The sequence below is a fragment of the Actinoplanes sp. TBRC 11911 genome, from assembly GCF_012933445.1.
Lineage (GTDB): Bacteria > Actinomycetota > Actinomycetes > Mycobacteriales > Micromonosporaceae > Actinoplanes.
Genome location: NZ_JABBNC010000022.1, coordinates 1 through 115,343 on the forward strand (window position 1 = coordinate 1; position 115,343 = coordinate 115,343).

98 protein-coding genes (1 of these 98 running past the window's edge) are annotated in these 115,343 nt (G+C 70.3%); 46 read left to right on the plus strand and 52 right to left on the minus strand.

Annotated elements, in window-relative coordinates:
- Positions 1–292: 292 nt before the first annotated feature.
- Positions 293–1,750: a peptide MFS transporter gene (locus HH310_RS26270; RefSeq protein WP_169178332.1), complete on the minus strand. Its 1,458-nt coding sequence runs from the start codon at positions 1,748–1,750 to the stop codon at positions 293–295.
- Between the two features lie 78 nt (positions 1,751–1,828).
- On the opposite strand from HH310_RS26270, the gene HH310_RS26275 reads away from it, so the two are divergent.
- Positions 1,829–3,268, plus strand: a complete 1,440-nt coding sequence (locus HH310_RS26275) for an NAD-dependent succinate-semialdehyde dehydrogenase (protein WP_169178333.1) — start codon at positions 1,829–1,831, stop codon at positions 3,266–3,268.
- A 314-nt stretch (positions 3,269–3,582) separates the two neighbouring features.
- Positions 3,583–4,695, plus strand: a complete 1,113-nt coding sequence (locus tag HH310_RS26280) for a sugar ABC transporter substrate-binding protein (protein WP_169178334.1) — start codon at positions 3,583–3,585, stop codon at positions 4,693–4,695.
- A 66-nt stretch (positions 4,696–4,761) separates the two neighbouring features.
- On the opposite strand, the gene HH310_RS26285 is transcribed toward HH310_RS26280, so the two are convergent.
- From HH310_RS26285 to HH310_RS26295, 3 genes are read right to left on the minus strand one after another with little or no spacing between them, the layout of a single operon-like run.
- Positions 4,762–5,790, minus strand: coding sequence for an LLM class flavin-dependent oxidoreductase (locus HH310_RS26285; RefSeq protein WP_169178440.1), 1,029 nt, complete (start codon positions 5,788–5,790; stop codon positions 4,762–4,764).
- Position 5,791: 1 nt separating this feature from the next.
- A complete protein-coding gene (gene smpB, locus HH310_RS26290; RefSeq protein WP_169178335.1) occupies positions 5,792–6,274 on the minus strand; it encodes an SsrA-binding protein SmpB in 483 nt (160 codons plus the stop codon).
- A gap of 9 nt (positions 6,275–6,283) precedes the next feature.
- The gene (locus tag HH310_RS26295; RefSeq protein ID WP_169178336.1) at positions 6,284–6,547 is read right to left on the minus strand and encodes a hypothetical protein; all 264 of its coding nucleotides are present in this window, start codon (positions 6,545–6,547) and stop codon (positions 6,284–6,286) included.
- A 162-nt stretch (positions 6,548–6,709) separates the two neighbouring features.
- Between HH310_RS26295 and HH310_RS26300 the strand changes: the two genes are divergently transcribed.
- The 4 genes from HH310_RS26300 (at position 6,710) to HH310_RS26315 (ending at position 11,634) form a co-directional block, all read left to right on the plus strand.
- On the plus strand, positions 6,710–8,827 hold the full coding sequence (locus HH310_RS26300; protein ID WP_169178337.1) for an MMPL family transporter: 2,118 nt from the start codon (positions 6,710–6,712) through the stop codon (positions 8,825–8,827).
- A gap of 123 nt (positions 8,828–8,950) precedes the next feature.
- The gene (locus HH310_RS26305) at positions 8,951–9,883 is read left to right on the plus strand and encodes an NAD(P)-dependent alcohol dehydrogenase (protein WP_312034325.1); all 933 of its coding nucleotides are present in this window, start codon (positions 8,951–8,953) and stop codon (positions 9,881–9,883) included.
- Between the two features lie 9 nt (positions 9,884–9,892).
- Positions 9,893–10,879, plus strand: coding sequence for an amidohydrolase family protein (locus HH310_RS26310; RefSeq protein ID WP_169178339.1), 987 nt, complete (start codon positions 9,893–9,895; stop codon positions 10,877–10,879).
- Positions 10,880–10,908: 29 nt separating this feature from the next.
- A complete protein-coding gene (locus tag HH310_RS26315; RefSeq protein ID WP_169178340.1) occupies positions 10,909–11,634 on the plus strand; it encodes an alanyl-tRNA editing protein in 726 nt (241 codons plus the stop codon).
- Positions 11,635–11,685: 51 nt separating this feature from the next.
- On the opposite strand, the gene HH310_RS26320 is transcribed toward HH310_RS26315, so the two are convergent.
- From HH310_RS26320 to HH310_RS26330, 3 genes are all read right to left on the minus strand, one after another.
- Positions 11,686–12,411: an alpha/beta fold hydrolase gene (locus HH310_RS26320; RefSeq protein WP_169178341.1), complete on the minus strand. Its 726-nt coding sequence runs from the start codon at positions 12,409–12,411 to the stop codon at positions 11,686–11,688.
- A 207-nt stretch (positions 12,412–12,618) separates the two neighbouring features.
- Positions 12,619–14,244 carry a metallophosphoesterase family protein gene (locus HH310_RS26325; RefSeq protein WP_211192656.1) on the minus strand — a complete coding sequence of 542 codons (1,626 nt, stop codon included), beginning with the start codon at positions 14,242–14,244 and terminating at the stop codon, positions 12,619–12,621.
- A 205-nt stretch (positions 14,245–14,449) separates the two neighbouring features.
- Positions 14,450–15,229 carry an IclR family transcriptional regulator gene (locus HH310_RS26330; protein WP_169178342.1) on the minus strand — a complete coding sequence of 260 codons (780 nt, stop codon included), beginning with the start codon at positions 15,227–15,229 and terminating at the stop codon, positions 14,450–14,452.
- A gap of 70 nt (positions 15,230–15,299) precedes the next feature.
- Between HH310_RS26330 and HH310_RS26335 the strand changes: the two genes are divergently transcribed.
- Positions 15,300–15,623: a putative quinol monooxygenase gene (locus HH310_RS26335; protein WP_169178343.1), complete on the plus strand. Its 324-nt coding sequence runs from the start codon at positions 15,300–15,302 to the stop codon at positions 15,621–15,623.
- 161 nt (positions 15,624–15,784) lie between these two features.
- Here HH310_RS26335 and HH310_RS26340 read toward each other — a convergent pair whose 3' ends face one another.
- On the minus strand, positions 15,785–16,699 hold the full coding sequence (locus HH310_RS26340) for an FAD-dependent oxidoreductase (protein ID WP_169178344.1): 915 nt from the start codon (positions 16,697–16,699) through the stop codon (positions 15,785–15,787).
- Between the two features lie 106 nt (positions 16,700–16,805).
- Between HH310_RS26340 and HH310_RS26345 the strand changes: the two genes are divergently transcribed.
- Positions 16,806–17,726: a LysR family transcriptional regulator gene (locus HH310_RS26345; protein WP_169178345.1), complete on the plus strand. Its 921-nt coding sequence runs from the start codon at positions 16,806–16,808 to the stop codon at positions 17,724–17,726.
- Here the strand turns inward: HH310_RS26345 and HH310_RS26350 are convergent.
- Positions 17,659–18,348 carry a maleylpyruvate isomerase family mycothiol-dependent enzyme gene (locus HH310_RS26350; RefSeq protein WP_248294436.1) on the minus strand — a complete coding sequence of 230 codons (690 nt, stop codon included), beginning with the start codon at positions 18,346–18,348 and terminating at the stop codon, positions 17,659–17,661. The genes HH310_RS26345 and HH310_RS26350 overlap by 68 nt on opposite strands.
- A gap of 92 nt (positions 18,349–18,440) precedes the next feature.
- Between HH310_RS26350 and HH310_RS45860 the strand changes: the two genes are divergently transcribed.
- The 4 genes from HH310_RS45860 to HH310_RS26370 all read left to right on the plus strand — a co-directional run bounded on the left by HH310_RS45860 (position 18,441) and on the right by HH310_RS26370 (position 21,526).
- Positions 18,441–19,139, plus strand: a complete 699-nt coding sequence (locus HH310_RS45860) for a 2-phosphosulfolactate phosphatase (protein WP_396027546.1) — start codon at positions 18,441–18,443, stop codon at positions 19,137–19,139.
- A gap of 88 nt (positions 19,140–19,227) precedes the next feature.
- Positions 19,228–20,097, plus strand: coding sequence for a hypothetical protein (locus tag HH310_RS26360; protein WP_169178347.1), 870 nt, complete (start codon positions 19,228–19,230; stop codon positions 20,095–20,097).
- Positions 20,098–20,659: 562 nt separating this feature from the next.
- Positions 20,660–20,857 (plus strand): helix-turn-helix transcriptional regulator, encoded by a 198-nt coding sequence (locus HH310_RS26365; RefSeq protein ID WP_169178443.1) that lies wholly within the window; start codon positions 20,660–20,662, stop codon positions 20,855–20,857.
- 63 nt (positions 20,858–20,920) lie between these two features.
- Complete coding sequence (locus HH310_RS26370) at positions 20,921–21,526, plus strand: DUF4291 domain-containing protein (RefSeq protein WP_169178348.1); 606 nt, start codon at positions 20,921–20,923, stop codon at positions 21,524–21,526.
- Between the two features lie 24 nt (positions 21,527–21,550).
- On the opposite strand, the gene HH310_RS26375 is transcribed toward HH310_RS26370, so the two are convergent.
- Positions 21,551–21,775, minus strand: coding sequence for a hypothetical protein (locus HH310_RS26375; RefSeq protein ID WP_169178349.1), 225 nt, complete (start codon positions 21,773–21,775; stop codon positions 21,551–21,553).
- Positions 21,776–21,963: 188 nt separating this feature from the next.
- Here HH310_RS26375 and HH310_RS26380 point away from each other — a divergent pair, with 188 nt between their 5' ends.
- Positions 21,964–24,882 (plus strand): AAA family ATPase, encoded by a 2,919-nt coding sequence (locus tag HH310_RS26380; protein ID WP_169178350.1) that lies wholly within the window; start codon positions 21,964–21,966, stop codon positions 24,880–24,882.
- Between the two features lie 30 nt (positions 24,883–24,912).
- Here the strand turns inward: HH310_RS26380 and HH310_RS26385 are convergent, their stop codons facing one another.
- From HH310_RS26385 to HH310_RS26405, 5 genes are all read right to left on the minus strand, one after another.
- Positions 24,913–25,161: a recombinase family protein gene (locus HH310_RS26385; protein WP_169178351.1), complete on the minus strand. Its 249-nt coding sequence runs from the start codon at positions 25,159–25,161 to the stop codon at positions 24,913–24,915.
- Between the two features lie 198 nt (positions 25,162–25,359).
- Positions 25,360–26,190 carry a hypothetical protein gene (locus HH310_RS26390; RefSeq protein WP_169178352.1) on the minus strand — a complete coding sequence of 277 codons (831 nt, stop codon included), beginning with the start codon at positions 26,188–26,190 and terminating at the stop codon, positions 25,360–25,362.
- A 66-nt stretch (positions 26,191–26,256) separates the two neighbouring features.
- Entirely contained in the window at positions 26,257–27,618 is a 1,362-nt protein-coding gene (locus tag HH310_RS26395; RefSeq protein ID WP_169178353.1) for a (Fe-S)-binding protein, read from the minus strand.
- A complete protein-coding gene (locus HH310_RS26400; protein ID WP_169178354.1) occupies positions 27,618–28,736 on the minus strand; it encodes an FAD-binding oxidoreductase in 1,119 nt (372 codons plus the stop codon). Before HH310_RS26400 ends, HH310_RS26395 begins: the two co-directional genes overlap by 1 nt.
- 72 nt (positions 28,737–28,808) lie before the next feature.
- The gene (locus tag HH310_RS26405; protein WP_169178355.1) at positions 28,809–30,269 is read right to left on the minus strand and encodes an FAD-linked oxidase C-terminal domain-containing protein; all 1,461 of its coding nucleotides are present in this window, start codon (positions 30,267–30,269) and stop codon (positions 28,809–28,811) included.
- Between the two features lie 148 nt (positions 30,270–30,417).
- On the opposite strand from HH310_RS26405, the gene HH310_RS26410 reads away from it, so the two are divergent.
- A complete protein-coding gene (locus tag HH310_RS26410; protein ID WP_169178356.1) occupies positions 30,418–31,116 on the plus strand; it encodes a hypothetical protein in 699 nt (232 codons plus the stop codon).
- Positions 31,117–31,201: 85 nt separating this feature from the next.
- Here the strand turns inward: HH310_RS26410 and HH310_RS26415 are convergent, their stop codons facing one another.
- On the minus strand, positions 31,202–32,410 hold the full coding sequence (locus HH310_RS26415; RefSeq protein WP_169178357.1) for a cytochrome P450: 1,209 nt from the start codon (positions 32,408–32,410) through the stop codon (positions 31,202–31,204).
- A 99-nt stretch (positions 32,411–32,509) separates the two neighbouring features.
- Between HH310_RS26415 and HH310_RS26420 the strand changes: the two genes are divergently transcribed.
- A complete protein-coding gene (locus tag HH310_RS26420; RefSeq protein ID WP_312034327.1) occupies positions 32,510–32,986 on the plus strand; it encodes a helix-turn-helix domain-containing protein in 477 nt (158 codons plus the stop codon).
- On the opposite strand, the gene HH310_RS26425 is transcribed toward HH310_RS26420, so the two are convergent.
- Together HH310_RS26425 and HH310_RS26430 are read right to left on the minus strand one after the other, a co-directional pair.
- Positions 32,937–34,040, minus strand: a complete 1,104-nt coding sequence (locus HH310_RS26425) for an MAB_1171c family putative transporter (protein ID WP_169178358.1) — start codon at positions 34,038–34,040, stop codon at positions 32,937–32,939. The two genes, HH310_RS26420 and HH310_RS26425, sit on opposite strands and share 50 nt — an antisense overlap.
- Positions 34,041–34,042: 2 nt before the next feature.
- A complete protein-coding gene (locus HH310_RS26430) occupies positions 34,043–34,504 on the minus strand; it encodes a hypothetical protein (RefSeq protein WP_248294437.1) in 462 nt (153 codons plus the stop codon).
- Positions 34,505–34,672: 168 nt separating this feature from the next.
- On the opposite strand from HH310_RS26430, the gene ppdK reads away from it, so the two are divergent.
- Positions 34,673–37,345, plus strand: a complete 2,673-nt coding sequence (ppdK, locus tag HH310_RS26435; protein WP_312034328.1) for a pyruvate, phosphate dikinase — start codon at positions 34,673–34,675, stop codon at positions 37,343–37,345.
- Between the two features lie 119 nt (positions 37,346–37,464).
- Positions 37,465–37,875, plus strand: coding sequence for a VOC family protein (locus HH310_RS26440; protein ID WP_169178359.1), 411 nt, complete (start codon positions 37,465–37,467; stop codon positions 37,873–37,875).
- A 1,248-nt stretch (positions 37,876–39,123) separates the two neighbouring features.
- Here HH310_RS26440 and recQ read toward each other — a convergent pair.
- The 3 genes from recQ to ribA form a co-directional block, all read right to left on the minus strand.
- The gene (gene recQ / locus HH310_RS26445; protein ID WP_169178360.1) at positions 39,124–41,187 is read right to left on the minus strand and encodes a DNA helicase RecQ; all 2,064 of its coding nucleotides are present in this window, start codon (positions 41,185–41,187) and stop codon (positions 39,124–39,126) included.
- A gap of 147 nt (positions 41,188–41,334) precedes the next feature.
- Entirely contained in the window at positions 41,335–43,329 is a 1,995-nt protein-coding gene (locus HH310_RS26450; RefSeq protein WP_248294438.1) for a SpoIIE family protein phosphatase, read from the minus strand.
- Positions 43,330–43,363: 34 nt separating this feature from the next.
- Positions 43,364–44,005: a GTP cyclohydrolase II gene (gene ribA, locus HH310_RS26455; RefSeq protein WP_169178362.1), complete on the minus strand. Its 642-nt coding sequence runs from the start codon at positions 44,003–44,005 to the stop codon at positions 43,364–43,366.
- A gap of 116 nt (positions 44,006–44,121) precedes the next feature.
- Here ribA and HH310_RS26460 point away from each other — a divergent pair, with 116 nt between their 5' ends.
- On the plus strand, positions 44,122–44,811 hold the full coding sequence (locus HH310_RS26460) for a dihydrofolate reductase family protein (RefSeq protein ID WP_169178363.1): 690 nt from the start codon (positions 44,122–44,124) through the stop codon (positions 44,809–44,811).
- A gap of 4 nt (positions 44,812–44,815) precedes the next feature.
- Here HH310_RS26460 and HH310_RS26465 read toward each other — a convergent pair whose 3' ends face one another.
- Genes HH310_RS26465 through HH310_RS26485 form a run of 5 tightly spaced genes read right to left on the minus strand, consistent with a single transcriptional unit; the run spans position 44,816 to position 49,080 of the window.
- On the minus strand, positions 44,816–45,847 hold the full coding sequence (locus HH310_RS26465) for a lysylphosphatidylglycerol synthase transmembrane domain-containing protein (RefSeq protein ID WP_169178364.1): 1,032 nt from the start codon (positions 45,845–45,847) through the stop codon (positions 44,816–44,818).
- Positions 45,848–45,907: 60 nt separating this feature from the next.
- Positions 45,908–46,651 (minus strand): class I SAM-dependent methyltransferase, encoded by a 744-nt coding sequence (locus HH310_RS26470; RefSeq protein ID WP_169178365.1) that lies wholly within the window; start codon positions 46,649–46,651, stop codon positions 45,908–45,910.
- Positions 46,648–47,691 carry a glycosyltransferase family 4 protein gene (locus HH310_RS26475; protein ID WP_211192659.1) on the minus strand — a complete coding sequence of 348 codons (1,044 nt, stop codon included), beginning with the start codon at positions 47,689–47,691 and terminating at the stop codon, positions 46,648–46,650. Before HH310_RS26475 ends, HH310_RS26470 begins: the two co-directional genes overlap by 4 nt.
- Positions 47,688–48,086: a 6-carboxytetrahydropterin synthase gene (locus HH310_RS26480; protein WP_169178366.1), complete on the minus strand. Its 399-nt coding sequence runs from the start codon at positions 48,084–48,086 to the stop codon at positions 47,688–47,690. The genes HH310_RS26475 and HH310_RS26480 overlap by 4 nt, the downstream gene beginning before the upstream one ends.
- 25 nt (positions 48,087–48,111) lie before the next feature.
- Positions 48,112–49,080, minus strand: a complete 969-nt coding sequence (locus tag HH310_RS26485) for a zinc-binding alcohol dehydrogenase (RefSeq protein WP_169178367.1) — start codon at positions 49,078–49,080, stop codon at positions 48,112–48,114.
- Between the two features lie 109 nt (positions 49,081–49,189).
- Between HH310_RS26485 and HH310_RS26490 the strand changes: the two genes are divergently transcribed.
- Entirely contained in the window at positions 49,190–49,969 is a 780-nt protein-coding gene (locus HH310_RS26490) for a CDP-alcohol phosphatidyltransferase family protein (protein WP_169178368.1), read from the plus strand.
- Between the two features lie 9 nt (positions 49,970–49,978).
- Here the strand turns inward: HH310_RS26490 and HH310_RS26495 are convergent, their stop codons facing one another.
- Positions 49,979–50,863 (minus strand): ABC transporter substrate-binding protein, encoded by an 885-nt coding sequence (locus tag HH310_RS26495; protein ID WP_312034329.1) that lies wholly within the window; start codon positions 50,861–50,863, stop codon positions 49,979–49,981.
- 199 nt (positions 50,864–51,062) lie between these two features.
- Between HH310_RS26495 and HH310_RS26500 the strand changes: the two genes are divergently transcribed.
- The 3 genes from HH310_RS26500 to HH310_RS26510 all read left to right on the plus strand — a co-directional run bounded on the left by HH310_RS26500 (position 51,063) and on the right by HH310_RS26510 (position 53,379).
- Positions 51,063–51,662 carry an HAAS signaling domain-containing protein gene (locus tag HH310_RS26500; protein WP_169178370.1) on the plus strand — a complete coding sequence of 200 codons (600 nt, stop codon included), beginning with the start codon at positions 51,063–51,065 and terminating at the stop codon, positions 51,660–51,662.
- A gap of 155 nt (positions 51,663–51,817) precedes the next feature.
- The gene (locus HH310_RS26505; protein ID WP_169178371.1) at positions 51,818–52,303 is read left to right on the plus strand and encodes a DUF1269 domain-containing protein; all 486 of its coding nucleotides are present in this window, start codon (positions 51,818–51,820) and stop codon (positions 52,301–52,303) included.
- Positions 52,304–52,308: 5 nt separating this feature from the next.
- The gene (locus tag HH310_RS26510; RefSeq protein WP_169178372.1) at positions 52,309–53,379 is read left to right on the plus strand and encodes a S1C family serine protease; all 1,071 of its coding nucleotides are present in this window, start codon (positions 52,309–52,311) and stop codon (positions 53,377–53,379) included.
- Between the two features lie 132 nt (positions 53,380–53,511).
- Here the strand turns inward: HH310_RS26510 and HH310_RS26515 are convergent, their stop codons facing one another.
- A complete protein-coding gene (locus HH310_RS26515; RefSeq protein ID WP_312034330.1) occupies positions 53,512–54,339 on the minus strand; it encodes an alpha/beta hydrolase in 828 nt (275 codons plus the stop codon).
- A gap of 181 nt (positions 54,340–54,520) precedes the next feature.
- On the opposite strand from HH310_RS26515, the gene HH310_RS26520 reads away from it, so the two are divergent.
- Positions 54,521–54,790, plus strand: coding sequence for a hypothetical protein (locus tag HH310_RS26520; protein ID WP_169178373.1), 270 nt, complete (start codon positions 54,521–54,523; stop codon positions 54,788–54,790).
- A 595-nt stretch (positions 54,791–55,385) separates the two neighbouring features.
- Here HH310_RS26520 and HH310_RS26525 read toward each other — a convergent pair.
- The gene (locus tag HH310_RS26525; protein ID WP_169178374.1) at positions 55,386–55,769 is read right to left on the minus strand and encodes a hypothetical protein; all 384 of its coding nucleotides are present in this window, start codon (positions 55,767–55,769) and stop codon (positions 55,386–55,388) included.
- A 196-nt stretch (positions 55,770–55,965) separates the two neighbouring features.
- On the opposite strand from HH310_RS26525, the gene HH310_RS26530 reads away from it, so the two are divergent.
- The 3 genes from HH310_RS26530 (at position 55,966) to htpG (ending at position 58,953) form a co-directional block, all read left to right on the plus strand.
- Positions 55,966–56,670, plus strand: a complete 705-nt coding sequence (locus HH310_RS26530) for a dienelactone hydrolase family protein (protein WP_169178375.1) — start codon at positions 55,966–55,968, stop codon at positions 56,668–56,670.
- A gap of 58 nt (positions 56,671–56,728) precedes the next feature.
- On the plus strand, positions 56,729–56,998 hold the full coding sequence (locus tag HH310_RS26535) for a hypothetical protein (RefSeq protein WP_169178376.1): 270 nt from the start codon (positions 56,729–56,731) through the stop codon (positions 56,996–56,998).
- 125 nt (positions 56,999–57,123) lie between these two features.
- Positions 57,124–58,953 carry a molecular chaperone HtpG gene (gene htpG / locus HH310_RS26540; RefSeq protein ID WP_169178377.1) on the plus strand — a complete coding sequence of 610 codons (1,830 nt, stop codon included), beginning with the start codon at positions 57,124–57,126 and terminating at the stop codon, positions 58,951–58,953.
- A 421-nt stretch (positions 58,954–59,374) separates the two neighbouring features.
- On the opposite strand, the gene HH310_RS26545 is transcribed toward htpG, so the two are convergent.
- Entirely contained in the window at positions 59,375–59,842 is a 468-nt protein-coding gene (locus HH310_RS26545) for a helix-turn-helix domain-containing protein (protein ID WP_169178378.1), read from the minus strand.
- Between the two features lie 93 nt (positions 59,843–59,935).
- On the opposite strand from HH310_RS26545, the gene HH310_RS26550 reads away from it, so the two are divergent.
- Positions 59,936–61,180, plus strand: coding sequence for an MFS transporter (locus HH310_RS26550; protein ID WP_169178379.1), 1,245 nt, complete (start codon positions 59,936–59,938; stop codon positions 61,178–61,180).
- Between the two features lie 15 nt (positions 61,181–61,195).
- Here HH310_RS26550 and HH310_RS26555 read toward each other — a convergent pair whose 3' ends face one another.
- Both HH310_RS26555 and HH310_RS26560 read right to left on the minus strand, forming a co-directional pair.
- Positions 61,196–61,351: a hypothetical protein gene (locus HH310_RS26555; RefSeq protein WP_169178380.1), complete on the minus strand. Its 156-nt coding sequence runs from the start codon at positions 61,349–61,351 to the stop codon at positions 61,196–61,198.
- A 75-nt stretch (positions 61,352–61,426) separates the two neighbouring features.
- The gene (locus HH310_RS26560) at positions 61,427–62,326 is read right to left on the minus strand and encodes an amidohydrolase family protein (RefSeq protein WP_169178381.1); all 900 of its coding nucleotides are present in this window, start codon (positions 62,324–62,326) and stop codon (positions 61,427–61,429) included.
- A gap of 103 nt (positions 62,327–62,429) precedes the next feature.
- Here HH310_RS26560 and HH310_RS26565 point away from each other — a divergent pair, with 103 nt between their 5' ends.
- The 3 genes from HH310_RS26565 (at position 62,430) to HH310_RS26575 (ending at position 65,360) form a co-directional block, all read left to right on the plus strand.
- Positions 62,430–62,573, plus strand: a complete 144-nt coding sequence (locus HH310_RS26565) for a hypothetical protein (RefSeq protein ID WP_169178382.1) — start codon at positions 62,430–62,432, stop codon at positions 62,571–62,573.
- A gap of 622 nt (positions 62,574–63,195) precedes the next feature.
- A complete protein-coding gene (locus HH310_RS26570) occupies positions 63,196–64,734 on the plus strand; it encodes a DHA2 family efflux MFS transporter permease subunit (protein WP_312034332.1) in 1,539 nt (512 codons plus the stop codon).
- Positions 64,731–65,360 (plus strand): TetR family transcriptional regulator, encoded by a 630-nt coding sequence (locus HH310_RS26575; RefSeq protein WP_169178383.1) that lies wholly within the window; start codon positions 64,731–64,733, stop codon positions 65,358–65,360. Before HH310_RS26570 ends, HH310_RS26575 begins: the two co-directional genes overlap by 4 nt.
- A 901-nt stretch (positions 65,361–66,261) precedes the next feature.
- Here the strand turns inward: HH310_RS26575 and HH310_RS26580 are convergent.
- On the minus strand, positions 66,262–66,804 hold the full coding sequence (locus HH310_RS26580) for a TetR/AcrR family transcriptional regulator (protein ID WP_169178384.1): 543 nt from the start codon (positions 66,802–66,804) through the stop codon (positions 66,262–66,264).
- Positions 66,805–66,875: 71 nt separating this feature from the next.
- Between HH310_RS26580 and HH310_RS26585 the strand changes: the two genes are divergently transcribed.
- The 3 genes from HH310_RS26585 (at position 66,876) to HH310_RS26595 (ending at position 70,161) form a co-directional block, all read left to right on the plus strand.
- Entirely contained in the window at positions 66,876–67,547 is a 672-nt protein-coding gene (locus tag HH310_RS26585; protein ID WP_169178385.1) for an SDR family oxidoreductase, read from the plus strand.
- Between the two features lie 88 nt (positions 67,548–67,635).
- A complete protein-coding gene (locus HH310_RS26590; RefSeq protein ID WP_169178386.1) occupies positions 67,636–69,129 on the plus strand; it encodes a GntP family permease in 1,494 nt (497 codons plus the stop codon).
- An 81-nt stretch (positions 69,130–69,210) separates the two neighbouring features.
- Complete coding sequence (locus HH310_RS26595; protein WP_248294440.1) at positions 69,211–70,161, plus strand: alpha/beta fold hydrolase; 951 nt, start codon at positions 69,211–69,213, stop codon at positions 70,159–70,161.
- Here HH310_RS26595 and HH310_RS26600 read toward each other — a convergent pair.
- Positions 70,158–70,556 (minus strand): hypothetical protein, encoded by a 399-nt coding sequence (locus tag HH310_RS26600; protein ID WP_169178387.1) that lies wholly within the window; start codon positions 70,554–70,556, stop codon positions 70,158–70,160. The two genes, HH310_RS26595 and HH310_RS26600, sit on opposite strands and share 4 nt — an antisense overlap.
- A 114-nt stretch (positions 70,557–70,670) precedes the next feature.
- On the opposite strand from HH310_RS26600, the gene HH310_RS26605 reads away from it, so the two are divergent.
- Positions 70,671–72,470 (plus strand): LamG-like jellyroll fold domain-containing protein, encoded by a 1,800-nt coding sequence (locus tag HH310_RS26605; RefSeq protein ID WP_312034333.1) that lies wholly within the window; start codon positions 70,671–70,673, stop codon positions 72,468–72,470.
- Between the two features lie 506 nt (positions 72,471–72,976).
- Here the strand turns inward: HH310_RS26605 and HH310_RS44090 are convergent.
- The 5 genes from HH310_RS44090 to HH310_RS26630 form a co-directional block, all read right to left on the minus strand.
- Positions 72,977–74,380: a Gfo/Idh/MocA family oxidoreductase gene (locus tag HH310_RS44090; protein WP_312034334.1), complete on the minus strand. Its 1,404-nt coding sequence runs from the start codon at positions 74,378–74,380 to the stop codon at positions 72,977–72,979.
- 278 nt (positions 74,381–74,658) lie between these two features.
- Positions 74,659–76,128 carry a mannitol dehydrogenase family protein gene (locus tag HH310_RS26615; protein WP_169178389.1) on the minus strand — a complete coding sequence of 490 codons (1,470 nt, stop codon included), beginning with the start codon at positions 76,126–76,128 and terminating at the stop codon, positions 74,659–74,661.
- Entirely contained in the window at positions 76,119–77,552 is a 1,434-nt protein-coding gene (locus tag HH310_RS26620) for an enolase C-terminal domain-like protein (protein ID WP_169178390.1), read from the minus strand. The genes HH310_RS26615 and HH310_RS26620 overlap by 10 nt, the downstream gene beginning before the upstream one ends.
- 58 nt (positions 77,553–77,610) lie before the next feature.
- Positions 77,611–79,035, minus strand: a complete 1,425-nt coding sequence (gene uxaC, locus HH310_RS26625; RefSeq protein WP_169178391.1) for a glucuronate isomerase — start codon at positions 79,033–79,035, stop codon at positions 77,611–77,613.
- A complete protein-coding gene (locus HH310_RS26630) occupies positions 79,032–80,279 on the minus strand; it encodes a Gfo/Idh/MocA family protein (protein WP_169178392.1) in 1,248 nt (415 codons plus the stop codon). The genes uxaC and HH310_RS26630 overlap by 4 nt, the downstream gene beginning before the upstream one ends.
- A 221-nt stretch (positions 80,280–80,500) precedes the next feature.
- Between HH310_RS26630 and HH310_RS26635 the strand changes: the two genes are divergently transcribed.
- The 5 genes from HH310_RS26635 to HH310_RS26655 are packed head-to-tail and all read left to right on the plus strand — an operon-like array spanning position 80,501 to position 85,182.
- Positions 80,501–81,514 (plus strand): LacI family DNA-binding transcriptional regulator, encoded by a 1,014-nt coding sequence (locus HH310_RS26635; RefSeq protein ID WP_169178451.1) that lies wholly within the window; start codon positions 80,501–80,503, stop codon positions 81,512–81,514.
- Between the two features lie 13 nt (positions 81,515–81,527).
- Positions 81,528–82,844 carry an ABC transporter substrate-binding protein gene (locus tag HH310_RS26640; RefSeq protein WP_169178393.1) on the plus strand — a complete coding sequence of 439 codons (1,317 nt, stop codon included), beginning with the start codon at positions 81,528–81,530 and terminating at the stop codon, positions 82,842–82,844.
- Positions 82,841–83,812 (plus strand): carbohydrate ABC transporter permease, encoded by a 972-nt coding sequence (locus tag HH310_RS26645; RefSeq protein WP_169178394.1) that lies wholly within the window; start codon positions 82,841–82,843, stop codon positions 83,810–83,812. Before HH310_RS26640 ends, HH310_RS26645 begins: the two co-directional genes overlap by 4 nt.
- Entirely contained in the window at positions 83,812–84,642 is an 831-nt protein-coding gene (locus HH310_RS26650; RefSeq protein WP_169178395.1) for a carbohydrate ABC transporter permease, read from the plus strand. Before HH310_RS26645 ends, HH310_RS26650 begins: the two co-directional genes overlap by 1 nt.
- Before the next feature lie 6 nt (positions 84,643–84,648).
- Positions 84,649–85,182: a DUF624 domain-containing protein gene (locus HH310_RS26655; protein WP_169178396.1), complete on the plus strand. Its 534-nt coding sequence runs from the start codon at positions 84,649–84,651 to the stop codon at positions 85,180–85,182.
- A gap of 10 nt (positions 85,183–85,192) precedes the next feature.
- Here HH310_RS26655 and HH310_RS26660 read toward each other — a convergent pair whose 3' ends face one another.
- The 3 genes from HH310_RS26660 to HH310_RS26670 all read right to left on the minus strand — a co-directional run bounded on the left by HH310_RS26660 (position 85,193) and on the right by HH310_RS26670 (position 90,602).
- The gene (locus tag HH310_RS26660) at positions 85,193–85,837 is read right to left on the minus strand and encodes a maleylpyruvate isomerase family mycothiol-dependent enzyme (RefSeq protein WP_169178397.1); all 645 of its coding nucleotides are present in this window, start codon (positions 85,835–85,837) and stop codon (positions 85,193–85,195) included.
- 1,311 nt (positions 85,838–87,148) lie between these two features.
- Positions 87,149–89,218 carry an ATP-dependent zinc metalloprotease FtsH gene (gene ftsH, locus HH310_RS26665; RefSeq protein WP_211192660.1) on the minus strand — a complete coding sequence of 690 codons (2,070 nt, stop codon included), beginning with the start codon at positions 89,216–89,218 and terminating at the stop codon, positions 87,149–87,151.
- A 151-nt stretch (positions 89,219–89,369) separates the two neighbouring features.
- Positions 89,370–90,602: a D-arabinono-1,4-lactone oxidase gene (locus HH310_RS26670; RefSeq protein WP_282438533.1), complete on the minus strand. Its 1,233-nt coding sequence runs from the start codon at positions 90,600–90,602 to the stop codon at positions 89,370–89,372.
- 39 nt (positions 90,603–90,641) lie between these two features.
- On the opposite strand from HH310_RS26670, the gene HH310_RS26675 reads away from it, so the two are divergent.
- From HH310_RS26675 to HH310_RS26685, 3 genes are all read left to right on the plus strand, one after another.
- Positions 90,642–90,854, plus strand: a complete 213-nt coding sequence (locus HH310_RS26675) for a hypothetical protein (RefSeq protein WP_169178331.1) — start codon at positions 90,642–90,644, stop codon at positions 90,852–90,854.
- Positions 90,855–91,390: 536 nt separating this feature from the next.
- A complete protein-coding gene (locus tag HH310_RS26680; protein WP_312034335.1) occupies positions 91,391–92,536 on the plus strand; it encodes a nucleotidyltransferase family protein in 1,146 nt (381 codons plus the stop codon).
- Entirely contained in the window at positions 92,529–92,870 is a 342-nt protein-coding gene (locus HH310_RS26685) for an MmcQ/YjbR family DNA-binding protein (RefSeq protein ID WP_169178398.1), read from the plus strand. The genes HH310_RS26680 and HH310_RS26685 overlap by 8 nt, the downstream gene beginning before the upstream one ends.
- Here HH310_RS26685 and HH310_RS26690 read toward each other — a convergent pair.
- Together HH310_RS26690 and HH310_RS26695 are read right to left on the minus strand one after the other, a co-directional pair.
- The gene (locus HH310_RS26690; RefSeq protein ID WP_169178399.1) at positions 92,859–93,494 is read right to left on the minus strand and encodes a TMEM175 family protein; all 636 of its coding nucleotides are present in this window, start codon (positions 93,492–93,494) and stop codon (positions 92,859–92,861) included. The genes HH310_RS26685 and HH310_RS26690 overlap by 12 nt on opposite strands.
- Positions 93,495–93,541: 47 nt before the next feature.
- Positions 93,542–95,746, minus strand: a complete 2,205-nt coding sequence (locus HH310_RS26695; RefSeq protein ID WP_169178400.1) for an MMPL family transporter — start codon at positions 95,744–95,746, stop codon at positions 93,542–93,544.
- Between the two features lie 265 nt (positions 95,747–96,011).
- Here HH310_RS26695 and HH310_RS26700 point away from each other — a divergent pair, with 265 nt between their 5' ends.
- The 3 genes from HH310_RS26700 (at position 96,012) to HH310_RS26710 (ending at position 104,335) form a co-directional block, all read left to right on the plus strand.
- On the plus strand, positions 96,012–96,578 hold the full coding sequence (locus HH310_RS26700; RefSeq protein WP_169178401.1) for a TetR/AcrR family transcriptional regulator: 567 nt from the start codon (positions 96,012–96,014) through the stop codon (positions 96,576–96,578).
- A 19-nt stretch (positions 96,579–96,597) separates the two neighbouring features.
- Positions 96,598–98,781: an MMPL family transporter gene (locus HH310_RS26705; protein ID WP_169178402.1), complete on the plus strand. Its 2,184-nt coding sequence runs from the start codon at positions 96,598–96,600 to the stop codon at positions 98,779–98,781.
- A 766-nt stretch (positions 98,782–99,547) separates the two neighbouring features.
- Positions 99,548–104,335, plus strand: a complete 4,788-nt coding sequence (locus HH310_RS26710) for a DUF4011 domain-containing protein (protein ID WP_169178403.1) — start codon at positions 99,548–99,550, stop codon at positions 104,333–104,335.
- Here the strand turns inward: HH310_RS26710 and HH310_RS26715 are convergent.
- Positions 104,278–105,543 (minus strand): MFS transporter, encoded by a 1,266-nt coding sequence (locus HH310_RS26715; RefSeq protein WP_169178404.1) that lies wholly within the window; start codon positions 105,541–105,543, stop codon positions 104,278–104,280. The genes HH310_RS26710 and HH310_RS26715 overlap by 58 nt on opposite strands.
- A gap of 74 nt (positions 105,544–105,617) precedes the next feature.
- On the opposite strand from HH310_RS26715, the gene HH310_RS26720 reads away from it, so the two are divergent.
- The gene (locus HH310_RS26720; protein WP_248294449.1) at positions 105,618–106,604 is read left to right on the plus strand and encodes a winged helix-turn-helix domain-containing protein; all 987 of its coding nucleotides are present in this window, start codon (positions 105,618–105,620) and stop codon (positions 106,602–106,604) included.
- A 48-nt stretch (positions 106,605–106,652) separates the two neighbouring features.
- On the opposite strand, the gene HH310_RS26725 is transcribed toward HH310_RS26720, so the two are convergent.
- From HH310_RS26725 to HH310_RS26755, 7 genes are all read right to left on the minus strand, one after another.
- Complete coding sequence (locus tag HH310_RS26725; RefSeq protein ID WP_169178405.1) at positions 106,653–107,915, minus strand: vanadium-dependent haloperoxidase; 1,263 nt, start codon at positions 107,913–107,915, stop codon at positions 106,653–106,655.
- An 89-nt stretch (positions 107,916–108,004) separates the two neighbouring features.
- Positions 108,005–109,426: an NAD(P)/FAD-dependent oxidoreductase gene (locus HH310_RS26730; protein ID WP_169178406.1), complete on the minus strand. Its 1,422-nt coding sequence runs from the start codon at positions 109,424–109,426 to the stop codon at positions 108,005–108,007.
- An 852-nt stretch (positions 109,427–110,278) separates the two neighbouring features.
- On the minus strand, positions 110,279–111,391 hold the full coding sequence (locus HH310_RS26735; RefSeq protein WP_248294441.1) for a glycosyl hydrolase 53 family protein: 1,113 nt from the start codon (positions 111,389–111,391) through the stop codon (positions 110,279–110,281).
- A 464-nt stretch (positions 111,392–111,855) separates the two neighbouring features.
- Positions 111,856–112,896: a LacI family DNA-binding transcriptional regulator gene (locus tag HH310_RS26740; protein WP_169178407.1), complete on the minus strand. Its 1,041-nt coding sequence runs from the start codon at positions 112,894–112,896 to the stop codon at positions 111,856–111,858.
- 1 nt (position 112,897) lies between these two features.
- Entirely contained in the window at positions 112,898–113,776 is an 879-nt protein-coding gene (locus HH310_RS26745) for a carbohydrate ABC transporter permease (protein ID WP_169178408.1), read from the minus strand.
- A complete protein-coding gene (locus tag HH310_RS26750; RefSeq protein WP_169178409.1) occupies positions 113,776–114,672 on the minus strand; it encodes a carbohydrate ABC transporter permease in 897 nt (298 codons plus the stop codon). Before HH310_RS26750 ends, HH310_RS26745 begins: the two co-directional genes overlap by 1 nt.
- A 2-nt stretch (positions 114,673–114,674) precedes the next feature.
- Positions 114,675–115,343: the 3' portion of an ABC transporter substrate-binding protein gene (locus tag HH310_RS26755; RefSeq protein ID WP_169178410.1), read on the minus strand. It continues 624 nt past the right edge of the window; the window shows 669 of its 1,293 coding nt (coding positions 625–1,293); its start codon lies beyond the right edge, outside the window; the stop codon is at positions 114,675–114,677.

The following is a 115,343-nucleotide window of genomic DNA, read 5'->3' on the forward strand; positions in this document are numbered from 1 at the left end:
ATACGAACCATAACTTTCCAAGGTTCACATCTGGCCGGGAAAGCCTGCCGTACGAAAGGCGCATTACCGGGCAAAAATCGCTCCACAATGGACGGGAGTCCCACATCGCGGGCGCTGGGTTCAGGATGTGGTCGCCGGTCCCACTAGCCGGCCACGAGTCCCACGATATGGAAGCGCCGCGAGCCACTCGCTGAGCACGGCGGCCCAGCGCGCTCAGCCCGTCCACCTCGGTCACCGGAAATGTCGGATATGCGCGGCGGTGGGCCGGGAGGATGCGGTGCCCGGCAAGTCGTCAGCGAACTCCACCCATCAAGCGGCGCAGCGGCGGGTTGAGGGCCCACACGATGGCGCCGATCGCGATGGCGATCGCGCCGAGGATGCCGAAGTACGGCACCTCGCGGTCCGGGCTGTAGTAGCTCGCCAGCGTCCCGGACAGCGCCGTCCCCAGCGCCACCGACAGGAAGAACAGCGCCACCATCTGCGTACGGAAGACCTCCGGCGCGAGCTTCGTGGACAGTGACAGCCCGACGGGGGAGAGCAGCAGCTCGGCGAACGTGAAGACCAGGATGATGCCGGACAGGCCGAGCAACGGCACGCTGTTCGGGCCGCTGCCGGCGAACGGCAGGAACAGCAGGAACGCCACGCCCATCACGATCGTGCCGAGCGCGAACTTCACCGGGGTCCCGGGCTGCCGCGGGCCCAGGCGGGTCCACAGGGCCGCGAAGACGCCGGACAGGATGATGATGAAGACCGGGTTGATCGACTGGACCCAGGCGATCGGCATCTGCCAGCCGAACAGGTTGCGGTCGAGCCGCTCGGCGGAATAGATGGTCACGACCGTGAACTGCTGCTGGTACAGCGACCAGAACGCGGCGCTCGCGATGAACATCGGGATGAACGCGACGACCCGGCGCCGCTCCACCGGGGTGATGCGCCGACTGGCCAGGATCAGCCAGAAGTACGCGATCGACACCACGATGCTCAGCACCACCACGACGTTCGACAGCGAGGCCGCGGTGATGATGCCGGTGAAGGCCAGCAACGCGACGACGACCGCGACCGTGATGGCCGCCGCGAACACCCACGGCCGTTGGCGCGCGGGCAGGGGGTTCGCCACCGCACCGGCCGCATCGCTGAGGCGGCGCCGGCCCAAGGCGTACTGGAAAAGGCCGATCGCCATGCCGACCGCCGCCACGCCGAAGCCGTAGTGGAAGCCGACGTCCTTCTGCAGCAGGCCGGTGAGCAGCGGCCCGACCAGCGCGCCCAGGTTGATGCCCAGGTAGAACAGCGAGAACCCGGCGTCGCGCCGCTCGTCGCCGGGCGCGTAGAGCGTGCCGACGATGGAGGTCGCCGTGGCCTTCACGCCGCCGCTGCCGAGCGCGATCAGGATCAGGCCGACCGCCACGCCGGTGAGTCCGGGGACGGTCGCGAGCGCGATGTGGCCGGCCATGACGACGACCGCGCTGACGAACAGGATCCGCTCGGCGCCCCACATCCGGTCGGCGAGCCAGGCGCCAATCACCGTGGAGAGATAGACAGTTCCCCCGTACGCCCCGACGATGCTGGTCGCCGTGGCCTGGCTGATGCCGAGACCGCCCTGGGCCGCCCCGAAGTACAGGTAGATCAGCAGGATGCCCTGCATGCCGTAGAACGAGAACCGTTCCCACAGCTCAACGCCGAAAAGGTTGGCCAGTACCCGGGGCTGTCCGAAAAAGCCCCGATCCTGATCGGCGATGGTTTGCACGCTCATTGTTGCGAGGTACCCGGGTCATACCCGCACGAATCGAGCCATTTGTGTGATGTGTAGCGCGCACCGGCGTACGGGACCATGCTGGGGTTTGTGGAAACTGAACTCTTCATCGGTGGCAAGTGGGTCCCCGCGTCCTCGGGGAATCGATTCGACGTGCTCGATCCCGCGACCGGCGACGTGATCGCCACGGTCGCGGACGGCAGCGAGAGCGACGCGATCTCGGCGGTCGACGCGGCCTCCGCGGCGGCCGCGGGCTGGGCGGCGACACCTCCTCGCGTACGCGGTGAGGCCCTGCGCCGGGCCTGGGAGCTGATGACCGAGCGCGCCGACGCGCTGGCCAAGCTGATCAGCCTGGAGAACGGCAAGGCGCTGACCGACGCGAAGGGCGAGGTCACGTACGCCGCGGAGTTCTTCCGCTGGTTCGCCGAGGAGGCGGTCCGCGGCGACGGGCTGGTCACCACCGCGCCCAGCGGGGCCAACCGGATCGTGGTGGTGCGCCAGCCGGTCGGGGTGTGCGTCCTGGTCACGCCGTGGAACTTCCCGGCCGCGATGGCCACCCGCAAGATCGGTCCGGCGCTCGCGGCGGGCTGCACGGTGATCCTGAAGCCGGCCAGCGACACGCCGCTGACCGCGCTCGCGATGGCCGCGATCCTGGCCGAGGCGGGTGTGCCGGACGGCGTGGTCAACGTGCTGCCCTCGCGCAGCTCGGGCAAGGTCGTGGGCAAGATGCTGCACGACCCGCGGGTGCGTAAGCTGTCCTTCACCGGTTCCACCGAGGTGGGCCGGATCCTGCTCGCGCAGGCCGCCGACCAGGTCGTGAACACGTCGATGGAGCTGGGCGGCAACGCCCCGTTCGTGGTGTTCGCCGACGCCGACCTGGACGCGGCGCTGGACGGCGCGATGATCGCCAAGATGCGCAACGGCGGCGAGGCGTGCACCGCGGCGAACCGCTTCTACGTCGAGGAGTCGATCGCCGGCGAGTTCTCCCGGCTGCTCGCTTCGCGGATGTCCGCGCTCGTGGTCGGTCCCGGCACGGACGAGAAGACGCAGGTCGGACCGCTGGTCAACGAGGACACGGTGGCCAAGGTGGACGGTCTGGTGCGCGGCGCGCTGGAAAGCGGCGCCTCGGCGGTCACCGGCGGCACGCGTCCGGACGGCCCCGGCTTCTACTACCCGCCGACGGTGCTGACCGGGGTGGCGGCCGACGCGCCGATCCTGCGCGAGGAGATCTTCGGGCCGGTCGCGCCGATCGTCACGTTCGGCTCCGAACAGGAGGCCGTACGGCTCGCCAACGACACCGAGTTCGGCCTGGTGGCGTACGTCTACACCGGCGACCTGGCGCGCGGGCTGCGGGTGAGCGAGGCGATCGAGGCCGGCATGGTCGGCTTGAACCGCGGCCTGGTCAGCGACCCGGCCGCCCCGTTCGGCGGGGTGAAACAGAGCGGCATCGGTCGCGAGGGCGGCCACGAGGGCCTGCTGGAGTACTTGGAGTCGAAGTACATAGCGGTCAACTGGTAACCGTCTTCGCATGCGGACGAGGGGAACGTGGCCTGCGACACAGCGTCCGCGGGCGGGCGTCGCGTACGCTCCTGCCGACCGTGCCAGGCGACCTGATCTGTCGCATTCTGACCGAACGGACGATCTTCTCCGCGATTCGGTCAGAGTGGACGCTACGACCGTACGTAGCCAGAGGGTGCTTACTCACGGGAAATGAACTATTTTTCTCTCGGCCCCCGTACCCCCTGTCATGTACACGGGGGCTTGCCCGATACTTGTCCGGCGTTTCGACGTCCGGCACAGCTCGGGACCCCTTGGAGAGGACGACTACCCCCATGCGCACCAAACTGCTGGCCCTCGCCGCGGTCGGCTTGATGGCGACGACGGTCATGACGGCCTGTGACGGCTCGGATGACTCGAGTGACGCCAGTAGTGGCGCGATCGCCGGTGGCGAGACCGGAGCCCGTGTCGGCGTCATCCTGCCGGACACCAAGAGCTCGACGCGCTGGACGAGCGACGACCCCAAGTTCCTGAAGCAGAAGTTCGACGCCGCCAAGATCAAATCTGATATCAAGAACGCCCAGGGCGACCCGGAGAACTTCAAGCGCATCGGCGAGCAGATGGTCGACAGCGGCGCCAAGGTGCTGATCATCGCGAACCTCGACGCGGACAGCGGCAAGGCCGTGATCGACGCCGCGCACGCCAAGCACGTCCCGGTCATCGACTACGACCGGATGACGCTCAACGGCGGCGCCGACTACTACGTCAGTTTCGACGGCGGCAAGGTGGGCCAGGCGCAGGCGGGCTCGCTGCAGGGCTGCATCAAGGACCAGAACATCAAGGACCCGATCGTCGCCGAGCTCAACGGGTCGCCCACCGACAACAACGCCACCCTGTTCAAGACCGGCTACGACCAGCTGCTGCAGCCGCTCTACGACGACGGCCGCTACACCAAGGGCCCGGACCAGTGGGTGCCCAACTGGGACGAGGACGAGGCCACCGCGATCTTCACCCAGATGCTGACTCAGCAGCCGAAGATCAACGCGGTGCTGGCGGCGAACGACGGCATCGCGAACGCGGTCATCGCCGTGCTCAAGAAGCACAAGATGAACGGCAAGGTGCCGGTCACCGGCCAGGACGCCACCGTGCAGGGCCTGCAGAACATCCTCGCCGGTGACCAGTGCATGACGGTGCTCAAGCCGTTCCAGCCGGAGGCCGCCGCGGCCGCGGACCTCGCGATCGACCTCTACAACGGCACCAAGGTGCGCGCCACGACGGTCCCGGAGAAGGACCCGGAGTCCGGCGCGTACGTCCCGATGGTGGCCCTGACGCCGCGGGCGATCACCCTCGACGGCATCAAGGACCTGGTCGACGACGGCACCGTCACCAAGGACCAGCTGTGCACCGCCAAGTACGCGGCGAAGTGCGCCCAGCTCGACATCAAGTAGCCCCGGCGATCCAGCAAAAACGCCGGCCGGACCCGCGAGGTCCGGCCGGCGTTTTGTCGCACACGCTCAGGCGAGCAGTTCCTTCACCCGCGGGATGACCCGCGTCCCGTACAGCTCGATGGCCCGCATCAGCTTGTCGTGCGGCAGGGTGCCGACCGAGTACTTCAGGTCGAACCGCTGAATGCCCAGGTCGGTGATCGTCTTCGCGATCTTCTGCGCCACCGTCTCCGGGGAGCCCGCGTGCCAGGCGCCGGTGTTGATGTCCTCCTCGAAGCGGTTGCGGGCGAGCGGCGGCCAGCCCCGCTCCCGGCCGATCCGGTTCATCATGGTGCGCGCGTGCGGCCACACCGTCTCGAGGGCCTCCTCGTCCGTCTCCGCCACGAAACCGGGGCTGTGCACCGCCACCGGTAAGTCGGGCTTCTCGAACTCCTTCAGCGCGCGGTGGTAAAGGTCGACGTACGGCTCGAAGCGGGCCGGTTCGCCGCCGATGATGGCCAGCACGAGGGGCAGGCCGTACTGCGCCGCCCGCACCACCGACTCGGGGCTTCCCCCCACACCCACCCAAGTACGGATATGTCCGGACTCGGTCTTCGGGTAGACCTGCTGGTCGGTCAGCGGCGGCCGCACCGACCCCGACCACGTCACCGCCTGCTCCTTCAGCAGCTCGACCATCAGGTCCAGCTTCTCGGAGAAGAGCCGCTCGTAGTCGCTGAGATCGAACCCGAACAGCGGGAACGACTCGGTGAACGAGCCACGCCCCAGCGTGATCTCGGCGCGTCCGCGGGAGACCGCGTCCAGCGTCGCGAACCGCTCGAAGACCCGGACCGGGTCATCCGAGCTCAGCACGGTCACCGCGGTCCCGAGCTTGATCCGCTCGGTGCGGCCCGCGATGGCGGCCAGCACGATCTCGGGCGCGGAGATCGCGAAGTCGTCCCGGTGGTGCTCGCCGACCGAGAACACGTCGATCCCGACCTGTTCGGCCAGCTCCGCCTGGGCGACCACGTTGCGAATCACCTGCGCGTACGGAAGCTTGTTGCCGTCCTCGCCGATCGTGACATCGCCGAAGGTGTCTATACCGAATTCCACGCCACCGATGCTACCGGCGCCCCTTCAGGCGCCGGCCCATCTCCCGGGCGATCTCTCGCTGGGCGTCCCGGGTGGCCAGGACCTGCCGTTTGTCGTACGACCTGAGGCCGCGCGCCAGGCCCAGTTCGACCTTGGCCCAGCCGTCCTGGAAATACATCGACAGCGGTACGAGGGTGAGCCCGTTGCCGTCGTCGAGCTGGTGCAGGATCTTCACGATCTCGGACTTGTGCAGGAGCAGCTTGCGGGTGCGGCGCGGGGCGTGGTTCGTCCAGCTCCCGTATCCGTATTCGGCGATGTGCAGCCCGTACAGCATGATCTCGCCGTGGTGTTCCTGCGCGAAGGCGTCGACGAGAGACGCCCGGCCCTCGCGCAGGGACTTCACCTCCGTGCCGTTGAGCACGATGCCCGCCTCGTAGGTCTTGAGGATCGCGTAGTCGTGCCGCGCCTTCTTGTTCGAGGCGATCAGGGTGCGTCCGGGTTCTTTCGTGGCCACTGGTGAAGGCTAAGGCACCGGCCTGCGCATGCTGTAGGTCACATTGCTCAGGCGGTGCGGCTCGTCTTTCACGTGGATGGCCGTCCGGTCGTACGCCTGCCAGCCGGCCGCCCCGGCCCGGTTGAGATGGCGCAGGTCGTCGAAGCGCTCGTCGGTGCCCCAGCGCAGCAACCCGCCGGGGTGATGGAAGGTGGCCGTCCAGTCCATGAACCGGTCGCCGCCGAGGGTGCCCGCCGCGCGGTACTCGAGCCGCGCGTACTCCCAATTCGTCACCCCATGGATTATGCCGAATGGGAAAGGTTCGTGCACGGGCAGTCCGGTCCGGCTGAATTGTCCCCTGAGAAAACCCTGATATAGACCGAACGATGGTTGGTTGCGCAATCGACTCGGGCTTACGCTGCGCCGGACCAGTGTCTTGTCTCGGGGGGAGACGCGATGGCTACGGGTGGTGTGGCGCGGCTTGTCTGCGGCCGGTGGACGAAATGGATCGTGCTGGCTTTCTGGATCGTGATCCTGGCGATCGCGGCGCCGCTGGCCGGAAAACTGACCGGCGTCGAGAAGAATGACAATTCCTCGTGGCTGCCGGGTAACGCCGAAGCCACTCAGGTCGCCGACCTGCAGACCCGGTTCCAGCCCGACGACATCATCCCGGCGGTGCTCGTCTACGAGCGTACGGGCGGCCTCACCCAGGCCGATCGGCAGAAAGCGCAAGCCGACGCGGGCGCCTTCGCGTCGGTGGCCGGCGTCAGCGGCCAGGTGGTCGGCCCGGCCGAGTCGCAGGACCAGGCAGCGATCTCCACGATCGTGCCGATCAAGGTCGACGCCGACGGCTGGGAGAAGATCGCCGGGGTCGTCGACGACGTCAAGGCGGTCACCGCGGGCGCCCCGAGCGGGCTCAACGTCTACCTGACCGGCCCGGCCGGCAACGCGGCCGACTCCGCCTCGGCGTTCGAGGGTATCGACGGCACGCTGCTCTACACCACCCTGCTCGTGGTCACCGTGATCCTGCTGATCACGTACCGGAGCCCGGTTCTCTGGCTGTTGCCGATCGTGTCCGCGGGCGTCGCGCTGACCACCGCGCAGGGCGTCATCTATCTGCTGGCCAAACACGCCGGGCTGGTGGTCAACGCGCAGAGCGCCGGCATCCTCACGGTGCTGGTGTTCGGCGCCGGCACCGACTACGCGTTGCTGCTCGTGGCGCGCTATCGGGAAGAGCTGCGCCGGCACGAGGACCGGCACGAGGCGATGCGGTTCGCGCTGCACCGGGCCGGGCCGGCGATCATCGCGAGCGCCGCGACGGTGGCCATCGGCATGTCGATCCTGACCCTGGCCGAGCTGAACTCCACCAGCGGCCTGGGCCCGGTCGCGGCGCTCGGCGTGGTGGTCGGCCTGTTCGCCATGATCACCTTGCTGCCCGCGCTGCTGGTGATCTTCGGGCGGTGGCTGTTCTGGCCGGTGCGGCCGAAGTACGGCACGGCCGAGCCGACCGCGACCGGTCTGTGGGCCCGCGTCGGCGGACGCATCGCCCGCCGGCCCCGCGCGGTCTGGATCGGCACCGCGCTGGCCCTCGGCGCGATGGCGCTCGGCCTGCTGCAGCTCAACGCCAACGGCCTGTCCACGGCGGACTCGTTCACCAAGGAGCAGCCGTCGGTGGTCGGCGAGCAGGCGCTGGCCCGGCACTTCCCGGCCGGCGGCGGCCAGCCGGTCACGGTGATCGCCAACGCGCTGGCCGAGGCCGCGGTGCGTCAGGCGCTCGCGAGCACGCCCGGCATCACCGCGGTGGCCGACCCGATCGTGCGTGGTGACCTGGTCCTGCTCGATGGCACCCTGGCCGACGCGCCCGACTCGAAGGCCGCGCAGGCCACGGTGGAACGGGTGCGCGACGCCGTGCACCAGGTCCCGGGGGCGGACGCCAAGGTCGGCGGCCTGACCGCGATGACCGTCGACATCAACGACGCGAACCGGCACGACAACCGGTTGATCATGCCGTTGGTGCTGCTGGCCGTGCTGATCATCCTGGGCCTGCTGCTGCGGGCGATCGTCGCGCCGCTGATCCTGATCGGTACCGTCGTGCTCTCCTTCGCGGCGGCCCTGGGCGTGAGCGCGCTGATCTTCCGGCACGTGTTCGGCTTCGCCGGCGAGGACACGTCGTTCCCGCTGTTCGTGTTCGTGTTCCTGGTCGCGCTGGGCATCGACTACAACATCTTCCTGATGACCCGGGTACGGGAGGAGGCGCAGCAGCACGGCACCCGGCGGGGCGCGCTGATCGGTCTCGCCGCGACCGGCGGCGTCATCACCAGCGCCGGCATCGTGCTGGCCGGCACGTTCGCGGCCCTGGCCAGCCTGCCGCTGGTGGCGTTCGCCGAGATCGGGTTCGCGGTCGCGTTCGGCGTCCTGCTCGACACGCTGATCGTCCGGTCGGTGCTGGTGACCGCGCTCAACCTGGACATCGGCGGGGCGATGTGGTGGCCGAACAAGCTGCGCAAGGTTCCCGACGAGGCGCCGGAGGCGGAAACGCCGTTGTCATCATCTGAACCCGAGCTAACGCACTGATCGCCTCGCCTTGCAGGGTCGCATAAGGACGACCCGGCGAGGCGAGGAGACGAGCCGATGAAGGCTGTGCGAGTTCACTCCTACGGAAAACGACCGTCTGTCGACGACATACCCGTACCTAAGGTGACCGGCCCGCTCGACGTGCTGGTCCAGGTCGGTGCGGCCGGGCTGTGCCGCACCGACCTGCACATCATGGAAGGGCAGTGGGCGGAGAAATCCGGCGTCACCCTGCCGTACGTGATCGGCCACGAGAACGCCGGCTGGGTGCGCGAGGTGGGCCCGGCCGTCACCAACGTCGCCCCCGGCGACGCCGTCATCCTGCACCCGCTGGTCACCTGCGGGCTGTGCCGGCCGTGCCGCTCCGGCGACGACGTGCACTGCGAGAACTCGAAGTTCCCCGGCATCGACGTCGACGGCGGCATGGCCGAGTTCCTGCTCACGTCGGCCCGTTCGGTGGTCAAGCTGGCCCCCGGCCTGGAACCGGCGGCCGTGGCGGCGCTGGCCGACGCGGGGCTCACCGCCTACCACGCGGTGCGCAAGGCGGTGCCGCTGCTCTACCCCGGGACGACCTGCGTGGTGATCGGGGCGGGCGGGCTCGGCCACATCGGCATCCAGTGCCTGGTCGCGATGACCGCCACCCGCGTCGTGGTGATCGACCCGAACGACGGCGCTCGCGCCCTGGCGAGCGAGCTGGGCGCGCACGAGGTCCGCCCGGAGGGCAAGGGCCTCGAGGACAGCGCGGACCTGGTCCTCGACTTCGTCGGCGAGCAGGGCGCCGAGGCTCAGGGACTCGCCATGACCAAGCGGGCGGGGAACTACTTCGTGATCGGCTACGGCGGCTCGGTGAACATCCCGACCATCGATCTGATCTCCACCGAACGCAACATCATCGGCAACCTGGTCGGCTCCTACAACGACCTGGACGAGCTGATGACGCTCGCCGCCCAGGGCAAGGTCACCCTGCACACCAAGACCTACCCGCTGACCGCGGTCAACGAGGCGATGGACGATCTCGAGGCCGGCCGGCTGCGGGGGCGCGGAATCCTCGTTCCGTAGGGGGCCCTTTTGTACAGCAAGGACGGGCAGAGCTACTTCATCGTCGACGGCCACACCCATTTCTGGGACGGCAGCCCGGCGAACCAGCTCAACCGGTACGGCGAGGGGTTCGTCAAGTGCTTCTACGACTACCACACGAACCTCTCCCCGTACGAATACCGGTGGACCCTCGAAGAGTTCGAGCGCTTTCCCGAGGAGCGCATGATCTACGACTTGTTCGAGTCCGGGTACGACGACGTCGCCGTTCTGCAGAGCACCTATCTGACCGATTGGTTCGTCAACGGGTTCAACACGACGGCGCAGAACGGTGACATCGCCGCCCGTCATCCCGGCCGGTTCATCGTCAACGGGCGGTGGGATCCGCGCGACGGCGAGGCCGGGCTGGACAAGCTTGAACGGTTGCAGGAGCGCTGGCAGCTCAAGGGCGTGATGCTGTACACGGCGGAGTGGAAGGGCGATTCGAAGGGCTGGAAGCTCAGCGACCCGTGGGCGTACCGGTATCTGGAAAAATGTCGTGAACTGGGGATCGTCAATATTCATGTGCATAAAGGGCCGACGGTTTACCCGATGAACCGGGACGCGTTCGACGTGGCCGACGTCGATGATGCGGCCACGGCGTTTCCCGGCCTGCGGTTCATCGTCGAACATGTCGGGCTGCCGCGGCTCGAGGACTTTTGCTGGATCGCCACGCAGGAGCCCAACGTGTACGGCGGGCTGGCGATGGCGATGCCGTTCCTGCATTCGCGGCCGCGCTATTTCGCGCAGATCATGGGGGAGTTGGTCTACTGGCTCGGCGCGGATCGCCTGTTGTTCGGCAGTGACTATGCGATCTGGCAGCCGAAATGGCTGGTGGAGAAGTTCGTCGATTTCCAGATTCCGGTGGACATGCAAGGGGAGTACGGAGTGCTGACGCCGGCGATGAAGAGGAAGATTCTGGGGTTGAACGCGGCGCGGCTTTATGACCTGAAGGTGCCGGGGGAGCTTGATGTCGCGTGACGCCGGGTCGGCTGGCCTAGAGTTTGCCCATGGGTGAACGGCTGGACTGGCAAGACCCGACGCTGCGCGAGTGGGACTGCACCGTGCTGTGGTCCGACCCCGCCGACCCGGAGGCGGGCATCGTGCTCGACCGGTCGGCCTTCTACCCTGGCGGGGGAGGGCAGCCGCCGGACCACGGCGTCCTGCTCTGGCAGGGCGTCCAGACCCGGATCGTGGACACCCGCAAGGGCGACGACTTCCGCCTGATCCCCGCTCCCGGCGACCCGATCCCGCCGGTTGGCACCGCCGTGCGCGGCGCCATCGACGACGAACGCCGCAGCACGCTGATGCGCACCCACTCCGGCCTGCACATCCTGTGCGGCACCGTCTTCCGCGACTTCGGCGCCCTGGTCACCGGCGGCAACATGCAGCCCGGCGAGGCCCGGATGGACTTCAACCTGCCCGAGGTCCCGCCCGGCTTCAAGCAGTCGCTGGAGGACGCGGTGAACGCCGAGATCGCCGCCGACCGCAAGATCGTGGCCCGCGTCCTGCCACGCGCGGAGGCCCTGGAGATCCCGACGCTGGTGCGGACGCAGGACGCGCTGCCGCCGCTGGACGAGCCGGAGATCCGCGTGATCGACATCGTCGGCCTGGATGTGCAGGCGGACGGCGGCACCCACGTCGCGTCGACCGGGCAGGTGGGGCATGTCGAGGTGGTGAAGGTGGAGAGCAAGGGCCGCCAGAACCGCCGGGTCCGCATCCGCCTGTCGTCCTGACCGCGATCCCCAGGCCCCCGCACCGGGACCTGGGCGTCTCGTCGCCCGCGCCTACCTGATCGATCGTTCGTTGGTGGCGGTGCTCGCGGCCGCCTCGCGCACCACGTCGGCCACGACGGCCGGGCGGGACATCATCACCACGTGCGACGCGCCCTCGGCGACGGTCACCTTGGCGCCCATCCGGTCGTAGGAGAACCGGTGCACGTCCGGGTGGATCGTGCCGTCGGCGGTCGGCAGCACCGCCCAGGACGGGCGGGTCCGCCACGCCGGCGTCGGGGCCTTCTCGGTGAACGCCACCCCGGAGAGCGGGCGTTGTGAGATCGCCATGAACGCGGCTTCCGCCTCCGGCAGGTCTGCGCAGAACGCCTCGTGGAACCCGCTCGGGTCGATCGAGAACTCGGCGCCGCCGTCCGGCAGCGGCGACGGCCGCAGGAACGGGCCCACCGCCGGCGCCGGGAACTGGCCCTGGAACGTGGCAAGGTCCTCGCCCGCGTCGGGCGCCATGCCGGCGATGTAAACCAGCCCGACAACGTTGTCGGCCACCCCGGCCGCGGTGATGACGGCACCCCCGTAGGAGTGGCCGACGAGCAGGACCGGCCCCTCGATCTGCTCGATGACGCTCTTCGTGTACTCGGCGTCCGCGACCGTGATGCCGCGTAACGGATTCGGCGGTGCCTTGATCGTGAAGCCGTCGCCCGCCAGTTCGGCGTGCAGACGGCTCCAGCCGGACGCGTCCGCGAACGCGCCGTGGATGAGAACAATTGTGGGATTAGCCATGGTCAGTCCCTCCTACTGAGCCATTAATCCAACGCCGATCGTATTAAGAGGGCCCGCCCGGCGCCACGGCCGCCGCGAAAAAATGAAACCGGGTACGAATGATCGCAATCGGACGGACCGGGCCGAAAAGATCTCTAGACTCGGTTCTCCGTGTCCATGGCGAAAGCCTGGGCCGGACACCGGCCCAGGCGTTGACGAAGCGGTGGGTCAGTGCCCGCCGTGGCCGCTGTGGCCGCCGTCGCTACGGCGGCGTTCGAGCGTGAACTTCTCGAAGACCGACAACTCACCGGTGGGCGTGATGATGTTGTAGTAGGTCACGTAGATGCGGGTCATGTCGCCGGGGTGACGGCCCGGGTCGACGGTGAACTCGGCGAAGCCGTACGGGTGCTCGGCGTCGCGTACGCCGATCCAGACCGCTGTCTCCTGCTCCTTGACCGAGTTGAACTTGCCGACGTGCTGGGTCTGGACGAACGCCGAGTGATGCCCGTGCCCGTCGGCGTCGTCCATGGTGAAGCTGTTGTTGGTGATGCCGGAGACGCCGCCACCGCCGAGGACCATGTGCGTGGTGCCGTGCGCGCTGTCGATCACGTCGAGCGCGGCCTGGCTCGGGTTGGGGGTGAGGGTGACGCTGCCCGGAACGACGCCCCGCACCGCCAGCGAGCGCTCGTAGTCGTGCTCGTGGCCACAGACCACCAGATCGACGCCGTACTTGTCGAACAGCGGGCCGTACGCCGCGCGCAGTGCGAGGTCGGGGCCGTTCGCGGCGGTCGCCGAGCTGATCATCACCTGGTGCATGCAGATGACGATCCAGTCGATGTCCTTCGAAGCCCGCGCCGACTTGAGCTCCTTCTCCAGCCAGGCGAGCTGCCGGCCGCCGGAGTAGCCGTTGATGTAGACGTCGCCGCCCTCCTGCAGGGCGATGTCGTCGTTCTGCAGGGAGATCACCTTCACCGAGCCGACCGTGAAGGAGTACCAGAGGTTGTCGAGCTCGGGCTGCGTCTCGGTCGAGGGCAGCTCGAAGTAGGTCTGGTACGCGTCGAGGCCGAGCTTGCCGTTGCCCAGCTCGATCTCGTGGTTGCCCGCGGCCGGCATCCACGGACGGAACCGCGCCGAGCGGCTGTTGTTGGCGAGGAAGTCGTGCCAGACGCGAACGCGGTCGGGCCCGGTGTTGGCGTAGCAGAGGTCACCGTTGAGGAGGTGGAACAGCGGGCCGACCTTCTCGATGCCGGTGACGATGTCGGCGGCGGCGGGCGTGGCGTTGGGCTCGAAGTCCCGTCCCGAGGCGTCCGCCGGATTCGCGCCGGTCTTCCACGTCACGCTGGGCGCACCCTGGTCTCCGAAGCTGGTGAAGGTGAAGAAGGACCGGCCGGACGGCGCCGTGTGGAAGGTGCCGGCGTCCGGGGTGGCGCCGTCGTGCTGGGCCGCGTACAGGTAATCGGTATCGGCCCTGAGCTTGCTGATCAGCGCGTGATGGACCCAGACGGTCCGCCCGGAGGTGCCGTCCACGTAGGTCTTCGTGGTCGCGCGCACGGTGGAGCCGAAGCCGCCACTGAGCGTGCCGTAGACGACCCGCGGGTTCTTGACGGCCGCGTCGGTGACCCACGAGACGACCATCTGGCTGCGCGGGTCGGCGCCGAAGGTCAGGTGCAGGCCCTGGACGGGGGTGGTGGACGAGCCGGTGGTGAGACCGGTGACCGCCGACTTCGCCGGGGCCGCCTCGCCGGCTCCGGCGCCGAGGACCAGCGGTCCGGCCGCGGCGCCGGACACTGTCGCGCCGAACAGGCCAAGCGCGTTGCGACGGGAGATTCGAGTTTGCTGGGATTCTTCTGACATTCCTGGGCCTTTCGCGTCTTCGGGTGCGGTCGACCACCAGCCCGGCAGCAGCCGTGGTGAACCTGACAGCGGGCGGTGCGCGCGCGCCACGGACGCTAGGAAGCACGGACGACGGGCGTACCGAAACAGGTGTGAACGCCAGATGGCAGTCACCGCAACGGATGGCAACTCCCGACGGCCCGTCGCTCAAGTCGGCGCCCGGGGGTCAGGCGAAGCGGCGCTGCGCGATCACGCGCGTCACCCGTACGGCGCCGAGCCGGACCGCGCGCTCGACCGACCACCGGTCCGTACGTAATCGGGTGGTCGGCATCGAGATCGCCAGGGCGCCGACGAAACGGCCGGCCGCGTCGGTCACGGGGGCGGCCATGCAGCTGAGCCCGTGCTGGAATTCGTCCACCTCGACCGCGAGGCCGGTACCCCGTACCTGATGTAACTGCCGCCGCAACACGCCACGATCGGTGACCGTCTCGTTGGTTACCGCGGGCATTCCGGTGTGGTCGAGCAGTGTCTCGCAGTCCTCGGCGGTCAGTGTGGAGAGCATCAGCTTGCCGAACGCGGTGGCGTGCGGCGCCTGATGGAACCCGACGTTCAGCGGATGGATTCGCGGATGCACCGGGCATTCGGCCACATGCGCGACGATCATCTCGGCGTCCCGCAGCGCCGCGTAGTAGGCCGCGGCCTGCGCCTCGCGGTGCACGACCGAGGCGACCCGGCGGACCTCCGGCGGCACCGCGATCTGCCGGTGCAACCCTCGGGCCAGGTCATCGACGCGGTGCCCGAGCGCGTACGCCTGTTCGTCCGCGAGATGAACGAGATAGCCCCCCGCGACGAGCGTCGTCAGCAGATGATAGGTGGTCGGGAGGGTGAGTCCGAGCGACTTCGCGACGTTCTTGGCAGCGACCGGGCCGGCCGCGGCGGCGACGTGGTCCAATACGCGCATCGCCCGCTCGACGGATTGAAGGACGCCGGTGCCCTTGCCGCTCATGACCCCCAGCGTGCGACGAGGGCAGAGAGAGGGGAAGACCAATGGCTGATCGCGCGAAAGGTGGCCCACGATGATCTTCATTACGGCGAAATTCACCATCAAGCCCGAGTACGCCGAGAGGTGGCCCGAGATCGCCGGCCCGTTCACGAGAGCGACCCGCAACGAGCCCGGCAACCTGTGGTTCGAGTGGTCCCGCAGCCTGGACGACCCGAACGAGTATGTCCTGGTGGAGGCGTTCCGCGACGGGGATGCCGGGGCGGCGCACGTGAATTCGGCGCACTTCAAGCAGGCCCAGCAGGACTTGCCGCAGCACCTGGCCCACACCCCGAAGATCATCAGCCAGACGGTCGACCAGGACGATTGGTCCGAATTAGGCGAACTGGCGGTCAAGTAAGGCGCCGCCGATACCCCGGAGCCCTGCCACCGCACCCGAACGGGTGGCAGGGCCGTCACCACTACCACGAAGCACTCGCCGCGGATCCGACATTCGCGGAGATGAAACCACACCGTCTCAAGGCCGGACTCCGCGTCCGGGGGCTGCGCAGCCGCCTCCTGCTACGCGAGGTGATCGCCCCATGAAGCCACGTCATCCGCGCACCCCCACGACAGTGTCACGCCCGCGCCACCATGCCCGTACGCGTGGATGACCTGACCCTCGGCCTCCACCCGCGGACCACCCCGACGAGCCGGGCGCAGACCAATCCGCGACCCCCTTACCCGTACGCCGGAAAGCTCTGGCACAACCGCACCACAACGCCGCACGATCGCCGCCGCCTCAACCGGATCCGGCGCCACTGACGAGAGCCCCTCCTCGAACGTGCCGCCCAGCACCACATCGTCGCCGCGCGGATGCACATACGTGAGGCCCGCGGGATTGTCCTCGTCGCGCACCGACTCGACGAGGCCGGGATTGTCGGCCAGCACGATGTGGCCGCGCACCGGATACACCGCCGTGTCGCCGCACAGCTCGCGGGCTGCCAGCCCGGTCGCGTTCACCACGATCGGCGCCGCCGCCGACGCCGCGGCCAGCGACACCGGCCGCCGTCGCACGACCGTCGCACCACCGTCCACCAGCTGCGACAGAAGCCACGCGAGGTACGTGTCCATCTCCACCAGCGGCGCGCTGAAGCGGAGCTCGCCGCCGGCCAGGACCGCGTCGCCGATGGACCGGGCCCACCACGGCAATGCCGCGAGCGGCGACCGTAGCACCATCCGGGTGTGGCGAACCATCACCCCGGGCACACCGGCGTCGGCCTGGCGCATGAATTCCCGGTACGCCGACGCGGCCCACCGACGCACCCGCGGGTCATCGTCGGTATGCGTCGGATACCAGACCGCGGCCGCGACCGAGGACACCGTGTCCCGTACGTCATGGGCGGTCCAGATCGTCACGTCCGCCCCGCGCTGCTGCAGCCGCCGCGCCGCCGTGAGCCCGATGATACCGCCGCCCACCACCACCACATCCGCCATGCCCCGACCCTGCGGCCATCTCCGGCGCGGAGGCCAATTCCGGTTGCCGCACCACCCATCACAACCGCTTATCCCGTACGCCGGGAATTCGTTCTACGGTTCGAGGATGGACCTGGACCGCCTCCGTTCCTTCCGCGCCCTCGCCGAGGAGCTGCACTTCACCCGGGCGGCGGCCCGTCTGCACCTGACCCAGCCGGCGCTGAGCCAGCACATCCGGGCGCTGGAACGCCAGCTCGGCACCGACCTGGTGGTCCGCCACGCACGCGGTTGCACGCTCACCGAGGTGGGCGAGCGCGTCGCCGCCGAGGCGTCCCGGCTGCTGGCCGAAGTGGACGCCGCCGAGGCCCGGATACTGGCGGCCGTGCACGGTCGCGACGGCCGGCTGCGGCTGGCCTACACGCGGTCGGCGCGCGGCGGCCGGGTGGACGCGCTGGTTGCTCGCTTCCGGGCGGCGCACCCGCAGGTCGACGTGGTTCCGGAGACCGGCTGGACCGCCCCGAACGTGGCCGGCCTGCTGTCCGGCCGGTTCGACGCCGCGTTCGTGCGCCCGCCTCTCGACGAGCCCGCGCTGACCGTCCGGCACCTCGACAGCGAGGAGTTGCTGCTCGCGGTGCCGGCCCGCCATCCGCTGACGGGCCGCCGCCGGATCTCCCGTACGGACGTGGTGGGTGTCCCGGCGGTGATGTGGCCGCGGGAGAACGGCCCGGGTATGTTCGACCGCACGATCGCGCAGGTCTGGCCGGGCGGCGGCTTCAACCTGGTCCGCCACGAACCGGACGACGAGCAACTGCTGCGGGCCGTGGCGCAGGGCAGCGTCGTGGCGGCGGTTCCGGCGGGCCGGGCCCGCGCGCTGAAGGTGCCCGGTGTGCGACTGCGGCGGTTCACCGCGCCGGTGCCGACGCTCGACATCGCGTTGGCTTATCCGAGCGACACCACCAATCCCGCCGTACGCCTGCTCGTCAGAGCCATGGAGGAAGGGTGGGCGCCGCGTCCAGACGATGCGGGCGGCCGGTCAGATACGCGGTGATCTCGGCGAGCGGGCCGGACACGCTTCCCGGGCCTGCCACCTCGGCGAGCTGCCAGCGGCCGGGGGCGTCGGTAGCCGTCAGCGTCAGGCCCGCGCCTTTGCCGCGTTTGGCCACGATGTCGTCGCACAGGGCGGTGAGCAGGCCGGCGGGCAGGTCGGCGAAGGTCACCCCGGCGTCGAGGTCGACGGAATGCACCGACGTCTCGCGGGCGCGCATCCACACGATCTCGGTGGCCGGCACGGTGCGGCCGGAGTTGGTGACGACCGGGTTCCGCCACTGCTCGTCGGTGAGCTCCGCGAACGCCGCGTCGAGCCGTGCCGCCGAGCTGTGCAGCCACGCGGACAGCTCATCCGCGGGTAACCGGCTGGCCAGTGCGATGCCGTCGGCCCGGGCCTGCGGGGAGGCGTACATGGGGGAGGGAATGCCGGTCCGCGCCCACCGCACCAGATTCATCAGCGCCTCGGCGTTGGCCGCGACGTGCCCGACCACGTGCGCGCGGCTCCAGCCGGGCAGCAGGCTGTCCGGGCCGAGGGGCAGCGCGGCGGCCGTCTCGAGAAACAGCGCCGTCGTGTCGGTCATCCAGCGCCGGGAGTTCATCGCCGCGTCACCCTCGTCCTGCATCAGGTCATTGTGCACCAGCCGCCGCCGGCGTCCGGCCGGGATCTCGGCGGGGCGATAGGGTCGTTCCGGTGCGTGCCGTGGCGATCGTCGGGATGGATGCGGAGGTCCCGCCCGGCACTGTCGTTGTCGTCATCGACGTCATCCGAGCCTTTACGACGGCCGCGGTCGCGTTCGAGCGTGGTGCCACGGAAATACTTTGTGCGGCGACGTCGGAGGCCGGCCGAGATCTCCGGCGCCGGTATCCCGATTGCCTTCTCGTCGGCGAGACCGGAGGGCTCAAGCCGGCGGACTTCGACGTCGGGAACTCGCCGTTCGAGATGTCGACCGCGCGGCTTCGGGGCCGGCGTCTGGTCCAGGCGACGTCGAACGGGACGCGTGGGCTCGTCCGGCATCGTGACCCGGTGGCGCTGCTGGCGGCATCGGCACGGAACGCCGCTGCCACCGCGCGGTGGATCCGCACGAGTCACGCCGGGGCGCCGTGCACGCTGGTCTGCACGGGGCGTACCGCGGAGGACCTTGCCTGTGCGAGATACCTGAGCGATCTTCTCCAAGGTGCCGAGCCGGGGCGGGCGGAGCTGGTCGCGGGCATCACGCGGGGCGCCGCCGAACATGCCCGCGCGTATGCGAGCCAACCCGAGTCCGGACGCCTCGACCTGTCCGACGATCTTCCCGTTCTGCTGCGCTGTGGACCGGTCCGATTTCGCCATGGTCGGCGAGGTCCGCGGCGATCACGTCGCCCTGATGAACGTGTCCAGAAGGGATCACGCGGACCAATCACCAGTCGCGGATGATTTCCGGGACGGTGCTTGGGGCTAGCGTCGCGACCAGTCCTCAGGCGATTGGGAGCCACGCATGGGATCCTCGCGCACGCATCAACGAGTGAGCACCGCCGTTCTGGCCGGGCTCCTGATAGGCGCTTCCTTCGGGTTGGCCGCGTGCGACGGGACCGGCGAAAACCCGTCGAGCCTGCCTTCGGGCCGATCCTCGGAACGGTCGTTCGAGCGTCCCGCCTCCGGCGCGGCGCAGACGGAGACGGAGGCGGAACCCACCGAGACGCCGGAGCCCGAACGGACCACCAAGCCCACCCCATCGCCGACATCGACCCCTGCCACGCGAACCCTGCCGACGCGGACCACCGAACCGGCCGGCACCACGACGACCACGACCGAGGTCGCACCGGCCGAGCCCACGCAGACGACCACGGCCGCGCAGCCCACAACCCCCTCCGTCGCGGCCGTCGCCTCGGAATCCGGCACCTGGGGGCCGCTGGCGTGGCTTCTGCTGATCGCGTTCATCGTCGCGCTGGTCATCGGCGGGCTGTTCGTCTACCGGTCGCAGCGCCGGTCGGCCTGGGACACCGAGGCCCGGGCGCTGGAGTCGGAGACCCGTGCCGTCACCGCGACGCGGCTGCCGCCGGTGCTGAGCACCAACAATGCCAGTCAGCGCGGGTTGGCGTGGCCCCCGGTACGCACCGCCATGGATGATCTCGTGGCCCGCTGGAACGCGCTGACCGAGCGGGCCTCGGGCGAGACCCGGCGGAACTGGTCACTGCGGATCAGCGGCCTGCTCCAGGAGCTGATCGTGGCCGTGGACAGCGAGAACGAGGCGATGGCCGTCGGAAACGACTGGACGCTGCTGCGGCCACGGGTCACCCACACCCAGAACGCCCTCGCCTCCGCGCTGGCGGTCCAACCGCGACCCGAGCCGCCACCTGCGGGTGAGCCGGGGCCGCACGCGTACGGGACCTGATCCTCGCAGTCTGTTCTCCGACTGGATCTCCGCTCCCGATCAAGATTCGCGGCACGGCGGGATCGGTCGGCAGGCCCAGGTTCCAACTAGACGAGTAAGTCCTGACTGTGGTGGTACCAGAGCTGAGGCGCTGTGGTGATCCGTTCGCGGCCGGGCGGTCCCGCTATGTGGACACTGCGGTCACATCGTGGATTTTTGTGAACCTTGGAGAGTTGCGCCCACATACGAGCCATAACTCTCCAAGGTTCACATTCGGCCGGAGAAACCTGCCGGGCGAAAGCCTCGTTATGTGACAAAGGTATTCTCCATAATGGACGATAGTCCCGCATCGTGGACGGTGGGTCCATGATGCGGACGCGGGTCTCAGCAGGCGGTCGCCTGTCTCACGGAATGGAAGCGCCGGCGCGGCTGCGCGCCGAGCCCGCCTGCCCAGCGATCCAGCCAATCCAATAAATATCGGGAATGTCGGATATTTCGAGGGGTGGCGGAGGGCTGGCGGACGGACGGCGGTCAGATCGCTGACTCGCCTACGGCCACTGACTCGGCTTAGGACCTCGGCACGCTGACCCGGCGCGAGCGTGAGGTGCTCGTCCTGGTCGCGCGCGGCCGCACGAACGGCGAGATCGCCGACGACCTGGTGGTGACCGAGGCGACCGTAAAGAGCCACCTCGGCCGCGTCCTGGCCAAGGTCGGCGCCCGCGACCGGGTCCAGCTGGTGCTCTTCGCCCACGCGAACGGCCTCGCCGCCGCCGAGTTCTGACGGCAACCCGCGCGTGCCGAATTTCGGTGGACCGGTCCGGCCGTCTGGGCGAGGATCAGCGGCGTGTCCGTTCCCGCCCGCCAGGTCCGTGCCCAGTACACGGCCGACACCATCACTGTCTACCAGGCGTACTCGCCGCGGATCGCGACGCCGGCGGTCGCCGCGGGCCGGTTCGTGGACCCGTTCCAGCGTGATCGGATGACGTGGATCAAGCCGTCCTTCCTCTGGATGATGTACCGGTGTGGTTGGGCCACGAAGCCGGGGCAGGAACACGTGCTGGCCGTGGAGATCACACGGGCCGGTTTCGAGTGGGCGCTCGCCCGGGCCTGCCTGAGCCACTACGACCGCGACATGGACGCGAGCAGAGCGGACTGGTCACGACGGCTCAAGAGCAGCCCGGTGCGCGTGCAATGGGACCCGGAACGCTCGTTGCGGTTGCAGGCGTTGCCGTATCGGTCGCTGCAATTGGGGCTCTCCGGCGAGGCAGTCGACCGGTACGTCGACGAATGGACGGTCGCGATCAACGACATCACCCCGGCCGTCGCTCGCATCCGCGACCTGCTGGCGGCCGGTGACCACCAGGCGGCGGCAGCCCAGCTCCCGCGCGAAGAGGTCTACCCGCTGCCCGACCGGCTCGACACCCGGATCGGTGCGAGCCCGGCTCGGTAGTCTCGCTGTGACGCGCCACGGCCTTCAGACGTCGCCGGCGCAGCTGCTTCGGGTGAGGACGGCGAAGTTCTCGGCCGCCTGGTCCGAGAATCCGGCGGTGCGGAAGCGCAGCGCCAAAGCGTCGACCCTGGCACAGGTCTGATCAGCCGGTTCGTTGGCCGGGCCGGCATTCGCCGGTAGCGCGCCGAAGGACAGCGAAGCGATCACAGCGGTGACGGCTACGTGGGCTACTCGAGTTCGGATCGGCATGGTCGTCTCCTCATCAGGCTTTGCCGTTGTTCCGAGGGTGTGGCTAGGCGTCAGGTATCGGATCGGGCACCCACGCAGCGATTACCCGGCCGCCGCCTTAGACCGGCTTGGCGTGCCTTAACCGAGTGGGCCAAATATGGCGGATCATCCGTTTGACGGTGGTCTGCCGCTCTGATCTGCTGGTGGGCATGGCTCGGGCGTTGCCCTTGGTGGGTCGTCGCAGAGAACTGGCGCTGGTGACGGACGCGCTCGTCGCGGGATCCGGGCCGAGCGCGTTACTGCTGGTCGGCGAGGCCGGCGTGGGCAAGACCCGCCTGGTCACCGAGGCCATCGGTCACGCCACCGCCGCCGGCGTGACGGTGCTCGTCGGGCATTGCCTGCCGATGTCCGAGCGGGTGCCGTTTCTCCCGCTCACCGAGGCTCTGCGACCGCTGGGCCCGGCCGTGCTGGATCGATGTCCCCCGTACGTGCGTGCCGAACTGACCCGGCTGCTGCCGACCTGGGGTACGGCCGCGGAGGCGATCGCACCGGGCCCGGTCCAGGGCTGGGAACGGGGCCGGCTGTTCGCCGCGTTATGCGATCTGGTGGTCGCGCTGACGGCGGAGCGCCCCTGTGCGCTATTGGTCGAGGACGTGCATTGGGCCGACGCCACGACGCTGGACTTCCTGTCCTATCTGACGGTGGACGGCGCCATCCGGCTGGTAATGACGTGCCGGGAGGAGGACGCCGACGCGAAACGAGATCAGTGGTTCGCCGAGGTCGCCCGGCAGACCGCGGTGGTGCGGCTGGCGCTGGGCCGCCTGTCTTATCCGGAGGTCGCCGAGCAAGTCGGTGGTCTGCTGGGTGCGGCGGCGCCCGCACCGTTCGTCGACGAGGTGTTCCGGCGCGCCGAAGGTAACGCCTTCTTCACCGAGCAACTCGTCGTCGCCGGCACCCGCGACGAGGCCGCACCGCAGCGCGGCGTCGGGCTGCCGAGCGCCCTCGCACAGTTACTGATCTCCCGGGTCGAGACCGTCGGCGACGACGGCCGCGAGGTGCTCACCGCGCTCGCCGTGGCCGGCCGCGGACTCGACGACACGCTGCTGGCCTCGATAACCGGCCTGATCGGACGTCGGTTGAGTGCCGCGGTACGCGAGCTTGTCGACGCCCGGCTGATCGACCGGCCCGGCCCCGACGGCCGATACCGGCTGCGGCACGCGCTGGTCGGCGAAGCCATCGCCGCCGACCTGCTGGCCGGCGACCGGCGGGAGCGCCATGCCGCCGTCGCGCGGGGGTTGACCGCGCATGCTGCCGCGGACGGTCCCGGCGAGGTCGCCGAGCACTGGGCGGCCGCTGGCGAGACGACAGCGGAGATGCCGTGGCGGCTGGCCGCCGCGACGGATGCCGAGCGGATCTACGCCCACCGGGAGGCCGCGACCCACTGGGAGCGGCTGATCGCCCTGTGGCCGCGCGTGCCGGCCGCGACCCGGCCGGCCGGAGCCGACCTGATCACCTCGTACCTGAACGCGCTCGCCGCCCTCGACCGGTGCGGTGACACCAAGCGGGCTCTGCCGCTGGCCGAGGAAGCCGTCCGCACGTTGCCGCCGGAGACCGATCCGCGACGACGGGCCCTGCTGTACGAGCGGATGGGTTTCTATCGCGAGCTCGATGAGAACGGCGCCGGACTCGCAGCGTTCGACGTCGCCATGCAACTGCTGACCGACTTCCCCGTACGCATGGAGCACGCTGTCGTTTTTCTCTCCTATGGCGGCGCACTGTGGGAGCTGGGGCGCGACGACGACGCCCGCCACTACCTGGATCAAGCCTTCGACGCCTGCCGCTCGGAGGTGCCGGTCAGCAGCGAGGTCTCGAACCTGTGCCTGCTGGCCTGGCTGCTGCTCGACGCCGGTGACGTCGACGCCGGCTCGGCCAAACTCGGTGAGATCGAAGCCATGCTCGAACGCCACGAGCGTCACCCGGCCACGCCCTGGGTCGCCCAGGAACGCGCCGAGACATTGCTGGTGCTCGGCCGTCTGGAGGAGTCCGCCGCCTCGGCGCGATCGGCAATCGACGCGGCCCACCGGGACGGGCTGGACCAAGCCGCCGTCACCCAACTTCTGCGGTGCGACCTTTTCGAAGCGCTGGCCGAGCTGGGCCGGCACGCGGAGGCCGAGGCGGTGATCCTCGCCGCGACGGACGGCGTTCCGACCTCCGGTGCCTCGTACGACCACATGATCAGGGCGATCCTGGACATGCTGTCCGGCGACGTCGCGGCCGCTTCCGCCCGCTGGGCGGCCGTCGAGGCGGTGACCCATCCCAAGAACCTCTTCTACGGCGGCAACCTCGTCGACCGGGGCGGGATCGACCTCTGGGCGCATCGGCCGCGGGAGGCGTTGAGCCGCATCCTGCATTCGCTGCCCAAGGTGGACGACGGCGAGTATCGCCGCTTCACCGCCGCCATCCTCACCACGGCCATGCGGGCCTGCGCCGACATCGCCGAAACCGCCCGCGCACAACACGACCCCGCCGCCGACCGGCTGGCTCAGCATTCCGTCCAAGAACTCCGGCGCGCCCACCAAGCGCTGAAGCGGGACCCGTTCGCCGCGCACCCGTTCTACGCGACCGCGGCCGCGGAGGGCGCCACCTGGAACGCCGAACTCACCCGCGTCGCCGGAGCATCCGATCCCGGCGCCTGGACCCTCCTGAACCGCCCGCACCGCGTCGCGTACGCCCAATGGCGCCAAGCCGAGGCCCTGCTCATCGCCGGGCACCGGTCGCCGGCCCGCGACTGCCTGCGCGAAGCGGCACAGGCAGCCCACAACCACGCGCCGCTGCTGACCGAGATCCGCTCCCTGGCGCGCCTGGCCCGCCTCGACGTGCTCGCCCCGGTTGTCACCGAACGGGAGCAGCCCGTCGCGTACGGGCTGACCCCTCGTGAGACCGCGGTCCTCAACCTGATCGCGGAGGGCCTGACCAACACGCAGATCGGCGCCCGCCTGTTCATGAGCAACAAGACCGCCAGCGTCCACGTCACCCACATCCTGACCAAGCTCGGCGCCACCAACCGCGCCCAGGCCGCCGCGATCGCCCAACGAGCCGGCCTCGTCGCGCCGGACCCTTCCCATTGACGTTGCCTGGACATGCAGGTCCCCGCGGGCTCAATGGGACGTACCTGCCCGGGTACGGCTCAGCAGCAGGGTGGTGTTGCCCGTCTTCTCCAATTCGTGGAACCAGGTCGTGTGCCGCAAACGGGACAGGTGCGACGGATACCAGCGCCGGGACCCACCCGGGGTCGGGACCCGGTCGGCGTTCAGGCTCGCGCAGATCTGACGGTAGCTGGTCCCAAGGCGCAGATCCGCCAGGATGCGCAATGCGATCACCCGCGGGCACTGCGGGGGCCGGCTCATCGGTTCCGCCGACGTGGGCGAGGGTGGCGTCCGAATAGGGAGGCGACGATTTGGCAGATCGACCGATGGGTGAACCGCACCTGTGACCGCGCGTGCCTTCCGCGTACGCCGGTTCCGAGGCCGGCGATCGTGTTGATCAAATAGGCCGCCGCGACGGCGCCGACCAGGGACGCGAAGGCCCAGATGAGCGGCGTCGGATCAGCCGACGCCAGCAGGGACGAGATGTGCACGGTGGTCTCCCAGGATGGACGGGAGGCCCGGTGCACGTCCGAGTTCCCGCAGGCCAGCAACGACACGCAGTTGCTGTGCCGAACCAGGGCCACGGGGAACCACGGGGGTTTGCACGACGCGCCCGCGCGGTCGCGCGGCGGCGGCACGCCCGTGCTCGAGAAGACTGGCCTGACTGGCCATCGCCAGCAGCAGGTCGACGAGCCGGGCGACGAACAGGCGGACGATGGCGGCCAGCGTGAACGTCCAGCGATGCAGGACATCCCCGACACGCCCGTCCCGGATCAAGACGGCAATGACGTCCAGCCGCGGCTGTGCTGCCCCGACCATGCGATGCCGCACGTGGGACACGGCGGCGAACAAGCTTTGATCGGTGGGACTCGAGGTGGGCGGCTCGGGTGGCTGCCAGCGACAACCGGCGGTCAGCAACGTGAGGCATGCCGGATGGCACGAGCGAATCGGCCAAGCCGGATCTGAGTCGAGCTGAGCGATTGTGGTGGGGTCGGCCCAGATCGTGATGCCGTCGGACGGCCAGCTGATGTCCAGGGTGAAGGGCCGCAACCCAGGTCCGGGGTAATACAAAAGGAGGTCGTCCACCGGCGTCGAAACAAACAGCGTATTCAGAGCATCGGTGAACGCGGACTTGGCCAGAACCAACGACATCCGCCGATTGATCGCTGCGAAGGGCTGCCACTGCCACGGCGCCGTGACGTTGTCGCGTGGCATCGCCGGTGCCGCGGTCGGATCCGTGCCGCTCGGCTCGTGCTCGGCGGTCTCCCGCGGCCGCCGCCATTCGTTCATGGTGCGACGTTATCCCGGGCGCACCGGTGTTCCGGTAATCCTCCGCCTCGGTTGATGCAAGACGAGTCAGGGACTGAGTAGTCCGTCGGTGCCGAGGTTGCGGATCGAGGCGTCCAGGACCTGGGCCGTGTGGGCCATCGCCATCGCGGCGCCCTGCCGCTGCATCGCGGACGCCACCTGCATCAGGCACCCCGGATTCGCGGTCACCAGCAGGTCAGCTCCCGTATCCAGGACATTTCGCGCCTTCCGGTCGCCCAGCTCGGCCGCCGGCTCCGGGTTCAGCACGTTCCAGATGCCTGCCGAGCCGCAGCACAGCTCCGGGTCGGCTATCTCGGAAAGCTTCAGCTCGGGGATCCCCGCCAGCAAGGCACGGGGTTGGGTCCGCACCCCCTGCGCGTGCCCGAGATGGCACGCGTCGTGATAGGCCACCGACAGGGGCAGCGGATGCCGCACGGCCACCGGCCCCAGCTCGGCCAGCAGCTCGGCCAGGTCGCGGACCTTTGCCGTGAAGGCCGCCGCCCGCGCCGCATAAACCGGGTCGTCGGCCAGCAGCACGTCGTACTCCTTCAGCGACGACCCGCAGCCCGCGGCGTTGACCACGAAATAGTCCATCGCCAGCTTCTCGAAGGTGTCGATCAGCCGTCGTGCGAACTTCTGCGCCTCGGCCTTGCGGCCGTTGTGGACGCTCAGCGCGCCGCAACACCCCTGGCTGGGCGGAATCAGAACGTCGCAGCCCTCGGCGGCCAGCACCCGTACGGTCGCGGAGTTGACCTCGGGGAAGAACGCGCTCTGCACGCACCCGGTCAGCATGCCCACGACGGCCCGGCGACGGCCGCGGGCGGCGACCCGTTTGGGCGGGCGTGGCACCTTGCGCAGGCGCGGGGCCAGCGACTCCATGGCGGCGAGGCTGGGTGCCATCCGGCGTAGCAGGCCGCTGCGGCCGACAAGATCCTGCAGACCCGATTTCTGGTACGCCCGTAGTGGCCCCCGCAGAAGCCGCAGCCGCCGCGGGTACGGGAACAGGGCGAAGATCGCGGCGCGCAGGGCACGGTCGCGAGGCGTACGGGAATGGCGTCTTTCGACCTGGGCGCGCGTGTCCTCGATGAGCCGGTCGTACTGCACGCCGGACGGGCACGCCGTCACGCACGCCATGCACCCGAGGCAGCGGTCGTAATGCTGCACCATCGAGTCGCTGAGCGGTTCGCCGCCGAGGCCCGAGTTCATCAGGTAGATGCGCCCGCGCGGCGAGTCGGCCTCGGCGCCCCACAGCACGTACGTGGGGCAGGTCGTCAGGCAGAAACCACAGTGTACGCAGTCGGCGATCAGGTCGGCCCGCGGTGGGTGGTCGGCGTCGAAGGCGGGCTCGCCGCGTACCGGGCCGAGCACGTCGCGGGGCGGCTCACCGGTTCCCCAGGTGGCGTCGACCATCAGATCCCTCCCACGAATCGGCCGGGTGCGAAGCGGTGCGAAGGGTCGAACTGGTCCTTGATCCGGCGCATCAGCGCGAGACCGGGAACCGGCCCCCACATGTCCAAGATGTCCCGCACGTCGGAAGGGGCGGTGAGGACAACAGCGTGCCCGCCGGCCCGTACGCACGTCGCGCGCAGCAGCTCGACCTCGGAGATGTCGCGGGCGGCCGCGTAGAGCACCCCGGTCCCGGCCGATCCCCGGACGACATGATCGCCCTCGAGCAGAGCGGCCACTTTGGAGATCGGCACGGACAGTTTCATGCCGATGCCGCCGGGCTTCCACGGGTAGCGGCCCCACCATTCGGGCGCGGATTCGGTGATGTCGCCGCCGATGGCTTTTTCCACCCTTGCGGCCCGATCCCGTACGCCCTGAGCAGTCCCCTCCAACAGCACCACGAGGTCACCCGAGGCGGAGTCCACTTCGATGGCCGTCGGAGCGACCTGAGCCGCGAGCACCGCCGCCACCGAGGTCACGGGGGCCGGGGAACGGGCGTACCGGGAGAAGGGTGGCCGGGGATGCAGGCGGAAGGCGCATTCGGTGATCAGCCCGAGTGTCCCGTACGAGCCGGTGAACAGCTTGCCCAGGTCGTAGCCCGCCACGTTCTTGACGACCTTGCCGCCGGAGTGCGCGATCTTCCCGTCCGGCCGTACCACGGTGATGCCGATCAGCAGGTCCCGCGCGGTGCCGTAGTGCATGCGCCTTGGGCCGCTGGTGTTGACCGCGACCGTCCCGCCGACCGTGCTCCCGTCCGGGCCGTCCAGCGCCAGCACCTGATCCCCGAGGTCGATCTCGGACAGCGGAGTCCCGGCCCGCACCACCGTGATCAGGTCGCCGGCGGCGTGTTCGACCACCCCGGTGAGCCGGTGCGTGTCGATGATCAGGTCGAGGGTGCGTGGTGGGGGAGCCCAGTTGATTTTCGTGCCGGCGCCGCGCACCACCACGGTCATGTCGCCGGTCGCGGCGATCAGCGCGGCCGCCTCCTCGGTGGACGCCGGCGCCGCGACCAGCCGCGCCGCCACCCCGGCCACCACGTCGTCGTCGCCGGCGGGCCGGGTGAGCTCATCAAGCGTCGTCATCAGCAGGGCCTCCGCCGGCCGTCAAGCGTGTCATCAGCAAGGCCCCCGCCGCCGGGCCGTCAAGCGTCGCCATCAGAAGACCTCCGCGACGCCGGCCTCCTGCAGCGGGTGCGCGCCCCGATGTCGTCCGGGCCGTTCGCCGCACAGCCGGGGGGTCGGGAAGATCTTGCCGGGGTTGGCCAGGCCGGCCGGGTCGAACGCGCACCGGACCAGCTGCATCGTGTCGAGGTCGTCGTCGGTGAACATGCGTGGCATGTATTTCGCTTTATCCGCGCCGACGCCGTGTTCCCCGGTGATGGACCCGCCGTACTCGATGCACAGGTCGATGATCGCGCCGGATGCCTCCTCGGCGCGTTCGGCCTGGCCGGGCACGTCGTCGTCGAACAGCACGAGCGGATGCAGGTTGCCGTCGCCGGCGTGGAACACGTTCGCGACCCGGACACCGTGCGAGGAGGCCAGCTCGTCGATGCGCCGCAGCACCGAGGGCAGCGCGGTCCGCGGGATCACCCCGTCCTGCACGATGTAGTCGGGGCTGATCCGCCCGACCGCGGCGAACGCGGACTTGCGGCCCTTCCAGATCAGCGCGCGTTCGACGTCGTCGGCGGCGACCCGGATCTCGAAGGCGTCGTGGGCCGAGCACAGCGCGGTGACCTGCTCGAACTGGGCTTCGACCTCGGCGGCCGGGCCGTCCAGCTCGACCACCAGCACGGCGGCGGCACCGGCCGGGTACTCGCAGTGCACCGCCGCCTCGGCCGCCTCGATGGCCAGGGCGTCCATCATCTCGATCGCGGCCGGCACCACGCCCGCGCCGATGATCGCCGAGGTGGCCGCGCCGGCCTGGTCGACGCCGTGGAAGGCGGCCAGCAGCGTGCGGACGGTCTCCGGCAGGCGGGTCAGTTTGACGGTGACCTCGGTGGCGATGCCGAGCGTGCCCTCGGAGCCGACGAACGCGCCGAGCAGGTCGTAGCCGGGCGGGTCGAGCGCCGGGCCGCCGAGGCGTACCAGGTCGCCGTCGGGGGTCACCACCTGCAGGCCGGTGACGTGGTTGGTGGTGAACCCGTACTTGAGACAGTGGGCGCCGCCGGAGTTCTCCGCGACGTTGCCGCCGATCGAGCAGATCTGCTGGCTGGACGGGTCGGGGGCGTAGTAGTAGCCGGTCGGGGCGGCGGCCTTCGTGACGTGCAGGTTGATCACGCCGGGCTCCACCACGGCTCGCTCATTTTCTGGCGAAATTTCCCGAATTTTCCGCATCTGGGACGTCACGATCAGCACCCCGTCCGCGTGCGGGAGAGCCCCGCCGGACAACCCGGTCCCGGAGCCCCGGGCCACGAACGGAACCGACAACGACGCGCACGCCCGCACCACGAACGCCACCTGCGCGGCCGTGTGCGGCAACGCCACCAGCGCCGGGACCACCTTGTAATGGGCGAGGCCGTCACACTCGTACGTCCGGAGTTCCTGCCGATCGGTGATCACCTGATCGGCCCCGAGTTCCGCGCGGAGCCGGCCCGCCAGAACCTCGATCGCGGTCAATGCGGCCTCCTGAAGCACATCGCCAGGAGGTCAACCTAACCCGAAGCGGCGGCCGGCGCGATGCTACGCTCCGAATCCACCACATCACCCCTGGTCAGACGGTCGAGGGCGGCGTCGGAGATCGGCTCGCGTCTGGCACTATGGCCCGATGTTCCTGACCGAGCGAGCCACCCGCGTCGCCGCCGCCGCGGCCTGTGCGCTGGCCGTGGCCGCCGGGTGTTCGTCCGGTGGCGACGACGACGCGCCCGATCCGAACCGGCAGATCGACGTGACGACGATGCGCGGGGCGCTGCTGCAGGCCAACGAGATCGGCCCCACCTGGACCCCGCCGGACGACACGCCGAACGCGAATCAGCTGGTCAGCATCTGCGGCGGCACCACGACCGCGCCGCCGGTGCCGCCCGGCGGGCAGGTCGTCGCCGCCTCCTTCGTGGACGAGGGGGAGAAGGGCGCGCAGACCCTGGACCAGACCGCCCTGGTCTACCCCGACGTCACCGCCGCGCAGGCCGGGCAGGCCGCGTTGCAGGGCCTCGCCGAGAGCTGCCAGAAAAACCTGTCGGTGCCGGCCGTCGTCAATGCCGACCGTTCCGAGCCGGCCTACACCGAGACCGTCGACCTGCAGCCGCTCAACCAGGGCGGCTGGACCGGCACCGTGGTGCTGCGCCACAAGAAGTACGAGCCCAAACACCCGGGTACGGCGGACACCGCCGTCGCGATCCTGCAGACCGGCAACGTGGTGCTCGTCGACGCGTACGCGATCTATCAGCTCGGCAGCGCGACCCCGGCGGCGAACTTCAGCGCCGACTGGCAGAAACTTGTCGGCTCGGTCGTGCAGCGGGTGGGATAGACAGGCGGCCCAGAGTTCGTCTAATGTTCGCGGTGCGCCGTTGCGAGTTCTTCCCCCGTGGAATTCGCAGCGGCGCTCCACTGTGTCAGCCGGTGGTCACCGGCAGTCTCTGGTATCCCTTGATCGTCAAGCTGTCCCGGCGCTGCACGCCGTCGGAAGCCGGGCGTAAGCCGGGGAAACGCCGCATCACCGCCGGGAACGCGACCTGCGCCTCCAACCTGGCCAGCGGCGCACCCAGGCAATAGTGGATGCCGCCGCCGAACGACAGCGGCGCATTGTCCGGCCGGGACAGATCCAGCCGCCCCGGATTCTTGAACCGTTCCTCGTCGTGGTTTCCCGCCGCCAGGTACGCCACCACCCGGTCACCCGGCTCGATCGGCACCCCGCCCAGCGTCACCGGTCCCCACGCCACGCGACTGACCAGGTGCACCGCGGAGTCGTACCGGATGAGCTCCTCGACCGCGGTGACCGGATCGGCCAGCAGGCCCGGCACCTCGCCGGGATTGTCCGTCAGCGCCACGAGACCGTTGGACAGCAGGTTCGTGGTCGTCTCGAACCCGGCCATGAACAGCAGCCCGGCCATCGTGAGCAGCTCGTCCTCGCTGAGCCGGTCACCCTCCGCCTCGACCGCTGCCAGCGCGCTGAGCAGATCGTCACGCGGATCGCGGCGACGCTGCGCGACCAGAGCGGCCAGATAGTCACGGATCGTCCGCGCCGCCGGGTCGGCCACCGCCAGGGTCGCCGGGTCGATCGTGTCGGTCACCCGGGTCGCGTCGCGTACCAGGCCCTGGAACTGCGGACGGTCCTCGGCGGGCACCCCGAGCAGCTCACCGATCACGAACACCGGCAGCGGAAACGCGAACCCGGCCACGAAGTCGTCGCCGTCGCCCAGAGCGTCGAGCAGCTCGCCGACCTTCGCCTCGATCGCCTCGCGCAGCGCACCCACCCGCCGGGGCGTGAACGTGGAGCTGACCAGCCGCCGCAACCGGGTGTGATCCGGCGGGTTCATCGTCAGGATGCTGGTGAACAGCGCGTACAGCGACGGGTGCTCGGCCCAGTCGTCCAGGCCGAGCATCGCGAGCATGCCGGCGGGCGGGTGGCCGAACCGGGAGTCACGCACCACCGTCGCGCAATCCGCGTACCTCGTCACCACCAGCGCGCCGTCGCCGGCCCGCAGCACCGGGCCGATCGCGCGCAGCCGCGCATACCGCGAATACGGGTCGGCGCGGCCGGCCGGCGTCGTCAACTCGTCGAGCAGGGTCGATACCTCGGGGCCTTCGGCAATCTCCGCCACGAGAATCGACCCTACCGGGGGTTGAGCCCGGCCGAGCCGGTGCCATAAGCTCAGGCCGGTTTCATCAACCACAGTTTATGACGCCCGACATCGGGGGATGTGCATGGCCGCGCGACCTGCGCGTCCCTGCTCATGGGCGTCGTCGGCCGCTCGAAGAAGGAGGCGGGCGTGGTGGGCGCCTTCTCCATCGCCGAGAAGCTCGACCGGCTGTTCCGTCAGGCCCGCGCCGCGGGCCGGACGGAGCCCAGCTACATGGCCGTGGCCGAGGCGATCCGCACCGATCAGGGCGTGCCGATCTCGCACACCTACATCTGGCAGCTGCGCACCGGCAAACGCGACAACCCGACGGTCCAGCACCTGACGGCGTTGGCGCGTTACTTCGGCGTCCCGGTGGCGTATTTCCTGGACGACGAGCAGACCCGCCGCGTCGACGGCCAGCTCGAGCTGCTGCAGACGTTGCGCGACGCCGGCGTCACCGAGATCGCGATGCGCGCCGCCGACGTCTCGCCCCGCGGCCGCGACACGATCAGCGAGCTGATCCGAAAGGTGTGGGAGTCCGAACGCCGCCCGGACTGATCCGCCGGAACGCGCTGCTGACCAGGCTCAGCCAGGCGACCTCGTCGGCCATCTCCGGCCCGACCGCCGCCCACGTGCCCGGCGTCTCGCTCGGCGCTTCCCCGGTCTCCCTGCGGTGCAAGGCGAGTGCGATCGCTTGCGCTTCCATCCCAGCTTCCCCGTACGCCTGGGGGGCGTACGTGGCGGGCAGGAAGCCGCGCAGGGCGAGCATGCCGTCGCGGATCTCGATGACGCGGCGGTAGAGGCGCAGGTGCACGTCGTCGACCCCGGCCAGTTCGATCACGGCGCGGCGCGGGGAGAACAGGATGACCTCGGGGAACGCGTCGTGCATGGCGGTCCACAGCGGGCGCAGCACCAGCAGCGACCGGTACGCCCGTACCGCCGACCGGATCCGCCGGGTGGCCGGCACCAGCAGCCCGAGCAGGACCAGCAGCAGTCCCGTCCCCTGAAAGACGCGGGCGACCGGCTCGAACCGGGTGAAGTCGACCGGCACCCCAGCCCCGTACGCGATGATCAGCGCTGATTTCACCGAGGCGTAGAGCGCCACCAGCGCGGTTCCGGCCGCCATCGCGCGCAGGCCCAGCCGCGGCAGCCGGGGCGGCGCCTGGTGCGCCACCGACGCGAACAGCCTCGACGCGGTGACCAGCACGGCGCCCAGATAGGCCTCCAGGATCACCCAGTACGCGACGTGCGCCGCCCCCAGGTCGTCCGCGATCAGGTCGGGACGGGTGTCGATGCCCCCGGCCGCCACCGCGAGGACCTCCAGCGCGACCAGCACCCCGAGGGCCAGCGCCGGTTGCCAGCGCGCGCCACCGCGGCCGGTGGCCAGCGCGATGAACCGCAGCAGGAAGTACGCGGCCAGCACCCCGAACAGATGAGCCAGCGTCGGCACCCCGAGACGCTCGTCGACCGGATCGAACGCGGCCGTGCGGGCCAGCGCGAGGCACAGGATCGCCGCCCACAGCGTCCGCTGCCGCCGGTCACGCCACAGCGTGGGCAGCCGGACGACCACCACGCCCCACAGCACCAGCAGAACCGCCGTGGTCAGGACCATCGTCAGTCGTCGAAACCGAGCGAGCTGGCCAGCCGGCCGGCGGCGACGCGCGGCGGACGGCCACGGATCAGCGAGGCGATCATCTCGGCCTCGCGCTCCTGGGCCGTGGTGTAGCCGACCCGGCCCAGCACCCGGCGTACGGTGGCCGGGTCGAGGTCGGGAAACAGCGAGGACAGGCCGGCGTCGGCGCCGGAATGTCCACTGAGGATGTGCGCCAGCTCGTGCAGGACGATGTGCTCGGCGTGCAGCGGCGAGGTGCCCGGGTCGTAGAACACGTGATCGGCGCGGTCGGTGCCGACCCACAGCCCGCACGGGGCGTCCGCGCTGAGCCCGGGCACGGCGTGGCGCAGCAGCGGGCGGCCGCGCCGCCCGGCCAGCTCGGCGCAGAAGGCGTCCAGGTCGAACGGGCTCGGGATGCGGATGCCGCGCAGCCGAGCCTCGCACCGCCGGCGCAGGCTTTCCATCACGCAGAGGCTACCCGGGGGCCACGCTGCGCGGAACTGCGCGAAGAAAGCGCTTACCGAACAGTGATGCCCGGGGAGATAGCCATTCGGCAACGCTGCGCTTAGCCTTACGAATCTCAGGGCAGGAGGAATTCAAGTCGTTGAATCGAAACCCGAAGGGTGGCTGGCGTGAAGTACGTCTATGACTTTGCCGAGGGGAACAAGGACCTCAAGGATCTGCTCGGGGGCAAGGGCGCGAACCTCGCGGAGATGACCAACCTCGGGTTGCCCGTGCCCGCCGGATTCACCATCACGACGCAGGCATGCCAGCGTTACCTCACCGACGGCGAACAGGTCGAGGGCCTCGGCGCGGAGATCGACGAGCACCTGGCCGCGCTGGAGGGCGCCATGGGCCGCCGGCTCGGCGACCCGGCCGACCCGCTGCTGGTGTCGGTGCGCTCCGGGGCCAAGTTCTCGATGCCCGGCATGATGGAGACCGTCCTGAACGTGGGCCTCAACGACGAGTCGGTGGCGGGGCTGTCCCGCCAGGCCGGCGACAACGACCGCTTCGCCTGGGACTCCTACCGGCGGCTCATCCAGATGTTCGGCAAGACCGTCTGCGACGTGCCCGGCGAGGAGTTCGAGGACGCGCTGCACGAGGCCAAGACGGCGAAGGGGGTCACCGACGACGTCCAGCTCGACGCCGAGGATCTTCGGGCACTCGTCACGGCGTACAAGAAAATCTTCTCGAAGCACACCGGGCAGGAGTTCCCGCAGGACCCGCGCGAGCAGATGGATCTCGCCGTCGCCGCGGTGTTCCGCTCCTGGAACGCCGAACGTGCCGTGGTGTACCGCCGTCAGGAACGCATCCCCGCCGATCTGGGCACCGCGGTCAACGTGGTCGCGATGGTCTTCGGCAACCTCGGGCCGGACTCCGGGACCGGCGTGGCGTTCACCCGCGACCCGGCCACCGGCGAAAGCGGGATATATGGGGATTATCTCCAGAACGCGCAAGGCGAGGACGTGGTCGCCGGCATCCGCAACACCATCGGGCTGGCCGACCTCGAAGGCCTGGACAAGAAGTCGTACGACGAACTGCTGCAGATCATGGCGACGCTGGAGGGGCACTACCGCGACCTGTGCGACATCGAGTTCACGATCGAGCGCGGCAAGCTGTGGATGCTGCAGACCCGGGTCGGCAAGCGGACCGCGGCGGCGGCCTTCACGATCGCCTCGCAGCTCGTCGAGGAAGGCATGATCGACCTGGACGAGGCCCTCGACCGGGTGACCGGCGCCCAGCTCGCGCAGCTGATGTTCCCGCGGTTCGACTTATCCGGCGATCCCCGGCCGCTGACCTCGGGGATCGGGGCCTCACCGGGTGCGGCGTCGGGCGAGGTCGCGTTCACCTCGGCGCGGGCGGTCGAGCTGGCCGACGAGGGCAAACAGGTCATTCTCGTACGCCGGGAGACGAACCCGGACGACCTACCCGGCATGATCGCGGCCCAAGGGATCCTGACGAGCCGTGGCGGGAAGACGTCGCACGCCGCGGTGGTGGCGCGGGGGATGGGCAAGACGTGCGTGTGCGGGGCGGACGCGCTCGACGTCGGGCGGGACCAGTTCACGGTGGACGGTCAGGTGGTCCGCGAGGGGGACGTGGTGTCGATCGACGGGACCACCGGGCGCGTGTATCCGGGGTCGGTGCCGGTCCGGCCGTCGGAGGTCGTTCAGTATTTTGAGGGGTCGCTGGCGCCTTCTACGTCTCGTCTCGTCGGTGCGGTGGATCAGTTGATGACGCACGCCGACTCGCTGCGGGCGTTGCGGGTGCGGACAAATGCCGATAATGCGGAAGATTCCGCTCGTGCCCGGCGGTTTGGGGCGCAAGGGATCGGGTTGTGCCGGACCGAGCATATGTTCCTGGGGGATCGGCGGTCGCTTGTCGAGCGGCTGATCCTGGCGCGTACCGATGCGGATCGGGATGCGGCGCTGGACGCGTTGAAGCCGTTGCAACGCGCCGACTTTTTGGCGATTTTCCGGGAAATGGACGGACTTCCCGTGACAATTCGCCTCATCGACCCTCCGTTGCACGAGTTCCTGCCCTCGCTCGAAGAACTAGCCGTCAAGGTCGCCGTCGAACACGAACGCGGCCAGACCGACGAGCACGACGAGCAGTTGCTGGCCGCGGTGCGGCGCATGCACGAGCAGAACCCGATGCTCGGGCTGCGAGGCGTACGGCTGGGCCTGGTCATTCCCGGACTTTTCGGCATGCAGGTCCGCGCCATCGCCGAAGCCGCCGTCGAACTGGCCCGCGACGGCGGCACACCCCACCCCGAGATCATGGTGCCGCTCGTCGGTGCCGTCCAGGAGCTCGAGACCGTACGCGTCGAGGCCGCCCGCATCATCGACGAGGTGGTCGGCGACTCCGGCGTCGACGTACTGATCGGCACCATGATCGAAGTCCCGCGGGCCGCACTGACCGCCGGGCAGATCGCCTCGGCGGCCTCGTTCTTCTCGTTCGGGACCAACGACCTCACCCAGATGGCGTGGGGCTTCTCCCGCGACGACGTCGAAGGCGCGTTCTTCTGGCGCTACTTCGAACTGGGCATCTTCGGCATCTCCCCGTTCGAGTCCCTCGACCGCGACGGCGTCGGCCGCCTCGTCCGCATCGCCGCCGAAGAAGGCCGCGCCGCCCGCCCCGACCTCAAACTCGGCGTCTGCGGCGAACACGGCGGCGACCCCGACTCCGTGCACTTCTTCCACGAGGTAGGCCTCGACTACGTCTCCTGCTCCCCGTTCCGCGTACCGATCGCCCGCCTCGAAGCCGGCCGCGCCGCGGTGGAATCAACCGGTTCCGACCACCGCTGACGATTTCGCAGGGGGCCCTCCGGGGGATGTGTTCCCCGGAGGGCTCTTTTTGTCGGAGGTGGGGTCTAGCGTCGGTCAGTGACAGCGGACACAAGGTCACCCAGTCGAAGGAGCCCGCGATGGCGTCCCAGCTCAACCCGTACATCACCTTCAACGGCAACGCCCGCGAGGCCATGGAGTTCTACCACTCCATCCTCGGCGGCGACCTGACCGTCAACACGTTCGGCGAGTTCGGCAACCCCGACCCCGCCGTCGCCGACAAGGTCATGCACTCGATGGTCACCTCCCCGCGCGGCTACATGCTGATGGCCTCCGACACGGCCCCCGGCATGCCCTTCACCGCCGGCAACAACATGAGCATCAGCCTGAGCGGCGACCCGGGCGAGGGCCTCGAAGACGTCTGGGACAAGCTGGCCGCCGGCGGCACCGTCCACGTCCCCTTCGAAAAGCAGATGTGGGGCGACGTCTTCGGCCTCCTCACCGACCGCTACGGCATCCAGTGGATGGTCGACGTGGTCGCCCAGCAGTAACGCCCCCGGCGAGGCCGGCCCCGGCCTCGCCTCCCCTTCCCCCGCCCGGCCTCGGGGTTCGCCGCCGCTCGCCCGCGGCGTCCTGCTTCGCGGCCGCTTGCCCGCGGCCACCCGCTTCGCGGACGACCAACAGCTCGGCAATGACGCGACCCGAGGGCAGGCTCGTCCTCGGCCGTCGACGTCGCTGGTGGCCCGGCGCGCTTGGGGACTCCACGGCGCCGCGCCGCTCGACAAGATCCCTCTTGAGGACACATTCGCGGGATGGCGCGCCCGGCCCGAATGGCCCTCGGTTGTCGCGCGCGGTGCGGGCCCGGCTGCCCGGGAGGCCGACCGCCCATGACCGCGCGAACGTGTCCGCATAATAATAATTTTATCACCATTCACACCTTTCTACGTCTCATGTCGGCATGCCAGGTGGCTGTCCGTGTGCAGTTCTTGGGCAGCCCGCGCGCCGCGTGTCCGCGAAATCGGAACCTTGGCAAGTTAGGGCTCGTATGTGGGCGTAACTTTCCAAGGTCTCGAAATCCGACCCCCATCGCGCCCCGCAAAAGCCAACCAACGCTGATAAATCGACCGTCCTCATTAGACGATCGCCCACGATACGAGCGTCTTGTTCCGGATAGTGGAACTGTTCAGCTGTTTCTGGCGCCGCTCACGCTCCGATGAGTTGACCTTGCGCGGCGGACCTGCGCGGACCGTCGCTGTGGGGAGCTGGGACCTTCCGGTCGTGGCGGGTGCCCACACCTGGGTGGGGGTGGCTGCGGTGTGGGCAACCGCAACTTCCTCGGCGTCGCGACTGCCCACACGGGGGTGGGGGTGGCTGCGGTGTGGGCAACCGTCACCTCGGCGTCGCGACTCGCCACGCCCGGGTGGGGCGGCCACTGTGGGGAGCTGGGACCTGCCCGGACCTGGCGGCGTCGCCTCGCACGGGGACTCCCCGCCGACGGAACCAGTTGAACAGTTACGAATAGTGAGACGGCGGACGCAGGCGCGCTTAGCCTTCCGGAAATCCCACACGAGACACTGTTCCGAACGCTGGCAGCAATCGATCGCTTCGCCGAGCCAAGAGTGCCACGCGACCCGGCGAGCGGAATCGCCCACAGTCGCGTCTGGCTGACGCAGCGCACGGTGATGCAGGCGGCGCACGGCGGACGCACGCAGCGAACGGCGGACGCACGCAGCGAACGGCGGACGCACGCTGCGGCACGCCCGGTCAGACCAGACGCGGGCACCGCCCCCGGTCTCGCGTCAGTCGCCGTACTCGTCCGGCGGCTCTTCGTCAGGATCGAAGAACAGCTCAGGCTCGGATTCGGGCCCGCGTTGCCGCACCTCCCGCGTGCCGGTGGAAGTCAGCTTCGCCTCAGCCGTGGCCGCGGTCGTTGCCCGGACGGTCGCCACCGAAGCGGCCCGCCCGGAAGGCGACCCCGACGAATCCGCGACGGTCTCCGCTTGCGCAGCGGGCGCCGAGCCGTGCAGCTCGTCGAGCACCTGCTGCCCGAACTTCGCCAGCTTGCTCTGGCCCACCCCGCTCACGGTGCCCAGCTCGGCCAGCGTCGACGGGTTCAGCGTGGCGATCGCGCGCAGGGTGGCGTCGTGGAAAATCACGTACGCGGGCATGCCCTGCTCCTTCGCCACCGACGCCCGCCATGCCCGCAGCCGCTCGAAGACCGGCGCGGCCTCCGCCGGGAACTCGGCCGCCTGCGCCGCCCCCGGGGTCGCGGCCGAACGAGCCTTCGGCGCCCGCGCCTTGACCGCCACCTCGCGCCGCATCATCACCTTGGCGTCGCCGCGCAGCACCTCGTCGCTGCGCGCGGTCAGCACCAGCGCACCGTAGTCGGCCTCGACCGCCAGATAGCCCGCCGCCAGCAGCTTGCGGATCACCCCGCGCCACTCGGCCTCACGCAGGTCCGTCCCGACACCGAACACCTTCAGCTCGTGATGCCGGAACTGCCGCACCTTGTCGGTCTCCTTACCCAGCAGGATGTCGATCGACTGCCCGGCCCCGAACTTCTGCCGGCGCTCGCGATCCAGCCGCCACACCGTCGACAGCATCTTCTGCGCGGGCACGGTCGCATCCCACGACTCGGGCGGAGTCAGGCACGTGTCGCAGTTCCCGCAGCCCTGGCCGTCGACCGTCTGCCCGAAATATGCCAGCAGCTCACCGCGCCGGCACGACACCGTCTCGCACAGCGCCAGCATCGCGTCCAGGTGCTTGGAGGCGTTGCGCCGGAACGCCGCGTCCCCGTCCGAGCTCTCGATCATCTTGCGCAGCTGCACCACATCCTGCAGCCCGTACGCCAGCCACGCCGTCGACGGCAACCCGTCCCGTCCGGCGCGCCCCGTCTCCTGGTAATACCCCTCGACGGACTTCGGCAGGTCGAGGTGGGCCACGAAGCGTACGTCAGGCTTGTCGATGCCCATGCCGAAAGCGATCGTCGCCACCATGACCAGGCCGTCCTCACGCAGGAAGCGGGACTGGTTCTCGGCACGCACCCGGCTGTCCAGGCCGGCGTGGTACGGTAGAGCCTGAATGCCCTGCTGCGTCAGGAACTCGGCGGTCTTCTCCACCGACGCACGTGACAGGCAGTAGACGATGCCCGAGTCGCCCGCGTGCTCGGTGCGCAGCAGCTCGAGAAGCTGACGGCGCGGCTCGTTCTTGGCGACGATTCGGTACTGGATGTTCGGCCGGTCGAAGCTGGCCGTGAAATGCCGCGCGTCGGCCAGCTGCAGCCGGGTGGCGATCTCCTGCCGGGTGGCACTGGTCGCGGTCGCCGTCAGCGCTATGCGGGGCACGTCCGGCCAGCGCTCGTGCAACATCGACAAACCCAGGTAGTCGGGCCGGAAGTCATGACCCCACTGCGACACGCAGTGCGCCTCGTCGATCGCGAACAGTGAAATCTTGCCCCGGTCGAGCAGCCGCTGCGTCGCCGGCACGCCCAGCCCCTCGGGCGCGACGTACAGAAGGTCGAGCTCGCCGTTGACGAACTCGGCCTCGACGATCCGCCGCTCCTCGAAGTCCTGCGACGAATTCAGGAAGTTCGCCCGGACGCCCGCGGTGCGCAGCGCGTCCACCTGGTCCTGCATCAGGGCGATCAGTGGCGAGATCACCACGCCGGTGCCGGCCCGGACCAGGGCCGGGATCTGATAACACAGCGACTTGCCGCCGCCGGTCGGCATCAGCACCAGCGCGTCACCGCCGCCGACGACATGGTCGATGATCTCGCCCTGTTGACCGCGGAAGGCCGGATAGCCGAAGACGCGGTTCAGCACGTCCACGGCGGCGGAGACGGGAGGCTCGGATGGCGAAGTCACGTGGCGATATTAGAGAGGGGGACCGACATTCGGCTCGCGCCCTGTGGACAAACCCGCGATGTGGATAACGCCCGGCCCCTTCGCCCCGCCACGTAGCGTGCCTTCCGCGATCGCAAATTCACGGAATTCCGAGTACGGAGGTGGTGGTCAGACGGACGTCGTGGGAGTCAGGTGATCAAGGGCCACCATCTCCAGCACGACCTGCGCCGGCGATCCGGACGCCGCGCGCAGTGTCAAAGCCGCCTTCTGCTCGGCGTGCTGCTCTGCCACTTGGTGCAGCGCCGACACGCCGGCACTCGACAGGTGCGTCACCGCGGACAGGTCGACGGTCATCGCGACCGTGCCGCCCCGGCTGCGGCGCAACAGCTCCTGGCGGGCCTGGAAGGCGGTTGTCGTGTCGAGCGGGCCCTCCAGCAGCACGTCGGTCTCGTGGCCGCCGGGCTGTTCGAGCACGCGGAACTCTGGCTCGTCGGGTGTTTTGCGAGTTTGGGTGGGGGTGGGGGCGGGGTGCTGGTGTACGTCGAGAAGCCGGGCCGGACGCACCAGCGTGTGCCGGACCTGGGCGACCGTGCCGTCGGCGCCGGGTTCGACGCGCAGGCTGTCGACGAGCTGGGCGGTGAGGGCGAGACCGCGCCCGCGGGTGGGTTGGCGTTCCGGTTCCCGCCAGCGGCCCTGGTCGGTGACGGTTGCCTCGATCACACCGGCTGGGGTGAGCGTCGCCCGCAGCGTCACCTTCGGGCCGCGGCCGCCGTCCGGCGACGGTCCGGACGAGGCGGAGCCGTCCACGGGCGGCCCTGACCCGTCCACCACCGACCCGGCGGCCACCCCGTCGAACGCGTGCTCGATCGCATTCGTCATCAGCTCACCGAGCGCATGCTGCAGCACGAACACGTCCTGCTCGGTAGCCCCCACTCCGTCCAGCCACCCGTCCAGGGCCCGCCGCGCCTCCCGCAGCACCACCGGCCGTGCCGGCAGCGACAGCGTCAACGCCCCGGCCACCGGCACCCGCTGCACGGCGAGGAGCGTGATGTCGTCGAGGTGCCCGGTGGCCCGCACCAGCAGCTCGACGGCCTGCCCGCACACCCTTTCGGCCGCCGTCGCGTCGGATTCGTGCAACGCCCGCCCCAGCGCGCTGTCCGCCGCGATCCGCGCCAGTTCGGCCTGGCTGGCCGCGTACGTGCGCCCGGGCCTTTCCAGGATGCCGTCGCTGTAGAGCAGCAGCACGTCGCCCACCTCGAGGTGCGCGACTCCGACGGGGAACGTCCCGCCGGTGCCGAGCGGCGCCCCGCCGGTGCCGTCGAGGTAGCGCGTCCGGCCGCCCGCCGAGATCACCAGCGGTGGCGGATGACCCGCGGTGCAATATGTCACCGCCCCGGACACCGGGTCGAACAACACCTGGCAGACGGTTGTCGCGTGCGCCGCCGGCACCCGCGCCGCCAAGCGGTCCGCGGCTTGGAGCGCCTCCACGATCCCGGCCCCGTCGCTCAACCGGTCCTGGATGACCGCGCGCAGCTGCCCCATCACCCCGGACGCGGTCACCCCGTGGCCGACCACGTCGCCCACCGTCAGCGCCACCCGCCCGCCAGGCTGCGGCACGGCGTCGAACCAGTCCCCACCGGCGGCGGTGTCGGCGTCGGCCAGCAGGTACGAGGCGGCCACCTGCGCACCGGGCAGCACCGGCAACCCGGCCGGCAGCAGTTCCCGTTGCAGCGCGTTCACGACGTCGCGGCTCTGCTCGTAGCGGCGCTGCAGGTGGGCGGCCTCGTCGACGCGTTTGCGGACCATGTCGGTGACGTCGAAGCCGACCCCGACGACCCCGCGGCGCTCCCCGTCGACCACCCACGGCGTGATGGTGAAGTTCGCGTACATCTCCAGCACCGACCCGTCGGGCTGGTCGAGGTGGACCCGCCATTCCTCGCCGTTGACGGGGGCGCCGGTGCGGTACACCTCGTAGTACGCGTCGACGATCTGCTGGCCGACCAGGTCGCTGATCACGTCCCGGATGGGCAGGCCGCGGAACTCGCGGCCGGGCAGCACCGACCGGGTGGCCGCGCTCAGCGTCAGGACCCGCAGTTCCGGGCCTTCGCAGACGGCCAGGATGAAAGGCACCTGGTCGATCGCGGACAGCAGGAGGTCGTCCATCCTCCCCATATTGCCGGAACCCGGCCGGAAAGCGTCACTCGGCCAGGGGTAGCTCGATCGTGTGAGCCGTGTGCGACGCCTTGGTGGCCAGATATCGGACGTTAGCGGCGGAGAGGTGCACTCCGGTCGGGATCTGCTGGGCCACGTCAATGCCGCAATCAGACAATTGGTCCGCTTTGTCCGGATTGTTCGACAGGAGCCGGATGCGGTCGGCGCCGAGCGCGAACAACATCTGCGCGGCAGCACTGTAGTCACGCTCGTCCTCGCCGTGCCCGAGCGCGACGTTCGCCTCGTACGTGTCGAGCCCGGAATCCTGCAGCGCGTACGCGTCGAGTTTCGCGTACAGGCCGATGCCGCGGCCCTCCTGGCGCAGGTAGAGCAGGAAGCCGCCCTGGTCGGCGATCTTCTCGACCGCCTCGCGGAGCTGCGGGCCGCAGTCGCAGCGCTGGCTGCCGAACACGTCGCCGGTGAGGCATTCGCTGTGCGGGCGCACGAGCGGCGGCCGTCCGCCGGCCGCGCATTTGGTCAGGGCGCGCTGCCAGTCGCCGAGGCCGAGGGCCAGGTGTTCCTTGCCGTCGACGAGCCCGTCGAAGGTCATCACCCGTGCCGTGGTGGTGTAGCCGTCCCCGAAGCGCAGCGGAACAGTCACCTGCTGCCGCACCGTGGCTTCCTTCATCGGTCCTCCTCGTTGATCCCGCGCCGGTATCCCACCGGTTCAGACCGCGACCGTGCCACTCATATTCGCCCGGATTATCTTGGACGCAAGTCGAGCAGAGGGTGGGGCTGCGGTCGGTGGTTGAGCGTCCTTATGTGTTGCTGAGCTGTGGCATGTCCATTGACGGATACCTGGACGACGCAAGCCCCGACCGGTTGCTGCTGTCCAACGACGCCGATTTCGACCGTGTCGACGACGTGCGGGCAGGCTGCGACGCGATCCTGGTGGGCGCCGCGACGATCCGGCAGGACGACCCGCGTCTGCTGATCCGTTCACCGCGGCGGCGCGCGGCCCGGGTCGCTCGCGGCGTGCCGGCCGACCCGGTCAAGGTGACGGTCACCGGCAGCGGCGGCATCGATCCCGCAGCCCGGTTCTTCACCACCGGCGAGTCGCTGAAGCTGGTCTACTGCGCATCCGGGGTCGCCGACAAAGCTCGGGACAAACTGGGGGAAAACGCCACGATTGTCGATGCGGGCGACCCGGTTGATCTTCAGCGGATAACCCAGGACCTGGCCCGGCGCGGCATCAGCCGGCTCATGGTCGAGGGTGGCGGCCATATGCACACCCAGTTCCTTACCCAGGGACTGGCGGACGAGCTTCAGCTGGTCGTCGCCCCGCTGTTCGTCGGTGACTCGCGGGCGCCGCGGTTCGTGTACGACGGCACGTTCCCGTGGGGCCCGCGGAACCGGGCGAGGCTGGCGGAGGTCCGTCAGATCGGCGACGTGGTGCTGCTGCGCTATGGCTTGACCGAAAGATTCGGCGAGTAGCAACTCAGGCCCCGGTGCGCGCCAAAACCGGCTCGGAAGAGGGCACGTAGCCGACGGCCGGCGAGACGGGCGCCACGGTGCGCACGGACTTGGCGAGCGAGGCCGTCCGCAGCCGCCGTGCCGTGCGCGTCCCGAGCACGGCCGCGCCGGGCAGTGCGGCGACGAAGGCGAAAACCCCGTACACGACCGCGGTGGTCAGGCCTTGGGTGGCGGTGAGGCCGGCCGCGCCGAACGCCCACGCCGTGACGGCCTCGCGGGGTCCCCAGCCGCCGACGTTGACCGGCAGCGACATGGCGAGAAGGGCGAGCAGCATCAGCGGGACGAGCCGCAGCATCGAGGCGTGCGATCCGGCGGCGCGGGCGGCGACCACGAACGTGGCCAGGTGCCCGGCCAGCACGATGGTCGAGGCCAGCGTGATGCCCGGCCAGTTGCGGCGGGCCAGCAGCCCGGTGCGGATCTCGGCGAGCCCGGTGCGCACCCCGGCGGCCAGCTTCGAGCCGCCCTGCCGCAACCGCCGGCACGCGAGCAGGACCAGGGTGAGCGCGAACAAGGCCGCCACAAGAGCGACGAAAACCGAAGCGCCGTGCCGGGAGATCTGGGTGAGCACCGGCGACGGCACGGTCAGCAGCACGGTCACGCCGACGACGAGGAGCACGATCTGGCCGGCGGTGCGTTCCAGGACCACTGCCCGTACGCTTCGGCCGACGTCACCCTCGTCGCGTCCGTGCTGCACCGCGCGGTCGACGTCGCCGAGCACCCCGCCGGGCAGGGCCGCGTTGAGGAACAGCGCCTTGTAGTAGTCGGCGACCGCCGCGCGCATGGTGAGCCGCAGACCGAGGCCGCGCGCCACCAGGCACCAGCGCCACGCCGAGAACACGGTGGTGGCGACGCCGATCGCGAAGGCGAGGGCCAGCGCCGGGCCGTCGATGACCCGGAGGCCGTCGAGGAAGGCGCCGGTACCGAGCCGCCAGAGCAGCACGGCGAGGATCGCCACCCCGCCCAGGATCCGCAGCCAAGCCCAGATCGTTCGCGTCACGTCGCCGCCCCTTCATTTGCCCGTTGCTACCCCTAATACGCCGGGGCGGGCATGAAGGGTTCAGCCGAAGATCGCTAAAAGATCAACGTGACCGACCGTAGCCGCCCGGCGATCCTTCGAATATGCCTCGGTTTGCAGGCCGGGGCTCTGTTCGGCGGCCGCGGACAGCCATCCGTGCAGCCAGGTGTCCAGCAGCGGAGTGGATTGCAGGTGCCAGGCGCTCGGACGGGGGACCACGGTCGCGCCGGCCTTCTCGAACGCGGCGATGGCAACGGATGCGGCGGAAGGTCCCAGCAGCCGCCGCCCGTCGGTGACGCGCCGCTGGTGCGCGTTGAACGCCTCCCCGACGACGGCGGGCACCGGCGGGTCGAGCGTCACCTCGCCGGTCACCGACAGCGTGAACAGCGCCGGCGTCCGCGACCCCGCACACGCCGCGACGAGGCCGGTGACCTCCGCCTCGGTGAGCAGGTCCAGCAGCGCGGAACAGGTGACCAGGTCGGTTCCGTCGAGGTCGGCGGCGGTCAGCGAGGTCACGTCGCCGAGCACGGTCTCGACCGTGACCCCTTCGAACGGCATGTGCGAACGCGCGTAGTCGAGCAGCGCCGGGTCGCGGTCCATCATCACCCAGTGCTGGGGGGTGGGCAGCTTCGGCGCCAGCCAGCGGCCCAGCGAGCCGGTGCCGCAGCCGAGGTCGCGGATCACCCGGACCGGGCCGGGGATCAGCGGCAGCAGCTCGGCGGCGCGGGCGGCGGCGTCGGCGGGCTCGCGCAGGCTCAGCCAGGACTCGCTGAACTCTCCGGTCATGCGTGGTCTCCTCGTGCGTCCAGGACGGCGCCCAGCCGGCGGGCCGTGTCGCTCCAGGCGGGCAGCCTCTCACGGCGGGCGCGGGCGCGGGCACGCAGCCGGTCGCGCATCGCCGCATCGGTGAGCCAGCTCCGCAGCGCCTCGGCCAGCGCCGCCCGGTCGTCCTTGGGCAGGAGCACGCCGGGCAGGCTGCCGTCGGGTGCGGTGCCGAGCGCCTCGGGCAGCCCGCCCACCGCCGTCGCGATCACCGGCAGGCCGCGGGCCAGGGCCTCGGTCACCACCATCCCGTACGTCTCGGCACGTGAGGGAAGAACAAAAAGATCCGCTTGCCCGTACGCCTGAGCGAGCGCGACCCCCGTACGAGGCCCGACGAAGTGGATCTTTGGGTGGTGGTACGGGACGGGGTGGGCGAGCGCGCCGACGAAAGTGCACGACCAGTCGAGGTCGGCGAGATCGTCTTCGAGGACGCGTACGAGCAGGTCCTGGCCTTTGCGCGGGGTCACCGAGGCGACGCAGAGCAGCCGCTCGCCGCCGGGCTGCGGCGATGCCAGGGGAGCCGGGTCGACGCCGGGTTCGACGACCGCGACGCCGTGCACGCCGTCGTGCAGGTCGGCGAGCCGGTGCGCGGCGGCCCGGCTGGTCGCGATCACGGTGTCCGCGGCCAGCAGCGTGCGGCGTTCGCGTTCACGCAGGAACATGGCGTGCGCGGCGGACAGCCCGGTCTCGTCGCTGAGCGGCAGATGCACCAGCACGATCAGCCGTACGCGGTGGGCGTGCGGTTCCAGGATCTCCGGGACGCCGCAGCCGACCAGCCCGTCGACGAGCACGTCGGCGTGGTCCGGCAGGTCGTGCAGGGCGGCGGCCAGCGCGTCGCGGGCCGCGGTGTCCGGGGACGGCCACGTGCCGTCGACGAGGATCTCCTGGACGTCGCGGTCGGCGGCCAGCAGATCGAGCACCTTGCGGTCGTAGAGGTTCCCGCCGCTCGGTGCCGCTGGGTCGTCGACATTGCCCGGCAGCACCGCGTACAGCGGATGAATCAAAGGTCCCGCTCGTAGGACGCCCACGCGACGTGCGACTCGTGCAGCGTGACCGCGATGCCGGTGACGCCGGACGCGTGCGGGCCGAACGAACCGTCGGCGATCTTGGCGGCGAGCCGGTCCGCGAACACCTTCGCCAGGTACTCGGTGGAGGTGTTGACGCCCTTGAACTCGGCGACGTCGTCCAGGTTCTTGAAGTTGTAGTCCGCGCAGATCGCGTGCAGGTGCTCGGTGGCGGCGCCGATGTCGACCACCATGTTGTTGGGGTCGAGCTCGGGCCGGCGGAAGGTGGCGTCCACGATGAACGTGGCGCCGTGCAGGTTCTGGGCCGGGCCGTACGCCTCGCCCGTGAAGCTGTGCGCGATCATGATGTGATCGACGACGGTGACGCTGAACAACCTCTGCTCCTCGGTGCTAGTCGATTCAGTGGTAGTCGATCACGTGACACAGGGCCGCGAGACTGCCGTCCACGAGCCGGGGCATCACGTCGGGCAGGTCGGTGAAGTCCGACCGCCCGGTGATCAACGTGTCGAAACGGGGGTCGGCGAGCAGTTCCAGGGCGAGCGCCATCCGCTCACCGTAGGACCGTCGCCGGCCGGGGACGATGCCGCCGACCTGGCTGGACCGGATCGTCAGGCGACGGGAGTGGAAGAACTCGCCGAGCGGCACGGTGACCTGCTTCTCGCCGTACCAGCTCATCTCCAGGACGGTGCCCTCGGCCGCGACCAGCTCCAGCGAACGGGTCAGCCCGGCCGAGGTCGCGCTGGCGTGGATCACGAGGTCGCAGTCGCCCAGCGCGTCGGCCGGCGCCGCGAACGGGACACCGAACGCGTCGGCGATCACCCGGCGGCTGGGATCGGCGTCGACGACCTGCAGGCGTACACCGGGAAAGCGGGAGAGGACCGCGGCGATGGACCCGCCCACCATGCCGGCGCCGACCACGGCGATGCGGTCGCCGATCAGCGGGCGACCGTCCCACAGGGCGTTGACGGCGGTCTCGACGGTGCCGGCCAGCACCGCCCGATACGGCGGCACATCATCCGGAATCACCGTCACCGCACTGGATTTCACGACATATCGCGTCTGATGCGGGTAGAGGCAGAAGATGGTCTTGCCGACTAACGCCGGGTCACCGGCCTCGACCACACCGACGTTCAGGTAGCCGTACTTGACCGGGGCCGGGAACGACCCCTCCTGGTACGGCGCGCGCATCGCGTCCCACTGGCTCTGCGGCACCTGGCCGGTGAAGACGAGTGTTTCGGTGCCGCGGCTGATCCCGCTGTGCAAGGTCCGCACGAGAACCTCGTCCGGACCGGGATCGCTCACCGGCTCCTCGCGTAGCTCCCCCTTTCCGGGGAAAGCAAGCCAGAAAGCACGCGCGTCACCCGGCATGGATATCTCCTCACCGCCGAACCCAACTGAACCGATCGTCCCCGCAGCGCGTGTAAAGCGCTGACAGCCGCCACCATACGCGGCAGCCGATCTTGCACCTGGAGGCACGGTGACACACCCAGTGACCACGGCGACACCCGTACGCGGACCGGTGCTCGGCCTCACAGCCCAGCTGGTCCTGCTCGGGCTGCTGGCCGTTACGCCGGGTCTGACCACGTTTGGGCTGGCTGCGGGCGTGATCTACGGAATTGTGCTCACCGGGTTGCTGGCCGCGGGCCTCGAACGCACCAGCGCCGCGCGACTCGGGGCTGCCAACGCCGTCACGCTCGGTCGCGCCGTGCTCGTGGGTGGTGTCACAGCGATGGTCGTCACGTCGTTCACCATGAACATCAACGTCGCGATCCTCGTCGTGGCCGCCGGTGTGGCGCTGGCGCTCGACGGTGTGGACGGTCAGGTCGCCCGCCGCACCCGCACCACCTCGGCGCTGGGCGCCCGCTTCGACATGGAGATCGACGCCTTCCTGATCCTGGTGCTCAGCGTGTACGCCGGTGACCGGTTCGGCTGGTGGACGGTGGCGCTCGGCGCGTACCGCTACCTGTTCGTGGCCGCCTCCTGGGCGATGCCGTGGATGACCGCCGCGCTGCCGCCGCGCTTCTCCCGCAAGACCGTCGCCGCGATCCAGGGCGTCGTGCTCGCCCTGGTCACCCCCGACCTGCTGCCGCACGCCGCCGCCGTGATCGCGCTGGTGATCGCGCTCGGCACGCTGACCTGGTCGTTCGGCCGCGACATCGTCTGGCTGCACCACGCCCGCCGGGTGCGCGAGGCGGCCCGCACCCGCTGGTCGGCCCGCCCGGCCTGGACCACCGAGGCCCCGGCCGTCGTGCACTGAGGCAGCACTTCAGCTCACCCGCGTCACCGTCCCCGGCCTGGCCGGGGACGCCGCGTCCGGATGCAGGACCGCCGCGATCGCCTCGACCCCGTCGACCAGGCGCGGACCCGGCCGCACCACCAGGCCGTCCCCGTCGATCGCCCACACCTGAGCCCCCGGGAAATGCGGGACCACCGTGCGGGCCTGCTCGGCCGCGCCGTCCAGGTGGAACCCGCACGGCGTGACCAGCACGATGTCGGGCCCGGCCGCGGCCATCGACGCGTACGTGACCTCCACCGAACGCTGCCCGCCGCGCGCCGCGACCGGCTCGCCGCCCGCCGCCGTCACCAGATCGGGCACCCAGTGACCAGCGGTGAACGGCGGATCCACCCACTCCACGATCGCCACCCTCGGCCTCCGCCGACCCGCAACCCGCGCCCGCACCTGGGAAAGCCGTGCCCGCAGCCCGTCGACGAGATCAACACCCCTCTCCCGTACGCCCGCGGCCTCACCCACGGTGACGAAGGTGCCTAGCACGTCCTCCAGCGTGTACGGATCGAGCGACAGCACGTCGGCGCGGCAGCCGAGATGCTCGAGCGCGTCGTCCACGTGCCCGGACGGCAGCGCGCACACCCGGCACAGGTCCTGCGTCAGGATCAGATCGGGCGCGAGGCCCGCGAGAGCGCCGGCGTGCAGCGTGTACAGGTCGTCGCCGGCCGCCATCCGCTCCTTCACATAGCCGTCGATCTCCGCCGGGCTCATGCCCTTCGTGTCGCGGCCGCCGACCACCACGGTCTTCTCGGTACGCGCGGACGCCGGCTCGTCGCACTCGAACGTCACCCCGACCAGGTCGTCGCCGAGGCCCAGCGCGTACACGATCTCGGTCGCCGAGGGCAGCAGGGACACGAGCCTCACCAGAGATCCCCCTTCGCGGGCGTCATCGTCGAACCACCCGCCGGACACGATACGCACGCGGGCCACGGCCCACATCGGTCCAAAGTCGGTCGGCCGAAAGACCTAGGCCGCCCCCGCGGACTCTGCCCACGGGCCGATGCGCGCGACCGGGACCGGCGTCGATGCTGTCCTCCACGCACCGGACAGACGGGGGAAGACCATGACCAGTGCACCGCTCGCCCACACCGACACGCTCGTCCTGGACTACCTGGCCGCGTTGTGGGCGCAGAGCGAGGATCTCGACCCCGGCCTGCGCGACGACCTGATGACCACGGTGGCCGACTACATCGCCGTCCGCCGCCGCGGCCTCGACGACCCCGCCGAGATCATCCGGCGGCTGGGCCCGCCGGAGTCGCTGGTCGCCGCGTGCCATCGCGGCGCCATCCCGGTGCACCTGCGCCTGCCCGCCCTGATCGCGCCGCCGCCCGCACCCGCCCCGGCTCCCACCGCGGGCGGCGGCGTCGAATACACGGCCGTGGGCCTGCTCACCGCGGGCGCGCTGGTGCTGCCCGGCATCGCCCCGGTCGCCGGGCTGCTGCTGTCCACCGGCTCCCAGCACTGGACGCCGGCGCAGAAGACGATGGCGTGGACTCTGACCGTGGGCTCCGGCGCGGCCGGCCTCGCGTTCGCGCTGATCGTCGCCGCGCTGCCCGGCTCGGCAGCCGTCGCCATGGTCATGCTGTACCTCGTGGCCAGCGCCGGCTCGATCGCGGCCGGCGCGACCCTGATGAACGCCCTGCGCCACCCACGCCCGGCATGACCCGTCCCGCCGGCCGATTTCATCCGCAATGGATGAGGCTGATCTCTGCGGGCGCTGCCTACGCTCCGATCCGCCCATGTCGATCGATCCGCATGCGTGCCTCAGCCACGCAACGCACCCGAGCGCGGACGGCGTCGGCGAGACGGAGGAGCAGCATGTCCGATCTGATCATCATCGGGTACCAGGACCACGACACCGCCAAGCGCGCCTACGACCAGGTCCTCGAGCTCAACAAGGACCACATCGTGGAGCTCACCGGGCTCGCCGTGGTCACCGTCGACGAGAAGGGGCACAGCCACGTCGACACGCCCGGCAAACTCGTCGCGGGCGGCGCCGCCACCGGGGCGCTGTGGGGGACCCTGCTCGGGCTGCTGTTCCTGGCGCCGTTCGCCGGCATGCTGGTCGGCGGTGCGCTCGGGGCGCTGTTCGGCAAGCTCGGCAAGTCCGGCATCGACGACGACTTCCGGGACCGGGTCCGCGCCATGCTCACCCCGGGCAAGGCCGCGGTCGTGGTGATGAGCCAGCAGCGTACGGAAGACAAGTTCGTCGACGCGTTGAAGCCCTTCGGCGGCGAGGTCCTGCAGACCTCCCTGTCGCACGAGCAGGAGAAGGAACTGGCCGACGAGCTCGGCGCCAGCTGAGCATCATGCAAGCCTCCACGGGACGCGTGGTCGCGGCCGCGGCCGGCCTGGTCATTCTCGGCGGGCTGGCCGGCGGCGCGGTCGGGGCATGGGTGGGCTCCGACGACGACGGACCGGGCGGGACCGCCTCCGCCGCCCCGGCGAGCCTCAGCGGCTGCGACGTCGCCGCCGTCGCCACCAAGGTCTTCCCCTCGCTGGTCACCGTGAACGTGCAGCGCGGCGACGCGGGCGGGCTGGGCTCCGGCTCGGTCCTCGACGCCGACGGCAACATCCTGACCAACGACCACGTCATCGCCCCGGTCACCGGCGGCACCATCACCGTCGACTTCGCTCGCGGCCCGGCCGGCGTCGCCGCCACCGTGGTCGGCCGCGACCCGGCGACCGACCTCGCGGTCCTGCACGTCGACCCGGGCGCGGCCCGGCTCACCCCGATCGTCGCCGGCGACTCGTCGGCGCTGGTCGTCGGGCAGCCGGTGGTCGCCGCCGGCTCCCCGCTCGGCCTCAACAGCACCATCACCGCCGGGGTGGTCAGCGCGCTCAACCGCTACGTGAACGTCGGCCAGGGCGACGAACCCGCCGCGCTGATCAACGCGGTGCAGACCGACGCCGCGGTCAACCCGGGCAACAGCGGCGGCCCGCTCACCGACTGCCAGGGACGGCAGGTCGGGGTCAACTCGGCCGGAGCGCAGACCCCGGACGGCGGCGGCGGCTCGATCGGCCTGAACTTCGCCATCCCGATGGACTTCGCGGTGTCGGTCGCCCGGCAGCTCATCGCGAACGGACGCGCCCAGCACCCGGTGCTCGGCGTGCTGAGCGTGACGGTCACCGACGAGATGGCCAAATCCACCGGCCTGCCCCGCGGCGCCCTGGTCGAACAGGTCCTGCCCGGCCTCGGCGCGGCCCGCGGCGGCCTGAAGCCCGGCGACGTGATCACCGACGTCGGCGGCACCGCCGTCAACAGCACCGACCGTCTCCTCGTGGCCGTGCAGTCCCACCGGCCGGGCGACACCGTCCAGGTCGGCTACCACCGCGACGGCGCCACCCACCAGGCGGGGGTGACCGTCGCGACCCCCTGATCCCGCAACGATCGAGGTCTGCCGGCCTTCGAAGGCGTCGTCCTTCTCCTCACCCACACCGAGATGGTCCTGTGTGTCCGGATCACCGGCGTCGTCGGCATGTGCCGGCTTCATCGCCGTCTGACGAACGTCTCAGAGCGACAGCATCTCGCCGATCACCTGGTCCCAGACGGCCCGGGGCGGGAACTCGTGTCCCACACCCGCCAGCCAGACCAGGCGGGCACCCGGGATCTCGACCGCCAGGGTCTCCGCCTCGGCGCCGGGAAAGAGCGGGTCCTGGGTGCCGTGCAGGATCAGGGTAGGGGCGGTGATGCGGCCGAGGTGCTGGCGGAACGGCGGCCCGCCACCGCAGAGCCAATGGTTGGTCTGGCTGGCGGCCATGTCGGTGGTGCGGTCGTAGACGCGCTCGACGAGCCGGCGCAGTTGCTCGTCGTCCGCGGTGAACGGCCCACCCATCTCCCGTACGTCGCTGACCAGGCGATCCACGGCGGTGCGGCGCTGCGACCAGACCGGGTCGGGTTCCGCGACCGTGTCGAACGGCGTGCCGGTGTCGTCGCCCGGCCCCGGCCCGGGTGCCGTGGACATCAGGGTGAGCGACAGCAGGCGGTGCGGCCGCTCCACCGCGATCCGCTGCGCGAGGGCCCCACCCATCGACAGTCCCGCGATGTGCGCCCGGCGCACACCGAACGCGTCCAGCACCCCCAGCCCGTCGTTCGCCAGATCCGCGTCGGTGTACGGCGGGCGCCCCGCCGGATACGAGATGGACCGCCCGGTGTCGCGATGGTCGTACCGGATCACGAACCGCCCGCCGGCCGCGAGCCGCCGGCAGAACTCGTCCTCCCACCAGTCCATCGAGCTGGCCCCGCCCGCGATCAGCAGCACGCCCGGATCGCCACGCTCCCCGAACGCCTCAGCACACACCTCGATGCCCCCGACCGGCACCATCGTCTCGGCAGCCACCGCCCCATTCTCCGGCAATTTCCCGCGTACGCAGGTACGGCGCTCCCACCCGCACCGGCACGTCCCCGCGCGGGTCCACGGGCTCGGCACCCCGATGTGGTGCTATAGAAACGTGTTACCTGACTTATCCGATTACGTCCCACATCGCACCGTAGAGGACGCCCCCTTCGAAGGTGTCCCCGTGCCCGGCCTGCGCGCCGACTACTTCCGGCGTGCCGCCGGCTACCGCATCGCGACCGTCGGCCGATACTCGATCGGCGGCCGCGACCTGCTCATGGCCTGGGGTTACGTGGACGAGGAGCACTGCCGGCACAACGCCGTCCGCAACGACGACGGCACAGGCTGGCACCCCGCCGCCGACGGCTGCCCCGAGGTCGAGCTGATCCGCGACGGCCAGGCGGTGGTCGGCCTGGCCGTCCGGGCCCCGACCGGCCACTGGGTGCGGGGCTAAGCCCGCCCACCGGCCGGCGCCGTGGGGCGGAGCGCGCTTTGCCGGTCTGCGGTGCGAGGCGGCGGACAGTCGCGGGTCCCCACACCGGGCGATGGTGCGCTGGGCGTGGGGAGTGGCGGCGGTGGGAGGGTGGCAGGTTCCCACACCAGGGTGAGCCGCGCGTCGGTGTGGGGAGTTTGGGCGCCTGGAGGGTTGCCGGTTCCCACACCGGGGTGGTGGTGCGCTGGGTGTGGGGAGTGGCGGCGGTGGGAGGGTGGCAGGTTCCCACACCAGGGTGAGCCGCGCGTCGGTGTGGGGAGTTTGGGCGCCTGGAGGGTTGCCGGTTCCCACACCGGGTGGCGGTGCGGCGGGTGTGGGGAGTGGCGGCGGTGGGAGGGTGGCAGGTTCCCACACCAGGGTGAGCCGCGCGTCGGTGTGGGGAGTTTGGGCGCCTGGAGGGTTGCCGGTTCCCACACCGGGTTGGCGGTGCGGCGGGTGTGGGGAGTGGCGGCGGTCGGAGGGTTGCCGGTCCCCACACCGGGTGGCGGTGCGGCCGGTGTGGGGAGTATCGGCGGTGGGGTTGCGGGTCCCCACACCTGAGTCGGCGCGCCGCGGGTTAACGGGGGGCTGTGCTTGCCGAGCGGAGCGCGGCCGTCGAGCTCAGCCGCGCCTGGGTGCGCACGATGCGCAGGGACACGGCGGTGAGGACCAGCGCGATCACGAAGAGTGTCAGGTGCAGGTACGGGTTGACGATCGGGACGAAGCCGATCACCGCGACCGGGATCTGCACGATCGCGACCAGGCCGGCCAGCCACCAACGGCTGCGGCCGCTCCACAGCAGGGCCGTCCAGACCGGCGCCGATACCACGAGCAGCGTCAACGCGTCGAGGACGGCGTGGAACGTGGAATTGTGGACACTGTTGTGCGCGAAGGCCTGGGCGGGGGAGGCGATCCAGAGACCGGCCAGGACGAGGGCGAGTAGGACAGCGGCACGACGCATGGGAATCCTCCAGCGTGTGGGAACCGTTGCTCTGTGTCACCACGGTATGGAACGGCTGCCCGGCCCGTAAAGCCCCTGGAAAGTGAGTGAGCACCGCCGCCCGTTCCGGCGATGTCCGGCGCGGGAATCCGTTCCTAGCCTGATGACGTGCGCAAACTCGGGACGGTGGCGGCCATCGCGGTGCTGCTGGCCGGGTGTGCCACAACGGCGCACGCGGCGGCCGACCTCGCGGTACTCACCCGCACGCTCGCGTTCGCCCGCGGCGGGCGCCTCCTGCCGACCACCGGTCTGGTATCCGGCGCGGCCCGCGGGGCGGCGTCCGGTCATCCTGTTCAGCCACGGGCTCGGCGGCCTGCCGGAGCACTTCGCCGCGCTCACCGAGGCGTGGGCGGCCGCCGGGTACGTCGTGGTCGCGCCCGCCTACCCGCACACCAACGCGCTCGTCGACGTACGGCGCGAGGACGTCGGCAACCAGCCGGCCGACGCGGCGTACGTGCTCCGCGAAGTCGCCACGAACGGCCCGCTCGCGGAGCACGTCGACGCCGGACGGATAGCCGTGATCGGGTTCTCGGCCGGCGGGACCACGACGCTCGGGCTGCTCGGCCGCGGGCACGACCCGGGGATCAAGGCCGCGATCTGCATCGCCGGGCGCGCACCCGACGAGCCGATGGGCGGACCGGCGGTGGCGACGCTGTTCCTGCACGGCGACGACGACCCGGTCGTGCCGATCGCCGCAGGCCGCGCCGCCTACGAACAGGTGCCCTGGCCCACCAAACGCTTCGTCACCATCCGTCACGAAGGTCACGGTCAGTATCTGCACCCCGATAACCCGGCGTACGGGCGTACGCAAGCAATGATCCTGGAATTTCTCCGCGCGGAGGTCGGACAATACGCACGGTGATCAGGAACGAGCCGATCGGACGGTCGTTACCGGAAGTAATCCTTCCTACAGTGCATCAATGCACCTGAGCCACGTAGTCACGTCCGCAGTCGTCACCCTGAGTGTTGCCGGGATATCTTACTTAGCGTTAAATCCGGAGCAGATGAAGCGGCCGGCGGAACTGATCGCCCAGCACGCCACCTGCCGCGCCGTCGACCAGGCGATCATCGCGTACACCGGCGTCACCGGAGACACCCCGCGCACCATGGCCGATCTTGCCGGATACATCGAGGGCGACGTCCGCGCCTACCGTGTCGTCGGCGGGCGCGCCGCCGGACCGGGCTGCTGAGCGGGGGCGAAACCGGAGAAACACGAGCTTAGGAGGGACGTGCAGCCCTCGGTGCGGCATCGGTCACGCTCGGGTCATACGATCTGGGCGGACGCGACGGTCCGTGATCTATGGGAGTGCATGCGATGGAGACGCTGGAGTTCCAGGCCGAGGCGCGGCAGCTGCTGCAACTGATGGTCCACTCGATCTACTCGAACAAGGACATCTTCCTGCGCGAGCTGATCTCGAACGCCTCGGACGCGCTGGACAAGCTGCGGCTGGCGATCCTGCAGGACGGCCTCGAAGCCGACGCGAAAGACCTCCACATCGAGCTGGAGGTGGACGCCGACGCGCGCACCCTCACCGTGCGCGACAACGGGATCGGCATGACCCGCGAGGAGGTCGTCGAGCTGATCGGCACGATCGCCAAGTCCGGCACCGCCGAGCTGTTGCGCAAGGTGACCGAGGCGAAGGACCGCCCGGAGCTGATCGGACAGTTCGGCGTCGGGTTCTACTCGACGTTCATGGTCGCCGACAAGGTCGCGCTGACCACGCGCAAGGCCGGCACCGAGGGCCACGGCACGAGCTGGGAGTCCGAGGGCGAGGGCACGTACACGATCGACGACGCCCCGGACGCGCCGGTCGGCACCACCGTGGTGGTGCATCTGCGGCCCTCCGACGAGGAGGACGCGCTCTTCGACTACACCGCAGACTGGAAGATCCGCGAGATCGTCAAGAAGTACTCGGACTTCATCGCGTTCCCCATCAAGATGGGCGACGAGACGCTCAACTCGATGAAGGCGCTGTGGGCGCGCCCCCGCAGCGAGGTCTCCGACGAGGAGTACCACCAGTTCTACCGGCACATCAGCCACGACTGGACCGACCCGCTCGAGATCATCAACATGCGGGCCGAGGGCACCTTCGAGTACGAGGCGCTGCTGTTCCTGCCCTCGCGCGCGCCGCACGACCTGTTCCAGCGCGACGCCCGCCGTGGCCTGCAGCTCTACGTCAAGCGCGTGTTCATCATGGACGACAGCAAGGAGCTGATCCCCGACTACCTGCGCTTCGTCAAGGGCGTGGTGGACGCGGCCGACCTGTCGCTCAACATCTCCCGCGAGATCCTGCAGCAGGACCGGCACATCCAGATGATCCGCCGCCGGCTGGTCAAGAAGGTGCTGTCCACCATCAAGGACCTGCGGGCGAACAACCCGGAGAAGTACGCGACGTTTTGGCGCGAGTTCGGCAAGGCGCTCAAGGAGGGCCTGCTCAACGACCCCGACAACCAGAAGGCCATCCTCGAGGTCGCCAGCTTCGCGTCCACCGCCGGCGACGAGCCCACGACCCTCACAGCGTACGTGGAAAGAATGAAGGAAGGCCAGGAGGAGATCTACTACCTGACCGGGGAGTCCCGTTCCCAGGTGGAGAACTCGCCGCACATGGAGGCGTTCGCGGCGCAGGGCTACGAGGTGCTCGTGCTCACCGACCCGGTCGACGAGATCTGGGTCGAGGCGGTGCCCGACTTCGACGGCAAGAAGCTGCAGTCGATCGCCCGCGGCTCGGTCGACCTGCCGTCGGACGACTCGACCCCCGAGCCCGAAGGCGACTTCGCGCCGCTGCTCACGTTCCTCAAGGAGAACCTGTCCGAGCAGGTCAAGGACGTCCGCCTCAGCCACCGCCTGACCACGTCGCCGGCCTGCCTGGTCAGCGACAACGACGACATCACGCCGGCGCTGGAGAAGATGTACCGCGCGATAGGCCAGGACGCGCCCCGGGTCAAGCGGATCCTCGAGCTCAACCCCGGACACCCGCTGGTCGGTGGCTTGCGCTCGGCGCACGAGGCACGCGCCGACGACCCCGCGCTGGGTGAAACCGCCGAGCTGCTGTACGGGACCGCGCTGCTCGCCGAAGGTGGCGACCTCGACGACCCGGCCCGCTTCGCGAAACTCCTCGCCGACCGGCTGGCCCGTACCGTCTGATGCGTTCGCGGCCGGGCGTCCCGCTATGTGGACACCGCGGTCACATCGTGATTTTTGTGAACCTTGGAGAGTTGCGCCCACATACGAGCCATAACTCTCCAAGGTTCACATTCGGCCGGAAAAGCGGCCGGGCGAAAGCCTTATTACGTGACAAAAATACTCTCTACAGTGGACGCTGGTCCCACATCGCGGACGGTGGGTCCATGATGCGGGCGCGGGTCTCAGCAGGCGGTCACCCGTCTCACGGAATGGAAGCGCCGCACGGCCGCCCGCTGAGCCCGCCTGTCCAGCGGCCCAGCCGATCTGGCAAATCTCAAGAAATGTCGGATATGCGAGACGGGGTGGCGGGGGCCAGCGGAGGGACGGCGATCAGATCGCTGATTCGCCTACGGCCACTGACTCGGCTTAGGACTTGGTCGTCCTAGGCGGCTTCCGGGTAGTCGGGACGGCGTCGCGCGACCATGGCGGCCGGCGACGCGAACTCGCCGTTCCCGGTGACGAACGCCAGGCGCGCCGGCTCCCCGGACTCCGCGTCACTGAACTGCGGTGACGTTCCGTCGGGGCGCGGCCGGTACGTGCGTCCCCAGTCACTGAGGGCGGCGATCACCGTGCTGAGGCTGAGGCCCGCCTCGGTCAGCACGTACTCGTCGCGGGGGCGGCTGCCGGACTCCTGATACGTGCGGCGTTCCATCAATCCCTCGTCGACCAGCGCCGCGAGCCGGCCGGTCAGGATGTTCGACGCGATGCCCAGCGAGTCGCGGAAGTCCTGGAAGCGTGTCGCACCGGTGACCAGCGCCTCACGGACGATCAGCAGCGTCCAGGAGTCGCCGACCACGTCGAGGGATCGCGCGATCGAGCACGTCGCGTCCTTGCCCAGTGCCTTGCCCATGACTGCCAGCGTAGCCGGGATGAGTTGCAGGAAGCCACTCAGATCAGCTAGCTTGCAACGCGCAACTCAGCAACGTCTTTTCTGGGAGTACCCATGCCTGTATTCCGGGCCCGGACCAGTTTCTGGCTGGCCGGTGCCGTCGTCGCGCTCGCGTTGTGGACCAGTGCCTGCCCGACCCTGGTGTATCCGCTCTACCAGGCGGACTGGGGTATCTCGACGACGACGATCACGTGGATCTTCGCGGCATACCCGATCGCGTTGATCCCGGTGCTGATCCTGCTCGGGGACATCTCCGATCACATCGGCCGGCGGGCCTCGATGGTGCTGGGCCTGCTGGCCGAGCTGATCGGGGTGCTGTTCTTCGTGTTCGCGCACGACGTGGCGTGGCTGCTGATCGGCCGGGCGTTCATGGGCATAGGGGTCGGCCTGTCGCTGAGCCCGGCGAGCGTGGCGATGGTCGAGTTCAGCAAGGAGGGCCAGGAGAAGCGGGCCAGCGTGGTCGCGACCGGCATCTCGGCGCTGGGCATCGCGCTGGCGATGCTGGTCGGTGGATTGCTGACCCAGTACGCCCCGGCACCGTTGCGCCTGAACTTCGTCGTCCTGGCGGTGGTGATCGCCGTGATGGCAGTGCTGATCCTGGGGCTGCCGCGGCACACCCGGGCGGAGACGAAGCAGCGCTGGCGGGTCCGGGCGATCGTCATCCCGCGCGGCAGCCGGGGCACGTTCTTCGCCGGGGTGATCGCCTTCGCGTCGGCCTTCATGCTGGGCGCGATCGTGCTGCCGCTGGGCGCGAAGATCGCCGAGCAGCTCGCCGGGTCCACGAACGCGCTGGTCACCGGGGCGTTGCTGGCGGTGTTCGCGCTGTGCATCGTGCTCGCCTCGGTATACGCCCGGCGGCTCGGTGAGTGGACGCTGGTGATCCTCGGTGCGGCCGCGTCGCTGGTCGCCGTGTGGCTCTACGTGGCGACCGGGTCAGCGCACTCGCTGCTGCTGTTCTTCATCGCGTCGGCGATCGCGGGCGCGGCATACTCGTTCAACTTCGCGGGCGGGCTGACGGTCTTCAGCAAGTACGCGGCGGCGCACCACCGGGCCAGCATGACCTCCGGGGGTTACCTGGTCGGGTACGCCATGCAGGGCATCGCCGCGCCGGTGCTCGGCTGGGTGGTGACCGGGCACGGGCTGATGTCCGGCCTGGACACCGGGGCGATCGTGTTCAGCGTGTTCTTCGTGGCGGCGCTCGTCGCCGGTGTCGTGGCGCGGCGGGTGACGCGCGGCCGCGTGCCGGTCGGGACGGTGCTCGCGAGTGAGCTGGCGGCGGGCACGCCGGCGACCAAGTAGCGGTCCGGGAGCTGCTCAGGAGGCGAGGTTGCGGAGGAAGACGCCGATGTTGTTGAACGCCTCCGCGATCCCGTCGCCCAGGCCGCGGGCGATGTCCGCGGCCGGGCCCGGATTCGTGCCGACATAAAAGATGAGCAGAATAAGCAGAATCCAGCCGACTGCTTTCTTCATTTGACCGGCTCCCTTCCACGACCCGGCGCGTGCGTACATGATCGTGACATGCCCGCGCACGGCAATCGCGCAAATTCACCCGCGCGGCGCGTCCGGAAACAGTGCCCGGGCGTTCGACCAGCAGACCGCGCGCAGCCAATCGTCACCGAGTTCGAGCCGCGCGAGCGCCTCGAGCTGATGCGCGTACGGATAGGGAATGTTCGGGAAATCGCTGCCGAGCAACACTTTTCCGGCCAGTCCGAGCTCGCGCAGCCGGGGTAGCAGCGCCGCCGGATAAGGCGCTTCGGCCTCGAAGAAATCGGTGAAAGCCATCGTGGTGTCGAGCCGCACCCGCTCGTAGCGCTCCGCGATGCCCAGGAAATCCTCGTACTCGGGCGCGCCGGCGTGCGCGATCACCACGGCCAGCCGCGGATGCCGCGCGAGCACCGCCCCGATCGGCCCCGGCCCGGTGAACACCGCCGGCACCGGCCCCGACCCCGCGTGCACCACGACCGGCACCCCCGCCTCGGCCAGCAGTCCCCAGACGCCGTCCAGCTCGGCAGTGCCCGGATCGAAGCCGCCGACCTGCAGATGCACCTTGAAGATCAAGGCCCCACGGTCAAGAGCCTTGCGGGTGTACGCCACCACACCGTCCTCCGGAAAGAACGTGGCACTGGGCAGGCACCCCTCGGTACGCGCCGCGAAGTCGAGCGTCCAGTCGTTGAGATCGGCGGCCATCCGCGGGCGGTGGGCGTAGGCGAGCGCGGAGAACGTGCGTACGCCCAGGTCGTTGAGGGTCTTGATCCTCTCCAGCTCGGTGCCACGGTAGGTGATCGGCCACTCCCGTCCGATGAGCGGCGCGCCCTCGTCGAAGTGGGCCCAGACGCGGCGCTGCATGCGCTCGGGCAGGAAGTGGGTGTGCACATCGGCCAGCCCCGGCAGCCCGAGGCGAGCGAGGAAAGCGGGAACGTCGTCGTCGATCACGCTCGCCATCATAGAACTTGACAGCAGCTACCAGTTTCGAGCTACTGTCAAAATATGGTTACTTTCACATCGGGTTCGGCGGGGGCGCCCGGGGGTCCGGGCGCGGGTGGTGCGGATGCGCGTGCTGCGGTTGCGGGCGGTGCGGGCGTGGGTGGTGGGGTTGCGCGTGCTGCGGTTGCGGGTGGTCTGGGCGTGGGTGGTGGGGTTGCGCGCGCTGCGGTTGCCGGTGCTCTGGGCGCAGGTGGTGCTGATGGCGTAGGCGTGGGCGACCCGGGCGATGGTGGTGCGGCTGCGCGCGGTGTCGTCGAGGACGGTCGGGGTGCGAGCACTGCGAGCGCGAGCACTGCGAGTGCGGGCAGTGTGGTCGCGGGTGGTGTCGATGGCGCGGGTGTGGGTGCGTTGGCTGCGGGTGGTGTGGCTGCGCGCGGTGCGGTGGCGGGGTCGGGCGCGTTGGCCGCGGGAGGTGTAGCTGCGCGCGGTGTCGGCGAGGACGGTTCGGGTGCGGGCCGCGCGGGTGCCGCCGGTGCAGGCCCTGCGGTCGCGGGTGGTGTCGATGGTGCGGGTGGGGTGCGTTGGCTGCGGGTGGGGGTGCGTTGGCTGCGGGTGGTGTGGCTGCGCGCGGTGCGGTGGCGGGTGCGGGCGCGTTGGCCGGGGGAGGTGTAGCTGCGCGCGGTGTCGGCGAGGACGGTTGGGGTGCGGGTCACGCGGGTGCCGGCAACGCGGTCGCGGGTGGTGCGGCTTCGGGTGTTGCCGGCGCGGGTGGTGCCGGCGCGGGTGGTGGGGTCGCGGGTGGTTCGGGTGCGGGCGGCGGTGAGCCGGGTGCCCGTGCTGCCGGGGGCGGTCGGTTTGGGGGCCGGTCGGGCGGCGGTGGGCGCGGTGGGGTGCTGGGGGAGCGGGGGCGGTGGTTTGCGCTCGGGGCGCTGGCGTTGAGCACGCTGGCGGTCGGGCTGGATACGACCGTGCTCAGCGTTGCGCTGCCGACGCTGGCGCGGGATCTGCACGCGTCCACCGGGGATCTTCAGTGGTTCACCACCGCCTACCTGCTGGTGCTCGCGGCGGTGCTGCTGCCGGCGGGGCTGCTCGGGGACCGGCTCGGGCGGCGGCGGCTGCTGATCGGGGCGCTGATGCTGTTCGGGGCGGCGTCGGTGGCCTGCGCGTACGCCCAGAGCTCCGGGCAGCTCATCGCGGCGCGGGCGGCGCTCGGGCTCGGGGCGGCGGTGATCATGCCGCTGTCGGGGGCGGTGCTGGTCGTGCTGTTCGACGACAAGGAGCGCGGCCGGGCCATGGGGGTCTGGGTGACCGCGAGCGCGCTCGGGATTCCGCTCGGGCCGCTGCTCGGCGGGTGGCTGCTGGACAACTTCTGGTGGGGGTCGGTGTTCCTGATCAACGTGCCGGTGGTGGTCGCGGGGGCGGTCGCCATCGTGATGTGGCTGCCCGAGTCGCGCGGCGAGCAGGGACGGCGGTTCGACCCGCTCGGTGTCGTGCTGTCGGCGGCCGGGCTGGTCGGGGTGACGTACGGGATCATCGAAGCCGGTGGTCGTGGCTGGACCGACGCACGATCGCTGGCCACGCTGCTCGCCGGGATCGTGCTGCTGCTCGGCTTCGTCGCGTGGCAGCGCCGGTCCGCCGAACCGCTGGTCGACCTCGCGTTGTTCCGTTCACGGCGCTTCACCGGTGGGGCGGTGCTCGCGACCGTGGCCAGTTTCGCGATGCTCGGGCTGCTGTTCTCGCTGCCGCAGTTGTTCTCGGCGGTCGGCGGGCAGGACGCGTTCGGCTCGGGGCTGCGGCTGCTGCCGGTGATCGGTGGGCTGATGGCCGGCGCGCGGAGCTCCGAACGGCTCGGGCGCCGGATCGGCACGCGCGGGGTGATCGCCTCGGGGCTCGCGCTGATCGCGGTGGCGTCGTTCGTCGGGGCGGGCACCGGGGTCTCGTCCGGGTACGGGTTCATCGCCGGGTGGATCACGCTGGCCGGTCTCGGGCTCGGGCTGACGCTGCCGCCGTCGATGGACGCGGCGCTCGGTGCGCTGACCCCCGCCCGCAGTGGCGTCGGCAACGCGCTGCTGCAGGCCATGCGTCAGGTGGGCGGCGCGATCGGGGTGGCCGTGCTGGGGACCGTCATCAACTCGACGTACCGATCCACATTGATGGACAGCATCGACACGATCCAGTCAAGTCAACACGTCAACATGTCAACTCAAGACGTCAACTCGGCACTGCAGAACGTCGCGAGTGGCGTGGCGTCGTCAACGGATCCCGGCATGCTGCACGCGGTGCAGGCGGCCTTCACCCACGGCATGGACATGTCGCTGATCGTGGCCGGAGCGATCGCCGCGGTCGGGGTGGTGCTGGCGATGGTGATCCTTCCGGCCCGCACGCCTTTGGTGCCCGAAGCAAAGGTGCTGGCAGAATCAGGGGTATGACCTCGGACCAGCGGGAACGGCCAGCCGCCGTACGGGAGCGGCGGCCGGGTGGGCTGCGGGAGCGCAAGAAGGCGAAGACCCGGTCCGCCATTCGTGAGACGGCGATGCGGCTGTTCGAGGAACAGGGGTATGCGGCCACCACGGTGGACCAGATCGCCGAGGAGGCCGAGGTCTCGCAGAGCACGTTCTTCCGGTACTTTCCGACCAAGGAAGACGTCGTGCTCACCGACGACTACGACCCGCTGATGGTCGCGGCCATCCGGCGCCAAGCCTCTGACGTGCACCCGATCGACGCGGTGATCGTCGCGATGACCGAGGTGTTCGGCGAGATGAGCGCCGACGACCTGGCCGCCGAGCAGCGCCGGCAGCGGATCTTCGCGGCCGTGCCGGAGCTGCGCGCCCGGGTGCTGCAGCAGACGGTCCTGGTGGTCGGCATGTTCGCCGAGGTGATCGCCGAACGGCAGGGGCTCGCGAAGGACGATTTTTCCTCCCGGGTGCTCGCCGGCGCGATCGTCGGGGCGGTGCTGGCGGTGGTCCCGGTCGGGGACGGCGACTATTCGGGCCACAACCTCGAGAAGATCACCAGGGCCTTGCGGCTGTTGCGCGACGGGCTCCCCCTCGGCTGACGTCGCCGGGCGGGTTGATCGCGGTCTCGGCTGGCGGCGCGGGCTCGGCTTGATCGCGGTCTCGGCTGGCGGCGCGGGCTCGGCTTGATCGCGGTCTCGGCTGGCGGCGCGGGCTCGGCTTGATCGCGGTCTCGGCCGGCGGCACCGGCTCAGCGTTTCCACTCGTCTCGGGGCGAAATCGGCGTCGGTCGGTCGTGTGGTGAGCTGACGGTAGCGAGCGGTCCCGCTTAGTGGGATATCGCGGTCACATCGTGGGCTTTTCGTGAACCTTGGAGAGTTGCGCCCACATACGAGCCATAACTCTCCAAGGTTCACATCTGGCAAGAAAAGCGTGCCGTGCGAAAGCCGCATTATCGGGCAAAAGTTACTCCACAATGGACGTGCATCCCGCATCGCGGACGCTGGGTCCAGAATGTGGTCACCGGTCTCGGTATGTGGCCGCGAGTCCCACGTAATGGAAGCGCCCCGCGTGTCGCGACCGGCGTGTCGCGGCCGGCGGGTCGGTGGCAAGCTCCGCGAGCGGCGTCACTCGCCGGGCCCAGCGGCACGGCCAGCAGCTCCATCCTGGTCACTGGAAATGTCGGATATGCGCGGCGCGAGCGGGCGCATGGCGTTTTCCAGCCACTGCGTGTGCCGCACCGTCGACGCCAACCGTGGGGTGGGCACTGGCCGCCCGGTGAGCGCTAGCCGTGCGGTGGGACTGGCCGTGTGACGGGCAGTGGCCGTGTGGCGGGCAGTGGCCGTGTGGCGGGCAGTGGCCGTGTGGCGGGCAGTGGCCGTGTGGCGGGCAGTGGCCGTGCGGCGGGCACTGGCCGTGCGGCGGGCGCTGGTCTGCGCCGGACGGCGCCCGGTCCGAGCCGCCCGCGGTCGAGATCTCCGACGCCCGGGACGGCGCTGACGCCTACTCGTCCAGCACCGCGGCCTTCGCCTCGGCCAGGATGCGTTCGGAGAGGGCGGTGCCCGCTGTCGCGCGGGACAGGATCATGGCGCCGACCATGGTGCTCAGCGCGGCCAGGCCGTCGGGGCCGAGCTGGGCGGCATACCTTTCCACCCCTTTCGCGTACGCCTCGCGGGCCGTGGCGTCCTGCGGGGTGCGTCCCACGTCGGCGCCGAAACCCGTGGAGGGGCATCCGACGCCGGGGTTGTCGCGGTGGGCGGTGGACAGGTAGTCGTCGAGTGCCGCCTGCCTGGTTGCCGGGTCGCCGGCGGGGCCGAACCCTTCGAGGCGGGTGGTTTGTTCGATGTACGCCTGGGCGATCGCCTCGGTGACCAGCGCGTCCTTGGAGGCGAAGTGCTTGTAGAACCCGCCGTGCGTCAGCCCGACCTCGGCCATCACGTCGGCGACGCTGACCGCCGCGGTGCCGCGTTCGCGGAACAGCCGGGCCGCGGTCTCGACGATGCGTTTGCGGTTCTCCTGCGCCTGCGCCTGCGATACCCGTCCCATGAACGCAAGTGTAGATGGCATGTGTCATCTATCGCCTTGACCTAGATAAATGATGCTCGTAATCTATCGGCATGGACATCACGAACTCCGTTGCTCTGGTCACCGGCGCGAACCGCGGCCTCGGCCGCCACTTCGCCACTCAGCTGCTCGAACAAGGCGCCAAGGTGTACGCCGGGGTGCGCAACCCGGACACGCTGGATCTACCCGGCGCCGTTCCGATTGAGCTCGACATCACCGACCCGGCCGCCGTCGAACGCGCCGCGAAGACCGCCGGCGACGTCACCCTGCTGGTCAACAACGCCGGCGCCCTGCGTCCCAACTCGGTGCTCACGGCTTCCATGGACGACATCCGCCGCGAGATGGAGGTCAACTACTTCGCCCCGCTCACGGTGATCCGGGCCTTCGCGCCGGTGATCGAGGCCAACGGAGGCGGGGCGATCCTCAACGCGCTGTCCGTACTGGCCTGGTATCACGCGGGCCCGCTCGGCGCGCACAACGCGGCCAAGGCGGCGAGCTGGGCGGCCACCGACGCGCTACGCGAGGAACTCGCCCCGCACGGCGTCGCCGTCACCTCGCTGATCATGGGCTGGATGTTCACCGACCTCGCCGGCTTCATCCCCGACGACCAGAAGGTCGACCCGGCCGGCGTCGCGCGGGTAGCCCTCGACGGTGTCGCCGCGGGTCTGCCCGAGGTGCTCGCCGACGCGACCGCCCAGCGCGTGAAGTCGTTACTCGCCGGCTGACCGTCGATGCCCGGGGAGCTCGCCCTCCGAATTCCCCGGGCATCGACACCCATGCATAAAGATCGCCGAAAACGGGTACCGCGCGCGCATGACGACGATCGCGGCGGAGGCCATCACCGACGCCGGAACCGGACAACTCATCCTCGCCGCGGTGCTCGGCATCCTGGCCGTCATCCTGCTCATCGCCTGGGCCAAGTGGCATCCGTTCCTCGCCCTGATCATGGGTTCGGCCGTGCTGGGCCTGGTCGCGGGCGCGTCCCCGGGGGACACCGTCACGTCGTTCACCACCGGACTCGGCAGCACGGTCGGCAGCGTCGGCCTGCTCATCGCGCTCGGCTCGATGATCGGCGCGCTGCTCGCCGAGTCGGGCGGCGCGGACGGCATCGTCTCGCGCATCGTCGACCGGGTCAGCGGATCGGCGCTGCCGTGGGCGATGGCCGGGGTCGCGGCGCTGATCGGGTTGCCGCTGTTCTTCGAGGTCGGCGTCGTGCTGCTGATCCCGGTCGTGCTGCTGGTCGCCCAGCGCACCGACATCGGGCTGCTGCGGATCGGCATCCCCGCGCTGGCCGGCCTCTCCGTGCTGCACGGTCTCGTACCCCCGCACCCGGGACCGCTGATCGCCGTCGCCACGCTGAACGCCGATCTGGGGCTGACGCTGCTGTTCGGCCTGATCTGCGCGATCCCCACCGTGATCGTCGCCGGGCCGGTGTTCGGGAACTGGATCGCCAAGCGGGTTCCCCTCGAAGTGCCCCGGCTCCTGGCCCCGGCCAACGCGAGCCTGGGAACCGGCCCGGGCAACGAGGACCTGCGCGTGGGGACCGGGCCGGGCAGGGGGACCGGGTCGGGCAGGGGGACCGGGCCGGGAAGCGAAGACCTGAGGGCGGAAACCGCGGACAACCGCCCGTCCACCCGCCGCAACCCCGGATTCTGGCCGGCCGTCCTCACCGTCCTGCTCCCCATCGTGCTCATGCTGGCCCGCGGCATCGGCGAGCTCGTCCTCGACAAGGACAACCGGCTCCGCAGCGCCCTCGACGTGCTCGGCAACCCGCCCGTCGCCTTGCTCCTGGGCGTACTCCTGGCGATGTGGACCCTCGGCGAGCGCGCCGGCTTCGACCGCCGGGAGACCTCCGCCGTGATCGGGGGAGCGTTGCCGCCGATCGCCGGGATCCTGCTGATCGTCGCGGCCGGCGGCGGGTTCAAGCAGGTCCTGGTCGACGCGGGCGTGGGCGACGTGGTCGCGGACGCCGCCCGCGACGCCAACCTCAACGCGCTCGTGCTCGGCTTCCTGGTCGCGGTCGGCATCCGGGTCGCCACCGGCTCCGCCACGGTCGCGACGATCACCGCGGCGGGCATCGTGGCGCCGCTCGCCGCCACGCTGGACAAACCCGAGGTGTCGCTGCTGGCGCTGGCGATCGGCGCCGGGTCGCTGTTCTTCTCGCACGTCAACGACGCCGGCTTCTGGCTGGTCAAGGAGTATTTCGGGATGACGGTCGGCCAGACGATCAAGACGTGGTCGGTGATGGAGACGATCATCTCGGTGGTGGGCTTCGCCTGCGTGATGCTGCTCAGCCTGCTCGTCTGAAACGGCGTATAAGCGCGATCACACCGCCGGACCGTCAGATGGCCTACGTCGGTACCGGCCTATGTTCCTAACGTCACCCGCATGGTGGTCCGGCGACGTGGAGTGACGTTTGTGCTGCTGGTGGCGGCCCTCGTCGCAGCATTCACCCCGGCGTATCACCGGGGCAACGTCGCCGCGACGCCGCCGACCGAGGCCGCGCCCGCCAACCCGATTCCGCCGGCCGGCTTCGCGGCGCACGACGTGACCGTCAACGGGATCCGGATGCACTACGTCATCGGCGGCACCGGGCCCACGCTGGTGGTGCTGCACGGCTACCCGGAGACCTCGTACGCCTGGTTCGCCGTGCTGCCGTTGCTCGGCCGCCACTACACGATCGTCGCCCCGGATCTGCGCGGCGCCGGCGGCAGCGGTGCCCCGCCGGACGGCTACGACAAGGTCACCATGGCCATGGACGTGCACGCCCTGCTCGCCACGCTCGGGCGTACGCAAGAAGTTAATCTCGTGGGTCATGACATCGGGAGCATGGTCGCCTACGCGTACGCCGGCAGCTACCGCACCGACGTCCGGAAGCTGGTGCTGACCGAGGCGCCGATCCCGGACGCGACCGTCTACGGTTTCCCGCCGCTCGCCGTCGTCCGCAGCGCCGGGATCGGCCTGGCGGTTCGCGGGCGCGAGACCCAGTGGGTGGCCGGCCTTCAGGACTGGCTCGCGGCCGGCCGGGACGTCTTCCCACCCCAGACCACCGCCCTGTACGCCCGTGCCCTGCGCGACCCCGCCCACCTGCGCGCCGGCTTCGAGTGGTTCCGTGCGTTCCCGGCCGACAATCGCGAGGTCGCCGTCATGGGCACGGACAAGCTGACCGTGCCGGTGCTCGCGGTCGGCGCCGATCACGGCCTCGGCGCGTCGGTCGGGGAGCAGGCACGGACCTACGCCGTCGACGTCCAGTCCGCCGTGGTGCGCCACTCCGGACACTGGGTGTGGGCGGAGCAGCCGCGGTTCATGCTCGGCCTGGTGCTGAACTTCCTCCTTTAGCCGCAGTGCCCGTCCAGCTTCTGGCCCACCGTCGTGAAATTCCCTTCCACGTACGCCCATGGGTCGTCCCGTTGCGCACCGGCCGTCAGGTCCGCGGACATGTCGCGCAACGCCTGCTGGAGGCCGGGGTCGCCGGTGCCGGCCGCCTCGGCGTCCAGTTCGGAGGCCATGCCGGTGAGGGTCTCGCCGGCCCGGCTCCGATCCGCGGCGAGGCGTACCGCGCCGTCCGTGAGGATCTTGTAGGCGGTGCTGCACACGTATTTCGGGACGCCGGCCGAGGCCGCGGGCGTGGGGGCGAGGCTGATCGGCGCCGGGACCGCGTCCGGGCTGACCTTGATCGAGCAGCCGGCCGCGAGCATGGCCAGCGCCAACACGATTGCGGCATTCCCCTTCATCGATCGAGCATATTCGGGGTACGTCCTTCGGCGCAGATTTGCCACCTGTTCGGCGCCGCATCCTCGCGCGCGGGGCGGTAGTTAACGAGCATTGTGCGCTACATCGGAAAAAGTGTGATACGCCGGATATCGCTGATCGCCGTCGCCGCCGTGACGGTCGCCGGGGGCGGTGCCGCCCTCGCCCAGGTCGTCACCGGTGACCCCGTCACGTCCCCCTCGTTCGACGGGCCGGTCTACGCCGTCGCGTACCAGGGGGACACCGTCTACGTGGGGGGCAGCTTCACCCGCGCGATCGTGAACGGTCGCAGTGTGCCGCGCACCCGGCTCGCGGCCTTCCACGCCCGCACCGGCGAACTGATCGACTGGCGGCCTTCGGCCGATGCCAACGTACGCGCTCTCGCCGTCACCGGCGACGTGGTGTACGCGGCGGGCGACTTCGAGCGGATCAACGGCGAGGCACGGGACAAGGTCGCCGGGATCGGCGCGACCAGCGGGCTGCCCACCTCGCTGCGGCACACCTTCACCGGACAGCCGGTCGCCCTTGCCTCGGGTAACGGACGGCTCTACGTCGGCGGGCGGATCAGCGCCGTCGACGGGGTGCCGCGGGGTAACCTCGCCGCCTTCACGCTCAGTACCGGCGCGCTGGACGCCTGGGCCCCCACCACGGACGACTCGGTGAACGCCCTCGCGGCCACGAACGAGCGCGTCTACCTGGGCGGGCGGTTCCATCGCACCAACAGCGTCGCCTCCACGTTGCGCCTGGCCGCGGTGGACCCGGCCACCGGCGTACTGGATCGGGGGTTCGCTCCGAAGCCGGTGTCGCAGGTCTTCGCGCTGGCCACCGACCCGAACGGCGTGTATGCCGCGCTCGGCGGGCAAGGGGGCCGGGCGGTGGCGTACGCGCCGGGCGGGCAGACCCGGTGGACGCGGGTGTTCGACGGGGACGCGCAGGCCATCGCGGTGCTGGACGGCACGGTGTATGTGGGCGGGCACTTCGACAAGGCGTGCACCACCACGAACAACGGGATCAAGGGCGTGTGCACGGACGGTTCGGTCGAACGCGGCAAGCTCGCCGCCGTGGACGCCACCGGCAACCTGCTGGAATGGGCGCCCCGGGCCAACGGCGTCGTCGGCACCCGCCAGCTCGCGGCCAGCCCGGCGCTCGGCGCGATCAGCGCGGTCGGTGACTTCACGACGGTCAGCGCGGCAACCCGCAAACGGTACGTGTCCTTCAACGGCGTCACGCCCCGTGAGGAGGCCACGCCGGCGGCCGGCCCCGGTTACGCGGCGTCGTACAACTTCGACACCACGATCGCGGACGGCACCTTCGACGACGGATCCGGGCACGGCCACCTGCTGCGCACCGTGAGCCGCAACGGCGGGGCGATCAAGCTGGTCACGAAGGGGAGCGGGCAGGCGCTCGCGTTCCCGCCCAAGTGCACCGGCCGGGGCTGCCCACGGCTCGTGCTGCAGGCGGTGGACACGCCCGACCTCAACCCGGGCAAGCGGCCGCTGCGGTACGGCGCCGGGGTGCTGTTGTCGCCGGCGGAGACGTCCAGCGGGGAGAACGTGCTGCAGAAGGGGTATTCGACCGGCGGTGGGCAGTACAAACTGCAGGTGGACGGGGTGTCCGGGAAGCCGAGCTGCGGCATGAGCGACGTATCGGAAAAATCGCTGTATGTGGTGCGGAGCCGGACGTCGATCGCGGACGGCACGTGGCACGCGGTCGAATGCCGCCGGACCGGAGCGACCCTGGCGATCGTGGTCGACGACAAGTTGCAGGCGAGCACCGCGATCCCGGAGACGTTGTCGGTCGACACCCCGCAGCCGTTCAGCATCGGCGGCAAGGGCACCGGCGAGAACAACGACCAGTTCCACGGCGCCCTCGACGACGTCTGGATCCACGTGGGGTAGGTCGCGCGCGGCGCTTTCAGCGCGGCGCTTTCAGTTCGGCGCTTTCAGTTCGGCGCCTTCAGCTCGGCGCCTTCAGCTCGGCGCCTTCAGTTCGGCGCCTCAGCTCGGCGCCTTAGCTCGGCGATCAATCGGCCGGCCCTCGGTTATCGGGGTGCCGGCCGAGTACTTTGTCACGTTTTATCCTTGTTCGATGTCTCCGGTACGGGTGTCCAAGGCGGCATTTTCGAGACCTTGGAGAGTTATGGCTCGTATGTGGGCGTAACTGTCCAAGGTCTCGGGATCCGGCAGAAAAGCGCCCCCGCAAATGCCGTGAAATGGGCAAACGGACCGTCCAATTCGGATGATCGCTCACGATGCGGTCGCGTGTGTCCGGATAGTGGGACACCCGCGGGTGCGAAGCCGTCGGACAGCTGCACGAAACGGATATTTCAGCATATAAGAGTCGGTCGGTGAAAGCGCCGGGATGGCTGCGGGCGTTTGCTGACGCGACCGCCACAGCTGCGGGTTCAGCTGACCGGCAGTCGCCGGGTGATCGGTGGGCGCGCCCATGGCACGCCGAGCTCGGACGGCAGCGCCAGCTCCGACGCCGCCGCACGGATCACCGCGTTGATGCCGGTGATCGTGCGGTTCGGGCCGTCCACCTCGACCGTGTCGCTGTTCAGCAGGTGCGGCGGCGGCAGCTCAGGCATGGTCAACGCCTCGAGGATCGTGGTGAAGTCGATGGTCTCCGACAGCGGGACCAGCAGCGGCGTGCCCGAGGCGCGATGGTCGAGCAGGTTGGTCAGCAGGTCGGTGCGGCCGGGCACGTCGATCAGTGAAGGCGCTGGTCCCGCGGCCAGATAACCTCCGGCTCCCGCTCCGGCGTTGGTCCCGGTCCCGGCTCCGGCTCTCGTCCCGGTTCCGGCTCCGGCTGCGGTTCCGGCTCCGGCTGCGGTTCCGGCTGCGGTTCCGGCTCCGGCTGCGGTTCCGGTCCCGGCTGCGGTCCCGGCTCCGGCTCTGGCTGCGGTCCCGGTCCCGGCTGCGGTCCCGGCTGCGGATACGGCTGCGGCTCTGGCGTCGGCGTGGGCAGGTGGCGCGGGTGCAGGATGGCGTTCCCGGGCCGGGTCGGTTGCGGAATCCGGCAGCGACAGGCGGTCCGTCGGGTATTCCAAGACGGCCGAGCCGGCCGGGCCGGATGCGGTGATCTCTCCGGCGATGAAGTCCTCCCCGGCGAGGGTCACGGCCACCACGACGTCCAGCCCGGAGTCGAACGTGATCCGCGCGAACGCCGTGTCGTCCACGTCGATGGGCCGCGTCCGGTACCGCTCGACGGACAACTGACGCGGCCGGCCCGCACCGGCCGCCGACGCCGAGGCGAGCGCCTGCATCACCGCGTGCGCCAAGGGATTGGCCAGCGCGCCGTCGATGACCGGCCGCCCGTCGAGCACCCGGCGCCCCGCCCACGGCGACCGCGCGTAGTAGTCGTCGTCCCGCTTCCACGACGCGGCCGCGGAGATCCCGGACAGCGGCCCCAGCGACGGAAGCGCGGCCCGGAATCGCACCCAAGCCTCCGAACCCAGCGCCTGAAATCCCACCTGACAGGCCACCCCGGCGGAGGCCAGCGCGGCCAGCAGGGTGCGATGCGCCGCCAGCGACGCCACCGGCGGCTTCTCCAGCAGAATGTCGCATCCGGCGGCGATCGCGTCCAGCGCGATGCTCAGATGGGTGTGCGGCGGCGTGCAGATCACCACGATGTCGGGCCGCACCGCCGCCAGCAGTGAGCGGTGATCCGCGAAGACCGGCACCCCGTCCGGTGCGGGCGGCGTCAACGGCCGCACGTCGGCGAGCCCCACCAGCCGCACGCGGTCACCCAGCGACAGAATCCGCCGCCGATGCCACGCGCCGTGCCCGTTGGCACCGATCAGCGCCACGGTCGGCGTCGCGCCGCGCCCGATAGTCGTCGCGACTCCCGCCGCCGCCCTCGGCAGGGCCCCTGCCGTCGGCGTAACCCCGGGTGCCGTCGCTGGTGGCGCGTCGGGCGTTACCGCCGGCGTGACCCGGCTCGCTGTCGCTTTCGTGACTCGGGGTGCCGTCGCTCGCGTCATGCCGGGCGCTACCGCCGGCGTGACCGCGGGGTCCGCCGCCGCGGTGGCGCCGGGCGTCTCCGTCGTGCCGGGTGTCGGCGTAACCCCGGGCGCCTCCGCCGGCGTCACGCTGCGCCTGCCAACGTCGCGGCGACGCCGTGCTTCGTGATCGCGGTCAGCTGCTCCACCAGCACGCCACGCAGGGCGGCGTCCGCGGCCAGCGCCGGCGCGAACACCGTGTCGAGCCCGAGCAACGCCTCCACCACCCCGGACGGAGTGGCGGGCGCCGCCGCGAGACGCCCGCGGATCCGCTCCGCCAGCGGATCGTCCAGCGGCACCGCCCGGCCGTCGTCCGCCGCGCCCTGCACGAAGCGCATCCACGCCGCCACCACCAGCGTCGCGTGCACCGGCATGGCGCCCGCGGACCGCCGGTCCAGGATCGTGTGCAGCACCCGCTGCGGGAGTTTCTGCGAGCCGTCCATCGCGACCTGCACGGTCCGATAGTCGATCGCCGGGTTCGCGAAGCGTTCCAGCACCTCCTCGCCGTACGCGATCGTGTTGACGCCCGGCGGCGGGGTCAGGCTCGGCGTGATGTCCTCGGCGATCAGGCGCCGCATCGCCTCCGGCAAACCCGGCAGGCGCAAGGCCTCCGCGATGGTCTCGGTTCCGGCCAGGGCTCCCAGGTACGCCACCGCGGAGTGCACCCCGTTCAACGTACGCAGTTTGAGCCGCTCCCACGGGCGCGGATCATCGGTGAGAACCGCCCCGGCCCGGTCCCACGCGAGCCGCCCGCCGGGGAAGTCGTCCTCGATGATCCAGGCGTAGTAGGGCTCCGCCCCCACGGCTGCCAGATCCCGTACGCCCAACGCCCCTTCCGCGAGGGACAAAGTGGACGGTGTGGTGGCCGGGACGATTCGGTCGACCATCGTGCCGGGGAACGTCACGGACGCCCGTACCCAATCGGCGATGCCGGTCGCGGCCGCGAGATGATCGACCAGGCCGCGCAGGAGATGGCCGTTGGCCGGGAGGTTGTCGCAGCTCATCAGCGCGATCGGGCCGGCGTCCGCGCGGCGGCGGGCGAGCAGGCCCCGGATCAGCAGGCCGGGCACGGTCCGCGGCGGCCGGTCGGTCTCCAGGTCGGCGCGCAACTCGTCGTCGAGCAGCGGCCGCCCGGTCGCCGGGTCGAGGCGGTAGCCCTTCTCGGTCACGGTCAGCGTCACGATCCGGATCGCGGGGGAGGCCAGCAACGCCACCACCGCCGCCGGGTCCTGGGGCAGCCGGCGGGCGTCGGCCAGCGCGCCGATCACCCGGGTGCTGTGTCCGGAGGGCCCGAGCGTCGTCACGCTGTACAGGTTGTCCTGCGCGGCGAGCGCGTCCACGACCGCACGCGACCGCGGCGCCACCGCGACGATGCCCCAGTCCCCGCCGCCGGCCGCCATCGCGTCCTCGGTGTAGACGGCCTGGTGCGCCCGGAAGAACGCGCTGACTCCAAGATGGACGATGCCGGCTTGCGCGGTGCCGGGCTCGACGAGCGGGCGGGTGGCGGCGGGCAGCGCGTCCAGGGCCGCGCGGTTCAGGAGATCGCTCACCGCCACGCCGGCCCTTCCGGGAAACGGAACTCCGCGATCGACGCGGGTTTCAGGTCGGAGCTGTAGCCCGGTGCCGTCGGGACCAGGTATCGGCCCTCGCGCGTACGGACGGGGTCTTCGAAATGTTCGTGGAGATGGTCGACGTACTCGATCATGCGGCCGTCCAGCGACGTCCCCACCCGCAGGTAGTCGAAGATCGCCAGGTGCTGGACCAGCTCGCACAGCCCGACCCCGCCGGCGTGCGGGCAGACCGGGACGCCGAACTTCGCGGCCATCAGCAACTCGGCGAGCACCTCGGGAATCCCGGCGACCCGGCACGCGTCGACCTGCATCACCCGGATCGCCTCGGCCTGCAGCAGCTGCTTGAAGATGACCCGGTTCGCGGCGACCTCCCCGGTGGCCACCCGCACCGGGGCGACGGCCCGCTGGATGCGCGCGTGACCGAGCACGTCGTCCGGGTGCGTCGGTTCCTCGATCCAGTACGGGTCGAACTCGCTCAGCAGCGCCATGTTCGCGATCGCTTCGTCGACCCCCCAGATCTGGTTCGCGTCCATCATGAGCAGCGCGTCCGGCCCGATCTCGTCCCGGATGATGCGAGCCCGCCGCACGTCGTCGGCGATCGGGCCGCCCACCTTCATCTTCATGGCGCGCCACCCTTGGGCGTACGCGGTCCTGGTCAGTTCCCGCACTTTCTCGTCGGGATAGCCGAGCCAGCCGACGCTGGTGGTGTACGAGGGGAAGCCACCGGCCTCGATCCGCGCGAGCCGTTCGCCGAGCCCGATGCGCCCCTTGTCCAGAATGGCCGCGGCCTCGCCGGGCGTGAGCGCGTCGTCGATGTGCCGGAAGTCGACGCAGGCCACGAGCTCGTCGGTGGGCATCTCGGCGAGCAGCCGCCACATCGGCTTGCCCTCGCTCTTGGCGCGCAGGTCCCAGACCGCGTTGACGAGCGCGCCGGTCGCCATGTGCAGCGCGCCCTTCTCCGGCCCGAGCCACCGCAGCTGCGCATCCGCGGTGAGCGACCGCAAAAACCCGAGCGCACCTCGCGCACCCACGTCGCCGCTCGCTCCCGCACCTGCACCCACGCCGCCCGCGCCCGCACCTGCACCCGCGCCGCCCGCGCCCGCGTCCCCTCCCGCTCCCGCGCCCGCGCCCGCACCGCCCGAACCCGCGTCGCCTCCCGCCCCCACCGCGAACAAATCCGATAAATCCTGATTTATCAGGTGGGGTGCCAACGCTTCGACCGCCGCGCAGGTGATCTCGTTCCCGCGGCCGTTGGTGAACGTGAAACCCGTGCCCGTCCACGGCCCGTCGGTGGAAAGCTCGACATAGGTGGCCGAGTAGTCGCCCTTGTTGATCGAGTCAGACCCGTCTCCGGCGGCCGCCGTGGGGAAGCGGACGTCGTGGACGGTGACCCCGGTGATCGTCGTCATGCTGGCCCTCCCGGCCGTGCGTCTGCGGTCATGGTCTGCCCCGGCCGTGCGTCCGCGGTCATGCTCGGTCACCGTCCAGGCGGAAGACGCGGCGCGGCAGGTGGTAGGCCAGGTCGGCCATCGTCTCGGCGGCCTCGTCCAGCGGCAGCCGGTTCTGCACGACCAGGCTCGCCAGATACGCCGCGTCGGAGCGGCGCGCGACGTCGTGGCGTACCGGGATCGAACAGAAAGCGCGCGTGTCGTCGACGAAGCCCGCCGTGTTGTAGAAGCCCGCCGAGTCGGTCACCGCCTCGCGGAAGCGGCGCATCGCGTCCGGCGTGTCCAGGAACCACCAGGGCGCGCCCAGGAACACCGCCGGATAGCCGCCGGCGAGGGGGGCCAGCTCGCGGGAGAACGCGTCCTCGTCCAACGTGTACAGCACGAGGCGCAGGTGCGGATTCATCCCGTACGCCTCGAGCAGCGGCCCGAGCGCATGCACATAGTCGGTGGCCTGCGGGATGTCGCCGCCCACGTCCTTGCCGTGCCGCTCGTACAGCAGGCGGTTGTGGTCGCGGACCGCCCCCGGATGCAGCTGCATGACGAGGCCGTCCTCGATCGACATGCCGGCGAACTCGAAGAGCATGTTCGCCCGGAACGCCTCCGCCTCCTCCGGCGTCACCGAGCCGCGGAGCCCTTTCTCGAACAACCGCGCGGCGTCCGATTTGTCCAGCTGGAGCGTGCGGGCTGTCGGATGCCCATGATCGGACGAGGTCGCTCCCGCGGCGATGAACGCCTCGCGCCGAGCCTGGAGCGCTTCCAGATATTCCGTATATGTCCGGACATTCAGACCGGCAAGCGAGCCCATTCGCTCGACCGACGACCGCCAATCCGGCCGATCCATGTCCACCACGTCATCCGGCCGGAACGTGCTGATCACCCGCCCACCGGGCCCACCCCACCCGTCCGCCTCCAGCTTCGCGTGCTGCGCCAGATCGTCGGTCGGGGACTCGGTCGTCGCCAGCACCTCGATGCCGAACCGCGCGAACAGGGCCCGCGGCCGGAACTCCGGCTCGGCCAGCCGCGCGGCGATCGCGTCGTACACCTCGTCGGCGGTCTCCCGGCGTAACCGCGTCTCGATGCCGAACACCGTCCGGAACGTCTGCTCCAGCCAGAGCCGCGACGGCGTACCGCGGAAGAGATGCCAGTTGGCCGCGAGCAGGCGCCAGATCGTACGCCCGTCGGTCTCCACCGGTTCGCCGTCGCGCCGCGGCACGCCCAGCTTGGCCGGCGGGATGCCCTGGCTCAGCAGCATCCGGGTCACGTAGTGATCGGGCACCACCAGCAGCTGGGCCGGGTCGCCGAACGGCTCGTCGTCGGCCAGCAGCCGCGGGTCGACGTGGCCGTGCGGGCTGATCAGCGGCAGGTCGCGCACGGCCGCGTACAGCTCGCGGGCCACGGCGGCCTGGTGCGCGTCGACGGCGAAACTCGGATCGGACACGGTCACCTCCGGGTGAGGTCGAGCAGGTCCGCGACCCGTACCGGCGCGGCGGTCTGCAGGGACAGGTTGGCGGCGAGCCCGGTCAGCAGGGCCAGCGCGCCGTCCCGCGCGGTCGCCGAGCGGTGCAGCGGGTCCGGGACGCCGCCCATCAGTACGGCGGTCATCCGCTTGTCCGCGCCGCCGTGGCCGTCCCGGTCGTACGGTTGCATCTCGATCGGGGTGGGCGGTGACCAGAACGGGCGCAGCGTGAGCGTGACACCGTGCGCGGCCGCGGCGCCGGCGTACGAACTCTCGACGACCTCCAGTTCGAGGCGGCCCTTGCTGCCGTTGAACATCACGCGATAACCCTCCCAGGGCGCGTACGCCGTGAGGTGGTAGGTCATCGTCGCCCCGGTGTCGTAGCGGACCAGGACCGCCATGTCGTCCTCGATGGACACGCCGGGGGCGAAGACGTTCTGGTCGCGGTGGTAGCCGTCCTCGGCCTCGGCGTCCAGGTAGAGCTCCTTGAGGCGTGGATCCGCGCGCAGGTCCAGGGCGAACGGGTCGTCCGGCGCGTCCGACCCCCGCGCGTAAGGCCGGGTGAACCCCTGCCCCTGATCGCCGTAGAAGAAGAGCCGGCCGTCCGCGTAGACCGACACCGGCGCCGCGCCCAGCCACCAGTTGACCAGGTCGAAGTGGTGACCGGACTTGTGCACCAGCAACCCGCCCGAGTTCGCCTTGTCGCGGTGCCAGCGCCGGAAGTAGTCGGCGCCGTGGCGTACGTCGAGAAGCCATTCGAAGTGCACCGAGCCGATCTCGCCGATCTCGGACAGCAGCGTGCGCACCCGCTCGTGCACCGGGTTGAAGCGGTAGTTGAAGGCCACCGACACGTCGCGCCCGGTGGCCGCGACCGCGTCCAGGATGCGGCGGCAGCTCGGCGCGTCCACGGTCATCGGCTTCTCGGTGATCACGTCGCGGCCGGCGTCCAGCGCGGTGACGATGTGGTCCGCGTGGGTGCGGTCCACGCTGGTCACGATCAGCGCGTCGACCTTCTCGCGGTCGAGCATCCGCGGCACGTCGGCCGAGGCGTACGCGGGAAGGGGTGAAAAACCGCTCGCCGACAGCCAGCGATTGTGGGTCTCGATCCGCAGCGGGTTGACGTCGGCGAACGCGACCAGCTGGACCTTGTCCGCGTGCTCGCGGGTGGCGGCCCGGACGAACATCTCGGCGCGGTGGCCGGTTCCGACGAGAGCGAGCCGGCGACGTGCCATGAGACCCCCAACGGCTACAAAGGTTTGCAGCGAAATTAGGCCGATCGATCCTGGACAGTCAATGATCGCGGCGGGAGATGCCCGCGATTGTCCGGATAAGAACGCGTTCAGCGTGCCCGTCTGCAACCTGGCTGCAACAAAACGACATTGACAGTCGTGCAACCGCTTGCATTAATTGGTGCCTATCAGTGACCGGCGCCACAGTCGAGGAGGGCCGCAGCGTGTCCGTCACCATCCGCGACGTGGCCCGCGCGTCCGGTGTGCACATCTCCACCGTGTCGCGCACCTTCTCGGCGCCGCACCTGGTCAACTCGAACACACGCAGCCGCGTGCTGGCCTGCGCCGAGCAACTCGGTTACCGGCCCAACCGGGCGGCCCGGGCGCTGATCACCGGGCGTACGTACAACATCGGCCTGATCGTCGCCGACATCGCCAACCCGTTCTTCCCGCCGCTGATCAAGGCGGCCGAGAGCCAGGCCCGCAAGCACGACCACCACATCTTCGTCGCCGACACCAACGAGGACCCGGCGGTCGAGGAGGAACTGGTGCGCGCCCTGGCCAAACAGGTCGACGGCGTGCTGGTGGTCAGCCCGCGGATGAGCAACGCGCTGATCGAGCAGCTCAGCCACGAGGTGCCGCTCGCCGTGGTGAACCGGCAGATCGCCGGAATCCCGGGCGTCGTGATGGATGTGGCGCAGGGCGCCCGGCTCGCGATCGAGCACCTTCTCTCGCTCGGCCACACCGACATCGCGCTGGTCAGCGGCCCGCGTGGGTCGTGGACCAGCCGTGAGATCCGGCGTTCGGCGAGCGCGGCCGCGCGGCACAAGCTCACCGTCATCGGGCCCAACCCACCCACCGAGGTCGGCGGCCTGGCCGTCGCCGAAGAGGTGCTGCGAGCCGGCGCCACCGCCGTGCTCGCCTACAACGACCTGATGGCGATCGGTCTCATCGAGGGCCTGATCGCCGCCGGCGCCCGGGTGCCGCAGGACGTCAGCGTCGTCGGCATCGACGACATCATGCTCAGCCGGCTCACCCGCCCGAAGCTGACCACGGTGGCGACTCCCACCGCCGCCGCCGGTCGGGCGGCCGTCGACATGCTGCTCGCGCTCGGCGACCAGCAGGGCGACGACCGTCGCACCACCGCACACGTACACCTGCAGACCGAACTGGTCATTCGCGACTCGACGGGGCCGGGCCCGGGTCCGCACAGCGCCCCCGGAGGTGTCGCCTCCTGAAGGAGTAGCGTCCATGGAGCTCAAGCCCGACCCACGTACCCTGAAACCCCAGCTCAGCCGTCGGAGCCTGCTGGCCGGTCTGGCCGCGGTGCCGGTGCTCGCCGCGACCGCGGCCTGCGGCGACGACTCGTCCGGCTCGGACGGCAAGACCGAACTGTCCTTCTTCTGGTGGGGTGCCCAGGCGCGCGCCGACCTGACCGACAAGGCCCTGGCGCTCTACACCTCGCGGCACCCGGAGGTCACGTTCAAGAAGACCTGGCAGGCCAACCAGGGCTACTTCGACAAGCTCGCCACGCTGACCGCCGGCGGCAACGCCCCGGACATCTTCCAGATCGACGACAACTACATCGCCGAGTACTCGGGGCGCGGCGTCACCCTGGACCTGACCCCGTACAAGGATGACAACAAGCTCGACATGACCAAGTTCCCGGAAAGCCTGTGGAAGTACGGCGAGGTGGACGGGAAACTGGCCGGCGCCGCGTTCGGCGAGAACACCCAGGGCCTGGTGTGGAGCCAGACGCTGCTGGACAAGGCCAAGCTGCCCGCGCCGAAGACCGGGATGAGCTGGGACGACTTCATCAGCTGGGCGGCCGAGGTCAGCAAGGCCACCAAGGTGCCCGGCACCCAGGACCCCAGCGCGATCTACCAGGCGCTCTGGGTCTACCTGCGGCAGAACGGCGCCGACCTCTACTCCGACAACAAGCTGGCGTTCGACGAGTCGCACATCGGCAGCTGGTTCAGCCTCTGGAAGGGCGCCCGCGACAAGGGTGCCTGCCCCACCCCGGACGTGATCCACGAGGGCAACGCCACCGACATCAGCAAGCAGCTGGTGGTCACCGGCAAGGCGGGCACCTCGTGGGTGTGGGTCAACCAGATGCCGGAGCTGAAGAAGAACACCAAGGACACGCTCGGCGTGATGGCGTACCCCGGCGACCCGAGCGCGCAGTGGGCGCGGGCCTCGATGTACTTCTCGGTGTTCAAGGGCAGCCCGCACAAGGACCTCGCGGTCGACGTGCTCAACTTCCTGTGCAACGACCCGGAAGCCGGCAAGATCCTCGGCACCGACCGCGGCCTGCCGTCCAATCTCGACGTCCGCAAACTGGTCGCGGACACGGTCACCGACCCGAACATGAAGCAGACCATCCAGGTGCAGAACGACCTCGGCACCAAGTTCGGGCCGACCTCGCCGACCGTCCCGCCCAAGGGACACAGCAAGGTGAAGACCGAGCTGGTTCGCATCGCCGAGGAGGTCACCTACGGCCGGCAGTCGCCGCAGCAGGGCGCGACGGCGTTCGTGACCGCTGCCAAGGCGGCGATCGGGCAGTCGTGACCACCGCGTCCACGCCGGTCCGTCCGGCACCCCCCGTTCCCGCCGAAGCCGCGCGGGGACGCGGGGGCCGCCGTCGCCGGGACAACCTGTCCGGCTACCTCTTCCTGTCCCCGTGGCTGCTCGGCCTGCTGGGCATCACCGCGATCCCGATGCTCATCTCGCTGTACCTGAGCTTCACCGACTACAGCCCGCTCATCTCGCTGGGCGAGGCGAACTGGGTCGGGCTCGACAACTACCGGCGGATGTTCACCGCCGACCCCTCGTACTGGCACGCCGTGCGCGTCACGGTGATCTTCGCGGTCGTCGCGACACCGCTGAAGCTCGCCGCCGCCCTCGGCGTGGCGTTGCTGCTCAACCGCACGCTGCGCGGCATCTCGCTGTTCCGCGGGCTGTTCTACCTGCCGTCGCTGCTCGGCGGCAGCGTCGCGGTGGCCATCGTGTGGCGCAGCATGTTCAACCGCGAAGGCGCGTTCAACTCGTTCCTCGGGTGGTTCGGCATCCACGGCACCCCGTGGGTCAACGACCCGTTCTGGGCGCTGCCGACGTTGATGCTGCTGGCGATCTGGCAGTTCGGCGCCCCGATGGTCATCTTCCTGGCCGGCCTCAAACAGGTGCCCGGCGAGCTGTACGAGGCCGCGTCGGTCGACGGCGCCGGAGCCTGGCGGCAGTTCCGGCACATCACACTGCCGATGCTGTCCCCGGTCATCTTCTTCAACCTGGTGCTCGAGACGATCCACGGCTTCCAGGGCTTCACCGCGGCGTTCGTGCTGTCCGGCGGCACCGGCGGCCCGGTCGACTCGACGCTGATGTACACGCTGGACCTCTACATCAAAGGCTTCACCCAACTCGACATGGGGTACGCCTCCGCGATGGCCTGGGTGTTCCTGGTGGTCGTCGGGCTGATCACCGCGGTGCTGTTCAGCACCGGCCGGTTCTGGGTCCACTACTCCGACGCTGAGGAGCGGTGATGCGCTCTCGGGTGCGCCTGCTGGTGCTCGTGGTGATTCTCGCGGTCGTGCTCTATCCGCTGGTGTGGATGGTGGCGACCTCGTTCAAGTCACCTTCGGAGATCGCCAGCAATATCGGGCTGATCCCGCGCGAATTCACCCCTGGGAATTTCTCAGACGGATGGCACAAGTTCGATGTGGGGTTCGGGCGGTTCTTCGTGAACAGTGCGCTCGTCGCCGGGTTGACGGTGGTGGGGAACACGGTGTCATGCTTGCTCGCCGCTTACGCGTTCGGGCGGTTGCGGTTCCGGTTACGGGGATTTTGGTTCGCTATCATGATCGGGACTTTGCTGTTGCCGGGTCATGTGCTGATCATTCCGCAATACATCTTATTTCGTAATTTAGGGTGGGTCGGCGGGGGATTCCCATATTTGCCGCTTTTAGTGCCGCATTTTCTGGCGACCGAGGCGTTTTTCGTGTTCTTGATGGTGCAGTTCATGCGGGGCATCCCGCGCGAACTGGACGAGGCCGCGGTGATCGACGGCGCCTCCGCGTTCAGCATCTTCCGGCACGTCATCCTGCCGCTGTCGCGTCCCGCGCTGGTCACCACGGCGATCTTCTCGTTCATCTGGACCTGGAACGACTTCTTCCGCCAGCTGGTGTATCTCTCCGAGCTGCGTGATTACACCGTGCCGGTCGCGCTCACCCTGTTCATCGACTCCACCAGCGAGAGCTCGGTCGGGCCGATGTTCGCGATGTCGCTGCTGTCGCTGATCCCGGTGTTCCTGTTCTTCGTCGCGTTCCAGAAGATGCTCGTCGAGGGCATCAACACGAGCGGGCTCAAGGGGTGAACTGGGGTGTCGCTGCACTTTCGTAACGCGGCCGACCTTGCGCTCGTGGGGATCCTCGTCACGCTGCTGTCGTTGCCGGTTGTCACGGCGGGGGCGGCCGTGGGGGCTGGTAGTGCGGCTGTCTACCACCTGGTCGCGTACGGGCGGTGGCCGTCGTTTGTGGAGGTTTGGTCTTCGTTCCGGTCGCGGTTGGTTCGCGGGTTGTGGGTGGGGCCGGTCGTGCTCGTTGCCGGCGGGCTCGTCGCGGCCGACATCGCGGCGTTGCGGCGCGGGGCGGTGCCCGGTGGGGCTGTGGCGACAACCCTGGTGGTCACGGCCGCTGCCTTCGGTGCCGCTTTTCTTGCCTTGCTTGCCGTACGGGCTGGTGGCGCCGTGGTTACCTACCGCCCCGTGACGGTCTGCGCCGCCGCGGGGATTCTGCTCGTGGCGGCGGTGCTGGCCGTGTTCGTGCACCCGGTGCTGGTGCCGGTGCTGGCGGGGTATGTGCTGTTCGCGCTGCACGTGGTGGTGCGGGCCCCGCACGGGGTGCGCACCTCGTAGCGGCTCGGGGTCAGCTCCTGTTTCGCAGAAGCGTAGCGCCCTCGCCGGTGAGATCGTCCGCCGCCGGGCGCCGGCCGGTCATCGCCATCACCAATGCCACGAGCGGGCCGGCCACTTCCCGTCCGGTGCCGTGACTCCAGTCGGCGTCGGTGGCGCGCAGCCGCGTCCCGGCGACCCGGTCCTTCGCGCCGATCAGCAGGTTGCTCCCGGCATAGAAATCGGCCACGGCGATCAGGTGGCCGGTCGGGTGATCGCGGTAGCCGCCCAGCGCCCGGAAGATGTCCTCACCGTGCACGATCGTCTCGCCCAGCCACGACGTCGCGGGTCCGGGCGGTGCCGTGCGAGCGCCGGCCAGCGAGCGATACGTCGCGAGCAGGTTCGCGTTGCTTCGCCGCCCGGCAAGGACCCGCCGGATGTTGGCGTCCGACATGGCCTGGAACCGGAATCCGCTGGCAACCATCCGCCCGAAGAAGACCGGCGGCGTCATCTGCGCGGTGGCGACGAGGTGAGCGACCACCTCCCGAACCGTCCAGGCCGTACACAGCGAGGGCCGCTCCCACGCGTCGTCGGGCAGCCCCTCAAGCGCATCGGCGAGCGCCACCCGCTCCTCCCTGATCGCACCCCAGGTGTCCACCAGTCCCCGCTCCGTCGCCATGAGGACCATAATGCCCACAAAAGCTTCTGTATCGGTCTGATATCATTCGAATCGGGATGTTTGCGGCACCGCACCGGCGAAACGTGTCGGCGGGGTGGCGCCCGTCTTCGTGCGGTGGGATCCGGCTTCGCCTGGCATGCCCCCGGCTTCGCCCGGCATGCCCCCGGCTTCGCCCGGCATGCCCCAGTCTCGTCAGACTTGCCCCCGCTTGCCCCATCTTCGTCAGCCTTGCCTAGCTTTGCCCGGCATGCCCCGGCCCCGCGGGTGGCGACCCTTCCCGCGAAGTGGGCAGCCTTCTCGCAATGTAAGCAACAGTCCACATTGTGGGAGGATGCATTTTATAGCGCGACGTTTTGTGTCCATTAGCAGAAATTTGTACCCGCCTCGTTGGCAATTTTTCTGAACCTTGGAGAGTTAGGGTTCATATGTGGGCCTAACTCTCCAAGATCTGGCGCGGCGGCTAATTTGCAGGGCACAAAAGCTGCCCAAGTTTCACAAATTGGCACCGGCGATCACTCTGTTTTGGATGGGCGGTCCGGAGTCTCATAGAATGGCCTTGGCCAGCCCGAATAATGGGATTTTCAAGCGGATCCGATGCGCCGCCCTGTAGGGTCAATTTCACCAAGGTAGGTGACGCGATTCCCGCCTTGGCGGCAAATTCGGTGTGGCACCGAATCGGGTACACGGCATCGGGCACGCGCTGACCGCGATCGACCCGCGCCTGAGAAATGGCCGGTTTCGGAGAATCTGTAAAAGAGGCCGATTCCGCTCCCGGCTGAACGCCGCCGACGCGTTCACCCTGTCGCGGCGCGTGGCGGTGAGTTCTGCTCGCGGCTCGCGGCGGCGCGGTGGGGGGCGTGGTTGCTCGGGCGTGCGGCGGCACCGTGCGGCGTGCCTGCTGCTCGTGCCGTGCCGTGCCGTGCCGTGGTGCGGTGCGGTGCGGCGTGGCTGCTGCTCGGGCGTGCCGTGGCGCGGTGCGGCGTGGCTGCTGCTCGGGGCGTGCCGTGGCGCGGTGCGGCGTGGCTGCTGGCGGCGAAACGGTGGGGGCGTCGCTGCTGCTCGGGGAGGGCGGCGTCGCGGTGCGGCGTGACTCCTACTAGGGGGCAGCGGCACGGTGCGGCGTGATTGCTCGGGCGGTGTGGCGGCGATGTGCGGCGTGGCTGCTGCTCGGGCGACGTGGCGGCGCGGTGCGGCGTCGCGCGCGGCGCGCTGCGGCCTGCCTCAGATGGTTGGGCGCCCAACGCGCGGAAGGCCCGCCAATCCCAGGCCGCCGCAACGGCAAGGGAGGAGCGGGCCCTCGGGGCCAATCTGTCAGGCTGACGTGGCCGGCAGCGGGTTCGGCGTGTTGTCGGATGACGCCGCGGGGGCCGGGATGCCCGGGGCCGGTGTCGTGCCGGGGGTCTCGCCGCGGGCGATCGCGTTCGGGGCCGTGGCGCGGTCGATGCCGGCGGCTGCGTACGCGTCGTCCGAGTCCAAGGTCTCCGTCTCCAAGAGCTTGTTCGCCAGTGAGTTCAGCTGGTCGCGGTGTTCTCTCAGCAAACTCAGAGCCTCTTCGTAGCAGTCGTCGACGATTTTGCGGACCTCGGCGTCGATCAGCTCCTTGGTGGCGGGGGCGACGTTGTCGTTGCCGAACGGGGACTCCTGGCCGGGCGGGGGCAGGACCGTGACCGGGCCGATCGCGTCGGACATGCCCCAGCGGCCGACCATCTGGCGGGCGATGTTCGACACCTGGTCCAGGTCGCTCTCGGCGCCCGTGGTCATGTCGCCGAAGACGACCTCCTCGGCGGCGCGGCCGCCGAGCGCGCCGATGATGCGGCCGCGCAGGTACTTCGCCGAGTAACCGTAGCGGTCCGTGTCGGGGCTCTGGAACGTCACGCCCAGGGCCTGCCCGCGCGGGATGATGGAGATCTTGCGGACCGGGTCGGCGCCGGGGGTCAGCATGCCCAGCAGGGCGTGGCCGGACTCGTGGAACGCCGTGCGCTCCTTCTCCTCGCTGGTCAGCATGATGCCGCGGACGGTGCCCAGCATGATCTTCTCGAGGGCGTCGGTGAAGTCGGGGGTCTGCACCTGGGCGTGCCCGCGCCGGGCGGCCAGCAGCGCGGCCTCGTTCACCAGGTTCTTCAGGTCGGCGCCCACCATGCCGGGGGTGGCCGACGCGATGGCCTGCAGGTCGACGCCGGGTGCGACCGGCACGCCGCGGGTGTGCACGCGCAGGATCGCCTCGCGGCCGGCCAGGTCGGGCGGGCTGACCGTGACCCGGCGGTCGAAGCGGCCGGGCCGCAGCAACGCCTGGTCCAGGATCTCGGCGCGGTTCGTCGCGGCCAGCACGACCACGCCCTCGCTGCCGGTGAAGCCGTCCATCTCGGTCAGGATCTGGTTCAGCGTCTGCTCGCGCTCGTCGTTGCCGCCGATCGAGGTGGCGCTGCCCCGGGACCGGCCGATCGCGTCCAGCTCGTCGATGAAGATGATCGACGGTGCGACGTTCTTGGCCTGGGTGAACAGGTCACGGACGCGGCTCGCGCCGATACCGACGATCGCCTCGATGAACTCGGACGCCGACATCGAGAAGAACGGCACCCGGGCCTCGCCGGCGACCGCGCGGGCCAGCAGCGTCTTGCCGGTGCCGGGCGGGCCGGACAGCAGCACCCCGTGCGGGATCTGCGCGCCCAGCTTGCGGTACTTCTCCGGCTCGCGCAGGAAGTCGACGATCTCGGTGACCTCCTGCTCGACCTCCTCGATGCCGGCCACGTCGGCGAACGTCGTACGGGGACCGCTCTCGGGTTGATACAGCTTCGCCCGGGATCTGCCGAAGCTCCCGAGGCCGCCGCCGCCGAGCCCGGACGCCATCCGCCGCCCCACCCAGAACAGCAGGCCGACCAGCAGGATCGTCGGGCCGAAGCCGACCAGCAGCTGCTGCCAGACCGGGGCCGGCGCGTCCGGCGGGTTCGCGTTCACCGGGACGCCGTTGGCCTGCAACTGCGCGAGCAGGTTGTCGCCGGCGAACGAGGGCCGCTGGGTGGTGAAACGGGTGACCTGCTCGGACTTGGTCTGCCCGTTGTCGGTGTACGCGGTCGAGGCCTTGAAGTCACCCTCGATGGTGTCGCCGGTGGACGTGATGTCCTTCACGTTCGCCGCCTGCACCTGGGTGACGAAGAACGTGTACGAGATGTGGGTGCGCTCCGGGGGACGCAGCAGGAACGACGACACGATCCAGTTGATCACCAGCAGCAGGATCAGCACCCACCCGAAGCGCAGCCAGGCAGACCGGGGACGCTTCGGCCCGCCCGGCTGCGTGCCGGGGCTCCCGGGCGTGCCGGGCGGGGCGCCTTCCACCTTCCATGGGTGGGGCCGCTGCGGCTGCTCTTTCGTTGCTTCGGGCATGGGGGGAAAGTTACCCCGCGCGCCTGACAGCAACGTTAAAGGGTGACGTGCGTCATTGCGTGAACCCTCAGGATTCCGCTGTGATGCCCGGCCCCGCGCCACGCGGCCGTCCAGGAGCACGGCGCGGCGTCCCGGGCACCATCCAGAACCGTTATCCGAGAATGGCTTCCTGCCACGAATTACGGAAAGTTCCGGCCGGGTCGTACCGGCGTACCAAGGCCTGGAAATCGGCGAAGCGCTCGTAACGGGAACGCAAGGCCAGCGGGTCGGTGGTGAAGATCTTGCCCCAATGCGGGCGCGGATCCAACGGCGCCAGCGCCGCTTCCACCAGATCGACCACCGGCAGTACGGCGTCCGTGTCCGCGATCCAGGTGAAATGCACGGCCAGCGTGTCGCGCCGATAGTTCGGGCTCAGCCACAGCTCGTCGGCCGCGACCGTGCGAATTTCGCTGACCTGCAGCACCGGCGCCACCCGATCGCGGATCTCGGCCACCGCGTGCAGGGCCTCGAGCCCGTTCTCGCGGGCGACGTGCCACTCCGACTGCAGTTCCTGGCCGGCGCTGGGCGTGAACTCCATCCGGAAATGCGGCAGGCGCAGATGCCACGGGCCGGGCACGCCGCCCTGCTCGGTGCTGTTGGTCGCGGGCATGCCGGGCACCGGGTGGCGCGGGCCGTCGGCCGGCCGGGCACCGAACCAGTCGCCGCTCATCGTCTCGAGCCGCTTGAGCCAGACGTGGTTGACGTCGTCGCTGGTCCAGTCGGTGAACAGGCTCACGCTGTACCCGCCGGCGAGGATCTCGTCCAGGTGCGCGTCGATCTCGGTACGCCGGAGCTGGTCGTACACGTACTGCCGCACCTCGAACGCGGGCCGCACGTCCAGGGTGAGCGAGGTGACCACGCCCAGCGCCCCGAGATGCACGACCGCACCCTCGAAACCGGCGTCGCCGCGACTCAGCGTGACCTGCTCGCCGGTCCCGTCGACGAACTCGATCCGGGAGACGGCGGTGGCGAGATTCCCATTGCGTACGCCCGAGCCGTGTGTCGCCGTCGCGACGGCACCGGCGACCGAGATGTGCGGCAGCGAGGCCAGATTGTGCAGGGCCAGCCCCTCCTTCTCGAGGAGGACGGCCAGCTCGCCGTAGCGCACGCCGCCGTCGATGCGCACCGAGGCACGGTCCGCGCTGATCTCGGCCAGGCGCGGCAGATCGGCGACCGTGAGCAGGTCGCCGCCGGTGTCGGCCATGCGGTTGAAGGAGTGTCCGCTGCCCAGGACGCGCAGCGGGCCGCCGCGGGCGACCAGCTCCTGAACCTCGGAGACCGTGGTGGGCCGGTGGAGGGCCCGGGCGCCGAAGACGACGTTGCCGGCCCAGTTGGTGACGCTCATGGGATACAGCGTAGGACCGCCGATGCTTACGGTGTGCGCGTGTCCGCCGCCCCCGAGCCGGACAAGCGGCTCGACGTCGTCCTTTCCGAGGCGCTGCGCGCGCTGGCGCACCAGCAGTCCCTGCTCGACAACCTCGGCTCGCGTGCGACCGTGCTCACCACGGCCGCGGCGCTTGTGAAGTCCGAACCGTGGTGGTGGGCGGTGAGTGACCTGGTCACGGTGTGGCCGGTGGGGCGGTGGTGCCAGAGCTGAGACGCTGTGGCGATGCGTTCGCGGCTGGACGGTCCCGCTATGTGGACACTGCGGTCACATCGTGGATTTTTGTGAACCTTGGAGAGTTGTGCCCACATACGAGCCATAACTCTCCAAGGTTCACATTCGGCCGGAGAAAGCTGCCGGGCGAAAGCCTCGTTACGTGACAAATATACTCTCTACAATGGATGCTGGTCCCACATCGCGGACGGTGGTTCCATGATGCGGGCGCGGGTCTCAGCAGGCGGTCACCCGTCTCACGCAATGGAAGCGCCGCGCGGCCGCGCGCCGAGTCCGCCTGCCCAGCGGCCGGGCCTATCCATAAAATTTCGGGAAATGTCGGATATGCGAAGGGAGTGGCGGAGCTGACGCCGCCGGATGTCGATCGCAATGGGCAGGCTGCGGCGCTGTGGACGTCTCAGGTCTCGATGGTCGTCGCCGGGTCACCTGAGGACTGTCAGCCGGCCGACCGCCCGCGCGGGCAGTACCCCGGTCGTGGTCAGATATGGGCCGACGCGGGGAAAGGGGCACGACCGGTGGGAGCCGCACGGCTGGAGACGATCGTCCGCGGTGACGCCTGGGTCATGCGGGTGCTCGCGACCGTCCGCGACGCCGGTCTCCCGGACGCCTGGGTGGGTGCCGGGCTGATCCGTGACCTCGTCTGGGGTGAGCTGCACGGCGACGGGTTCCGCCCAGGCGACCTGAACGACGTCGACGTCGCCTTCTTCGACCCGCGTGACCTCAGCCGCGGCAACGACGACGCGGCCACCGAGAAGCTGCGGGCCGCCGCCCCGGACGTGCCGTGGCAGGCGAAGAACCAGGCGGCCGTGCACACCTGGTATGCGGAGCGGTTCGGCGGGGAGCCTGTCGAACCATTGCGGTCCATCGCCGACGCGGTCGGCACCTGGCCGGAGACGGCCACCGCGGTGGCCGTACGCCTCGACCACGACGACCGGCTGCACGTGTGCGCGCCGTACGGGCTCGACGATCTGCTCGGCGGCGTCTGGCGGCGCAACCCGCGGCGGGTCAGCCCGGAGTACTCCCGGCAGCGGCGCGCCCGGCAGCGCCCGGCCGAGCGCTGGCCCGGCGTCACGGTGGTGACCGACTGGGTGCGCTGGCACGACGAGTACGCGGATCCGGATTCGCCCCTCTCGCGGCGGCGCGCGATCGTGCAGCGTGAGTTACGCGCGGCCCTCGACCGCGACGCCACCGCGACGAGGCTGATCAGCATGTGCGCGGGCGACGGCGGCGACGTGCTGCCGATCCTCGCGACCCGTCCCGGCATCGAGCCGCTGCTGCTGGAGATGGACCCGGAGCTCGCCCGCCGCGCCGGGACGACGAGTGCCGACGCGGGCGTCACCGACCCCTACCTCGGGTACGGGCGGGCGCACATCCTGCTGGCGTGCGGCGTCTTCGGCAACGTCAGCGCCGACGACACCCGCCGGACGATCGCCACCCTGCCCGGGCTGATGGAATCCGGCGGCGTCGTCATCTGGAGCCGGGCCGGCGACGAGAGCGAGCACGTGCGCGACCTGTTCGCCGGGCACGGCTTCGAGGAGCTCGGCTTCGTGCGCCCGGACGACGCCCGCTTCCGGGTCGGCGTCCACCGGCTCACCACGGCCGGTCCACCACCGCCGTACGGTATGCGGATGTTCGGGTTCGGCGGCGAAGACCATGGCTGACGCCGGCGACGTGCGGCGGCTCGCGCTGGCCCTGCCCGAGGTCGAGGAGATTCCCAGCGAGGGCTTCGATTTCCGCGTACGGGGAAAGGGTTTCGTCTGGTCCTATCCGGAGCGCAACCCGGGGCAGCGGCGGGTGATCCGCACCGACGTGGCGGTGCTCTACGTGGGGGATGAGGCGGAGAAGCAGGCGCTGCTGCTCGGCGAGCCGGAGCTGTTCTTCACCACGACCGGCTACGAGGGCTTCCCGCTCGTCATGCTGTGGCTCGACAAGGTCGGCGTCGAGCGTCTGGACGAGCTGATCGGGGACGCGCACCGGATGCGCTCAGAGGGCTGACTCGCGGCGCCAGCGGGCCTTGACGATGCCCTCGACCGGGCCCACCAGGAACATCAGCAGGAATGCGAAGAAGCCGATCTGGTCGGCGAAGACCGAACCCACCGCGGTGGCGACGACCTGGGCGAAGAAGATGGTGACGTTGCCCAGCACCATTTCGCGGCTCTCCCGCGGACGGTTCCCGCTGTATTCGGGATGCCGGTGCGCGTACCAGGCCATCGCGGTGAGCGCCCCGCTGCACAGGGCCAGCGTTCCACCGTAGAGGGCGACGCTTCCGGGTGATGCCGAGTACGCCGTGATGATCGCGGTCGGGATGGGCAGGACCACGATCGCGAACGTCCAGATCGTGCTCAGGCGTACGAAAACCGGGTTGAGGGTTTCGATGTGCTCGAACAGCCGGTGATGCGCCCACCAGAACCGGAAGATCACCGCGAAGCTCAGCGCGAACGCTCCGAACTGGCCCAGGTTGTCGCCGATGAGATCGCCCAGCTGGGGGTGCTCGGCCCGGGCGTCGGCGATGGTCTCGAGCAGCGGCAGGATCAGCAGCGTGAGCGCGATCGCGGCGACCGCGTCGGTGAACATGACGAGCCGCTCTGCCTTGGCGGGCTTCTCTCCGGGTTCGGTCACCGCGCCAGTATGCCCGGACCGTCACCGGCCCGGGCACACTGTGTCGATCAAGGCGCGCCGACGAGTTCCGGCTCGCGCGGCTCCGCGCTCGGGGCGGCGTGCCGGCCCTTCGGGCGCATGAACCGCGGCGCCCACCAGTTGGCCTTGCCCAGCAGCGTCATCGCCGACGGCAGCACCACCGCGCGGATGATCGTCGCGTCCAGCAGGATCGCCGCGGCCAGGCCCACGCCCAGTTGCTTCATGTCGATCGTGCTGAGCGTCGCGAAGATGCTGAACACCCCGACCATCACGATCGCCGCGCTGGTCACCGTGCCCGCCGAGCCGGAGATGCCGTCCGCCACCGCCTGCCTGGTCGGCACGCCGCGCAGCACCGCCTCGCGGATCCGGCTCACCACGAAGACGTGGTAGTCCATGGACAGCCCGAACAGCACCACGAACAGGAACAGCGGCAGCCAGCTGACGATCGCCCCCATCGAGGTGAAGCCGAACAGGTCCGCCGCCCGGTCACTTTGGAAGACCAACACCAGCAGCCCGTACGCCGCCCCGGCCGACAACAAATTCAACGTGATCGACGTCAGCGCGACCACGACCGAGCGGAACGTCCACGCCATCACCAGGAAGGTGAGCAGCAGCACGAATCCGGCCACGATCGGCAGGGTCCGCCACACGTGCTTCGCGTAGTCCTCGTTGTCCGCGACGCCGCCGCCGACCGCGTACTTGGCGCCCGCGATCCCGCCCAGCGTCTGCGGGACCAGCGTCTCGCGCAGCTCGTGCAGCGAGTCGGCGGCCTTGTCGCTGCGCATCGAGAACGGCGTCGCCAGGTACAGCACCGACACCGTCTTGTCCGGCGAGACGTCGATGTCCGGGCCGTCCTGCTCGGGCGGTGCGAACAACGGGTTGCCCGACGTGGCCTCGGAAAGCTTGGTGAGGGCCGTCTTGACCTCGCCCGCCTGCGCGGCCGGGGCCTGCACCACGATGTCGTGCGTGGTGCCGTTGCTCGGGTACGCCGCGGTGAGCCGGTCGTACGCCTGCATCGCCGGGGTGGTGCGCGGCAGATCCTCCGTACCGGGGAACTTGAGCTTCATGCCCAGAGCGGGCGCGGCCAGCGCGAGAAGCGCGAGCACGCTGATCACCAGGGTGGCCAGGGGCCGCTTCAGCGCCGGGCGCAGCACCGCGCGCCAGAACCGGCCGCCGCCCTCGCGTCGTGCGCTCAGGCGCCACAGCAGCGGGACGCGCGGGCGGTCCACCCAGCGGCCGAGCTTGGCCAGCATGGCCGGCAGCACGGTCAGCGAGCCGATCACGGCGACCGCGACCACCAGGATCGAGCCGACCGCCAGCGACGAGAACGTCGAGTCGCCGGCCAGGAACAGCCCGGCCATCGCGATGACGACAGCGGTGCCGGAGACGACGACCGCGTGGCCGGACGTCTCGGCGGCGATCTCCACGGCGTCCACGTGCCCGCGGCCCTTCGCCCGTTCCTCCCGTTCCCGCTTGACGTAGAACAGCGAGTAGTCGACGCCGACCGCCATGCCGATCAGCAGGATCACGCTGCTGGTGACATCGCCCGCCGGCACCAGGTGCGAGGCCAGCATGGACAGGCCCATCGCGGCCGCCACCGACATGAGCGCCAGCAGCACCGGGATGCCGGCCGCGATCAGCGCTCCGAACGCGACGATCAGGATGGCCAGGGTGACCGGCAGGCTCAGGATCTCGGCCCGCTGGAAGTCCTTGCCGAGGGTGTCGTCGAGGGCCTTGTTGATCGACGGGCCGCCGACCTCCTCGACGCGCAGCTCGGGATGCGCCGCCTGGACCTCGGCGGTGGCCGCGCGCAGCGGCTCGACGCGGTCCGACGCGGTGTCCGGGTCGCCGCTCATGGTGACCGGCACCAGCAGCGCCGAGCCGTCGCGGGCCGGCAGCGGCTCGCCGACCGACTGCACGCCGGTGACCGTGCGCATCTTGGCGGTGGCGTCCGCGGCGGCCTTCTCGGCGGCGGCCTTGTCCAGCGTGCCGGACCGGGCGGTGATCAGGACGTTGTCCTTGGCCGGCTCGTCCGCGAACTTTCCCTCGTCGATCATCACGTACGCCTGACCGGACTCGCCGATCGCGTCGTCCTGCGCGGTCGCCTCGCGCGTGCCGGCCGCACTGCCGCCGGCGAAGCACACCGCCACGAAAATCACCCACAGCGCGATCGCTCGCCATGGATGCTCGGCGCTCCATCGCGCCACGCGCACCGTTACCGGCCGCTTGCCCATCGGGGCCCCCTACCCGTCGTGTTTTCTGTGTCGAACCTGAACCTAGGCAGGGCGTGAGCTGGCAACATCCGGGTTGGACCCTCGGTGAGCCCTGGTCCGTTTTGCGCGCTGCGGTGTCGGGTGGCGGACTCGCCGGTTTCCGAAAGCGGACAATTCGCCCAGGAAACCCCGAGATCATCTCAGGGATCGCCCCGGGTTTCACCTGTGAGGACCGACACGGTCGGCGGTGGACCAAGGTGGTCGGTGGGGGACTACTCTGGTCCGCATGCCGCGCCCGACCAAGGAACAGATCGACGACGAGATCCTGGAAGCCGCCGCGATCCTCTTCGCCCGGCACGGGTTCAAGGAGACATCGGTGCAGCGGATCGCGGACGCGGTGGGCTATTCGAAGACCGGCCTCCTGCATCGTTACCCCACCAAGGAGACCCTGCAGCAGGCCGTGGTCGAGCGAGCGTTGCGGGCGGTGCGCGACATCGGTGACGAGGTCGCCACCGTGCTGCCGGGCCCCGAGCGCGACCGCGCCGGCATCACCCGGATCGCCCGGCTGGCCCTGGAATGGCCCGGCATGGTCGCGCTGATGCTCTCCGGGCTCACCGCCGAGGCCGACGCCGAGATCGGCCAGGCCCTGCACGAGATCGGCGGCGCCGTCTTCGAGACGTTCGCGGTCGATCCCGAGTCCGACCCACGCCGCCTGATCCGCGTCATCGGCGCGCTCGGGGCGCTGGCCGTCGCGGCCGTCTCGGTGCGCGACAAGGTGCCCGCCGAGGCACTGGCCGAGCTCGCCGAGGTCGGCTTCGACGCGCTCGGGCACGGGCGCACCCCTACCAACTGAACCCTCTGAGGAACCCTTCATGGCAACGCTGCTGCATCGCCTCGGCCTCGCCTCCGTCCGGCATCGGACGGCGGTCACGGTCGCCTGGCTCGTGGTCTTACTCGCGCTCGCGGTGGGCGCGGGCACCTTAGCGGGCAAGACGGTGAACACTTTCTCGATTCCCGGCCAGGAGTCGACGACCGCGCTCGACATCATGCAGAAGCGCTTCGGCGACGCGTCGGCCGGCGCCACCGCCCAGGTGGTGTTCCAGGCACCCGGCAAGATCACCGACCCGGCGACCGCCGCTCAGGTGACCCAGGTGGTCGGCACGCTCGCGAAGCTTCCCGGGGTTGTTTCCGCGAGCAACCCTCTCGATCCGCAACGGCCGACCGTCTCGCAGGATCAGCGCGACGCGTTCAGCACCGTCACGTACGGCGTACAGGCCTCGGAAATCACCAACGACGAGCGCGACGCGCTGCGGACGGCGGTGACCCAGGCAGGGGCCGGCGGCCTGACCGTCGAGGTCCGCGGCGAGGCGGCCCAGGAGAACGGCGCCGACATCGGCGGCGCGTCCGAGTTCATCGGCGTCATCGTCGCGCTGGTGGTGCTCGCGCTGACCTACGGCACGCTGATCGCCGCCGGGATGAACCTGCTGACCGCGATCATCGGCGTGGCCATCGGCGCGCTCGGCATCACCACGCTGACCGGCTTCGTGGACCTGCAGTCGACCACCCCGATCCTCGCGATCATGCTGGGGCTCGCGGTGGGCATCGACTACTGCCTGTTCATCATGACCCGGTTCCGGCAAGAGCTGCGGCGCGGGCTCGACGTGCCGGACGCCGCGGCCATGGCGGTCGGCACGGCCGGGTCCGCGGTCGTGACGGCCGGCCTCACCGTCGTCATCGCGCTGGCCGGCCTGTCCGTGGTGGGCATCCCGTTCCTGAGCGAGATGGGCCTGGCCGCGGCCGCGACGATCGTCATCGCGGTGCTGGTGGCGATCACCCTGGTGCCCGCGATCCTCGGCTTCGTCGGGCGCCGGGCCCTGCCCCGCAAACAGCGCGGCACCGCCGTGGCCGCGGCCGACGAGGGGCGCGGCTTCTACCGCGGCTGGGCGAACATGGTGACCCGGCATCGCGTGGTCAGCCTGGTGGTGGCGGCGGTCGGGCTCGCGGTCGTGGCGATCCCGGTGCTGTCCATGGAGACGTCGCTCAACCAGAAGGACCCCGAGGGCAGCAGCGCGGCGAAGGCCTCCGCGATCATCGACCGCGGCTTCGGGCCGGGCTTCGCCGGCCCGCTGCTGATCCTGGTGGACGGCTCCGGCGGTCCGGCTTACGCGGCTTCGGTACGCTCGCAGGTCGCGACCCTGCCCGGCGTGGCTCTGGCGACCGCACCGTCGGTGGCGCCCGACCGGAACGCGGCACTGATCACCGTCATCCCGTCGTCGTCCCCGGAGGACAGCGCCACGGTCAACCTGGTGCACACCATCCGCGACGACGTGGCCGACGGACCGGACGCGCGCGTCTACGTCACCGGGCAGACCGCGATCAGCATCGACGTGTCACAGAAGCTCAGCGACGCGCTGCCGGTCTATCTGGCGCTGGTCGTCGGCTTGGCGTTCGTGCTGCTGGTGCTGGTGTTCCGCTCGCTGCTGGTGCCGATCGTCGGGGTGCTGGGCTTCCTGCTCACGATCGGGGCGTCGCTGGGCGCCACCACCGCCGTCTTCCAGTGGGGCTGGCTGCACACCCTGGTCAACGCGAACGTCACCGGCCCGCTGCTGAGCCTCGCCCCGATCATCATCGTCGGCATCCTGTTCGGCCTGGCGATGGACTACCAGGTCTTCCTGGTGTCCCGCATGCACGAGGCACACGCCCACGGCGCGTCCCCGCGCGACGCCATCGTGACCGGCTTCCGCCAGGCGGCCCCGGTCGTGGTCGCCGCCGCGACGATCATGTTCGCGGTTTTCGCCGGCTTCGTCCCCGAGGGCAACCAGACCATCAAGCCGATCGCGTTCGCGCTGGCCATGGGCATCCTGTTCGACGCCCTGGTGATCCGCATGGTGGCGGTGCCGGCCGCGCTGGCGTTGCTCGGCCGCGCGGCGTGGTGGCTGCCGCGCTGGTTGCGGTGGCTGCCGGTGCTCGACGTGGAGGGTGCGGCCCTGGAGCGCGGGGCCGCCGGCGCGACGCCGACCGAGCCGGCCCCGCAGGTGGCCCACCACGCCGCCTGACCCGTGACCCGGCCGGCCGCGGCGCCCCACCCGCCGCGGCCGGCCGCTCCACCCTGGTCGCCGTGTCGAGCTGCGACGACCAGGGCGTTCGTGATGCCCACACCGCTCGTGAGGCTTCGCCGGTGGGTTGAGCTGCGACGGCGGGGGCGTTGGGGATGCCCACACCGCCCGTGAGGCTTCGCTGGTGGGTTGAGCTGCGACGGCGGGGGCGTTGGGGATGCCCACACCGCCCGTCTGGCTTCGCCAGTGTGGGGAGTTGTGACGCCCTGGCCGGTCGTGGTCCCCACGGCGGGGCTCGGGCCTCGTGCTGTGTCGAGGTGCGACGGCGGGGGCGTTTCTGATGCCCACACTGCTCGTAAGGCTTTGCCGGTGTGGGGAGCTGCGGCGTCCTGGGCGTCGTGGGTCCCCACGGCTGGGTTGGGCGCCCGCGGTGTGGGGAGGTGTGACGGCGGGGGCGTTTCTGATGCCCACACTGCTCGTAAGGCTTTGCCGGTGTGGGGAACTGCGGCGTCCTGGGCGTCGTGGGTCCCCACGGCTGGGCTCGGGGCTCGCGGCGTGGGGAGGGGCGACGGCGGGGGCGTTGGGGATGCCCACACCGCTCGCGGGGCGGGCGGGCTGTGGCGGTGGGGGCGGGTGCGGCGGAGGGGCGGTGGGGAGGCGTACGGGGAAGGGGGATTGAGCGGGAGGAAACCGGAATGTCGCTAATATGCGGAGCGAACCCGGCGAAAACCCGGCGTGACGGGTGCTTACTTGCTGGAATTGAGGCATGTTGCCGGAGCATGCACAGGAGCACAGCGGGTTGCCAGGGGCGCAAGTCCGGGCTGCCCTCGACACGTGGCGATCCGGCCTCGTCGACCTGACCGGCGCCAACCCGCTGCTCAGCTTTCCGCGGGTGGCCGGCGGCGCGCTAGAGATCACCGGGCCGTCGCCCAAGGCGATCGTGAAGGTGCTGCAGGACGGGGGAGTGCACCACTTCCTCGAGGACACGCCGGTCGACCCGCTGCGGCCGTCGGGTCTGCTGCGCACCGAGCTGCCGGACGAGGTGCTCGGGCTGCTGCTGCACCGCTTCTACCGGCGCTCCCGGCAGGAACTGCTCGACCGCGGCGTCTCCCCGCTGTTCCTGGGCGTCGGGATGCTGCACTGGACGGAAGCCGACGGGACCCCGTACGAAAGCCCGATCTTGTTGATCCCGGTGGACCTCGACCCGGCCGGGCCGCATCTGGTCGCGCGCGGCGAGGACCCGATCGTGAACCCGGCGCTGGCGATCCGGATGGCCGAGGAGGACATCGAGATCCCCGAGGTGGACTCGCTCGCGGACCTCGACGTGACGGTGCTGTGGGCGCACATCGACGTGGCGATCGGGGAGCGGCGCGGCTGGTACGCGGACGAGACCGTGGTGCTGGCCTGCCTCAGCGTGCACCGCGAGGCGATGTACTACGACCTGTACGAGAACGAGCCGCACATCGTGGAGCATCCGGTGGTGCGGGCGCTGGCGACGCACGATGCCGAACGAACATTCGTTTTTCAGCCGGTGCCGGCCGACCGGATCGACGAGGTGGCGCCGCCCGAGGACGTGCCGCTGCTGCTGAACGCCGACGCCACCCAGCGGGTCTGTGTGGCCGCCGCGATGGCCGGGCACAGCTTTGTGATGGACGGCCCGCCCGGCACCGGCAAGTCGCAGACGATCGCCAACGTGGTCGGCGCCCTGATGCACGCCGGCAAGCGGGTGCTGGTCGTCTCGGAGAAGGCCGCCGCGCTGGACACCGTGCAGGAGCGGCTCACCCTCGCGGGGCTCGGCAACTACCTTCTCGCGCTGCACAGCGACCGCACCGGCCGACGGGAGGTCGCCGAGGCGCTGGCCCACGCGCTCAACACCGATCCCGTCCCGCTGGCCAGCATGGACCCGATCGACCGCCGCGCCGTGCGGGAACGCCGCGAGCGGCTGCAGGCGTACGCGGAAGCCATGAACCGGGTCCGCCAACCCCTGGGCCTGAGCCTGTACGAGGTGCTCGGGATCTGCTCGCACCTGCACGAGGTGCCGGAGGCGCCGCCCGGCACCAGCCCGCCCGCCGAGCTCACCGCCGACGCGATGCGCGAGATGCACGAGGCCGTCGGCCGGCTCGGGCGGGTGCGCAGCGACAGCTACCTGTGGCGGTACGCGATCGAGCGGGAACCCCTCGATGGAAGGCTGCGGCTGGCGCTGACCGCGCTGGGCAAACTGGCCGAGACGGTGATCGCCAACTCCACCCTGGCGGACGCGTTCGACCTGCACGAACCGGCCGGCGCGGCCCGGCTGGCAGCGCTCGCGACGCACGCGGGACGGCGGCCGCACCGGCTCGAGGAGGACTGGCTGACGATCCCGAGCATCCAGCCGGTGCAGAAGGCGGCCGCGGACCTGACCCGGCACCTCGCGGCGCTGCGTTACGGCGGGATCCCGTGGACCGAGCTGCCGTCCGAGGCCGATTTAACCAACGTTCCGGATTTGTCCGGACTGGTCCCCGAGGCCGTCGACCTGCGGCCGTTGAACGCCGCCCAGGCGGACCACCTCGCGAACAAGTTCGCCGAGGAAGCGGACCGCCTGGCCGACCGGCAGGAAAGCCTGGACCGCGTCACCGCACGCCTCGGATTACCAAATGTCGTGACATTTCCGGACTCGGTCCGGGTCATCACTATCGCCGAGCTCATCGGGCGCGAAGCCAAGCCGGAACCAGCCTGGTTCGAAACGGGCGGCATGGCGGCCGCACACACGGCGTTGCGCGCGTTACGGCTCGCCGTCGAGGGCGTCACCGCGGCCGAGTCGCAGGCCCGCCGCCACTATCACGAGGACGTGCTGAACGAGCCTATCGACGAGGTCGCCGACAAGCTCACCCGCCGCACCGGGCCGCGCAAGCTGCTGCGCCCGTACCGCAAGGAGAAGCGCGCCGCGATCGAGGCCGCCCTGCCGGACGTGAAGCCGGAGGACGCGATCGCCAACGTCGAGGACGCCGCCGCCTGGAAGCAGGCCCTGGAGGACCTCGCGCTCGCCGAGTCCGAGCACGCCGAGATCCTGGGCCGGCACTGGAACGGCACCGAGACCGACTTCGCGCGGATCCACGAGGCGCTGCACAACGCCGACGAGGTGATCCGCGAGACGCCGCCGGAGGCGCTGCCCGCCGTGGTCGTGCACATCTGCGCGCCCCGCCCGAACAGCGCCCTGCTGCGCATCGTGGGCGAGGCCCGCGACGAGTTCACCCGGTTCAAGACCACGCTGCGACCCTCGCCCGCGCGGGCACCGCGGCCGCCGCTCGGCGACGGCGCCATCCAGGACGCGGTGGACTGGCTGCGCGCGCACATCCAGCCGCTGCACACCGCCGCCGAGATGATCCGGGCGTACAGCGGGCCGACCGGGCGCGACCTCACCCTGGCCGAGGCCATCGAGATCGCCCACCAGCGGCAGGCGGCGACCGACGCGGAGGCGGCGATCTGGGCCGAGGCGGCCGCGCACGCCGCGGTGCTCGGCGCCGTCTACCGGGGCACGAAGACCGAGGACGAGGTGATGAACGAGATCGTCGCCTGGTCCGCGCAGGCCCGCCGCCTGATGACCGGCGACGACGCGCCGCTGACCGTGGAGCAGGCGCACGCGCTGATGGAGAGCCAGCCCAGCGACGGGCTCAGCGCCGCGGTCGCCGGCTGGGAGCAGGCCCGCGGTGAGGTGCTGGACGCGTTCGGCCCGGCCCGGCATCCCGACCTGGTCAAGGAGCTGGGCGACTACGACAGCGCCCGCGACCTGCTGGTCGAGCTGCTGCACGACACGCAGGGCCAGCAGGAGTGGTTCGAGCACGAGGACGCGCGCGCCGTGCTGGCCGGGCACGGGCTCTCCGCGGCGCTCGACTTCTGCGCCGACGAGGAGATCGCCGCCGCGCAACTGTGGCCGGTGCTGGAACGCAGCCTCTACCGGGGCTGGGCGGACGCGGTCATCCGCGACGACCCGGGCCTGCAGCCCTCCGGCGCCGAGGACCGCAACCATCTGGTCGAGGTGTTCCGGCTGCTGGACAACGAGCTCACCGGGGCGGCGCTGGCCGACATCGTGTACGCCGTGGAGGCGCGCCGGCCGTCGTCGTCGCCCGCCGGGGAACCGGGGCTGCTGCGTCGCGAAGGCGTGAAGAAGGCCGGTCACCTGCCGGTGCGGGAGCTGATCGCCCAGGCGCGGCACGCGGTGCAGGCGCTCAAGCCGTGCCTGCTGATGTCGCCGCTGGCGGTGAGCCGGTTCCTGCCGCCGGAGATGGAGTTCGATTTCGTCATCATCGACGAGGCGTCGCAGGTGACCACGGCCGACGCGATCAACTGTGTGTACCGCGGGGACGCGCTGATCGTCTCGGGCGACGAACGGCAGTTGCCGCCGACCACCTACTACGAGCGGGCCGAGGACGACGTCGAGGATCTGCCGTCCATCTTGGAGCTGGCCCGGAGCACGTTCCCGGTGCTGCGGCTGGGCTGGCATCACCGCAGCCGGCACGAGGCGTTGTTCGCGTTCGCCAATCTCGCCTACTACGAGGGCGGGCTCGTCGGGCTGCCGCGGGCCTATCCGCAGGAGCCGGACCACGGTGTCGAGATGTTCTTCGTGGACGGGATCTTCCGGCGGCAGACCACATCGGACAATCCGATCGAGGCGGATGCGGTTGCCGAGCGGGTGCTGCACCATTATCTGACGCGGCCGGGGCAGTCTCTCGGTGTGGTGACGTTGTCGGTCGCGCAGGCGGATGCGATCGACGACGCCGTCCGGCGGGCGCTGGCCGCACACCAGAACCTGACCATCGCCGACGACCGTTTATCCGGATTTTTCGTGAAAAGCCTGGAGGCGATCCAGGGCGACGTCCGCGACGTGATCATTCTGTCCGTCGGCTACGGCTACGACGAGAATGACAAGATCAGCACCAACTTCGGCAGCCTCAACCACCCGCACGGCTGGAAGCGCCTCAACGTCGCGATGACCCGCGCCCGGTACCGCGTCGAGGTCGTCGCCAGCATCCACGCCAGCGACGTGCCGGACATGGGCAACGAGAGCGTCCGGCACCTCAAGGCCTATCTCGAGTACGCCGAGAGGTCCGCCGCCACGCTGGGCCGGGAACCGGACGACACCGCCGACAGCACCCCGTTCGAGGCGACCGTGCTGGACGCCGTACGGGACTGGGGTTTCCGGGTCCGCCGGCGGGTCAGCGCGGCCGGCCACGTCATCGACCTCGCCGTGCTGCACCCCGACGAGGAGAAGGACGTCTTCGCCCTCGGCATCGAGCTGGACGGCCCCGGATACCGCACGATCGCGAGCGTGCGCGACCGCGACCGGCTGCGCTACGAGGAGCTGCGCGACCTGGGCTGGCACATGCACCGGGTGTGGTCGACCGCCTGGTACCTCGACCCCGGCGACGAACAGGCCCGCCTGCACGCCGCGATCCGCCGCGCGCTGTCCGACCCGGTCGGCGTGAACGAGCTCGAGGCGCCGCACTGGCACACGTCCTATCAGCCGGTGGCCTCGGAGCTGCTCGCCGAGGAGGAGACGGCGGACGAAGAGGCTTGACCTTGCCCCCGCGGCAGGGTGGGGCGGACGTGTAGTGCGGACAGCAGCGCCGGCAGTGCCAGGAGCAGGGCGCCGCCGCGCAGCACGCCCGCGATCGCGAAGCCGGCGCGCACGCCCAGGCCGTGCGCGACGAAACCGCCGGCCACCGCGCCCAGCGGGGTGAGGCCCATGCCGAGCATCCGGTAGACCGAGTTGACCCGGCCCAGCAGCTCGGCCGGCACCACGCTCTGCCGCAGGGTGACCGTCACCACGTTCCACATCGACGAGAAGAAGCCGATCACGGTGAGCAGCAGGCCCAGGACGTAGACGTCGGGACTGGCCGCGGTCAGCAGGTAGGCGGGCACCGCACCGCCGAGCGCCAGCAGGACCGTGGGCAGCGTGCCGAGGCGTACGGCGATCCGGTGGTTGACCATCGCCCCGGCCACACCGCCCAGCGCGCTGCCGGTGAGCAGCAGCCCGTACGCCGGTGCGCCCAACCCGAGCACCTGGGTGGCGAACAGCACCACGGTGACGTTCGCGAGCTGGAAGCAGAACAGGTTCGCGGCCAGCAGCAGGGCGAGCGTGCGCAACAGGCGGTGACCGGCCAGCCAGCGCAAACCCTCCGCGACGGCCCGGCCCAGCGGCACCGGGGCGGGCAGCCGCTCACCGCGCGGGAGCTTCCTCAGCACCGCCGCCGAAACGGCGAAGGTGGCCGCGTCCAGTCCGAACGGCAGCGCCGCGGCGACGCCGAACAAAAGGCTGCCCAGCGGCGGCCCGGCGAACGTGTTGGCGGTGGAGGTGGCCGCGAACTGCCGGCCGTTCGCGCGCTGCAGATCGGCGGCGGGCACGATGCCGGGCAGGATGGCCTGCGCGGCGTTGGCGACGACCACCTCGCACGCGCCCAGCACGAACGCCGCGCCGACCAGCACCGGGATGCTCGCCGCGCCGGCCGCGACCGCCACCGCGACCACGGCGGCCACGACGGCCTGGCCCGCCTGGGCGCGCCACATCAGGCCGGCCCGGTCGTACCGGTCGACCAGCGCGCCGGTGGGCAGCGACAGCAGCAGCCACGGCAGCGTCGTCGCCGCGGACACCAGCGAGACGAGACGCGGATCACGGGTCACGGCGACGGCGAGCAGCGGGACGGCCGCGGCGAACGCGCCGTCGCCCACGTTGCTCACGATCGCGGCCCCCTGCAGACGCCGGTACGCGGCGGGAAGTCGGGTCACGGCGGCCAGCCTCGGACGCTTCGACGTGCGGGGGAATCATGTAGCGCCGAGCTACATTTTCCGGTGTGCCTCTGATGGTCGACCTCGACGTCACCGAGCTGGCCGCCACCCGGTTCGCCCTGTCGCCGCTGGCCGAGACGGTCGGCGCGCTGCTCCTGCTCGGCGGCCGGCGCGCCCCGGGCGAGCGCGACGCGGTCCGGCTGCACGCGCGCTGGCTGCGCTGGGCCCGGGCCGAGGCGGCGACGCTGAGCCTGCCGGCGACCTGGCATCTGCTCGTCAACGACCGGCCGTCCTGGCCCGAGTTCCTGCTGCCCGCACCCGACCGCTTCGAGGCGACGATCGACGAGGACCTGGCCGCGCTGCGCCGCACCCGTGCCGGCCAGGTGCGCGCCAGCCTCACCCGGATCTTCGGCGACGACCCGCCCCCGGCGGCGGTCCGTCTGGCCGCGCATCCCGCGGCCGGCCTGCGGGAGATCTCCGACGAGCTCGGTACGGCGTACGACCGGCTGATCGCGCCGCACTGGCCGAGGATCCGCGCGCTGCTGGACGCCGACGTGGCGTACCGGGCGGCTCAGCTGACCGCGGGCGGCGCCGACCGCCTCTTCGCCGGGCTGCACCCGGACCTGCGCTGGCAGGACGGCCGGCTGACCTTGGACAGCCGCCCCGGCCACCGCGTCATCCGGCCGGCCCCCGGCGGCATGGTCCTGATGCCGTCGGCGCTCGGCCCGTCCTCCGTGCGGATCCGGGCCTCCACCTCGACCTGGACGGTCGTACGCTATCCGGCGCGGGGCCTCGGCACGTTGTGGTCGGCCGGCGCCCACCCGGCCGGGCGGGCCGTCGCCAAGCTGCTGGGCCGGGCGCGGGCCGACCTGCTGGAGGCGTTGCGCTCCCCCGCGACCGGCGCCGACCTGGCCCACTCCCTCGGTGTCACGCCCAGCGCCGTCTCGCAGCACCTGCGCATCCTGCGCGAGGCGGGCCTGATCGCCGGGGTCCGCAGCGGCCACCGGGTGCTCTATTCGACGACCGCGGCCGGACTGTCCCTGCTGGACGCCGCCGCCTGATCGGGGGCCGGGGCCGCCGCGGTGCGGCGGCGACCCCGGCGAATAAGGTCAGCGGCGCCCGAACTCGTGCGACAACACGTACTTCGCCACGCCGGTACCGATCTTCACGCCCTGCTCGTCGGCCGATCGGTAGTGCACGCCACCCCAGATGCGGGCCTCCACCACCTCGGCCAGCGCCGCCGAGAAGCTGTCGAAGTGGCGGATCGTCCCGGAGTCGGCGCTGTACGCGCTGAACGCGATGTCGTCGCGGCCGAAGAACTGCCGCAGGGCCAGCATGATGGTCGCCGTGGAGCACGTGTGACCCGAGGTGAAGTCCGGGAACGGCGGTGTCACCAGCAGCGGCATCCACGCCGGGTCGGCGACGGTGGCCGGGTTGCCGTCGGTGGCGCCCTCCTGCACGGCGGTCACCGGGCGCCAGAAGTTCCAGTACTTCTTCTCGTTGAAGCACGCGATCAGCGAGTCCGCGTTCGCCACGTCGGCCATCGCCATCATCCGGGCGGCCTGCAGCGTGTTCAGGTGCTGCGTCTGTGCCAGCTGGCGCTTGATCTCCCACTCGGTGAGGCGCCGGTCGTGCCACCAGATCGCCGCCTGGGTCTGGTCGGCCGTACGCGTCGTGCTGTTCACCGCACCCAGCGACTTGACCTCGTTGTAGTCACGGGCCCAGGCGGCACCGGAGAGGCGGGGCGGTCCGGACGTGCGGAACATGTCGTTGCGGGGGATCACGAACGGTCGCATCAAGCCGACCCAGGCGCCGTCCGAGGCGTACGTGGGAGGGGTCGGCCGCCACTGACCGGGACCGGACGCGGTAGTCCAGGTGGCGGGGCCGAAGGCGCCGTCGTCGACCCGGAAGGCGATCATCGCGTCGGCAGCGGCCACGCCGACCCGGATGCCGCCGGCCTTGGCGCGACCGTCCGGGATGGCGGCGAGCGACTCCGCGTACATGGTGTCGATCGACGCGGCCTGATCGGGGAAGAGTGAGACGAGGATCCGGTGCGCGGCCGCGGCGACGGCGGCGTCCGGCGAATCGGTGCGGCGGGCCTGGGGTGCGCTCACGTACGGCTGGTAGGGCTTGCCGGCGATCGCGTTCACCGCGTCGTAGACCGCGCCTTGGACCATGGCGAAGCTGCGCGGCGCGACGTACGGGCCTTGGCGCGCCACCTCGTAGATGGCGGTCTGCGCGTTGGCGTTCCAGACGACGACGGCGTTCGGTCCCGTTTTTGAACCCGCGCCGGCCGAGGCCGTGGCCGGCGCGGGCGCGAACGTCAGGGCCAGGACGCACGCGGCGATCCCGGCCCACAGACGCTTTCCCATATTGTCCCCCGTGAATGAGTGGCTGAGCCATCAGACTGCGGGGGCGTCCACCTAGGACACAAGATGCCGGAAGTTCGGAAAAGGACAGATCAATTCCCGGAGGGTTCGGCGGCGGGCTCCGGCGCCCGCTCCGGCTCCGGCTTCGGCTCTCCCGAAGGCTCCCCGGAAAGCTCCGGCGTCACCCGCACATGCTGGAACGGGTCGCCGTAATGCTGCAGCGCCTGCCGCCCGTACGCCATCTGCACCGTGGATATCCGCTCGGACCGCCCGCGCCCGAGGAAACTCACCGCCCAGTGCAACACTGCCGTGATCCGGTTCTTGAACCCGACCAGGTAGAACAGGTGCACCCCGACCCAGATCAGCCAGGCCGCGAAGCCGGACAGGTGCACCTTGCCGATGCTGGCCACCGCCGACGACCGGGAGATCACCGCGAGGCTGCCCTTGTCGAAGTACTTGAACGGCTCCGGCGCGGGCTTCCCGGCCAGCCGCCGCTTGACCAGCTTCGCCGCGTACTTGCCGCCCTGGATCGCCACCTGCGCGACACCCGGCAGCTCGTCGCCCTTCTCGTCACTGAGGTTGATCATGTCGCCGACCGCGATGATCTCCGGGTGGCCCGGCACGGTCAGGTCCCGCTCCACGAAGATGCGCCCCGCCCGGTCGGTCTTCGCCCCGGCCGCCTCGGCGATCTGCCGGGCCAGCGGCGGCGCCGACACACCGGCCGCCCACACCTTGGTCATCGACTCGATCCGCTCGGTGCCGCGCTCGGTCTCCACGTCGATGCCCGTCGCGTCGACGCCGACCACCTTCGTGTTCAGCTCGACCTCGACACCCAGCAGGTGCAGCTGCCGCAGCGCCCGGGTCGAGAGGTGGTCACCGAACGTGTTCAGCACCGCGTCGAGCGCGTCCACCAGGATGATCCGGGCCTTACGCGGGTCGATGTGCTTGTACTGCCCCGGCAGGTTGCGGTGCGCCAGCTCGGCGACCTGCCCGGCCATCTCGGTGCCGGTCGGCCCCGCCCCGACGATCACGAATGTCATCCACCGCTCCCGCTCGACCGGGTCCGGCTGCAGGTCGGCGATCTCGAACGCCGCGAAGATCCGCGCCCGCAGCTCGAGCGCGTTGTCGACGTTCTTCATGCCCGGCGCGTACGTCGCGTACTCCTCATGCCCGAAGTACGACTGCGACGACCCCGCCGACACGATCAGCGTGTCGTACTCGACCGTGTAGTCGATGCCCGGCCCCTCCACGTACACGGTCTTGCTCCCGACGTCGACCCGCTGCGCCCACCCCAGCTTGACGTCGACGTTCTTCTGGTTCTTGAGCACCTCCCGGATGGGCGGCGCGATCTCGCCCTCGGACAGGATGCCGGTAGCCAGCTGGTAGAGCAGCGGCTGGAAGAGGTGGTACGCGGTGCCGTTGACGAGGGTGATGTCGACCGGGGCGTTCCGCAGTGCCTTGATCGCGAAGAGCCCGCCAAAACCCGCTCCGATCACAACCACGCGATGACGCATTCCCACTCCCAATTCTCGGACTCCCACTCATGTTCCACACAAGTTCCACTCATGAGAAGCCCAGCTCAGCGGTGAATATGCCGTGAGAATGGTCTCTCTTGCCCAGCCGTACGAGGCAGCGGAGAGTCCCCGCCAACCAGGCCGGCTTTCTGCAACACCGGGCCGTCCGCCCGCCCGGCCGTCCTGCCCGCAAGGGCCGCCCCGGGTACTCAGTCGTCGGCTGGCCTGCCCGTGTTGCCCGCACGGCCCCCCCGGGGTGCTCGGTCGTCTGCCGGCCTCTGTGGCGGGACCTTCCCGTCGTGGAGGGTGCCCACACCTGGGTGGGGGTCGCCGTGGTGTGGGGAACCGCAACCTTCCCGGTGTCGCGGGTGCCCACGCCCGGGTGGGGGTGGCTGCGGTGTGGGGAACCGCAACCTTCCCGGTGTCGCGGGTGCCCACGCCCGGGTGGGGGTGGCTGCGGTGTGGGGAACCGCAACCTTCCCGGTGTCGCGGGTGCCCACGCCCGGGTGGGGGTGGCCGTGGTGTGGGGAACCGCAACTTTCCCGGTGTCGCGGGTGCCCACGCCCGGGTGGGGGTCGCCGTGGTGTGGGGAACCGCAACCTTGCCGGTGTCGCGGGTGCCCACGCCCGGGTGGGGGTGGCTGCGGTGTGGGCAACCGCAACCTCCTCGGCGTCGCGACTCCCCACGCCCGGGTGGGGCGGCCACTGTGGGGAGCTGGGACCTGTCCGGGCCTGGCGGCGTCGCCTCGCACGGGGGCTCCCGGCCGACGGAACCAGCTGAACAGTTACGGAGTGTGAGACGACTGCCCACTGCCGGCGGCGGTCGTCGGCTCACACCGCGGCCGGATCTCCGTCAGGCTTTCCAGCGTATGTGCGGGTTCACGTGGCCCGTCGCGTCGAAGATCGCCATGTTGTCCCAGCCGTCGCCGGTCCCGTTGATGTCCGCCGGGTCCCAGCCGTTGCCCTTGACGGCGTACCAGGTCGGCTCCCAGTAGAAGACCCCGATCGCCCCGGCCGCGCGCGCCGTGTCCTGCACCTGGCGGAACTCGTTCGCCTGCCCCGCCGGGGTGGCCGGGTTGCCGTCGCAGAGGGTGGTGCCGTCCATCACGTTCTTCTCGTCGTCGGCGTCGAAGGTCGTGAACTGGTACGCGGTCTCGGCGATGACGACCGGCTTGCCGTAGCGCGCCGTGACGTCGGTGATGACGCTCGCCAGGTTGGCCAGGGTGCCGTGCCAGAAGCAGTAGTAGGACAGCGCGGTGACGTCCCACTTCACGCCCTGCGCCGCGATCCCGTCGTAGAACCAGTGCGCGTTCGCGACGTTGTCCGCGTCGGCGGTGTGGATCAGCACCTTGGTACCCGGGTTGCAGTCCTTGACCGCCTGGTAGCCCTTCTTCAGCAGCGCGGCGAGCGGCCCGAAGTCATTGTTGACGACCTGCCCTTGCGGCCACAGCATGCCGACGTTGATCTCGTTGCCGAGCTGAACGCTGTCCGGAGTGGTGCCCTGCGCCTTGAGGGAACGGCACACGTCGTACGTGTAGCGGTAGACGTCGTTCTGCAGCTGGGCCAGCGAGTGCGAGGCCCAGGCCACCGGCGGGAACTGCTTGCCCGGGTCGGCCCAGGTGTCCGAGTAGTGGAAGTCGACGAGCAGCTTCAGACCCCGCGCCTTGATCGAGCGCGCCTGCCGGAGCACGGCGCCCTTGTCGTTGTAGCCGCTGACCGGGTTGTTCCAGACGCGCAGCCGCATGTAGTTGGCCCCGGCCGACTTCAGGATCCGAAGCGGGTCCTGCCGTCGCCCACCGGCGTCGTAGTACTTCGCGCCGAGGTCCAGGCTGCGCTGCAACGAGGAGACGTCCGCCCCGCGCATCGTGAGTGCAGCACCGGTGTGCGCTTGGGCGGGCGTCGCGATCGCCCCCGCCGAGATCGCCAGGACGGCGGCGAGCACGGCGGCACGCATCGTTCGAATCATGTCGCTCCTTTCTGGAACCGGTGAAATATCGGATTTGTCGGACTGGGCAGGGTGGCGCGTGGGGTGGTAGCCGGGATCGGAGTGGGCTCTGCGGCGCGGGTTGGTCGGGTCATGTCGCTCCTTTCCGGCCCTGGGGAAATATCGGATTTGTCGGGCGAAGCGAGGAGGGTGTGCGTGGCACCGCGGGTGAGCAGCGCCGGGAGCCACGCAGCAAAGCGGCGCGGGTTGGCGGCTGGCTCGAGCGCTGGGAGCGGGTGGTTCTGGAGCGCTGGGAGTGGGTTGCGCTGAAGCGCTGGAACTGAGTTGGTCAATAGCGCTAGGACTGGGTTGCGCTGGGGCGAGCGCTGGGCGTGGGTTGCGCTGGGGCGCTGGGAGAGCGGGTTGGCCCCGGGGCGCTGGGAGTGGGGTTGGGATGGAGCGCTGCGAGTGGGTAGGGACGCTGGGGGGCGCTCGGGCTGGCCCGGTCAAGGAGCCGGGGAGCTCGCCCTCACGACCAAGGATGTCGGCACGGTGATGGACAACGGGGTGCGGCCTGCAATCACGTCCGTCAGGAGGCGGACCATCTCGTCGGCTACCCGGTCCAGCGGATGCCGGACCGTCGTCAGTGGGGGTTCGGTCGTCGCGGCCAGGCCCGAGTCGTCGAAGCCGACCACGCGCACGTCGCCGGGGACGTCGCGGCCGGCGGCGCGCAGGACCCGGAGCGCGCCGGCGGCCATCGCGTCGGAGGCCGCGAAGACGGCGTCCAAGGCCGGCGCCCGGGTGAGCAGCGTCTGCATCGCCGCGGCGCCACTTTCCCGGCTCCAGTCGCCGTGCTCGACCCGTGACGGGTCCAGGGGCAGGCCGTGCGCGGTCAGCGCGTCCTGATAACCCTGCAGGCGGTCCACCCCGCCGGCCATGTCGGGCGGGCCGGTGATGGTGGCGATGCGGGTGCAGCCGGCCGCGATCAGGTGTTCCACGGCCGAGCGGGCGCCAGAACGGTCGTCCGCCGCGACCGAGCTGATCGTCTGCTCGTAGCCCAGGACGCGGCCGCACGCCACGATCGGCACGCCGGCGTCGACGAGCTGGGCCAGCAGCGGGTCGCCGGAGTGCGGTGACACCAGCAGCACCCCGTCCACGTGGCCGCCGGAGAGGTAGGCGACGGCGCGGGAGCGTTCGGCGGGCGTCGACGCGATCATCAGGATCAGGGTGAGGGAGCGGTCGGACAGGGCCTGGGCCGCGCCGCGCAGCAGCACCGAGAAGTTCGGGTCCTCGAACAGCAGATGCTGCGGCTCGGTGAGCAGGAACGCGATGGACCCGGACCGTCCGGTGGCGAGCGACCGCGCGTGTGGGTTGGCCGTGTAGCCGGTGCGGGCGATCGCCTCCCGCACCGAGCGCACCGCCGCCGGGCTCACCCAGTCCCGTCCGTTCAGGACGCGCGACACGGTGGCGTAGGAGACCCCCGCCTCGCGAGCGACGTCGCGGATCGTGGGCCGTTTTCGCGGCGTACCGGGCACGACGGGGATCATGTCACGCCTTCACCGCCCCGGCCGCGAGGTCCACCCGCCAGTAGCGCTGCAGGCCCAGGAACAATACGACCAGCGGCACCACCGACAGCAGCGCCCCGGTCACCACCGACGTGTACATGGCCGGCTGCGTGGCACCTTGGTTGAGCAGGCCGCTGAGCCCCACGGTCACCGGGAACAGCTGGTCGTCGCCGAGCATGATGAACGGCAGCATGTAGTTGTTCCAGATCGCCACGAACTGGAACAGGAAGACGGTGACCAGCGCCGCGCGCATCATCGGCAGCACCACCCGCACGAAGGCGCGCCCGTCGCCGGCCCCGTCGATCCGGGCGGCCTCGAGAATCTCGGTCGGCACCGTCGCGGCCGCGAAGATCCGGGACAGGTAGATCCCGTACGGGCTGATCATCGACGGCAGCAGCACCGCCCAGTACGTGTTGGTCATCCCCACCTTGGCCAGCAGCAGGTACTGCGGGACGGCGAGGATCACGCCGGGCACCAGCACCCCGGCGAGGATCAGGTTGAACACGAACGACTTGCCGCGGAACTCGTACTTGGCGAGCGCGAAACCCGCCATCGCCGAGACCAGCGTCGATGCTGCCGCGCCGGCACCGGCGTACAGGAGGGAATTGATCATCCAGCGCCAGTAGAGACCGTCGCGGTAGGACGACAGGAAGCCGATGTTGCCGAACAGGTGGGTGCCGGGCGTCAGCGTGAACGTGCTGAACAGGTCGCCGGAGCTCTTCGTCGAGGCGATCACCACCCAGACGACCGGGAGCAGGCAGTACGCGGCGCCGAGCAGGAGCAGCACGGTCGCGGTCGGGCTGGTGCGCCGGCGCGGCCGCTCAGCGGTGACCGCGGCGGTCTCCAGAACCAGGACGGCCATCAGTTCTCCTGACCGAACGCGCGGGTGCCGACCAGGCGCAGGAAGCCGAACGAGATCGCGAAGGTCGCCACCGCGATGATCACCGAGGTGGCCGCCGCCGAGTAGATGTCGTTGCGGGTGAACGCGTCCCGGTAGACCTTCATCAGCGGCGTCCAGGTGGTGGAGATGGTGTTGCTCAGCGGCCGCAGCGTCATCGGCTCGGCGAAGACCTGCAGCGTGGCGATGAGCGAGAAGACGAACGTCATGATCAGCGACGGCGTGATGATCGGGATCTTGATGCGCCACGCGATCTGGACGTCCGAGGCGCCGTCCAGCCGGGACGCCTCGACCATCTCGGTCGGGATGGCCCGCAGCGCCGTGTAGAGCACGATCATGTTGAAGCCGGTGCCGCCCCAGATCGCGATGTTGGCGACCGCGTAGAGCACCCAGGACGAGGACAGGGCGTCCGGCGGCTGGATGCCCGCGCCCTGCAGCGCGTCCACGATCGGGCTCACCCGCGGCAGGTACAGAAAGCCCCACAGCAGCGAGGCGATCACGGCCGGGATGGCGTACGGGAGGAAGATCGACGTCCGCGCGAAGGTGCCGACCCGGGTGCGCCCGGCGTCCAGCAGCAACGCCATCAGCAGCGCCAGGCCGAGCATGACCGGCACGACCACCAGCCCGTACGCCCCGACGCGCACCACGCTGGGCAGGAACTCGGCGTCGGACAGTGAGCGGGTGTAGTTGCCGAGCCCGGCCCACACCTCGGTGCGCGCGCCCCGGCCCAGCCCGAGACCGCTCACCTTGACCCGGCGCAGGCTCAGGTAGATCGAGTAGCCGATCGGTGCCGCCAGGAACGCCGCGAACAGCACCAGGGCCGGGGCCAGGAACGCATAGGGTACGCCGGTACGCCGCATGATCAGCCCGCGATCTTGAAGCCGGCGTTCTTCATGTCGTCGACCGTGGCCTTCTGCATGGTGGCGAGCGCGTCCGGGAAGCCCTTCTTGGCCTCCGCCGCCTTGGCGAACGCGTCGTTGTACGAGCTGTAGGTGACGTTGACGTTCGGACCGTACGTGAACGGGTTGGTGATCTTCCCGGCCTCGGCGGCGATCGTGTAGTAGTCCGGCTGGTTCGCGAAGAACGCGGGCGGCGACGTCAACGCGACGCTGGTCGCGTCGTTGGCGGCGGGGTAGACGTTGGCGTCGGTGGCCAAAGCCTTGAGCGCGGCCGGATCGGTGTTCAGCCACGCGACGAACGACGCGGCCTGCGTCTTGTGCTTGCTCTGCGAGGTCACGCTGGTGGCCGACCCGCCCCAGTTGCCGTTGGCCGGCTGCGCCGGGTCCCATTGCGGGAGCTGCGCGACCTTCCACTTGCCCTTGGTCTTGGCGGCGTTGCCTTCCAGTACGCCCGGACCCCACACCGCGCCGAGCCAGCCGGCCTGGGTGCCGTCGTTGAGCGCGGCGTTCCACTCCGGCGTGTACATCGGCTTGTTGTCGATCACGCCGGCCTGTACCAGGCCACCCCAGTAGGAGGCGACCTTCTGGGTGGCGGCACCGTCGATCGCCACCGACCAGGTGTCACCCTGGAT

Coding starts and splice junctions, on each gene's coding strand:
- HH310_RS26270 (WP_169178332.1), bottom strand. CDS start 1,750: ATGAGCGTGCAAACCATCGCCGATCAGGATCGGGGCTTTTTCGGACAG.
- HH310_RS26275 (WP_169178333.1), top strand. CDS start 1,829: ATGCTGGGGTTTGTGGAAACTGAACTCTTCATCGGTGGCAAGTGGGTC.
- HH310_RS26280 (WP_169178334.1), top strand. CDS start 3,583: ATGCGCACCAAACTGCTGGCCCTCGCCGCGGTCGGCTTGATGGCGACG.
- HH310_RS26300 (WP_169178337.1), top strand. CDS start 6,710: ATGGCTACGGGTGGTGTGGCGCGGCTTGTCTGCGGCCGGTGGACGAAA.
- HH310_RS26315 (WP_169178340.1), top strand. CDS start 10,909: ATGGGTGAACGGCTGGACTGGCAAGACCCGACGCTGCGCGAGTGGGAC.
- HH310_RS26320 (WP_169178341.1), bottom strand. CDS start 12,411: ATGGCTAATCCCACAATTGTTCTCATCCACGGCGCGTTCGCGGACGCG.
- HH310_RS26325 (WP_211192656.1), bottom strand. CDS start 14,244: ATGTCAGAAGAATCCCAGCAAACTCGAATCTCCCGTCGCAACGCGCTT.
- HH310_RS26330 (WP_169178342.1), bottom strand. CDS start 15,229: ATGAGCGGCAAGGGCACCGGCGTCCTTCAATCCGTCGAGCGGGCGATG.
- HH310_RS26335 (WP_169178343.1), top strand. CDS start 15,300: ATGATCTTCATTACGGCGAAATTCACCATCAAGCCCGAGTACGCCGAG.
- HH310_RS26340 (WP_169178344.1), bottom strand. CDS start 16,699: ATGGCGGATGTGGTGGTGGTGGGCGGCGGTATCATCGGGCTCACGGCG.
- HH310_RS26345 (WP_169178345.1), top strand. CDS start 16,806: ATGGACCTGGACCGCCTCCGTTCCTTCCGCGCCCTCGCCGAGGAGCTG.
- HH310_RS26350 (WP_248294436.1), bottom strand. CDS start 18,348: ATGCAGGACGAGGGTGACGCGGCGATGAACTCCCGGCGCTGGATGACC.
- HH310_RS45860 (WP_396027546.1), top strand. CDS start 18,441: ATGGATGCGGAGGTCCCGCCCGGCACTGTCGTTGTCGTCATCGACGTC.
- HH310_RS26375 (WP_169178349.1), bottom strand. CDS start 21,775: ATGCCGATCCGAACTCGAGTAGCCCACGTAGCCGTCACCGCTGTGATC.
- HH310_RS26380 (WP_169178350.1), top strand. CDS start 21,964: ATGGCTCGGGCGTTGCCCTTGGTGGGTCGTCGCAGAGAACTGGCGCTG.
- HH310_RS26385 (WP_169178351.1), bottom strand. CDS start 25,161: ATGAGCCGGCCCCCGCAGTGCCCGCGGGTGATCGCATTGCGCATCCTG.
- HH310_RS26390 (WP_169178352.1), bottom strand. CDS start 26,190: ATGAACGAATGGCGGCGGCCGCGGGAGACCGCCGAGCACGAGCCGAGC.
- HH310_RS26395 (WP_169178353.1), bottom strand. CDS start 27,618: ATGGTCGACGCCACCTGGGGAACCGGTGAGCCGCCCCGCGACGTGCTC.
- HH310_RS26400 (WP_169178354.1), bottom strand. CDS start 28,736: ATGACGACGCTTGATGAGCTCACCCGGCCCGCCGGCGACGACGACGTG.
- HH310_RS26410 (WP_169178356.1), top strand. CDS start 30,418: ATGTTCCTGACCGAGCGAGCCACCCGCGTCGCCGCCGCCGCGGCCTGT.
- HH310_RS26425 (WP_169178358.1), bottom strand. CDS start 34,040: ATGGTCCTGACCACGGCGGTTCTGCTGGTGCTGTGGGGCGTGGTGGTC.
- HH310_RS26430 (WP_248294437.1), bottom strand. CDS start 34,504: ATGGAAAGCCTGCGCCGGCGGTGCGAGGCTCGGCTGCGCGGCATCCGC.
- HH310_RS26440 (WP_169178359.1), top strand. CDS start 37,465: ATGGCGTCCCAGCTCAACCCGTACATCACCTTCAACGGCAACGCCCGC.
- HH310_RS26450 (WP_248294438.1), bottom strand. CDS start 43,329: ATGGACGACCTCCTGCTGTCCGCGATCGACCAGGTGCCTTTCATCCTG.
- ribA (WP_169178362.1), bottom strand. CDS start 44,005: ATGAAGGAAGCCACGGTGCGGCAGCAGGTGACTGTTCCGCTGCGCTTC.
- HH310_RS26470 (WP_169178365.1), bottom strand. CDS start 46,651: ATGACCGGAGAGTTCAGCGAGTCCTGGCTGAGCCTGCGCGAGCCCGCC.
- HH310_RS26485 (WP_169178367.1), bottom strand. CDS start 49,080: ATGCCGGGTGACGCGCGTGCTTTCTGGCTTGCTTTCCCCGGAAAGGGG.
- HH310_RS26500 (WP_169178370.1), top strand. CDS start 51,063: ATGACCAGTGCACCGCTCGCCCACACCGACACGCTCGTCCTGGACTAC.
- HH310_RS26505 (WP_169178371.1), top strand. CDS start 51,818: ATGTCCGATCTGATCATCATCGGGTACCAGGACCACGACACCGCCAAG.
- HH310_RS26510 (WP_169178372.1), top strand. CDS start 52,309: ATGCAAGCCTCCACGGGACGCGTGGTCGCGGCCGCGGCCGGCCTGGTC.
- HH310_RS26525 (WP_169178374.1), bottom strand. CDS start 55,769: ATGCGTCGTGCCGCTGTCCTACTCGCCCTCGTCCTGGCCGGTCTCTGG.
- HH310_RS26535 (WP_169178376.1), top strand. CDS start 56,729: ATGCACCTGAGCCACGTAGTCACGTCCGCAGTCGTCACCCTGAGTGTT.
- htpG (WP_169178377.1), top strand. CDS start 57,124: ATGGAGACGCTGGAGTTCCAGGCCGAGGCGCGGCAGCTGCTGCAACTG.
- HH310_RS26545 (WP_169178378.1), bottom strand. CDS start 59,842: ATGGGCAAGGCACTGGGCAAGGACGCGACGTGCTCGATCGCGCGATCC.
- HH310_RS26550 (WP_169178379.1), top strand. CDS start 59,936: ATGCCTGTATTCCGGGCCCGGACCAGTTTCTGGCTGGCCGGTGCCGTC.
- HH310_RS26555 (WP_169178380.1), bottom strand. CDS start 61,351: ATGAAGAAAGCAGTCGGCTGGATTCTGCTTATTCTGCTCATCTTTTAT.
- HH310_RS26560 (WP_169178381.1), bottom strand. CDS start 62,326: ATGATGGCGAGCGTGATCGACGACGACGTTCCCGCTTTCCTCGCTCGC.
- HH310_RS26565 (WP_169178382.1), top strand. CDS start 62,430: ATGCGCGTGCTGCGGTTGCGGGCGGTGCGGGCGTGGGTGGTGGGGTTG.
- HH310_RS26575 (WP_169178383.1), top strand. CDS start 64,731: ATGACCTCGGACCAGCGGGAACGGCCAGCCGCCGTACGGGAGCGGCGG.
- HH310_RS26580 (WP_169178384.1), bottom strand. CDS start 66,804: ATGGGACGGGTATCGCAGGCGCAGGCGCAGGAGAACCGCAAACGCATC.
- HH310_RS26585 (WP_169178385.1), top strand. CDS start 66,876: ATGGACATCACGAACTCCGTTGCTCTGGTCACCGGCGCGAACCGCGGC.
- HH310_RS26590 (WP_169178386.1), top strand. CDS start 67,636: ATGACGACGATCGCGGCGGAGGCCATCACCGACGCCGGAACCGGACAA.
- HH310_RS26595 (WP_248294440.1), top strand. CDS start 69,211: ATGGTGGTCCGGCGACGTGGAGTGACGTTTGTGCTGCTGGTGGCGGCC.
- HH310_RS26600 (WP_169178387.1), bottom strand. CDS start 70,556: ATGAAGGGGAATGCCGCAATCGTGTTGGCGCTGGCCATGCTCGCGGCC.
- HH310_RS26620 (WP_169178390.1), bottom strand. CDS start 77,552: ATGACGACGATCACCGGGGTCACCGTCCACGACGTCCGCTTCCCCACG.
- HH310_RS26630 (WP_169178392.1), bottom strand. CDS start 80,279: ATGGCACGTCGCCGGCTCGCTCTCGTCGGAACCGGCCACCGCGCCGAG.
- HH310_RS26640 (WP_169178393.1), top strand. CDS start 81,528: ATGGAGCTCAAGCCCGACCCACGTACCCTGAAACCCCAGCTCAGCCGT.
- HH310_RS26650 (WP_169178395.1), top strand. CDS start 83,812: ATGCGCTCTCGGGTGCGCCTGCTGGTGCTCGTGGTGATTCTCGCGGTC.
- HH310_RS26660 (WP_169178397.1), bottom strand. CDS start 85,837: ATGGCGACGGAGCGGGGACTGGTGGACACCTGGGGTGCGATCAGGGAG.
- ftsH (WP_211192660.1), bottom strand. CDS start 89,218: ATGCCCGAAGCAACGAAAGAGCAGCCGCAGCGGCCCCACCCATGGAAG.
- HH310_RS26670 (WP_282438533.1), bottom strand. CDS start 90,602: ATGAGCGTCACCAACTGGGCCGGCAACGTCGTCTTCGGCGCCCGGGCC.
- HH310_RS26685 (WP_169178398.1), top strand. CDS start 92,529: ATGGCTGACGCCGGCGACGTGCGGCGGCTCGCGCTGGCCCTGCCCGAG.
- HH310_RS26695 (WP_169178400.1), bottom strand. CDS start 95,746: ATGGGCAAGCGGCCGGTAACGGTGCGCGTGGCGCGATGGAGCGCCGAG.
- HH310_RS26700 (WP_169178401.1), top strand. CDS start 96,012: ATGCCGCGCCCGACCAAGGAACAGATCGACGACGAGATCCTGGAAGCC.
- HH310_RS26705 (WP_169178402.1), top strand. CDS start 96,598: ATGGCAACGCTGCTGCATCGCCTCGGCCTCGCCTCCGTCCGGCATCGG.
- HH310_RS26710 (WP_169178403.1), top strand. CDS start 99,548: ATGTTGCCGGAGCATGCACAGGAGCACAGCGGGTTGCCAGGGGCGCAA.
- HH310_RS26720 (WP_248294449.1), top strand. CDS start 105,618: ATGGTCGACCTCGACGTCACCGAGCTGGCCGCCACCCGGTTCGCCCTG.
- HH310_RS26725 (WP_169178405.1), bottom strand. CDS start 107,915: ATGGGAAAGCGTCTGTGGGCCGGGATCGCCGCGTGCGTCCTGGCCCTG.
- HH310_RS26730 (WP_169178406.1), bottom strand. CDS start 109,426: ATGCGTCATCGCGTGGTTGTGATCGGAGCGGGTTTTGGCGGGCTCTTC.
- HH310_RS26735 (WP_248294441.1), bottom strand. CDS start 111,391: ATGATTCGAACGATGCGTGCCGCCGTGCTCGCCGCCGTCCTGGCGATC.
- HH310_RS26740 (WP_169178407.1), bottom strand. CDS start 112,896: ATGATCCCCGTCGTGCCCGGTACGCCGCGAAAACGGCCCACGATCCGC.
- HH310_RS26745 (WP_169178408.1), bottom strand. CDS start 113,776: ATGGCCGTCCTGGTTCTGGAGACCGCCGCGGTCACCGCTGAGCGGCCG.
- HH310_RS26750 (WP_169178409.1), bottom strand. CDS start 114,672: ATGCGGCGTACCGGCGTACCCTATGCGTTCCTGGCCCCGGCCCTGGTG.